Source organism: Nostoc sp., assembly GCF_036917095.1.
GTDB lineage: Bacteria > Cyanobacteriota > Cyanobacteriia > Cyanobacteriales > Nostocaceae > Nostoc.
In genome coordinates, this window is the sequence record NZ_JBALFH010000040.1 from 1 (window position 1) to 115343 (window position 115343).

The 115343-nt window shown below is 42.1% G+C and carries 90 protein-coding genes, 1 other RNA gene and 1 pseudogene (1 of these 92 running past the window's edge); 57 read left to right on the top strand and 35 right to left on the bottom strand.

The features are described 5' to 3' along the window. Positions 1-171: 171 nt before the first annotated feature. Positions 172-1038 (top strand): carboxylating nicotinate-nucleotide diphosphorylase, encoded by an 867-nt coding sequence (nadC, locus tag V7L01_RS19520; RefSeq protein ID WP_335037497.1) that lies wholly within the window; start codon positions 172-174, stop codon positions 1036-1038. Between the two features lie 457 nt (positions 1039-1495). Here the strand turns inward: nadC and V7L01_RS19525 are convergent, their stop codons facing one another. The 4 genes from V7L01_RS19525 to V7L01_RS19540 all read right to left on the bottom strand — a co-directional run bounded on the left by V7L01_RS19525 (position 1496) and on the right by V7L01_RS19540 (position 8002). After that, entirely contained in the window at positions 1496-4189 is a 2694-nt protein-coding gene (locus tag V7L01_RS19525) for a PAS domain S-box protein (RefSeq protein WP_335037499.1), read from the bottom strand. 587 nt (positions 4190-4776) lie between these two features. Then, entirely contained in the window at positions 4777-5952 is a 1176-nt protein-coding gene (locus V7L01_RS19530; RefSeq protein WP_335037501.1) for a DNA double-strand break repair nuclease NurA, read from the bottom strand. A 124-nt stretch (positions 5953-6076) separates the two neighbouring features. Continuing rightward, a complete protein-coding gene (locus tag V7L01_RS19535; protein ID WP_335037503.1) occupies positions 6077-6862 on the bottom strand; it encodes an HAD family hydrolase in 786 nt (261 codons plus the stop codon). Positions 6863-7078: 216 nt separating this feature from the next. Further along, positions 7079-8002, bottom strand: a complete 924-nt coding sequence (locus V7L01_RS19540; RefSeq protein WP_335037505.1) for a hypothetical protein — start codon at positions 8000-8002, stop codon at positions 7079-7081. 39 nt (positions 8003-8041) lie between these two features. Between V7L01_RS19540 and V7L01_RS19545 the strand changes: the two genes are divergently transcribed. Then, on the top strand, positions 8042-8548 hold the full coding sequence (locus V7L01_RS19545) for a hypothetical protein (RefSeq protein WP_335037507.1): 507 nt from the start codon (positions 8042-8044) through the stop codon (positions 8546-8548). A gap of 85 nt (positions 8549-8633) precedes the next feature. On the opposite strand, the pseudogene V7L01_RS19550 reads toward V7L01_RS19545, so the two are convergent. Beyond that, positions 8634-9019 (bottom strand): annotated as a pseudogene (locus tag V7L01_RS19550) (metal ABC transporter permease); the annotation flags it as partial. 210 nt (positions 9020-9229) lie between these two features. Here V7L01_RS19550 and V7L01_RS19555 point away from each other — a divergent pair. The 3 genes from V7L01_RS19555 to V7L01_RS19565 all read left to right on the top strand — a co-directional run bounded on the left by V7L01_RS19555 (position 9230) and on the right by V7L01_RS19565 (position 11135). Then, positions 9230-9562, top strand: a complete 333-nt coding sequence (locus V7L01_RS19555) for a hypothetical protein (protein WP_335037508.1) — start codon at positions 9230-9232, stop codon at positions 9560-9562. Between the two features lie 138 nt (positions 9563-9700). Further along, the gene (locus V7L01_RS19560; RefSeq protein WP_335037510.1) at positions 9701-10438 is read left to right on the top strand and encodes a hypothetical protein; all 738 of its coding nucleotides are present in this window, start codon (positions 9701-9703) and stop codon (positions 10436-10438) included. Between the two features lie 22 nt (positions 10439-10460). Continuing rightward, complete coding sequence (locus tag V7L01_RS19565; protein WP_335037512.1) at positions 10461-11135, top strand: prolyl oligopeptidase family serine peptidase; 675 nt, start codon at positions 10461-10463, stop codon at positions 11133-11135. 29 nt (positions 11136-11164) lie between these two features. On the opposite strand, the gene V7L01_RS19570 is transcribed toward V7L01_RS19565, so the two are convergent. Both V7L01_RS19570 and V7L01_RS19575 read right to left on the bottom strand, forming a co-directional pair. Continuing rightward, positions 11165-11527, bottom strand: coding sequence for a PDDEXK nuclease domain-containing protein (locus V7L01_RS19570; RefSeq protein ID WP_335038426.1), 363 nt, complete (start codon positions 11525-11527; stop codon positions 11165-11167). 37 nt (positions 11528-11564) lie between these two features. After that, the gene (locus V7L01_RS19575; RefSeq protein ID WP_335037514.1) at positions 11565-11975 is read right to left on the bottom strand and encodes a DUF1016 N-terminal domain-containing protein; all 411 of its coding nucleotides are present in this window, start codon (positions 11973-11975) and stop codon (positions 11565-11567) included. Between the two features lie 740 nt (positions 11976-12715). Here V7L01_RS19575 and V7L01_RS19580 point away from each other — a divergent pair. The 3 genes from V7L01_RS19580 (at position 12716) to V7L01_RS19590 (ending at position 15005) form a co-directional block, all read left to right on the top strand. Next, positions 12716-12934: a hypothetical protein gene (locus V7L01_RS19580; RefSeq protein ID WP_335037516.1), complete on the top strand. Its 219-nt coding sequence runs from the start codon at positions 12716-12718 to the stop codon at positions 12932-12934. A 133-nt stretch (positions 12935-13067) separates the two neighbouring features. Then, complete coding sequence (locus tag V7L01_RS19585; protein ID WP_335037519.1) at positions 13068-14414, top strand: GTP-binding protein; 1347 nt, start codon at positions 13068-13070, stop codon at positions 14412-14414. A gap of 330 nt (positions 14415-14744) precedes the next feature. Beyond that, a complete protein-coding gene (locus V7L01_RS19590; protein WP_335037521.1) occupies positions 14745-15005 on the top strand; it encodes a Calvin cycle protein CP12 in 261 nt (86 codons plus the stop codon). Here V7L01_RS19590 and V7L01_RS19595 read toward each other — a convergent pair. Beyond that, positions 15002-15820, bottom strand: coding sequence for a TlyA family RNA methyltransferase (locus tag V7L01_RS19595; RefSeq protein WP_335037523.1), 819 nt, complete (start codon positions 15818-15820; stop codon positions 15002-15004). The two genes, V7L01_RS19590 and V7L01_RS19595, sit on opposite strands and share 4 nt — an antisense overlap. A 314-nt stretch (positions 15821-16134) precedes the next feature. Between V7L01_RS19595 and V7L01_RS19600 the strand changes: the two genes are divergently transcribed. Together V7L01_RS19600 and V7L01_RS19605 are read left to right on the top strand one after the other, a co-directional pair. Next, a complete protein-coding gene (locus tag V7L01_RS19600; protein WP_335037525.1) occupies positions 16135-16647 on the top strand; it encodes an anthrone oxygenase family protein in 513 nt (170 codons plus the stop codon). 188 nt (positions 16648-16835) lie between these two features. Then, positions 16836-18188: a dihydrolipoyl dehydrogenase family protein gene (locus V7L01_RS19605; protein WP_335037527.1), complete on the top strand. Its 1353-nt coding sequence runs from the start codon at positions 16836-16838 to the stop codon at positions 18186-18188. Between the two features lie 263 nt (positions 18189-18451). On the opposite strand, the gene V7L01_RS19610 is transcribed toward V7L01_RS19605, so the two are convergent. Both V7L01_RS19610 and V7L01_RS19615 read right to left on the bottom strand, forming a co-directional pair. After that, the gene (locus tag V7L01_RS19610; RefSeq protein WP_335037529.1) at positions 18452-21529 is read right to left on the bottom strand and encodes a sensor domain-containing protein; all 3078 of its coding nucleotides are present in this window, start codon (positions 21527-21529) and stop codon (positions 18452-18454) included. A 352-nt stretch (positions 21530-21881) separates the two neighbouring features. Next, positions 21882-22298 carry a hypothetical protein gene (locus V7L01_RS19615; RefSeq protein ID WP_335037531.1) on the bottom strand — a complete coding sequence of 139 codons (417 nt, stop codon included), beginning with the start codon at positions 22296-22298 and terminating at the stop codon, positions 21882-21884. Between the two features lie 380 nt (positions 22299-22678). Here V7L01_RS19615 and V7L01_RS19620 point away from each other — a divergent pair, with 380 nt between their 5' ends. Next, positions 22679-23353, top strand: coding sequence for a hypothetical protein (locus V7L01_RS19620; protein ID WP_335037533.1), 675 nt, complete (start codon positions 22679-22681; stop codon positions 23351-23353). On the opposite strand, the gene V7L01_RS19625 is transcribed toward V7L01_RS19620, so the two are convergent. Next, positions 23340-24881, bottom strand: a complete 1542-nt coding sequence (locus V7L01_RS19625) for a phytoene desaturase family protein (RefSeq protein WP_335037535.1) — start codon at positions 24879-24881, stop codon at positions 23340-23342. The genes V7L01_RS19620 and V7L01_RS19625 overlap by 14 nt on opposite strands. 344 nt (positions 24882-25225) lie before the next feature. Between V7L01_RS19625 and V7L01_RS19630 the strand changes: the two genes are divergently transcribed. The 5 genes from V7L01_RS19630 to V7L01_RS19650 all read left to right on the top strand — a co-directional run bounded on the left by V7L01_RS19630 (position 25226) and on the right by V7L01_RS19650 (position 30921). Then, positions 25226-26074 (top strand): prohibitin family protein, encoded by an 849-nt coding sequence (locus tag V7L01_RS19630; RefSeq protein WP_335037537.1) that lies wholly within the window; start codon positions 25226-25228, stop codon positions 26072-26074. 82 nt (positions 26075-26156) lie between these two features. After that, positions 26157-26573 (top strand): DUF1824 family protein, encoded by a 417-nt coding sequence (locus tag V7L01_RS19635; protein WP_335037539.1) that lies wholly within the window; start codon positions 26157-26159, stop codon positions 26571-26573. A 72-nt stretch (positions 26574-26645) separates the two neighbouring features. After that, positions 26646-28574 carry an ABC-F family ATP-binding cassette domain-containing protein gene (locus tag V7L01_RS19640; RefSeq protein WP_335037541.1) on the top strand — a complete coding sequence of 643 codons (1929 nt, stop codon included), beginning with the start codon at positions 26646-26648 and terminating at the stop codon, positions 28572-28574. Positions 28575-28920: 346 nt separating this feature from the next. Beyond that, the gene (locus V7L01_RS19645) at positions 28921-30024 is read left to right on the top strand and encodes a ParB N-terminal domain-containing protein (RefSeq protein WP_335037543.1); all 1104 of its coding nucleotides are present in this window, start codon (positions 28921-28923) and stop codon (positions 30022-30024) included. Positions 30025-30027: 3 nt separating this feature from the next. Continuing rightward, entirely contained in the window at positions 30028-30921 is an 894-nt protein-coding gene (locus V7L01_RS19650; RefSeq protein WP_335037546.1) for a hypothetical protein, read from the top strand. Positions 30922-31006: 85 nt separating this feature from the next. On the opposite strand, the gene V7L01_RS19655 is transcribed toward V7L01_RS19650, so the two are convergent. Genes V7L01_RS19655 through V7L01_RS19665 form a run of 3 tightly spaced genes read right to left on the bottom strand, consistent with a single transcriptional unit; the run spans position 31007 to position 31936 of the window. Then, a complete protein-coding gene (locus V7L01_RS19655) occupies positions 31007-31375 on the bottom strand; it encodes a DUF5615 family PIN-like protein (RefSeq protein WP_292785106.1) in 369 nt (122 codons plus the stop codon). Next, the gene (locus V7L01_RS19660; RefSeq protein WP_335037548.1) at positions 31372-31665 is read right to left on the bottom strand and encodes a DUF433 domain-containing protein; all 294 of its coding nucleotides are present in this window, start codon (positions 31663-31665) and stop codon (positions 31372-31374) included. Before V7L01_RS19660 ends, V7L01_RS19655 begins: the two co-directional genes overlap by 4 nt. A gap of 31 nt (positions 31666-31696) precedes the next feature. After that, positions 31697-31936, bottom strand: coding sequence for a hypothetical protein (locus V7L01_RS19665; RefSeq protein ID WP_335037550.1), 240 nt, complete (start codon positions 31934-31936; stop codon positions 31697-31699). A gap of 484 nt (positions 31937-32420) precedes the next feature. Here V7L01_RS19665 and V7L01_RS19670 point away from each other — a divergent pair, with 484 nt between their 5' ends. After that, positions 32421-32741 carry a hypothetical protein gene (locus V7L01_RS19670; protein ID WP_335037552.1) on the top strand — a complete coding sequence of 107 codons (321 nt, stop codon included), beginning with the start codon at positions 32421-32423 and terminating at the stop codon, positions 32739-32741. Positions 32742-32952: 211 nt separating this feature from the next. Here the strand turns inward: V7L01_RS19670 and V7L01_RS19675 are convergent, their stop codons facing one another. From V7L01_RS19675 to V7L01_RS19695, 5 genes are all read right to left on the bottom strand, one after another. Beyond that, positions 32953-33276 (bottom strand): DUF2103 domain-containing protein, encoded by a 324-nt coding sequence (locus V7L01_RS19675; protein ID WP_335037554.1) that lies wholly within the window; start codon positions 33274-33276, stop codon positions 32953-32955. 5 nt (positions 33277-33281) lie between these two features. Then, positions 33282-33608 carry an ATP-dependent Clp protease adapter ClpS gene (gene clpS, locus V7L01_RS19680; RefSeq protein ID WP_335037556.1) on the bottom strand — a complete coding sequence of 109 codons (327 nt, stop codon included), beginning with the start codon at positions 33606-33608 and terminating at the stop codon, positions 33282-33284. A 129-nt stretch (positions 33609-33737) separates the two neighbouring features. Continuing rightward, a complete protein-coding gene (locus tag V7L01_RS19685; protein WP_335037558.1) occupies positions 33738-35768 on the bottom strand; it encodes an FAD-dependent oxidoreductase in 2031 nt (676 codons plus the stop codon). A gap of 212 nt (positions 35769-35980) precedes the next feature. Next, positions 35981-36613, bottom strand: a complete 633-nt coding sequence (locus tag V7L01_RS19690; protein WP_335038428.1) for an RNaseH domain-containing protein — start codon at positions 36611-36613, stop codon at positions 35981-35983. A 72-nt stretch (positions 36614-36685) separates the two neighbouring features. Next, positions 36686-37342 carry a hypothetical protein gene (locus tag V7L01_RS19695; RefSeq protein WP_335037560.1) on the bottom strand — a complete coding sequence of 219 codons (657 nt, stop codon included), beginning with the start codon at positions 37340-37342 and terminating at the stop codon, positions 36686-36688. A gap of 220 nt (positions 37343-37562) precedes the next feature. On the opposite strand from V7L01_RS19695, the gene V7L01_RS19700 reads away from it, so the two are divergent. The 3 genes from V7L01_RS19700 to V7L01_RS19710 are packed head-to-tail and all read left to right on the top strand — an operon-like array spanning position 37563 to position 41025. After that, on the top strand, positions 37563-40265 hold the full coding sequence (locus V7L01_RS19700) for a helicase-related protein (protein WP_335037562.1): 2703 nt from the start codon (positions 37563-37565) through the stop codon (positions 40263-40265). Positions 40266-40304: 39 nt separating this feature from the next. Then, positions 40305-40475: a hypothetical protein gene (locus tag V7L01_RS19705; RefSeq protein WP_335037564.1), complete on the top strand. Its 171-nt coding sequence runs from the start codon at positions 40305-40307 to the stop codon at positions 40473-40475. Positions 40476-40479: 4 nt separating this feature from the next. Continuing rightward, positions 40480-41025 carry an ImmA/IrrE family metallo-endopeptidase gene (locus V7L01_RS19710; RefSeq protein ID WP_335037565.1) on the top strand — a complete coding sequence of 182 codons (546 nt, stop codon included), beginning with the start codon at positions 40480-40482 and terminating at the stop codon, positions 41023-41025. 162 nt (positions 41026-41187) lie between these two features. On the opposite strand, the gene V7L01_RS19715 is transcribed toward V7L01_RS19710, so the two are convergent. Next, positions 41188-41511 (bottom strand): hypothetical protein, encoded by a 324-nt coding sequence (locus tag V7L01_RS19715; RefSeq protein WP_229462178.1) that lies wholly within the window; start codon positions 41509-41511, stop codon positions 41188-41190. 524 nt (positions 41512-42035) lie between these two features. Here V7L01_RS19715 and V7L01_RS19720 point away from each other — a divergent pair. From V7L01_RS19720 to V7L01_RS19760, 9 genes are all read left to right on the top strand, one after another. After that, entirely contained in the window at positions 42036-42188 is a 153-nt protein-coding gene (locus V7L01_RS19720) for a lmo0937 family membrane protein (RefSeq protein WP_322649539.1), read from the top strand. Between the two features lie 270 nt (positions 42189-42458). Beyond that, entirely contained in the window at positions 42459-42983 is a 525-nt protein-coding gene (locus V7L01_RS19725; protein WP_335037569.1) for a pentapeptide repeat-containing protein, read from the top strand. After that, entirely contained in the window at positions 42980-44131 is a 1152-nt protein-coding gene (locus V7L01_RS19730; protein ID WP_335037571.1) for a 5-(carboxyamino)imidazole ribonucleotide synthase, read from the top strand. Before V7L01_RS19725 ends, V7L01_RS19730 begins: the two co-directional genes overlap by 4 nt. Before the next feature lie 60 nt (positions 44132-44191). Beyond that, positions 44192-44375, top strand: a non-coding RNA gene (ssrS, locus tag V7L01_RS19735) — 6S RNA. Between the two features lie 193 nt (positions 44376-44568). Beyond that, complete coding sequence (locus V7L01_RS19740; RefSeq protein ID WP_335037573.1) at positions 44569-49959, top strand: trifunctional serine/threonine-protein kinase/ATP-binding protein/sensor histidine kinase; 5391 nt, start codon at positions 44569-44571, stop codon at positions 49957-49959. A 167-nt stretch (positions 49960-50126) separates the two neighbouring features. Next, on the top strand, positions 50127-51392 hold the full coding sequence (locus V7L01_RS19745) for a M16 family metallopeptidase (RefSeq protein WP_335037575.1): 1266 nt from the start codon (positions 50127-50129) through the stop codon (positions 51390-51392). A 121-nt stretch (positions 51393-51513) separates the two neighbouring features. Continuing rightward, positions 51514-52785, top strand: a complete 1272-nt coding sequence (locus V7L01_RS19750) for a M16 family metallopeptidase (RefSeq protein WP_335037577.1) — start codon at positions 51514-51516, stop codon at positions 52783-52785. Between the two features lie 90 nt (positions 52786-52875). Continuing rightward, positions 52876-53904, top strand: coding sequence for a peptidoglycan-binding domain-containing protein (locus V7L01_RS19755; protein WP_335037579.1), 1029 nt, complete (start codon positions 52876-52878; stop codon positions 53902-53904). A gap of 377 nt (positions 53905-54281) precedes the next feature. Then, on the top strand, positions 54282-54635 hold the full coding sequence (locus V7L01_RS19760; protein ID WP_335037582.1) for a phage holin family protein: 354 nt from the start codon (positions 54282-54284) through the stop codon (positions 54633-54635). Between the two features lie 233 nt (positions 54636-54868). On the opposite strand, the gene V7L01_RS19765 is transcribed toward V7L01_RS19760, so the two are convergent. From V7L01_RS19765 to argS, 3 genes are all read right to left on the bottom strand, one after another. Further along, entirely contained in the window at positions 54869-55384 is a 516-nt protein-coding gene (locus V7L01_RS19765; protein ID WP_442936996.1) for a cobalamin biosynthesis protein, read from the bottom strand. Continuing rightward, on the bottom strand, positions 55365-55928 hold the full coding sequence (locus V7L01_RS19770) for a Uma2 family endonuclease (protein ID WP_335037584.1): 564 nt from the start codon (positions 55926-55928) through the stop codon (positions 55365-55367). The genes V7L01_RS19765 and V7L01_RS19770 overlap by 20 nt, the downstream gene beginning before the upstream one ends. A 150-nt stretch (positions 55929-56078) precedes the next feature. Beyond that, on the bottom strand, positions 56079-57833 hold the full coding sequence (argS, locus tag V7L01_RS19775) for an arginine--tRNA ligase (protein WP_335037586.1): 1755 nt from the start codon (positions 57831-57833) through the stop codon (positions 56079-56081). A gap of 243 nt (positions 57834-58076) precedes the next feature. Here argS and V7L01_RS19780 point away from each other — a divergent pair, with 243 nt between their 5' ends. Then, positions 58077-58301: a type II toxin-antitoxin system HicB family antitoxin gene (locus V7L01_RS19780; protein ID WP_335037588.1), complete on the top strand. Its 225-nt coding sequence runs from the start codon at positions 58077-58079 to the stop codon at positions 58299-58301. Between the two features lie 129 nt (positions 58302-58430). On the opposite strand, the gene murD is transcribed toward V7L01_RS19780, so the two are convergent. Together murD and glyS are read right to left on the bottom strand one after the other, a co-directional pair. Further along, entirely contained in the window at positions 58431-59963 is a 1533-nt protein-coding gene (murD, locus tag V7L01_RS19785) for a UDP-N-acetylmuramoyl-L-alanine--D-glutamate ligase (RefSeq protein WP_335037590.1), read from the bottom strand. An 85-nt stretch (positions 59964-60048) separates the two neighbouring features. Continuing rightward, the gene (glyS, locus tag V7L01_RS19790; protein WP_335037592.1) at positions 60049-62202 is read right to left on the bottom strand and encodes a glycine--tRNA ligase subunit beta; all 2154 of its coding nucleotides are present in this window, start codon (positions 62200-62202) and stop codon (positions 60049-60051) included. Positions 62203-63467: 1265 nt separating this feature from the next. On the opposite strand from glyS, the gene V7L01_RS19795 reads away from it, so the two are divergent. The 3 genes from V7L01_RS19795 (at position 63468) to V7L01_RS19805 (ending at position 70622) form a co-directional block, all read left to right on the top strand. Beyond that, the gene (locus V7L01_RS19795; protein ID WP_335037595.1) at positions 63468-64757 is read left to right on the top strand and encodes a glycosyltransferase family 4 protein; all 1290 of its coding nucleotides are present in this window, start codon (positions 63468-63470) and stop codon (positions 64755-64757) included. 854 nt (positions 64758-65611) lie between these two features. After that, entirely contained in the window at positions 65612-67198 is a 1587-nt protein-coding gene (locus V7L01_RS19800; RefSeq protein WP_335037597.1) for an efflux RND transporter periplasmic adaptor subunit, read from the top strand. A gap of 232 nt (positions 67199-67430) precedes the next feature. Beyond that, positions 67431-70622 (top strand): efflux RND transporter permease subunit, encoded by a 3192-nt coding sequence (locus tag V7L01_RS19805; protein WP_335037599.1) that lies wholly within the window; start codon positions 67431-67433, stop codon positions 70620-70622. A 215-nt stretch (positions 70623-70837) separates the two neighbouring features. Here V7L01_RS19805 and V7L01_RS19810 read toward each other — a convergent pair whose 3' ends face one another. Continuing rightward, positions 70838-72787: a heavy metal translocating P-type ATPase gene (locus V7L01_RS19810; protein WP_335037601.1), complete on the bottom strand. Its 1950-nt coding sequence runs from the start codon at positions 72785-72787 to the stop codon at positions 70838-70840. A gap of 123 nt (positions 72788-72910) precedes the next feature. Between V7L01_RS19810 and V7L01_RS19815 the strand changes: the two genes are divergently transcribed. The 6 genes from V7L01_RS19815 (at position 72911) to V7L01_RS19840 (ending at position 83860) form a co-directional block, all read left to right on the top strand. Next, positions 72911-74029, top strand: coding sequence for an AAA family ATPase (locus V7L01_RS19815; protein WP_335037603.1), 1119 nt, complete (start codon positions 72911-72913; stop codon positions 74027-74029). Continuing rightward, complete coding sequence (locus V7L01_RS19820; protein WP_335037605.1) at positions 74016-74486, top strand: hypothetical protein; 471 nt, start codon at positions 74016-74018, stop codon at positions 74484-74486. Before V7L01_RS19815 ends, V7L01_RS19820 begins: the two co-directional genes overlap by 14 nt. A gap of 173 nt (positions 74487-74659) precedes the next feature. Beyond that, complete coding sequence (locus V7L01_RS19825; protein WP_335037607.1) at positions 74660-75766, top strand: precorrin-8X methylmutase; 1107 nt, start codon at positions 74660-74662, stop codon at positions 75764-75766. Positions 75767-76149: 383 nt separating this feature from the next. Further along, entirely contained in the window at positions 76150-80337 is a 4188-nt protein-coding gene (locus tag V7L01_RS19830) for a DUF4912 domain-containing protein (protein WP_335037609.1), read from the top strand. Between the two features lie 379 nt (positions 80338-80716). Further along, the gene (locus tag V7L01_RS19835) at positions 80717-83413 is read left to right on the top strand and encodes a CHAT domain-containing protein (RefSeq protein WP_335037611.1); all 2697 of its coding nucleotides are present in this window, start codon (positions 80717-80719) and stop codon (positions 83411-83413) included. Between the two features lie 87 nt (positions 83414-83500). Next, positions 83501-83860, top strand: a complete 360-nt coding sequence (locus V7L01_RS19840; protein WP_335037614.1) for a hypothetical protein — start codon at positions 83501-83503, stop codon at positions 83858-83860. 94 nt (positions 83861-83954) lie between these two features. Here V7L01_RS19840 and V7L01_RS19845 read toward each other — a convergent pair whose 3' ends face one another. The 3 genes from V7L01_RS19845 to V7L01_RS19855 form a co-directional block, all read right to left on the bottom strand. Beyond that, positions 83955-86345, bottom strand: a complete 2391-nt coding sequence (locus tag V7L01_RS19845) for a filamentous hemagglutinin N-terminal domain-containing protein (RefSeq protein WP_335037617.1) — start codon at positions 86343-86345, stop codon at positions 83955-83957. A 284-nt stretch (positions 86346-86629) separates the two neighbouring features. Further along, positions 86630-86725, bottom strand: coding sequence for a hypothetical protein (locus V7L01_RS19850; protein ID WP_335037620.1), 96 nt, complete (start codon positions 86723-86725; stop codon positions 86630-86632). Positions 86726-86912: 187 nt separating this feature from the next. Beyond that, on the bottom strand, positions 86913-87449 hold the full coding sequence (locus V7L01_RS19855) for a hypothetical protein (RefSeq protein WP_335037623.1): 537 nt from the start codon (positions 87447-87449) through the stop codon (positions 86913-86915). Between the two features lie 1030 nt (positions 87450-88479). Between V7L01_RS19855 and fbp the strand changes: the two genes are divergently transcribed. From fbp to opcA, 4 genes are all read left to right on the top strand, one after another. Further along, positions 88480-89529, top strand: coding sequence for a class 1 fructose-bisphosphatase (gene fbp, locus V7L01_RS19860; protein ID WP_335037626.1), 1050 nt, complete (start codon positions 88480-88482; stop codon positions 89527-89529). A 335-nt stretch (positions 89530-89864) separates the two neighbouring features. Then, on the top strand, positions 89865-91010 hold the full coding sequence (gene tal / locus V7L01_RS19865; protein ID WP_335037628.1) for a transaldolase: 1146 nt from the start codon (positions 89865-89867) through the stop codon (positions 91008-91010). Positions 91011-91144: 134 nt separating this feature from the next. Continuing rightward, positions 91145-92674 (top strand): glucose-6-phosphate dehydrogenase, encoded by a 1530-nt coding sequence (zwf, locus tag V7L01_RS19870; protein ID WP_335037630.1) that lies wholly within the window; start codon positions 91145-91147, stop codon positions 92672-92674. Positions 92675-92786: 112 nt separating this feature from the next. Next, the gene (gene opcA, locus V7L01_RS19875; RefSeq protein WP_335037632.1) at positions 92787-94166 is read left to right on the top strand and encodes a glucose-6-phosphate dehydrogenase assembly protein OpcA; all 1380 of its coding nucleotides are present in this window, start codon (positions 92787-92789) and stop codon (positions 94164-94166) included. Between the two features lie 114 nt (positions 94167-94280). On the opposite strand, the gene V7L01_RS19880 is transcribed toward opcA, so the two are convergent. Next, positions 94281-94913 carry a glutathione S-transferase family protein gene (locus V7L01_RS19880; RefSeq protein ID WP_335037634.1) on the bottom strand — a complete coding sequence of 211 codons (633 nt, stop codon included), beginning with the start codon at positions 94911-94913 and terminating at the stop codon, positions 94281-94283. 222 nt (positions 94914-95135) lie between these two features. Here V7L01_RS19880 and V7L01_RS19885 point away from each other — a divergent pair, with 222 nt between their 5' ends. From V7L01_RS19885 to V7L01_RS19925, 9 genes are all read left to right on the top strand, one after another. Beyond that, the gene (locus V7L01_RS19885) at positions 95136-96551 is read left to right on the top strand and encodes a cobyrinate a,c-diamide synthase (RefSeq protein ID WP_335037636.1); all 1416 of its coding nucleotides are present in this window, start codon (positions 95136-95138) and stop codon (positions 96549-96551) included. A 324-nt stretch (positions 96552-96875) separates the two neighbouring features. Next, positions 96876-97610: a helix-turn-helix domain-containing protein gene (locus V7L01_RS19890; RefSeq protein ID WP_335037638.1), complete on the top strand. Its 735-nt coding sequence runs from the start codon at positions 96876-96878 to the stop codon at positions 97608-97610. A gap of 287 nt (positions 97611-97897) precedes the next feature. Then, on the top strand, positions 97898-98305 hold the full coding sequence (locus V7L01_RS19895; RefSeq protein WP_335037640.1) for a hypothetical protein: 408 nt from the start codon (positions 97898-97900) through the stop codon (positions 98303-98305). Between the two features lie 435 nt (positions 98306-98740). Next, positions 98741-99085, top strand: a complete 345-nt coding sequence (locus V7L01_RS19900; protein ID WP_335037642.1) for a beta/gamma crystallin-related protein — start codon at positions 98741-98743, stop codon at positions 99083-99085. A gap of 841 nt (positions 99086-99926) precedes the next feature. Then, on the top strand, positions 99927-100268 hold the full coding sequence (locus V7L01_RS19905; RefSeq protein ID WP_335037644.1) for a hypothetical protein: 342 nt from the start codon (positions 99927-99929) through the stop codon (positions 100266-100268). A 293-nt stretch (positions 100269-100561) separates the two neighbouring features. Continuing rightward, positions 100562-100927 carry a beta/gamma crystallin-related protein gene (locus tag V7L01_RS19910; protein WP_335037646.1) on the top strand — a complete coding sequence of 122 codons (366 nt, stop codon included), beginning with the start codon at positions 100562-100564 and terminating at the stop codon, positions 100925-100927. A gap of 501 nt (positions 100928-101428) precedes the next feature. Further along, on the top strand, positions 101429-103651 hold the full coding sequence (locus V7L01_RS19915; protein ID WP_335037648.1) for a peptidase domain-containing ABC transporter: 2223 nt from the start codon (positions 101429-101431) through the stop codon (positions 103649-103651). 7 nt (positions 103652-103658) lie between these two features. After that, the gene (locus V7L01_RS19920) at positions 103659-105044 is read left to right on the top strand and encodes an HlyD family secretion protein (RefSeq protein ID WP_335037650.1); all 1386 of its coding nucleotides are present in this window, start codon (positions 103659-103661) and stop codon (positions 105042-105044) included. A 315-nt stretch (positions 105045-105359) separates the two neighbouring features. Next, the gene (locus V7L01_RS19925; protein ID WP_335037653.1) at positions 105360-106157 is read left to right on the top strand and encodes a hypothetical protein; all 798 of its coding nucleotides are present in this window, start codon (positions 105360-105362) and stop codon (positions 106155-106157) included. A 371-nt stretch (positions 106158-106528) separates the two neighbouring features. On the opposite strand, the gene V7L01_RS19930 is transcribed toward V7L01_RS19925, so the two are convergent. After that, positions 106529-106996 (bottom strand): Crp/Fnr family transcriptional regulator, encoded by a 468-nt coding sequence (locus V7L01_RS19930; protein WP_335037655.1) that lies wholly within the window; start codon positions 106994-106996, stop codon positions 106529-106531. A 75-nt stretch (positions 106997-107071) separates the two neighbouring features. Between V7L01_RS19930 and V7L01_RS19935 the strand changes: the two genes are divergently transcribed. The 4 genes from V7L01_RS19935 (at position 107072) to V7L01_RS19950 (ending at position 110249) form a co-directional block, all read left to right on the top strand. Beyond that, on the top strand, positions 107072-107203 hold the full coding sequence (locus V7L01_RS19935) for a hypothetical protein (RefSeq protein WP_335037657.1): 132 nt from the start codon (positions 107072-107074) through the stop codon (positions 107201-107203). 301 nt (positions 107204-107504) lie between these two features. Next, on the top strand, positions 107505-108179 hold the full coding sequence (locus V7L01_RS19940; RefSeq protein WP_335037660.1) for a cadmium resistance transporter: 675 nt from the start codon (positions 107505-107507) through the stop codon (positions 108177-108179). Positions 108180-108512: 333 nt separating this feature from the next. Further along, entirely contained in the window at positions 108513-109151 is a 639-nt protein-coding gene (locus V7L01_RS19945; protein WP_335037663.1) for a pentapeptide repeat-containing protein, read from the top strand. A gap of 222 nt (positions 109152-109373) precedes the next feature. Continuing rightward, positions 109374-110249 carry a hypothetical protein gene (locus V7L01_RS19950; RefSeq protein WP_335037665.1) on the top strand — a complete coding sequence of 292 codons (876 nt, stop codon included), beginning with the start codon at positions 109374-109376 and terminating at the stop codon, positions 110247-110249. Between the two features lie 21 nt (positions 110250-110270). Here the strand turns inward: V7L01_RS19950 and V7L01_RS19955 are convergent, their stop codons facing one another. The 3 genes from V7L01_RS19955 to V7L01_RS19965 all read right to left on the bottom strand — a co-directional run bounded on the left by V7L01_RS19955 (position 110271) and on the right by V7L01_RS19965 (position 114541). Beyond that, complete coding sequence (locus V7L01_RS19955; protein ID WP_335037667.1) at positions 110271-111224, bottom strand: DUF4351 domain-containing protein; 954 nt, start codon at positions 111222-111224, stop codon at positions 110271-110273. A gap of 145 nt (positions 111225-111369) precedes the next feature. Further along, complete coding sequence (gene recJ, locus V7L01_RS19960; RefSeq protein ID WP_335037669.1) at positions 111370-113802, bottom strand: single-stranded-DNA-specific exonuclease RecJ; 2433 nt, start codon at positions 113800-113802, stop codon at positions 111370-111372. A gap of 79 nt (positions 113803-113881) precedes the next feature. Continuing rightward, on the bottom strand, positions 113882-114541 hold the full coding sequence (locus V7L01_RS19965; protein ID WP_335037671.1) for a GNAT family N-acetyltransferase: 660 nt from the start codon (positions 114539-114541) through the stop codon (positions 113882-113884). 326 nt (positions 114542-114867) lie between these two features. Between V7L01_RS19965 and V7L01_RS19970 the strand changes: the two genes are divergently transcribed. Further along, positions 114868-115224: a hypothetical protein gene (locus tag V7L01_RS19970; protein WP_335037673.1), complete on the top strand. Its 357-nt coding sequence runs from the start codon at positions 114868-114870 to the stop codon at positions 115222-115224. A gap of 62 nt (positions 115225-115286) precedes the next feature. On the opposite strand, the gene V7L01_RS19975 is transcribed toward V7L01_RS19970, so the two are convergent. Beyond that, positions 115287-115343, bottom strand: partial view of a PD-(D/E)XK nuclease family protein gene (locus tag V7L01_RS19975; RefSeq protein WP_335037675.1) — the 3' portion only. It continues 762 nt past the right edge of the window; only the last 57 of its 819 coding nucleotides appear in the window; its start codon lies beyond the right edge, outside the window — the gene reads right to left on this strand; the stop codon is at positions 115287-115289.

Consider the following 115343-nt stretch of genomic DNA (forward strand, 5'->3'; position numbering starts at 1 on the left):
CTCTTTCGCGCTCCGTTTCAGGCACTTATTCAATATAACGAACCCACCTCTTTATGTCAACTATTTTTCCCAAAATATTTTGGGACTGCTTCTGAGTCACCACGAAAGACTTAGAGAGTAAGGGTTTTAGGCTATAGTGTTCCTGGAAGTCAGTAAGGAAGCAATAAAGTTGTGAGCAATTCTGGTGTTTTACCGCCCTGGCTGGTTTTAGATCCACTTTTACGTGGCTGGTTGATGGAGGATATTGGCAGGGGCGATCGCACAACAAATGCGCTACTAGTAGAAGATGTGACACTAGGCTCGGCTAAATGGATAGCTAAAGCTTCAGGGATAATTGCTGGCTTACCAGTTGCAGCTAGGGTGTTTCAGATTTTGAACGAAAAAGTCAGTTTTGTGGCGGTTTCGGCTGAAGGTGCTTGGTGTGAGCCAGGACAGGTAATAGCTGAAATTCATGGTTCGCTGGATGCGCTGCTGATGGGGGAACGAGTTGCGCTCAATTTGGCTATGCGGTTGAGTGGGATTGCTACGCTAACTAATATATATGTAGATAAAATTGCTGATTTACCTGCTCAGTTGGTGGATACGCGTAAAACGACACCAGGGCTGAGACTGTTGGAAAAATACGCCACTGCTTTGGGTGGGGCAATTAATCACCGTATGGGGTTGGATGATGCGGTGATGATTAAGGATAATCATATCGCGGCGGCTGGGGGAATTGGAGAAGCTGTTACCCGTATTCGTTCTCAGATACCTTATCCCTTGACAATAGAGGTAGAGACTGAAAGTTTAGAGCAGGTGAAAGAAGCTTTGCAGTACAAGGCTGACATTATTATGTTGGACAATATGCCTGTGGATATGATGGGTCAGGCGGTGCAGTTGATTCGCCAGCAGGATAGCCGGGTGAAAATTGAGGCTTCAGGGAATGTGACTTTAGAGACGATTCGCGGTGTAGCAGAGACGGGTGTTGACTATATTTCTACCAGTGCACCGATTACTCAGTCTAAGTGGTTGGATTTGAGTATGAGGATTGTACTTTAGATAAATAAGCAAGGAGATAAATCGAATCATCCACTGCAAAGTTGATATATAGCAACCGCCTCAGTGACTAGGACGCTAGATGTAAGAGATGCCCCATCGCATCTCGTAGACACTCATATTGGTCAAGTCGCTTGGGAATGGAACCTTTGGGTCAAGACGAGCACTTTAAAAAGCTATATCCTTCGATTCTTCAGTCGCTTATGAGGAAAACGCCCTTCGCGTAGCGTCTGGTAAAGAAGACTGTACTGACTCAGCAGTGGTCATCGCGATCGCATTCTGCTTTGAAATATAGCAGTGCGATCGCATATTGTACCTTCTGGATCTCTGATTTTTTGTGTCTCCCTTGTTCCACTACTATCTTTGATAGTGACTCAGCATCAACCCGTCGTCCAAGGGATTGCTCAAAGTATAATAATTTTTTGAAATTGTATTATGGAATTATAGTATTAAATCCTGTTTAAATTGGAATTTCAATCGAGAATTCTGTGCCTTTTCCCGGTTCTGATAGGCAATTCAAAATTCCACCATGTTTTTCTACTACAATTTGGTAGCTAATTGACAGCCCTAGCCCTGTTCCCTTACCCACCGATTTTGTTGTGAAGAAGGGATCGAATAACCGTTTTCTTACGTCTTCCTGCATTCCTAATCCATTATCAGCAATTCTGATTACAACAAATTTACTATCTAAAATTTCAGTACGAATTACGATTTGCGGTTTATCAGTTATTTTTCTATTGACTATTGACTCTTCTAAGGCATCGATTGCATTTGTCAAAATATTCATAAATACTTGATTAAGCTGCCCTGCGTAGCAATCAACTAAGGGTAAATTTCCATATTCTTTAATAATAGATATATCCAGCCCAATCCCATTATTTTTCCAGCGGTGATGCAAAATCAATAGTGTATTATCAATCCCTTCATGAATGTCAACTAGTTTTTTATCTGCTTCGTCGTGGCGAGAGAAATTTCGCAACCCTAAAACAATTTCACGGATACGATTAGTACCCATATTCATCGAAGACAGGACTTTATTAAGGTCATCGGTAATAAATTCCAAATCAATTTTTTCAGCAAAATCTTGAATTTCTATCTGGGGCTTGGGATAGTGTTGCTGGTAAAGTTGCAAGAGAGTTAACATCTCTTGAAAGTATTCATGAGCATAGGTTAAGTTCCCGTGGATAAAATTAACTGGATTATTAATTTCATGAGCAACTCCAGCTACTAATTGTCCCAAACTAGACATTTTTTCATTTTGAATCAGTTGAGATTGAGTTTGCTGCAACTTATGCAAGGTTTCCGTGAGTTTTTCGGCTTGAGTTTGAGCAGCTAAAGTAGCAGAGCGACTTTGAGTATAAAGTTGTGCATGATCGATAGCGATCGCTAGTTGATCGCAAACAGCTTGTAACAGGTTAATTTCACTGTTACTCCAAATGCGATCGCCACTACCATGACTGCAAACAATCGCTCCAATCTCCCCAGAATTACTTTTAACTGGTAGCAGTAGTTGAGATGTAATGCCAAACTCAGTTAAAAGTCCTTGCATATCATAATCGAGATATGACTTGCTATTAATATCGTCGATGCAAATTAGCTCTTGAGAGAGAAGCATTTTTGTTAAAAAAGTCGCTTTTTGCAACGGGATATTACCTAACATGGTTGCTAAGTTGGGGTTTCGCGCTTCATAAGTGATAGTCAGACTTGGCTGGGATGGGTGCGGTAAGTAAGAAAGAAAGTAGCAACGGTCAATTTGTAATAAGCTACGAATTTCATTAACAGCAGTTTCTAGAATCATATCCAGATCGAGAGAACTACGGATTTGGCTAGCTAGACGCAGTAATAAGGCTTCCCGACGGCTGAGGAGTTCTTCTCGCGCCCAGATCCGGTCAATAGCTACAGCAATATTATTAGCAATCCAATTTAATAGGTTATGAGTTGTTTCGGTAAATAATTGCTTGCTAAATAAAGCTATTATACCGATTAATTGCTGTTCTACTATCAGGGGATAAGCAGAATATCGAAAACTTGAAAGGGTAGAATCGAGAAGTGTTTCTGAATTATTAATTGAGACTTCTTGGTTAAAAATGACTTGATTATTTTGAGTCATTAAGCCAATAATGCTATTAGCTAAAACCATGTGATTTGGGAAATCTTGGCTATCGCTCAAAGCACTACAAGTAATATCTGTACAATGAACACCAGCCTGCAATTGTAGCTGGTTTGTCTGTCGTTCAAATGTCCAGATACAAACAAAGGCAATATCAAGGTATTGGGAAATACTATTTGTACAGTTTTGCAGAATTTCTGGAAGTGTACCACTTTGAGATAGGGCTAAACTGACTTCTGCACTCAAAACTGACAAGCGCGATCGCTCCAATAAAGCTAACTCTGAAAGCTTACGCTGTGTAATGTCTGTACGAATTGATACATATTGATATGGCTTTCCATCTGGGTTTAACATTGGGGCAATCAAAGTATCCACCCAATAAAAAGTGCCATCTTTAGCTTTATTTTTAATTTCTCCCTTCCATATTTTTCCTTGGGCAATAGTTTTCCATAATTTGGCAAAAAATTCTTTGGTATGATATCCAGAATTGATAATACGATGATCTTGCCCTAGAAGTTCTTCTCTAGAATATTTAGAAATTTCACAAAATTGGTCATTAACATAGGTTATGCTTCCAGTTCTATCAGTAATAGCTACCAGGGAATGGGCATTTAAGGCAAATTTAAAAGCTTCTAGTTCTCGGATAGACTTTTGTAGCTCTATCTCACTCTGTTTATTAAGAGTAATGTCACGAGCTACTGCATAAATCAACTTTTCTTCACAGAAGCCAGTCGCATTCCATGACAACCATTTGTAAGAACCATCCCGACAAAGATAGCGGTTTTCAAAGTTGATTGCATCTACAGATTGTGTAATTTTTTGGGCTACAATAATAGTAGATTCACGGTCTTCCGGATGAACAAATTCGATAAAAGGTTTAGTAATTAATTCCTGCTCTGACCAACCTAGTATTTTTGTCCATTTTGGGTTTAAATACTTGAAATAACCATCAAAGCTAGCAATACACAGTAAATCTATAGAAAGTGAGAAAAATCGAGAGTATTTTTCTTCAAATTGTTTGTACTCAGATTTAACTAGTTTCATCAGTTGTTTAGTTATAAAGCTTTTTTTACTAAAGGTTAAATAAGTTAAGACGTTTTTCGCAAATTGAATAACCATCTCAAGGGAATCTTGTCAAGCTAAAAACTACCTAATCTCAGTTCCGATGAAGACTATTTACTTTCCGAATAAACACTTAACTAACTTAATAGCAGAGCAATAAATATTTACTAGATTTTACGGAGAAAACTAGCTATTTTTTGAGACAATTATCTCCTAAGTAAAGGTTTCCCAAAAAAAATGTAAAGTAAACATTTATATTTAGGATTAAAGATAAGAAGTGTTAAGAAAGGGCGACACTTTTGCTTCACAGTACCAATTGCTTAATCTGCTTAAGATTATTTGTCGAGGTATCATGTTCTTTTTGCCACCTCTAGTTTGGCTGATGTGCTCATGCCGATAAGGGGAATAAATGTAAATAGCATTAATTCTGGATGGGTGCGTGCGATCGCCAATTTGAAAACCCGTATATTCAAACGACAACCGAGCATAAACTGGATGTTCAAAAATTACATCTTTGTTGCCCCAGTCTTCTATCTCATGCAGATTTCGCTATTCTCGTCTAGAAGTTCCTAAGCAATACTCCCCCGCTTCCTGGCTTCTTTGTAGGAAGTTCCCACATTTTTCAAACCAGCTTTAATCATTTGTTGTTCGAGGAGGGCAAAGAAACGCGCTCTATCGCCACCTTTAACCACTGCTTGATTATGCGCTTCTGCGATCGCTACAGGATAGCCATATCCTTTTTGCACTTGTGCCAGCATTAGTCCCAATGCTTGGTCTAACATGGCTGCATTATCTGCAACCCATGCTGGAACTTCGATCCGGGCGATTTCTGTACCAACGTGGACGTAACAAAAGTAAATGGTTTGGTCTCCGTAAAGTTCGAGAATGGGAGAATTACTGCGCCAAAGGGTGCTGCGTTGTCCCGGTTTGAGACGAGTTGCCCAAACAGAAGTATCTCGCAACTGTTCAAAAATTTTACAAGCTACTTTTTCTAGCTGATTTGGGCAATAAGTTTTACAGTCTGGTACTGGATGGGGACAAGCCAACAACCGTAAAAAGTTCATCGTTTCGATGCTGCGAGAGGCACTAAGATATCCCATCAACGGAATTTGAGCATCACGCATCTGCTGCCAAGCTTCCAGGATAGGGGGTAAAATGCAATCGCGTGCATCCACTGGCAATTGTTCTAAAAACCAGTAAATTAACGAACCATCTACCATCGCCAGTGCTGGCGTTTCCCCTTTCGCTGCACATGCAAGTTCTGCCAATACGGTTGTTTCTGAAGCAGTGCGACGGAAACTCATCCATTCTTCGGTTCTAATTCCCCATTGCCGAGACATATATAAATCTTCTGGGCGATAAAATACCTCTGGCAAACTATCAAGTAACGGATGGCGGTTTTGTCCGTAGTGTAAGACTACTCTGCCGATATTCAGCAGATAACAGTAAGCAATTTCGTGATGGTTGGGGGCAATTTGCGAACCATCGGTAGCGATAACAGTATGTATTTTAGGGGGAACTGGGATATCAATGCAGGTTTCTAACGGCTCAATTGGGGTAGCATTAGCAAAGAGAATGCGATCGCGCCATTTTTCCTGGCGCTCGATTAAATCTTGTTGAGACTCGTAAGCATTTTTGAGATGTTGTTGCGCCAATTCTAAACGCTGGCGACTGGCAGCAGCTTCTAAGGTAAGATGCTGGCTTAAACCCTGCATTTGTCGCGCCAGTTTTGTCAGGTCAAGCATAGGATTTTATACTTTATATTAAGCCAAAATGGCAAATTCCAGTGTTTAAATCTCACACAAAGACGCGAAGAAAAGCTCTGCTTTGCTGTGTCTTTGTGTTTGGGCGTGAGATTATCCTCCCTTTTTAATACCAACTTGAGAAATCTTTGGCAAATTGAGACAGTGATAACAACTGAATTCGCGGATCGTTTTGGGCAGCTTCCCGTTCTGCTTGGGTATTATAACCCCAGTCTGCGAGAAAGAGTTTCACATCTTCAAGGTCTGCTTGCTGTTGGACTAAGTGCAATGTCTTGAGTCTATCTTCTACAAACCAGAGGCTGACTAGGTTTTTATCTGCTGCTTGAATTAATCCTCGCAGAATTTCATATTTGGGACGCTTGACTTCTTTACCAATAATTGATGTCGTCGGGAAATTCACTCCTTCTTGTTGTAACAACTGTTGGACAAAACGCCCTTCTTTAGTTGTTACAATGTATAGCTTAACTCCACTCTCAAGAGTTAGTTTTATTTTTTCTATTACACCTGGATAAAATCTATGCAGACTTAGCCAACCGTCTAAATCGCTGGTAATCCATTCATCGCGCTGATTATCTAGTTTCGCCCCAATCTCTCTTGCTTGTAGCTTGTCATTTAACAAAAGTTTTGGGGCGATGCTTACCCATTCATGAAGAATTTTCTCATCAGGGATTTCATCTACCAACGCTTTGATTAAAACGGGCATTTCCCAACCTGTTTCAATTACAGGCCGCAGGCGATAGAATCTCAAAGCTAAATCATCTGGTGGTGTGTGGTTAGCAGGCGACCAAATTTCACAGTAGGTACGCCATGCTACCTCAAAATATTCAATTAGTCCGTCGCAAATCACTCCATCAAAGTCTAAGGCTAAAATTGTGGGACTAGTTGCTGTCATTGTTTTGAGGATGAAACTGCTCTTGCCAGCTTACTCGATCTTGAAAGGAATTTTTGTATAAGAATATCTTAACAGGTCAACTTCAGGAATAAATATTGTTAAATATTTTATGAAAAAATCGTTATTAAACAAAATTGAATCTAGATTAAATCCAGCAATCTACTTGAGTAGCTAGATTATTTACAAAAGCTGGATATTTGATGATCGTACATTATATTAACCACATATTCGATCGTAAGTAAGATCGATAAAACGCGATCTTGTGTAAATCCGAACTGGAAGTGTTTTAACCTCTCCACAGTCTCCAGAACATGCATTTACAAATGCAGTACCTTTTTCACCTACTACCTCAAGAACAAAACCAGCACTATTGCCAACAAAAACAAGCGTTTGGTAATTTCTACCTTCAGCTAAAGCATATGCTTTTTTAGCCCCAATATAATCTTCAAGTTGCTGGCATTGTTGCATTTTTTTGATTACATTCTTATAAGAAACGCCGAACTGATTAAGCCCCACAATATTGCGAAATCCAATTGGTAAAATTAAACCTGGCGTAAGTTTAATTTTTGCTGCAATGATGTATGGAGTTATAACGATAGCCAATAAAGGAATTATATATATTATCCGCTTACGAATAGAAGACGGCTTATCTTGAAAGCTTTGGCTATACAAACATGAAAAATAAATACATATTAAAGGAGTTGGGATTAAAAAACTATAAAAGATGCCAGCTATTATAGCAAGTGTTGTCAAAATAGGAGTTTGGATGAGAGATATTAAAAATAAAACGAAAATCATTAAAATATTAACAGGAAAAGGAATAGACAAAATATATAATAGAATATTCAAACTACATCCACAAAATATAGCTAATATTACAAAGAATATATTAATATCTTTTTGCTTTTCCCTCAAAGTCCATAAACTAACTGCACCACAAGATAAAGCTACAAATAGAGCCATAGAAAAGCTAAATGGATAGTAACTGGGTGCTTTTAACCAAAAACCAACAAATTTATCCCGAAAAATTATAACTGGTAAACTTAAACATACCAAAAAAGGTAAGCTATAAATGATAATCAGTAAGGTTGTTTTAAGTGCAAAGAACTTTACTTCTGAATTGCTTTGATTGATTTCCATGCTGTAATAACCTTAGGTTTTATTAGTAATAAATAAAATATGCGATCGCAACACGAAGCACAGGTTTTTTCTGCTGTAATTAAATATTCCAGGATGGAAGGAGAATTTCTGAGTGAAATATCGAATAATTATCTTATAACTCAAACTTCTCTGATACCCGATCTCTCTTGGAAAAATCTTAATATTTCTGAAATATTTATTGCTGGGATGAGAGTTATGGGTTTTCCTAATCTCCGAAAAGAGACTTACGATAATTGGATCTTAATCAACAATCAACCTTCCTCATTAACACCATTTATTACAAATCCTCAAGTCACTCTGATTTCCAGAGAAGAGTGGGAAAAACTTGAAAATAGGACTGATTATAGTTGGTCTATTATATTTACTTTAACTCGACCAGGATTTTCTCAAGATTTTTCGCAGGCATTAATTCAAATAACTGCCCATTGTCCAGCAGGGCCACCACAGTATGGGAGTTTACTATATCTAGAAAAAACTGCCGAGCAATGGGAAGTCAAGTTATCTTATGGGCTGTACAATCAATAAAAAAATCTATTTCTATTCCCGCTTAGTATTAACACTCCATGTTTGGGGCTAAAGAGTAACGCCAGCAGAAAGCAATACAGTTCAGTTAAGCATTTTTTCTTCTCTTACTTCGTGTCCTTTGCGTCCTTTGCGGTTCGTTAAAAAAATTCACTTTGACAAAGAGTAAAGCCTTAACTGAAGCGTATTGCAGCAGAAACAATCCCGATACTACTAAAACGATCGCAGGGCCAGACGGCAAGTTATAAAATAGCTAAGATACATACCGCTAATACTAGAAATAACGCCAATTACCGCACCCCAAATCATTACTTGCTTGAGACGTTTAGCTAATAAATAAATTGTCGATCCTGGTGTAATTAAAAGTGAAAGGACTAAAATCACATCGGCAGCTTTCATAGTGGCGACAATTGTTAAAGCTATTAGCCCCATAAGTCCAAAGTTTAGCCGGTTTCCGGGCAAACCTACTGCTTGATAGCACGATACCGCACAATTGTAGAAGCATTAGTGGGTAAATATACCCCCTTTAAACTAAAGAAGTAAATTTATCAGAATTAATATCTAACTTAAGACGTGTTTTTATAAAATTTCTCTCAAAGTCTCTCTAGAGAAAGAATTCATTGTATCTGCAATTTTTTAGAATGCTATTTAGTAAAACTACATGTTTCAATACCTGAAGAAGCTATGACTGATAAAAATCAAGACAATCAAATTAATCAACCCGTAAGTGAAGACACACATTTACGCGAAGAACCAAACGTCAATGAAAGAAACTTAACAGCAAATCCAGGAGATAAAATTGCTGATGAGTCTCAATCTGTTGAAGAAAAGGCTAAACAGGTAGCTGTGGATGATGTACCAGACATTACAGGTGACAAAATCACAGTCCCGACTTACTTCGTTGTAGATGAACCCGATGGCACAAAAAAAGCACTCCACCACGTTAAAGATGCTGAAGAGATTTCTGACGTAATTCGGGCAGCACGAGTTGACGAAAATGGAAATCGGATTTGGTAGTAGTCCTTCACTAAAGAGACACGGGGACACAGGGATAGGGAGAGTTATTTCTTTGCGTCCCCGTATCTGTCTTCTTTGAGCAAGTTAGTGTATTAATGACGAAATCAAAATCTGGAAATTTTCCCAGGATAAACAGTGATGGCAAATGTCACAACTACCAAAGAGTTGGCATATTGGAGTACTCCAGAAATTAAAAAACAAATTTTAGAACTTGTTAAGGGACGCGATCTAGAGCCGTTAAAAGCCAAAGTAGAATTTTATAAAAATGAATTAGCACTATATTTTGCAGAGTTGAGCCGACGTAACCCCTTTGGCAAAGTTGCAGATCAAGTGGCGATCGTTACGGGAGTATGGGTGCCAATATGGTCTACTATACCTTTTCAAGACATTTTACCTGGTAGGATACACGAGCAGTCTTACCAAATTTTTCATAATGATGGTTACTATGCAAATATTGCCCGTTATGCACCAGGACATCAGTCTGGTTTTTGGCAAAAATTTGCATCAAGACTACCAGCTTACGACTTAATGGTGTTGCAAAAGTATTCAGTTCGAGATGAGCAGTGGCATATTAAAAATGTTGGAATATTCCAGGAATTGAGAAATAGAAAAATCCCATTGACAATTGACGATGCAGACGAGTGGTTTACGACAACAATCGAATCTAAATTTAAGGAAGCAGCACCAAACATAGATTTACAGCAAGAACTCAAATTAAAAGATATGGACAGAAATACTGTCAAGAAATTTGAAAAAGTTTACCTAGCTACTTCTTTTTTAGAGCATCTATATATAGATAATGACTTTCGGTTAGTTAAAACTCAACGAGAAGCAACACAGCGACCAAGTTATACAATAGCTGTTCGCAGACGTTGAACTAACAAAATTTTCTAATGCTATGCCGCCACTACAACAACAAGTTTCTTCTACCGACAGCTACAATTACCTGCTATTTTTGCCTGATGTCTTACGACAACACACTTCGTCTCAAGGCAATGAAAAACAACAGCCACTTTTACCAACAATCCTATTTTTACATGGTGCGGGTGAAAGAGGTTCTAACTTAGATAATGTGAAAAGGCACGGCGTCGCCAAGATTGTAGAACAACAGCAGGATTTTCCCTTTATTGTGATTTCTCCCCAATGTCCGCGCGATGAATATTGGAATGTAGAACGATTGAGCGTCCTTCTGGATGAGATTATTGCATCCTACCCTGTCGATCCAGATCGGCTTTACCTGACCGGCTTAAGTATGGGTGGTTACGGAACATGGCATTTAGCAGCAGCACAGCCAGAACGATTTGCAGCGATCGCGCCTATCTGTGGCGGTGGTAATCCACAAGCAGCACGTAAGTTTAAAAATCTTCCTGTGTGGGCATTTCACGGAGCCAAAGATAATGTAGTTCCCTTAAGCGAGTCTGAAATCATGGTTTCTGCACTCAAAGCCCGCGACGGCAATGTGAAATTTACAGTTTACGCAGAAGCCAAGCACGACTCGTGGACGCAGACATATAATAATCCAGAGTTGTATGAGTGGTTTTTACAGCATCAGCGACAGAAGGCTGTAGGTTAAAAATATTTTTCTCTGCATTGGAATACACTCTAAATTAAATCAGAATCTATAGTTGTATTAGCATTTATTTCGCTGCGAATTTTTGCAACTTCGTTTCCTATTTCTTCTGGTGAAAACTCGGTTTTTTTTGTGCGTAGCCTAAGCCTTTGATATGCTTCATCTAGTGGATAATGCGTTACTTGCATTTTTCCATCTGAACCACTGAGTCCATTTATTTTCTCAATTGACACCGTTTCCAACTCAGCTTCTAACTGCTCAATCGTTGGTAAATTTCCTTGCAAAGCCTCCGGTAAAGTATCTTTTAGGTGATACGCCGAAACACCAATCGGCTTATGCATATCCCGCAGAGAGTATTCAGCAATTACCTTATTTTTGCTCTTGCACAAAATCATCCCAATAGTAGGCCGATCGTCTGTTTGCCTCAATAAATCATCGACTGCACTCTGTTTGGTCTTTAGCAGTATCTAAAATCCGAACATTATGACCCCAAGGGATTAGTGCAACAACCTGTTGCACTAATTCCTCATCTGGATAAGCTTCGGCAAAAGCCCGCATATACTTGAGGTTGCGAACCGAAAAGCCCTTGATCTCTGGAAAAGCTTTCTGCAAGTCAGCCGCAAGACGATTGATAACTTTTGCGCCCCAACCCTTCTGCTGTTGGCGATTCAGAATATCTCGCCCAATTTGCCAATAGAGCAATACTAATTCTTTATTGACCGCAACTGCTGCTCGTAATTGAGCGCTAGAAATTCGTGTTTTTAGTTCAGTTAAAAAATCTTCATAACCGATAATATCAGATGGCCCGCTTCGTGAAACTTCGGATTTCTCGTCTTTAGGCATAAAAAAGAATTAACCCTAAGTAGACCGGTGTAAATAATTCAAGGTTTGTAGTGAGCGACTCCAGCCCTATTTTGTTCGTGTATTGAACGCACCAGAGGGCTAGATTTGCTCGTAATGAGCAAATTCTAATATTTTTATATGACAAAATATATAGTTTAATTTATCCTCGCCGATTTACTTACTTCTCTCTATAGTGCCAGCATCGTGCAAAGTTTTGATAACCAAATTAGGGATAGACTCAGCAGCGAGTCCGAAATAATGGTTTCCGTTTTAAAAGGCTGCGACGGTAAGTAAAATTTCCTGTTTACCCAGAAGGCGATCGCAATACAACAATCCAGCATGGGCGGGCTATGAGTTAAATTTGCTGGCATTTACGCAACTACGATTGCTAAAACTTCAACACATTTTCATTAAAAATATTTTTTAGCGTTCAAATATTAAAACTTATAAAAAGTCGCTACTTGCACCTTTGACATTAGAGTATATAGCTTCAATAATATTCTTACGTAAAATTCCGTACTCATATAGGAATCTTATTTGAATTTTGCTAAATATACTGATAGCCCAAACCTGAATCGGCTAGCTATCAGTCAGCTTGGCTTTGAAAAATCAAATGGGATTGCTATATAAACTGGCACTAATAGGGTTGCATTATGCTTTTCTCAAATTCAAAAACTAGCTTAAAAAGTCGCAAAACAAATAATCAAATATGCAGAAGTTTTTGGACTCATAGTAACATTATGCTACTCACTGGATATTTAATTGCTCTACCAATTTGTACATTGATAGCTTTCTCCTTATTATTGCCTTTATTAACTGCTAGCTTCTCGGCTTCCATTGGAACCTCGCACCACTCGACATCGATTCCTTGGATAGATAATGCATCTGAATGCGAACATACTGGGAGAAACTGGCGCGATCGCAAGTGTTGGGATAATCAACACGATCCCATGTTCTGAATAGACATCGCACTAAAGGGTATGCAAATCATCGGAACAATCCTAATTTGGCAAAACAGGCTAACAACCTGGGAATTAGATCAAAATGGATATGTAGCCTGTTGTTTGTCCAACCTTGAATCAACCTAACTTCGTGCGAAATCTGCAAGAAACCCATTTGAATCGTGCCCGCGCCAGTCTCAGACAAGCGCTGTCTTGGTATGGATATCTTCGTAAGTCAGGACAGTTTTCATCCAACCCGGAATTGGCAGGTTTGTTGAAACCAGAATTGGAAGCTTTGAATTCCACACTCAACAAGCTGGACTCTAACATTATTAGAATTGCTGCCTTTGGTTTGGTGAGTCGGGGTAAATCGGCCGTTTTAAATGCCTTGCTGGGAGACAAAATTCTGCAAACTGGCCCCTTGAACGGTGTCACGCAATGGCCCCGTTCCGTCCGTTGGCAGCCAGGCGGTAAGGTACTAGTAGAGTTAATTGATACCCCCGGATTAGATGAAATTGAGGGTGAGTCACGGGCGGACATGGCGCGAGAAGTCGTGCATCAGGCGGATTTGATTTTGTTTGTCGTGTCTGGTGATATCACGCGCACTGAGTATCAAGCACTGCTGGAATTGCGGCAAGCACAAAAACCCCTGATTTTAGTGTTTAACAAGATAGATTTATACCCAGATACAGACCAGGGAGTGATTTACCAAAATTTGCAACAACTCGGTGCAGGTCATCCTCAAGCAAAGCCATTACTACCTGATGAAATTGTCATGGTGGCGGCGGAACCAGCACCAATGGAAGTACGGGTTGAGTGGCCTGATGGTCGTGTCAGTTATGAATGGGAGACACCACCACCTCAAGTAGAGGAACTAAAGGAGACAATTCTAAATATTCTCAATCGGGAAGGGCGATCGCTTCTGGCTTTAAATGCACTCATCCAAGCACGGGATGCAGAAGCCGCGATCGCTCAAAAAACTATCGACTTACGCGAACGAGAAGCCGAAGATATTATCTGGCAATTTACCAAATACAAAGCTTTGGCAGTAATGCTCAATCCCATCGCCTTCTTAGATATCCTTGGCGGAACTGTTGCCGATTTGGCTTTAATTCGCGCCCTAGCTAGATTGTATGGTTTGCCGATGACTAGCTATGAAGCCGGGAAAATTTTAAAAACGATTTTATTTAGTTCTGGTGGCTTGCTCCTGGGAGAATTAGGTAGCAGTTTGCTTTTGGGTTTGGGTAAAAGTACGGCAGCAATAACCAGTGGTGACAATCCCAGCAATATTACTGCCTTTGCTAGCAGTGCGATCGCTCAAGCTGGGATCGCGGGTTATGGCGCATACTCCGTTGGCAAAGCCGCTCAGGTGTATCTCGAAAAAGGCTGCACTTGGGGACAGTTGGGCGCTAGCAGTGTCATTCAAGAAATTCTTTCTCAAGTTGACCAAAATACAATTCTGTATCGTTTGCGACAAGAGTTAGGGATAAAGTATTGAGAATAAATAAAAATTGTTTCCCGTTTGTTGCTGTTTATAAGTGTTTATCAACTTCTATCAAACTCTTCTGACAATTGACTGACATTCCGAATTTGGGATGCAAGATTGAAAACATGACCATATCTACTACTGAGCACAACTAGTGGAATTCCCATACCTTTTTGAATCAAAGATGACAAGAGGGTATTTCCCACTCAATTTTGCAAAAAAGATGGCGGTGTTTACCACCAACTCTAATGGGAAGCCTATCTAAACTGGAAATGTGAGCCGCTCGAGGTCATTGAAAGCTCATAGTTAATATCTATCTCTGTAAATTAAAGGTGAAGTATCATGACAACTACCCTAAATTCATTTGAAACTGCTGGGGCGGCAAATCTTGAAGAAGCGATTACTGAAGCGATTACTGAAGCCCGCACAACTTGTGAGCTAGATGGCAGTGATTCTGCTGGTTGTGCCGTAGCCTGGGACATTGTGGAAGAATTACAAGCTGAAAAAGCCGATCGACAGCAAGCAAAATCAAAGAAAACCTCTTTGGAAAACTACTGCGATCGCCATCCAGATTCCGTAGAGTGTCTAATCTACGACCTTTAATTCTTCCGTAAATCAGTTGTTGCTGATTGCGTTATCTGCTTAATCGCCTCTAAATCAGGTGGTAGTGTTTCACTTTCCATTGCCAACCACAAAAGAAATTCGATATTCCCAGCAGGGCCAACGATCGGCGACCAAGTTAAGCCTTTGTATTTCCATCCTAATTCGTGCGCTGCTTGCAACACCTGGAAAATGGCATCAGCTTGGTCGTTTGGATCGCGCACAACCCCTTTTTTACCCACACGGGATCTGCCGACTTCAAATTGTGGCTTGACTAACAACACAGCTTCTCGGTTAGCTTGAGTTAGTTGCCACAAAGCAGGCAGAATTTTTGTTAAAGAAATAAACGATACATCGACCACTGCCAAATCAGGAATCGGGTCATCCTTGCCATATAAATCTTCTGGTCGTAGTTGCCGTAAATTGGTGCGTTCCCGCAAAATCACCCGCGAATCATTTCGCAACCGCCAATCAACTTGCCCGTAACCGACATCAATACCGTAAACTTTTTTTGCTCCAGCTTGCAAGAGACAATCAGTAAAGCCACCAGTAGAAATCCCACCATCTAAACAAATGCGCTCTGCTACGGGAATGGTAAATACTGACAAAGCTTTGGAGAGTTTTTCACCGCCTCTAGAAACAAAAGGCGATCGCTGCTTAATATTTATTTGAGCCGAAATATCAACTTCTGTACCAGGCTTATCAACTAGCTGCTGATTAACAGTAACTTCCCCCGCCTGAATTAACCGCTGTGCCAAAGCACGAGAAGAACATAAATTTAACTCTACTAATAGTGTGTCGAGTCGCTGTTTAGCCAATTAACTAGAGTCTCCTGGTAAGATTAAAACCACAAAGCATGATTGATAATTTATTCTCGGTTAACCAGCTTTTCTAATTCTTGGGCTTCATAACGACCTTCTTTTACTTCAAACTTTGCTTAATTAATGAGATTTAAATAGGCTTCTGCTAAGATTTCTAACATTACAATACTTTTGCATTTTATATTTTAGCTGTCAAAAACTTTAATTATTATTTTTATATTACGTTACCTCTAGCTCTGGTTCAGAATTCTGTTCATTTTCTGGGAAAAAGCATACTATTCAAGTTGCTCAACTGGTTGGAGGATAAGGCGATGCTGCAACATCTGCTCGCTCAACAACATTATTTCGCATTGAAGCTTTTTTCAGCACTAGGCTGCGGTCTGATAGCCGGAGTATTCTTCGGTTTCTCGTCCTTCGTGATGAATGCCCTAGCTCGGCTTCAGCCGACACAAGGCATTGCCGCCATGCAATCCATCAATATCATGGCAATCAGTCCGTTGTTTATGGCAGTGTTCTTAGGAACGGCTGCGGCTTGCATCTTTCTTTTAATCTCCTCCCTATTAAAGTGGCATCGACCCGATGCCGCCTACTTGCTCATCGGCAGCTTGCTCTACCTCGTTGGTACATTCGGCGTGACAATTGTGTTCAATGTGCCGCTCAACGAAGCCCTGGCAAAAGTCGAGCCGGACAGCGCCATCGGTGCGAACCTATGGTCTAGCTACCTTACCAACTGGACAATCTGGAATCACATTCGGACAGCAGCAGCACTAGCAGCAGCGGCATCGCTCACCATCGCACTCTGTTACCGAACGGCGCAATCGTAATAATCTTGATAGTTAAGAGATATTTCACCGTGCAAATATTCTGGCTTAATTCCACCGTTTGATTTAATATCATGTCCGCATAATTAGTTATGATTCTCCCAGTAATTGCACCCCACACGCCAGATGCTCCACTTGGGGTTCTTCAGGTTAAGTAATCAAGCGGACATGATATTACAGGAGATTCAAGCATGGAAACAGCAGATGTCATTGTCATCGGTAGCGGTCAGGGAGGTGTGCCTCTGGCCGCTGACTTTGCCAAAGAAGGCCGCAAGGTTGTTTTATTTGAAAGAGACTCACTGGGCGGTAGTTGTATCAATTATGGCTGCACCCCTTCTAAAGCGTTTTTAGCAGCCGCTCATGCTGTGGGTCGGGTTCGTCAAGCTAAGGATTTAGGAATATATGCTCAAGTTGAGGTTGATTTTCCTGCTGTGATGGAGCGGGTACGTTCAATTCGCGATCGCTGGCATGAAGGAGTTCACAACCGCTTGCATGAAGCAGGAGTCAGGGTCGTGTATGCTGAAGCATACTTTACTGGAGAGCGAACGGTTACAGGCGGTAATGTCACCGTTCAAGCCCCGCTAGTCGTTATTAATACAGGCACATCGGCTGCCATCCCTAACATTCCTGGTTTAGCAGGCACACCTTACTTAACAAACCGCAATTTCTTTGACTTACAAAAGTTGCCACCACGGCTGCTCGTCATTGGTGCTGGTTACATTAGTTTGGAACTCGCACAGGGATTAGCACGTTTGGGTAGTGAAATACACATAATTGTGCGAGGCTCGCGCATCTTGGATCGTGAGGAAGCTGATGTGAGTGAAACTTTAGCAAAAGCTCTAAAGCGAGATGGTATTCAAATTCACTTTCAGGTCAACACTGAGAAAGTTATTTACAACGATAATGTGTTTACCCTGACATTAGATAATGGTCAGGAACTCCAAGGGGAGGCACTGTTAATTGCAACTGGGCGGAAGCCGAACACCAGCGCGTTGAATGTAGTAGCCACAGGTGTTGACCTAAATGAACAAGGTTATGTTCGAGTTGACGAGCAATTTCGGACAACGTGCGAAAATGTATATGCGATCGCAGATGTTGCTCAACAACCTGCCTTCACCCATGTTTCTTGGGAAGATTATCGGCGTTTAAAGGCTATCCTGCGTGGTGAGAACCGAACTCGCGACGACCGGGTGTTAGGTTATGCCATATATACTGAACCACAAGTTGGACGGGTGGGAATGACAATTGCAGAAGCTCATGAAAAGGGCATTAATGCTCGCTACGTGACGCTGCCAATGTCGGATATTGCTCGTGCTATTGAGTGGGGGCATGATTTAGGCTTTTACCGAATGGTAATAGATACAGAAACCGATCGGATTTTAGGAGCAACATTAGTTGGTTACGAAGCGGCTGAAATCGTGCATGTGTTTCTGTCGCTTATAGAAGCAGGAGCAACTTGGCAATTGTTGGAAAAATCTGTTCACATCCATCCTACTTATGGCGAAGCATTGCCCAGTCTTGCACGGTTATTTTTTGAGCCATAAGGCAGTGAAGCTTGCATCAGCTAGTTCATTGGCTGTTTTATCCAGCTTGTTCCATAAGATATCATCATTTGACATCTACCAATGGTAATACTGCATTATTACGCCATTGGTCATGCGATCGCCTTTGTAAAATCTTTGGTTTTAGATTTCTTTTAGAAATCTTTGGTGGTAGGATATGTTGTTTTTGTCACGCCTCCTAACTTCACCCTAATTTATTTAGGATTCAATAAGTTTTGCTCTCGCTGTAGAACAGAAGCAAGTCCTTACGTCCCTAAAAAGGATTGCCCAGAAGCTAGCAAAGTTCTTGCTTGTTCTTGCTCTAAAGGTTGTGAAAATAAGTAACCTTGTGCTTGCTGGCATTGTAACAATTTAAGCTGTACTAATTGGTCAACTGTTTCTATCCCTTCAGCAACCACACTCATTCCTAAGTTATCGGCTAAAGTGACAATAGCCCGAACAATAGCCAATTGTTCGGCATCGCTATCAATGTGATTGACAAAAGAGCGGTCAATTTTGAGAACATCAATCGGAAAATGATGCAAATAAGCCAAAGATGAATAACCTGTGCCAAAATCATCAATACACAATTGCAATCCAAAAGCCTTGAGTTGCTTAAGGACAATAGTAGCCTTTTCTGGGGAGGCGATAATCGCACTTTCAGTGATTTCTAGCTTTAAGTTGCTAGGACTGAGGTTAGTATCTTGAAGAATTTGGCCGATCTGTTCAATGAGATGGGGTTGGGAAAACTGTTTACCAGAAAGGTTAACATTGAGAGTCAAGGGCTTGATGGCAGGAAATTGGAGTTGCCACTGCCGCAATTGCTGACAAGATTCCCTTAGTACCCATTGACCAATTGGGATAATGAGTCCAGTTTCTTCTGCTATAGGAATAAACTCGGCTGGAGAAATGAGTCCACGTTCTGGATGCTGCCAGCGAACTAGTGCTTCAAATCCTTCAATTGTCCCTGTTTTCACACAAATAATTGGCTGGTAGTAAACGCACAACTGTTTGCGTTCAATTGCCCAGCGCAAGTCAGTTTCTAATTGCAACAGCGTTACCGCTCGGTCATGCATAGTAGTATCAAATACCATATGTCCAGCTTTACCCTGGTCTTTAACACGGTAAAGTGCAGTGTCAGCATCTCGAAGCAAATCCGCCGATTGAGTGTATTCGCTTGTACCTAAAGCAATGCCAATGCTAGCAGTCATAAAGACTTCATATCCGCACAAGTTGAAGGGCAACTTTAATACCTGATGGATGTGTTCTGCTACAGAAATGGCATCATCAATAGTTTGAATATGGGAAAGCAAAATAGTAAACTCGTCTCCGCCCAAGCGAGCAACAGTATCCTCAGGCTGTAGACACTTTTGGAGACGTTGAGCAAGTGTCACTAGTAATTGGTCGCCAACTATGTGTCCTAAGCTGTCGTTAACAACTTTGAAACGGTCAAGGTCGAGGAATAAGACAGCAAATAAATCATCCTGATTGCCTTTCAACCGTGCTATGGCTTGCTCTAGCCTGTCCATAAACAAAATACGGTTGGGTAGTCCAGTCAGAGCATCATAAAAAGCATGGTGAACTAACTTTTCCTCTAGGAGTTTGCGCTCAGTAATATCCGTTGCGATCCCATCAATACGAGAGGGTTGCCCATTAGAGTTATGGATTAAATGACTTCGGTTGAACAACCAGCGAACTTGTCCATCAGGTCTAACAATGCGATATTCTAGTTCTTGCTTACCATTTAAGAATAATGGTTGAATAGCAGCATAAACTCGTTGCCGATCTTCTAGGTGAATCATTTCTAACCAGAGATTAGAGTTCTCAAAGAATTCTGATGCACAACGACCGTAAACTTTAAAAGCAGCAGGGTTAAGATAAAGAGCCTTAAAAGTGTCAGCAGAAATCGACCAAACTACATCTTCAAGAGAAGATAAAATTCCATCTAGACGTTGTTTGCTTTCTTGCAGCGCAGCTTCTACTCGTTTGCGGTCAGTGATGTTAGTAACCATCCCCAAGGCTCCAGCATAATTTCCCTGGTCGTCTAATAACGGGGCACAAGAAACAATTGCCCAAAAGTCTGAGCCGTCCTGACAGCGGAATTTGAAATCGTGCGCTTCGTGAATACCCTGATGACGTCGTAAAAGGTAAGCATTAGCAATCTCCAAGCCTTCTGAATCCATAAAAGAGAACAGCGTTGCACCTATCATCTCCTCAATGAGGTAGCCCAACATAGTAGCCATCTGTTGGTTGACAAAGGTAGTGCAGTTGTTTTCATCAAGTACCCAAATTCCTTCAGCTGCTGTTTCGACAATGCGGCGATACTGTTCTTCTTGCTTTCGTAATTCTTCAACAGCTTGTAACTGGTGAGTGATATCGGTTTGGATACCAATGAAGTTAGTCAAATAACCAGAATTATCAAACACGGGAGCCAGGTAAAGTTCATGCCAGAACGGCACATTATCCTTGCGAGAGTTGCGTAAAATCACATGGCATTCTCTTTGTTCTTGAATAGCACTACGTAATTCCTGGAGGGCTGCTTGGTCTTTGTCGTTTCCTTGTAAAAAGCGACAGTTACGTCCAATAGCTTCACTAGCTGAGTACCCTGTAATCAACTCAAAGGCTGGATTAACATAAATAATTGGATTGTCTGGTTGATTAGGATCTGTCAAAATAATGCCATTACTACTAGCAGCGATCGCACGCTCCATAAGATGTAAATTTACTTGCGGCTCCCGTGAGGTTGAGTCTTTTTCAACTGTTTCAGCACTTGGATCTTTTATAGTGTCGATAAAAGCAGGGGTAACGTATGCCTGCTTTGGCTGGCTGTCTGTAATTTCAATGCTATCTGTTATCTGTTGTACAGCAGTTGTTAATAAGAAATTTCCCTGCTGGGTTCTTAAATGCTCACTACGATTCATGAATATGAATAGTGCTGCTAGTTTCCCTTCGTAATGAACAACCCTAGCTGAAATTTGTGCTTCAAAAATATCACCATTGGCACTTTTGAATTCTACTGCACAATTTTTAATTAGGTCGCCACTTTTCAGATTGTTAACTAATTGAGACCAGAAAGCAGGATAGGCATAAAATTCTGAGGTGATTTTGTCGAGCGTTTGACAAGACTTTATTCCAAAAAAAGGCGCTAAAAGTTCATTTTTAAACAGAATTTGCTGGCTTTCCAGGCATACAATCCCAATCGGAAATGGGCTAAGTTCCGCCAACGAATACACTATGTGCTGCCAGTCTATTTTTGGCTGATGAAAAGTTTCCACCTCTAGCGATAGATTTTTGTTCGTATAGTTGCACTCAGTGGGGTATTCCTCACTTAGTAGAACTGACATTTCAGTAGAATTATTTTGCGTATATTGATCTTCGTACACATCGGTGTCACTAAAAATTTTTCAAATTTTACAAATTGCCAAATCAAATCAACCCCATATTCGACTTTTATGGGAAGCTGAACAAAATAGTTATAAGACTTTGAGATCCTAGTAAAAGCAGTGTAAAAGCTGCTTTTTCTATAAACACTAAACAATTCATCAGAAAAAATGTTTAGTATCTATTAGAGATATCTAAAGACAAAATAACTCTTCTAGGTTAAATGCCCCGAAAATACTACTTTCAAGGGTTGGTTATAAAGTTTTTCTTAAGCTATTCTTAATTTACTCCTTTAGATAGATATAGTTACATCTTTTACCAAATCTTTATCTCTGCATAATATTTCTTAATTTTACTAGAAGTTACTAAATTAAGGCTGATACAACTAGCGATAGAGCAGTAAATATCGCCTATTGAGCTTATGGAACCTGTATCAACAATCAGTTGTACCAAATTTGGGGGCAATATCCTTGCCATTGCGATCGCTCCAAGGTTAGCACGAGGGCGAGTTAGTCGTGCGGCAGTAGAACCGGATTTGGAGGAGTAAAAGGTGAGGCGTTCAACTACTCCGGTGATGGTTTCATGTTGAGCAACTGATGCGTACCTTACGACTATTGACTTGCAGCATTTGCCTTTGGCTGCCGATGCGACTGTAAGTATAGCTGACAGCCGTGAATTTCCTATTTCACTAAAAACGAGTGCAGATAAATCCTCTTTAAGGCAGTGCTTCACCTCCTAACCCAAATTTATCAATAATTAGAGATAAAACTTATATTGGATCGCATCATAATTGTTATCTTCAAGGCTAAATAATTGGCATTGGACATAATTAAACATAACTATATTTTTCTCATCTACTATCCCTAATGCCTTATGGCTCATACTCTACGCTCTATTGTGAGCAGCGATATTTATTTTTGCACGCCTACATAATTTTGTATTTGTAACTATATGGGTTAAATATTGTTATTAACTTGACAGTAAATTTTATAAATTTTAAAAAAGCAATTTCTTTATATTTTAAAACTATTTTTCAGCGTAAATACGTAGGCTTTTAGATTAAAAAATAGCGGTTTTCTAGATAGAATAAACTACAAATACAAGGAGTAAATATGCGTTTTTATCAGTTTACAGGGATTCTTAGTTGTACAACAGCAGCTTTTATATCAATGGCACCTATACAGGTAGAAGCTGCAACTTTTAAAGTGATATCTGGAGTCACCAGCATCGATCGCGACCACGAGGATATTCTTAAAAGTATCGGGCTAAACTTGACAGGCGCTAATAATACAATCGCACCAATTCCCAGCAATTATTTAGTTGGCTTCAACATCGACTCAGCCACTAACTTCACGTTCAGCGATGAGGGCGGTTTTACTCCGCTCTCAGGAACAATTGAGCATACTGGTACTGTTACCTTTAACAATCAAATTACTGTTGGTGAGTTTTCAATAGGTCTTGCTCCGGGACGTACTGTCACAGGTGCCAGCGGATTTGTTTTAAGAGACACATTGTCTCTAAATACAATTTTGTTTGATTTAAGTATTGCGGAACCTGTAGCTTTTGATGGCCAAAATTTAACTATCCCTGATGTTAAATTATTGATTTCTCCAGAGTTTGCTAGTATCCTGCAAAACTCTAACTTAACCGGTTTATTTGCTGGAACTGCACGAATTGATGCTCAAGTTGCTGCCGTACCTGAACCTGACAGTGTACTAGCAATTTTGGTAACAGGTGCGGCTCTCTTGGCAAGTAGATTTTATACTCGAAAAATTAAATACACTTGATATCTTGAAGCATAGCTAAATGCTTATTAACAGGTGCAAGGGTATTGGCAGCAATTAGCCCACTGGCGGCGACTGCTGGTAAACCAATGCCGGGAAATGTCGAGTCTCCACAGCACATCAGTCCTGCTAGAGGTGTGTTGGGGCCAGGAAACATACCACTTCCAGCCTGAATTGCTGGGCCGTAGGAACCCTGGTAACGGCGGAGATAACGCTCGTGAGTTAGAGGTGTACCAACAAGTGTGACATCGCAACGAGAGCGAATATCTGGAATAATCCGCTGTAGCGCTTGCCACATTACTTCTGCACGCGATCGCTTTAGTTCGGCGTATTCCTGGTTTCTTCTATCCATTCCCTGCCAGATAGCATACGGCTCATTACCAGGAGTATAAACATGAATCACGTGCTTACCTGGTGGTGCTAGGGATGGATCGAGAACTGAAGGAATTGATATCACCACAACATTCTGAGGTGCTGTCACGCCCAATTCCCAGTTATTAACCACGATGTAATGACACCGCAAATTTGACTGTAATCCTTGAGCATCAATGCCTAAATGTAGATGCATAAAGCTATCACACTCAGGCGTCGCCTGTCGTTTGCTGCGGTACTTTTTGGGTATAGCCTTTTCAGGTAGTAACTTCAGTGTGTCCCAAACCGATGCATTAGAAATCACTGCCCGACGCGCCCGAATTTCTTGGCGATCGCGCAGCCGCACACCCACCGCACGATTATCTTCCACAAGCACTTCTTCCACATGAGCGCCCAACATCAGCTTCCCCCCATGACGCTCTAATCCTTGTACAAGGGTGTCAACTAAAGCACCACTACCACCAATCGGATATTCAAGTATTGCGTCTGGTCGATACCAGTCCGCAAACATAAATCCTACCTCTGCGGCACTAGTGCCATCTGCTGGCAATCCAGAAAGTAGGAAACACAGCAAATTAAGCCAGTTTCGGGTAAACGGGTCTTTAACAACGCCATCCATAATCCGGCTGAAGGGGCCCGTCAGCTTAATTATATTCGCCAAATTTTTTGTCAGAGACGGGATAAACGGGCCCACAGTTCTAGCTGCACCAAAATCAAAACGTAATGCCGCTGGTGGTATAGAAGTTGCTGCACTAGCGAATGGTTCCATAACGCGCTGGAGTTCCTGCCATTCGGCTACAGCATCATGTCCACAGAATTTCATCAATACTTCACAAAATTGCTCGGTACCAACCGCCGTGTCAAAATCACCTTCTGGTAGACAACAACCCCAAGTATCATAGGTTACGCATGGTAATTCAGAACCAATTGCATCTAAGACTTGTCGCAAGGGGTTGGCAGAGGGGCTGTAAGACAGTCCAGAGTAAAGAGACGGGCCCGAGTCAAATTTGAAACCATTGCGCTCAAAAGCATGGGCAGCACCTCCAGCAATGGAGTGGCTTTCGCAGACTATCACATCAAAACCATACCGTGCCAAAACAGCAGCACAACTCAAACCGCCAATTCCACTACCAATGACAACTATATCTGTAACTTGCATATATGTTTGCAACAATGAATTCAAACAGTTGTGGAAACTTGGATAATATCATTCGCTCCTCCATCCATAAACCGCTCTAATTGGTTAATATCATCACAAACGATACACATTAAACCGCCAGTGCCGCGTTCTTCAAATTAAAGGCTTGATTCCGACAGACTAATGAGAAACTTAAACTAGTAACTGAGTTTACTCAAGCCAAAGTAAAACTTCTTACTTAGCAGTAGGGGCTAGGGACTGGGGACTAGAGAAGGAAGACAAGGAGAAAAATAATAACTCTTCATGACTAACGACTAACGACTAATGACTAATGACTACTGACTAACTTACATGGAGAGAGGGATTTGAAAAATCAGCAATTCGGAAATTGGCAAACCACAGTTTTAGGAATTGTGTTAGCAACACTAGTGATTCTGGGACTAAATTCCTTTATCATTATCAACCCAGGACAAGCAGGAGTGATCAGCATCTTGGGTAAAGCCAGAGATGGCGCTTTATTGGAAGGGATTCATGTAAAACCGCCTTTTATCTCAGTGATAGATGTGTATGATTTGACCGTCCAAAAATTTGAAGTGCCAGCGGAAAGTTCTACAAAGGATTTGCAAAATTTATCTGCCAGATTTGCGATCAACTTTCGCCTCGATCCCATGCAGGTAGTTGAAGTTAGAAGGAAACAAGGAACCCTAGAAAATATTGTATCGAAAATCATTGCACCCCAGACCCAAGAAGCATTTAAAATTGCCGCAGCCAGAAGAACAGTAGAAGAAGCAATTACTAAAAGAAGTGAGTTGAAAGAAGACTTCGATCGAGCGCTAGGCGATCGCTTAGACAAATATGGGATAATTGTGTTAGATACTAGCGTAGTTGATTTAGCATTCTCACCAGAATTTGCCAGAGCAGTGGAAGAAAAACAAATTGCTGAACAACGGGCGCAAAGAGCCGTTTATGTAGCACGGGAAGCAGAACAAGAAGCACAAGCAGACGTTAATCGAGCCAAAGGTAGGGCAGAAGCTCAAAGACTCTTAGCAGAGACGCTCAAAGCTCAAGGAGGACAGCTAGTTCTGCAAAAAGAAGCAATTGAAGCTTGGAGGACTGGCGGCGCTCAGATGCCCAAAGTCCTCGTTATGGGTAGTGACTCCAAAAGCGGTGTCCCCTTCATCTTCAACCTTGGGAATGTCCAAAATCAACCTTGACTTGAGTAAATAATACTTAGTAAGTTGGGCTAGTCCCAACTCAAACACAACAGAAAAACTAACAAGATAATAATCGAAGTTTATGTCAATCCCCAATCATCAGAATCTCACCGCCGAAGAAGCGAAAAAATTACTGAATAAATTCAACTGTCTAGACATTGCGCCCATTCTGAATCCATCAGAGAAATCAGTAATTCGTAATGCCTTAATTTTACTCACCAAGCTTGCTGATTATCAAATTTTAGGAATTTGTGCTGATACAGCAGAAGAAGGAATACTGGCCATGAAGACCTATTCTCTGGCTTTGGGTTATGAACCACCCAACAATTTACTGACGCCAGAAGGGCCAGTTTATATCAAATTAAATGGCAAAAATGGCTTGTGTTACCTCGATTCCTACGATGGACATCATCGTGGTGTATTAGTATCTTGCCAGTCTTATGACGAAGAGGGAATAAACGAAATGTATGGACATTTACCCTTGGATTTATTTGTATAAAATTCAGCGAATGTAGGTAGGGTATGTGCCTTACCTACTCCCTAAGAAAAAATAGTTAATGACTTAAATCTTATGAGTATTATTACACTACAATCAGTAAAAAAAGATTTTGGCATCAAGGAGATTTTAAAAGATGCTAGCTTTAGCCTAGACGCTACCGATAAAGTTGGCTTAATTGGTACTAACGGTTCAGGGAAGTCAACCCTATTAAAAATGATCGCAGGGTTAGAATCGATTGATAGCGGTCAAATTTTAGTCAACTCCGGTTCTAAAATTATCTATTTACCCCAGTTGCCAGATTTAGATGAAAATCACACAGTTTTAGAGCAAGTTTTTGCTGACAGTGGCGAACACATGGCTTTAGTGCGTGAGTATGAAGAACTCTCAGATAAATTGGCTCACTATCCAGATGATAGTCAAGTGATGTCTCGCCTTTCTGTGGTGATGCAACGGATGGATACAAGTGGTGCTTGGGAATTAGAAACAAATGCCAAAATCATCCTTACCAAATTAGGAATTTCTGACTTTGATGCAAAAATTAGCACTTTATCTGGAGGTTATCGCAAACGTATTGCTTTAGCATCAGCGTTGCTAGCAGAACCAGATGTTTTGCTCATGGATGAGCCGACAAACCATCTTGATGCTCTTTCTGTAGAATGGTTACAAAGTTATTTAAATCGCTATCGCGGCGCACTTTTTCTTATCACCCACGATCGCTACTTTCTAGATCGCGTTACCAATCGGATCGTGGAAATCGACCGAGGCGACATTTACACCTATACAGGTAACTATTCATATTACCTCGAAAAGAAAGCTTTAGCTGAAGAATCTGCTGTAAGTAGTCAACGTAAACACCAAGGCTTGCTGCGGCGCGAGTTAGAATGGCTCAAAAAAGGGCCGAAAGCCAGAAGTACCAAGCAAAAAGCTAGAATTGATCGCGCTCATGCTTTGCGGGATACTGAATTTAAACAAGTTCAGGGTAAAGTTGATATTTCTACAGTTGGTCGTCGCATTGGCAAAAAAGTTATTGAATTAGATAACATTTCTAAAGCTTATGATGGACGTACCCTGATTAATAATTTTACCTACGAATTTAGCCCAGAAGACCGCATTGGCATTATCGGCGCTAATGGTGCTGGTAAGTCCACTTTAATGGATATTATTACTGGTCAGATTAAACCAGATTCAGGTGTTGCAGAAATTGGGACTACAATTCACATCGGTTATTTTGACCAGCATTCTGAAGAATTACTCACGGCTTTAAATGAAAATCAGCGCGTGATTGACTACATCAAAGAAGAAGGTGAATTTATCAAAATTACCGATGGGACTCAAATTACTGCTTCGCAAATGTTGGAGCGGTTTTTGTTTCCTGGTAATCAACAGTATGCCCCAATTAGTAAACTTTCAGGTGGTGAAAAACGCCGTTTATTTCTGTTGCGGGTTTTGATGAGTGCGCCCAATGTCTTGATTTTAGATGAACCGACGAACGATTTAGATGTTCAGACATTGGCAGTATTAGAAGATTATTTAGAGGATTTTGTCGGGTGTGTAATTGTAGTTTCTCACGATCGCTACTTTCTCGATCGCACCATCGACACAGTATTTTCCTTTGAGGAAGGCGGTAATCTGCGGCAATATCCAGGTAATTACTCGATTTATCTGGACTATAAGAAGGCTGAAGAAGCACAGCAACAAGCTGCGAACACTAAGGAGAAGCCTAAAAACGTCGAAGTCCAAAATGGTGCGTCTTCGCCCAAGGATGTAGAAAATACCAAGCGGCGGAGGTTATCTAATTGGGAAAAGAAAGAATTTGAGCAGTTAGAAGGTAAAATTGCCGAGTTAGAGGCTGAGAAGGCAGGAACTGAGAAAACACTGGCGAATGTCTCACCGGGTAATTATAGCGATGTGCAGAAATTGTACGATCGTGTGGAAAAACTCAAGCACGCGATCGATGTGGCGACTGAACGGTGGTTAGAATTGGCAGAGATGGAGTCTTAATAAAAAAGGCTTGCTTGTAGTTACATCGTTACAGACAGGGACAGTTCGCCATTAATAATAACTCCCTATCTGTTTACTTGTGACATCATAAAGTCAGTAATAGTCTACAATTCTTACCCAAATTTCAACTTTACCAGATACCCAGAAATAAATACAAAGGGGAGTAGCTCTCAGCATCAGTTGGTATCGTACCTCGAACCTACTATTTGTCTGATATCTACCTTATGCCAATGCTATCTTTTTGTCATAAATCTTACTTTATACAACGTTTGCTAAGTCGTATCACGTATATTAGTAATATATTCGGTACAATTATCGGGCTGACACCGCCTTGTAAGGCAAAAATATGTACAATGATGAACTCGAAGCACGTCCATTATCTTTGGCGCAACTGTTTCTAGATCCAAATAATCCTCGTTTTTCAAATGAACGTGAGAAACCGACTCCCGAAGCCAAAATTCCTGATGTAAAAATTCAGGAGAAAACTCAGAAGAGAATTGAAGAATTTGGAGTAAAAGAGGTTCGTGATAGCATACTTCGCAACGGTTTCCTGCCTATGGATCGCATTGTCGTGCGACCCATTAATGGTCATGGAGAAAAATATGTTGTCGTTGAGGGAAACCGTCGCCTTGCAGCACTCAAAAGCCTCCATCGTCTAATACAAGATGGTGAAATAAATGAGGAGGGAATCGACGAGGAATATCTGGAGAAACTTAAGGATTCAACCCAAACTCTAGAAGTACTTCTCTATAAAGGCACTTCTAATGATATCTCCTGGCGTCTCCAAGGTATCCGACACATCTCTGGAATTAAAGAGTGGTCTCCAGCTCAACAGGCTATTCTGGTCGCACGCCTAGTAGATGAGGGTAAGTCCTTCACTGAGGTGGGACAACAATTTGGGCTAAGTGGAAAAGCTATTGGGAGGTTATATAGAGTTCACAAAGCGCTCAATCAGATGCGAAGTGATGATGAGTATGGCGATAAGGCGCAAAATGACCAATTCACTTTATTTGATGAGGCATACAAGCACAAGGAAGTACGTAATTGGTTGGGATGGAATGAAGATGACTATAAGTACAAAAATACCAGCGATTTGAAGCAATTTTATAGCTGGATTGTGCCTGACGAAGAGCATGAAGACAAACAGCGGCGTATTAAAGACCCTCGCCATATGCGATATTTAGCAGAATTACTAGAAAAAAAGCGTACTGACCTGCTTGGTAATATTGAGCGTCATGAGATGACTATTGAAGAAGCATGGGGAAACATTAACGCCATATCAAGTAATAATGGCTATGATTGGACGGCAGAGATCGATAAAGCAAAGAAGGCAGTAAATGGGCTGCCATTCCAAATTTTCCAAGAACAACCAGAACCTCTAAAAGCAGCGCTCGATGAACTGCTTAGTCTTGTTGAAAAAGCGCTCACCAATTTGGTCAAATTAGTTTAGTATATGAGCATTGCTCAAATAGTTCGTGAAGTTGCAGTTAATTTAGCAAATGCTTCAGTCGATGGAGCAGTCGTAAACTTGCAACGGGTTCTAAAAGAACACTTACAGCAGAAGGGACTTTCATCACTTAGAGCAACTGAAATTGCTGAGGACTGGCTTCAAAGGTTGCAACAAGAACTGGAGGAGCAACTGATAGAGTGGGATTCTTTAGGGATTCCACGCCCCTTAGTACAAGCTAGTTCACCATTTACATTCCTGACATTTCGACATCGTAACTATCATTCAGCTTTGGGAATGCAGGGAATTTCAACAGAGTTTCCCGAAGTATATGATTTCGTAGCCTCCCTTTCACCGCGTGAATTTTTACTTGTTCCTGCTTGTTTACTACAGCTTGCTGGCTGTGACCCAATCCTGATCACCGATGGGAGCGGAGATGGCGGTGTTGATTGCATTGGTCAACTTACAGAAGGACCAGCACGCTCAATTTGTATTTTTGCACAGGCGCGAACAAGTTCAACCGATATTGCTAAGAATTCTGTGCAGTTAGAGTATGCAAAATTTCGAGACCTTCAAAGAACTGAGCTGTTTGGCGAATACTTGGCAGCATTAGGAAAAGGCAACTCAGCTGATGGTCGATCTGTATGCTATTCTATGTTTGCGAGTTCTGAATTCAAAGAGCCAGCACGCGAGTATGCGCGTAGTGACGGACTATTGTTGCGATCGCGTCGGCAGGCAGCTTTTTGGCTGAGTCAAAGCTTTAATTTCGATAGCTTGCAGCAAATGCGGCAAACCCTTGGTGCAACCTTGGTTCGGAATACAAACCGAAATCTTGCGCCACTAATTACACCATATCGTCGGGACACAGCTTTGCTTCCAGTTAAACCGCCACAGATGTGAAATAAACGTTACCTCAAGTGACTCCTGAAGAATTAGCCCAGAAGTTAGCGCGTGAATAGACTATGGGTTGTAAATTCTTCTCCATCTATTCATCAATCCAACTACTCAAAAATTCTACCTGATTCTGCATTTCTTCTGCTGACTTAGCTGCAATTAACCTCAAAATACCGCGCATTAGTTCCCCCACTGAGTAACGTTGCTGCTGTACCAAAATCATTCCTGCATGAGATTGTTCTTTGGTCAAAAAATCAGTGTGCAAACGGTAGAAATCTCTGATATTAGAACTATATAAGACAAAACCTTGCTCAGTTGCCCACGTTAGCTGTTCTTCATCTGTATATCCCAGCCTATTCAAATTTAGACTTGTAATCACATCTACACCACGGTTTTGTAGAGCCAGAACTAGAGAACGTGCGGTAGAATCCTCATCCATATACAAGCGAATTCGGCTCATGAAAGTTTTTGAGTTTTATGCAGTTTCTCTAATCTGTCTCCCTCTGCCTCTTCTGCTGCAATGTCAGCGTCAATTTGGTCGCGGTTAGCATGATAATAAGCTAAAGCCGCATAAACCTGCGCTAAGGTCAAATGACTAATTTGATCTGCAATCTCTTCGGCGCTATAACCTTGTTTGTACCAGATGGCTATGCGTCTTACTGTCACCCCTGTACCAGCAACAATCGGACAACCGCCGTGTATTTCAGGATTATGGTTAATCAGTGTGCCAATATCGGTAATAGTTGTCAAAACTTGTTCTCCGAAATTTTTTACATTATCTCTAATTTGACCAGTTAGCAAGATATTCATCTATAGTCACGGACTCACCATCGCTATACTCAGTGCGAACTGCTTGAATTTCTGCTAGTGTTTCTGCGTCGTCTTCATACAACGCTTCTTCGGCTTCAAAAATTTGTTGCTCAATTAGTTCTTGAAGTTGACGTTTTTCTGTTAAATCAAGAGAAGATATTGCTTCTGCTAAAGTTTCTAAGGAGAGTTGTAGTTTAACAATGGCTGGCATTTTTCTCCTATTGGGTGTATTGTTTCGCATTTTGACACCATTATGCTGATTTTAACAGTTATATTTTTGTCAAGCTGAAAGTCTTTGAGTTGTGTTTCAGGACAAATGCATCTAAATTTCACGCTTGTGTGGTACGGTGTAGCAATTGGATTTGCCTAACTTGCGATCGCGCCCTTCCACAACACGCTACTAACTATCTTTCATAAACTGCGTAGTTTACCGCCGTAGGCATGGCCTACAAAAGTTTTGGCTACGCAGCCATATCCATCAATAAGTCGCTTTGCGTCTACGCACTCCCCAGGAAGCTGAAGCAACTTGATGAATGTGGTTTAAAAAGATTTGCAAAATAACAAATTTTGTTGCATTTGTTTACATAAATTGCATGACTTTATTAAGGTTATTGAGGTTTGTAAATATTTTGTATTTCTGCGAGGAATATTCCTTTAGACTGAATTTCAACTGAAATATGTGGGGATAAACACAAATGCATTCGTTAAATATATTTTGTCACGAATCTGTAGTTGCTGTTTCCTTTGTAGCTTGCGTTATTGGACTGGTGTTACTGTGGGACGGCAAGCAGCAAAAAAATGATGTGGAAGAAACAGAGCGGATTCTGTTTAGAATGAGCTTTACTTACTGGCTAGTTTACTGTGTAGCCTTTGGCATAGAAAAAATAGTTTTACCCGACTGGGAATCTGTGCTGATGACTTTAAGAATAACTACCGCTCTGTCATATTTTTTAACATTTTCTTGCATTGTTAGTCTGCCACTACACAAATTTGCAGTACATCGTGTTGAGGAATAGTTATCGAGCATCGGGGAGCCACTGCGTTGAAGAGCCAGCGAAGTCTTCTCTACGAGACGCTACACGAAGGGGGGCAGTGCGTTGGGTGGGTTTCCCGATTTGTACCCCTACGGGGAAGCAAGCTACGTTTTTAGCGTTCTCGCAGCGTAGCAACTAGCGTTGGGTTAAAAAGCTTGAAGTGGCGTCACGGGCATTGGGAATTGAGCATGATTTAAGATTTCATTGCGATCGCTAATGCCATTTCCAGTTCTGACTGCGCCAAAGTGGTCAAAATAAACACCTCTTGTACCGTCTTCCCCTGCCGTGCAATTACTTTATAGCCGCCGCGAATCGGTACTGAGATCCGCAGTTGCATTTTCGGACAATGACCTCTTACCCGTCCAATCACTCCCGGCGTCACGGTTTGGATACCATCTTGCTGACAAAGACGTTCTAAAATTGGGATGAGACCAGAAAGGTGTGTCGAGTGATTCCAAACCAGTCTGGCAGCTTTTTGTGAAGCCGTGCGGAGGGGATCTGCGGTGGGTTTGCCCATGATAATTAAGCTGCTTCTAGAGGTGCCATTGTCAAACCTGCTCGGCGCAGCTGCTGATGATAAAGTTCCGCAGGTTCTTGGGGACCGACCCAGACGATCGCTTGACCTTCATAGTGTACCTGATTAGTCAGATCCCACGCGCGATCGCCAGTCATCCCTGGAATATATTTCATCAAACATTCACTCACATGTTGAAATGTATTAAAATCATCATTTAATACAATCACTTTGTAATTCGGATAAGTCTTACGGGTAACTTGATTAGACCGTTCAGGAGCTTTAGTTGGTGCTGTGGCCATCGCGTAAAAATCTGCTGAAAGTGTCATAACCATAGAACATTAAGCAAGATAATTTTACAAAACTACACTATAAGTAACTAGTTTAGTCCATTGTCTGGGGACTGGGGAGTAGTGCTGTTAGGGGTAGCGGGGCGTTTAGCCCCATGCCCCATACCCAATGCCCTATTTCCAATTATCCCAGTTTTCGTTAAAAATAGATGTATCTGGGAAGGCTGTGGGGTTGCCATTTTGTTGCAAAAGCCGTTTGAGAGCTTCGAGTTGTGGCTCTTGTTTGGGTAAGTCATCGACTAGTTGGTAAGGTGCGATCGCATTTTTTAGGGCAAAACTAGCAACAGTTCCCGCAGCTGCGCCAGAAGACCATTCAAAGGAATGGACTCGATAGGCAGCAGCAGCAATATGACTAGTAGCAATACTTTTGCCTCCTACCAGCAAATTATCAATTTTCTGGGGAATCATTGCCCTCAGAGCAATTTGGAAGGGATAAGCAAGGCCTGCACCACGTCTTTCACCTGGACGTTCTGTGTTACCAGGGGCTTCTGGGGGACTATTCACCATGCAAGGATGGAAATCTATAGCGTAGTGACCAATACCCACAGCATCGGGGAAGATGGTAGAACGAGTTCTTCGCATTGCTTTGTCTGGTGAGATTTTACCTTCAATTACTGATACTGCTTCCAAACCTGCAAGTGCTGCTCGTAGCCTCCGATACATATCTGCTGGCAGAGTCTTGGCGTAATACTCATCTTTGTAATCTCGGCGAGAAATATCAATTTCCCCAATGCCAAAGCCTCCGGGTTGTCCCCAGCTGGGGCGGCCAATGATGCGCCGTGCTTCGCGCATATAGGGATATTTCGATAAGCCATGCACTGTCCCCATCGGGGAATTTAGCCCGGAAACAAAGCGGTTATTGCTTTGCTGCTGCTTAACACCGTCCCCCAGTTGGGAATCTGTAGTCCCAGCTACCAGCCAGTAATAGAAAGAGAGGGCATTTTCCTCAGCTTTGCGGAGGGTTTCTGTTCGCAGTCCCCCCATCCAACCACCAGGGTTTAACTGCCCAGTACTTTCTAACTGTTGGCGACTGTAAATCAGGTTATCTTGGGCTGTTCCAGGGCGGTAGTCGTTACCCCAAGTCCAATTTTGCATGGAGATGTCCCCTGGTGTAGGAGCATCAAAACTTACACCACCGAATTTTTCTGGTTTCCCTTTGTTTGGACTCCAAATCCGACGATAGGTGAAAACTAAGTCAAAGTTAGCCAGTCGCTTTAATTCATAGCTGAAATATGGGGCGTATTGTGAATAAAATGGGGGCATTGTCTGCGGTTGCGCTTCCTTGGTTGCCTCCATTGCAAAAGTGTAGGTAAAGCCTTGAGGGCAATAAGGGTCGTTATTGGTGCTAGAAGCAGAAGGTTCTAGGTAAGAAAGGGCATCAATACCCAATCGGTAGGGAACATCAGCAAGGGCGATAATTTCACCGGTTTCGCTGGCGTCTACGACGTACCATTTAGGAGCATCCCCTTTTACTGTTTTCGGGATAAAACGGAGAATAGTTTTGGTAAACCGAGATGAGTTTTCGTAGCTATAAGAATCTTCAATACTTTGAGATAAAGTAAAAGTATTGAGAGGTGGTGCGCCTTTTGGTGGTTGATGTTGGATAGCGATCGCACTATCAATTATTTTGCCATCAGCAGCGATTTCCAAATCTTTAATTACCGTGTTGGGAAACCATTGCAACTTCCCTTTGCCTTGCTTCTCGGCATCTTTGAGCATCTGGTTCAAAATCGCGTGAGCATCGCGCGGAAGAAAGCAGGATTCACTTACCCAACAATCACCGGGGTTAAGTTTACCGTATTTGCGCCCGATCCGCTTTCGCAATTCTAGGTAACCGCGAGAATAGAATTTGAGAGCACGCTGAGTTGGGCGTTCGTCTAACGCAGATGTCCCTTGAGCAGAAATTTGTCCTCCCAGCCAATCAGTAATTTCCGTGAGGCAAACTGTTCGCCCTGCTAGCAAACCTTCGTAAGCTGTGGCGACACCCGATAGTCCACCACCCACAACTAAAATCTCGCAGTTGATACTTTTGTCTGGGGTTCTCGGTGGTGCGGCATTCGCTCCATCAAATCCAACTAAAGTAGATATTAAATTGAGACTGAACAGCGATGTCAAGCTATAGGCTACTTTGTGTCTGCGCTTCATGGTAAAAAAAACTGCTCCAAATCCTGTGTTACTTGTAGAAGGTAGCATTCAGGAAACGCTCGTCACAAGTTTATAAGAGTAAATATATTTAAATACAATTTTTACACTTAAAATACTGAGTATGTAGGCTAAATTTACCCTAAAGTTATTAAAGCTGAGTTAAAAGTGCTGATTGCTGAGTACTTTTTCCTTCATCTATCAAAAATATTGATTCAGACTTCTATACCAAAAATGCATAAGTGATCTTTTATTAGTTGTTTGCCTAAATGCATTGGATATGGTGAATGAATATTACCCATAGACCACCCTGGTGAGATTCGTAAGTAGTGTGGCACTCGGCAAAGTGATTTTATACTTTCTTCTGTTTTTTGGAAATCCGAACGAATGAAGAAGGGAAGGATTTCTAACATCTGCTGGTGCTTGAATGCAATATTTACACCGTATTCGTCATTTTGGGAGTCGAGCATATAAAGTTCGCGTGCTGTTGGGGTATCTTGAGCTTTCTGTGTTTTTGGTAATCTTCCAATAGAGAAGTAATGGAGCAACTCAGGTACAGAGGTATCGTAAAAACCACTTAAGCGAATTAAATCTCGTGCTGGAGAATTCTCATTCCAAGTTTGTCGATTGGTGATGTATTGAGTTGTCTCGTCACCAGTGCGGAAGCGAATTACTCCCAGCAGGTTCCTAAGTTGGTTATGGTCACGAGGATATACACAAGCATGACCTGGAACGTGTTGGAAGTCTAAGATATCCCGTTTTGCAAGGAGATATTCATTTTTTTGTTGGAACCAAGCTTGACCTCCGTTTTCTTCACCACGTTCATTACGCCATACATCGGCTTCGATTAAGACAAGGGTAGGTTTATTCGCTTACTTGCGTTAGTACATCCGCCGCAAATTTTGCAAGCTCTATTCCTTTTAACTGAACTGTTTTGTAATTGTGCACCGTACCCGTGAGAAAATTTGTCCCAGTTCAATCCCCGCCTGTGTATCATGCGGGTGTGGATATGGACGAGTCAGAAAGTAAATAGCACCAAATGCGGCTTTACCGTTGGCATTCAAAATATTGAAACCACGCCCGATCGCATTCATAGGAGCAACAAGAATCTTTCCCTTAGTTTGCCCAAAAGTTTCAATATCTGCACGATTGAGCGCACTCTTATCAGGTGGTTTGACAAATTTCGCTAGCTCATCAAAGTTATCTTCGGTGTATGTCTCTATATTGTCAGGAACTAGGTGATAAACAAAATCCTGCATACTTGACCAGCAATTGCGAATTTCGTTTGCTGCCCAACGAGCTTGATCGTAGGAGTTAACTAGTAAAAGAAGGCGAGCGCGATCCTTCCAATGGTTACTTAAATCATTTTCGCCAAGATGTTTTAATTCCCTGAGTTCTTGCCCCAAATGACCTGTACCGTTAGTACCAACGAGCGATCGCGCTATTTCCTGAAACAAGCTCATTTTGCGTCGTTCGGACATACCAGAAATGCGGATGGGTTCTTTGTTTTGGTGGAATTGGGGAAGAAATTTGAAGTGGCTTTGAGCGATCGCATCTCTCGCCCCCTCTTTTGGCATCAAAACACCTTGCAGATTACCAACGTAGAAACAGGCGAATCTCAAAAGTAGAACTTTACAAAAATAGTTTGCAAATTAGAACCACTTAAATTCGTTAATAACTGGCAAAAAGTAACATAATTAACAAACTTTAGTTCAAATGTATTATTTTTTATAGTTTAAATGTACTATTAGCTAATCTAGCTTCAATCTAAGCCATCTTTAACATAAGCACCGAGTTATGACTGATTCTCCGCCAAGATCCTGGTTTGCTCCTAAGACAATCTATGAACAAATCCAATACTACTTCCCGACGTGTCAATCAAAAATTCGTATTGCATCTGGCTGGTTTACCGTAAACGGCTGGGATCTGATTCGAGGTGTTGTAAAAGGAAAGTGTGTTGATCTGTTGGTTGGAATTAACGAACGAACTCAAAGACAAGACGAAAAACACGCACAGCGCCTTTTGCTCCAAGAAATCAAGAAAGATTTAGCGACAGGAGCATCAGCAGGTAATCGCCGTCAAGCTGTAGTGGAGCTAGTTGAGAAAATTCGGACGGGTCAATTTCGGATTGTTGATGCACGCGCTACGAAACATCATGGAAAACTTTACTTTGTTGACTCTCAAGTTGTCATCGTTACCTCAGCAAATTTAACTAAACATGGCTTAATGGAACAGGTTGAAGCTGGTAATCTACTGGCTCAGCATGAGGAAGTTGTAAAACTTGTCAAGGAATTTGATGAATATTTTGCCGAAGCAGTAGATTTAACTCAGAGACTACTTAAAGCTCTCGAAGATTGGTTGAGACTTGCTTCTCCGTGGGATATTTACCTCAAAACCTTGCTTGCTTTTGAGGATCTAGAAATTGATAACAGATATACTCCGCCAACGAATTATCAAAGAGCAATGATTGCTGAAGCTTTACAGAAAATAAGCGATCACAGCGGAGTCATGTTGGTTGCTTCAACAGGACTTGGAAAGACCGTTGTTGCTACTCACCTCGCCTTGAAACTTTTTAGAGCAGATAAAATTATACATGTAATGATTATTGGTCCCAAACTAGTAAAAAGGCAATGGAAGTCTGAATTTATGGATGCGGGTATCCCTCAGATCTATATCGGCTATCAAGCTTTAGATAAAGAAGATCCAAGTCACGATCGTAATCTTGAACACTTTATCGAAATAGAAGAAAAGATAAATAAGCAATGGCTCATTATTATTGATGAATGCCATCTATTCCGAAATTGCCATGATAGTGCAGAAGGTCCTAGAAGGCGTTCATTCCAAAGATTGATTTCACGAATTAAAGAAAGTGGCTGTAAAGTCTTACTTCTTACTGGTTCACCTTATTCTAAAGATATTAGGAATCTCAATCACCAAATTTTGCTTCTACCTCACACTGCGGAAATTGAAACTTTTTCGGATAAACAAAACAAGAAAAATTTCAATTGGCATACAGATAGTATAAAAGGATTTATTAACTTGCCTGTTGTGTCTCAATTAACTACACCTTATGTTGCACAACAGTATGGACAGAAGCTAGAGAATGGCCTATTAATTGAGTTTGGACAGCAAAAGCGATATATTCCGCTTGTCAAGTTATATCGAGTTAATTTCCATCTATTCATGGAAAGCGAAATTTCTCAAGTTTTTAGGGATGGTTGCTTTACCGTTACAGATCCTCCAGAGTCACGTAAGTTTATAGAAACGCAAGCAGAAGTTGCCTGGGCTAGTTCACCGTGGGCACTTCGTGAAATTATCAAAAAAGTTATAAACACTCCAGGCAAGCGAAACTTGTCATATGATTTTGAGTTTGAAATGTCTCAATCTCAGCGCCGTGAAATATTAGAGCCGCTCCTAAATCGATTAAACCAAATGCAGTTTACTGATGATCATAAGCTTGCATCTCTATGTAGCTTTCTCCAAGAAGTTCACTCTAATAATAAAAAAGTTATCATTTTTTGTGAGCGTCGTGCAACAGTGGTCTATTTGGTGAGAGCCGTTAATGTTTTACTTCCCTATCTGAGAGTATTTGGCACAATTAAGCGCACAAGTAAGCAAGGAAAAAGTCAATACGTACCTAAAAGTGAGCGAGAGATTTTACAAGCAATTAAAAAGTTTGCCCCAGTCGCAAACCGAGCCGAAGGAAAGTACGAAGAGACTTACGATGTTTTTATTTCAACTGATGCTCATGGTGTTGGCATTAATCTACAAGATGCACCTGTAGTTATCAATTATGATCTAGCTTGGACAGCAATTGAGCCTACACAAAGAGCAGGTCGTGTTTTAAGACCCTGGATTGAACCGCGCACTGTGGAACTTTACACTTTTGTTCCACCGCTAGAAGGTGATGCTTTACGAGATTTAGGCATTGCAAAACGTTATAGTAACCTGGCAAATCGCCACAGTCAATCTCAAGAAATTATGGAGCTTCCTGTTCTCTCTATAAATGAAAAAGAAGAAGTTAATTTTTTCAACAATGCATCCAAAGTAATAATTCAATCAGGTGTACTTGATTTAGATGCTTTAGTCGATGATAATATATCGCCATTTTATCATCATGCATCTAAGCTATATAATAACCGCGACTACGCCCGTAATATTCGTGACGATATTATTAGTGCAAAAATTTATTCAGGGCGAACAATTTTGATTTATGTCTTGTTTAAACACAAAGATGAATATAAATGGGCTGTTTATGAACCTAAGTCAAAAAGCTTGCGGAACATATTACGTAATCAATTACTTGATTTGCTTGAATGTGAGGAACATACTGAGCGTGCCCTTGTTAATGCTGATGAAATTGAAGAACTTAGCTATGCTTGCATAAAAGAGTGGTCTAAACAAAATAATGCTAATTTAGATGATGTTGTCAGAGAATGTGCAATGTATCTCAAACCAGCACATCAACCTGATGATGTTGAAAGTTTAGCTAGATACTAGTGCGTTATATCATACTGGCTATAAGTGCCAGATGCGGAGTTGTTTAGAACCTCACAAGAGGATCAACTGGATACACCTGAAGCGATCGCTATTCAACTACGCGCTGACAAAAATCTTGATCCAGCGATCGCTAATGCTTTAGCATCCTTAGTCAAAGCAGCGTACCGCGATCTATCTCAAAATGATGGCGAATTGAAGCAAGATCCTTAAAGATATGTCATTAATTCAAAGTCTATCGCCAAAATTTAGGCAACGCTGTGAAGCGATCGCAACTGAACAACGAAGCTTACTTCGAGTGCGATCGTTTGAACCGTTACCCGCAGACATTCTAGCAACCAAGTTAGGAGCAAGACTTTTTACACCCGATCGGGTTCCGAATTTAGAGCCAGAGCAAGTAGCAGTATTACTTGCTAGCGATGTGTGGTCAGCAGGGATTATACGCCATAACCCACTATGGATTGTATACAACCCGCGTCATGCACCTGCACGGTATGAATCAAATTTGATGCATGAAATAGCTCATGTGTTGTTCAATCATAAGCCTGTTGGCTTTGATTCGGTAACCGGACTACCAAAACGTAAACAAAACAACGAAGATCAAGCAACTTATTTAGGCGGATGCCTTCAAATTCCCAAACGTGGTTTATTATGGGCGACACAACGAAACATGCTGTTATCTCAGATTGCAGCACATTTTGGCGCTAGTGAAGCGATGGTGAAGTTTCGCAGCAATGTAACTGAAGTGTCTGTCAAATGCTAATGTATTACAATATTTGCTCTGCCAACAAACAGAATTCATTAATGAATCACTAATAATCTTTAGCTGAAACTGTGGTGCTTTCGTCTTTTTTTCTTCAATTAAAAACTGCTCTTGCTAAAAGTAGACAAGAGCAGTTTTTAATAGCAAAACCAAAATAAGAATTTAGGCATCTTCAAGTTCAAACTGAGCCACCGTAACGGCATTAAAAGCGAAAGCCAAAACTAATGGCATCGGCGACTGCAACCAAAAGGTAAAGAGAACAGCTAGGATTGTGCCAATTACTGCGGACATCGACCACAATCTTTCTTCAAAAGTCAATCCCTTCTCGGCTTTAATTACTCTGAGAACGTGAACTGGAATTGGTTCCGGCATTACCCCACCCGGAGGGAAAGCCCAGAAGTTGTTACGTCGCTCTACAAATAAATCTGTCCAGCCATTTTCTTGGCACCATGCCTCAATCCATTGAAGTGAGTAATGATTCATCATCGGGTTTCAGAGTTCGGTTGGTGGAAGTTGTGTACTTGGTGAATGTAAACTCTTAGAGATTCCTGAAAAACTAACTAATCGCTATAAAATTAACGCTAATTATCCAACTTTTAAGCTTTGTTAAGCAGCCGAGACGCATATAATTACGCTCAAACCTTGCTTTCATTAATTAAAAGACTAACAGTTGATAAGGACTGTTGAATTTAAAAGACAATAAACTTTACTTGAAACATTGAAAGTAAAGAATTGTAAATAAGTCGATGAGTATTACTGCTTAATAAAACTCTTGATATCCTGAAATTCAAATCTAAAAATGAAGAATTGTAAACAAATCAACGAGCGTCGGCTCAGTTAAAGGGGAAATAGAATTGCGGGTAAGGACAAAAGGTAAATTTTTAATTAATTTTCCTTCTGAAGAGAGATGATTTAAATTTCTATACCTCTCTGAAGGTAAATAGAATCAAAGTGAGGCTAGGAGTAAAATATCTAAAGAAATAAAAACTTACTTGATTTAAATCAAATATATGTTGAGTATACTTTGGGGTATTGTTGTTGTACTGATTGCTTTTTGGGGATTAGGACTGGCACTTCATATTGCGGGAAATTTAATTCATGCAGTGTTGCTTATAGCGATCGCTCTGGCTATCTATAATTTTTTCAAAGCGCGTGATGTGTAAATATAGTGATTCCCGATCTGGTAAGGTAGGTTTTCAAAGTTACTAACTTTGTTAAAAAAGATTTGAGTGTACTAAGCTGCTTAGGAAACGCTATATTGCCGTCTAGCTACTAAGGGTGAGAAGCGATGTCTACCACAGGCTACGCATCCACCCTTTTTGCGTTACAAAATATTAAGCTAGGGTAAATACACGTTTCCCAAGTCCAGTAGCAAGGCTGGGAGTCTCAATTAGGACGATCCAGTCTTGCTAATATTCAAATGCGGTAATTAAATGCAGCAATTAGACACCAGATTAGCTTTCAATATATTTTGGCGGCAAGGGTTAGCCTTCCTTCTAGGAATTATTATATGGTGCGTGGCCGATCCCGCGCTGGCAGTAGACTGGACTCATCCGCTTTCATTTAGCAATGCAGAGTTGTCAAGACGTGATTTTTCTGGTGAAACCTTGCAAGCTGCGGAGTTTTCTAACGCCAATATGGAACTGGCTAACTTTTCTAACGCTGATTTGCGGGGAGCAGTCATGAGTGCTTCGGTGATGACAAATGCAAATCTCCACGGGGCAGATTTAACGAATGCAATGGTCGATCAGGTAAACTTGACTAAGGCAGATTTGAGCGATGCAGTTTTCAAAGAAGCTCTTTTGCTCCGCGCCATATTTAATGATGTGAATATAGACGGTGCAGATTTTACAGATGCAATTTTGGATAGAGCGCAAATCAAAGAACTGTGCGGTAAAGCCAGTGGTGTGAATTCCAAAACAGGCGTGCAAACTCGTGATTCTCTAGGATGTCAATGAAACGTGTTGGTGTAATTGGTGGCGGACAACTTGCCTGGATGATGGCGGATGCAGCACAAAAGCTAGGAGTAGAATTGGTAGTACAAACTCCAAGCGTTCACGACCCGGCTGTGTCAATTGCCAAAGAAACTGTTTTCGCCCCAGTTGATGATGCAACTGCTACGGAAATATTAGCTCAAAAATGCGATGTCATCACCTTTGAAAACGAATTTGTTAACTTAGATGCTTTATCTGTTTTAGCACAGCAAGGCGTTTATTTTCGTCCCAGATTAGAAGCTTTAGCTCCTCTTTTAGATAAATATCATCAGCGTTGCTATTTACGCGACTTAGGCTTACCAGTCCCGCAATTTTTCGCCCTTGACGAGGTAGAAAATCTCAAATCTAAAATAGAATATCTAGGTTTTCCAGCAGTCCTAAAATCCCGCCGCCACGGTTACGATGGTCAAGGTACTTTCATAATTGAAGATTTTGCTACTTTAGAGCAAAAGCTAAGTGATGAAACCACGACAACTTTAAATCAATCACTTTTCTTGTTAGAAGAATTTATCCCTTTTGAAAGAGAACTAGCAATAATTGCAGCTCGTTCTGTAGAGGGAGAAATTGTAACTTATCCTGTGGTAGAAACCCAACAAGAACAACAAGTATGTCGGCGGGTAATTGCACCTGCTGAGATTACACCCAATCAAGTAGCAGAAATCCAAGCGATCGCACATACTCTATTAAATAGTCTACAAGTAGTAGGCATTTTTGGAATTGAGCTATTTCTGGGTACTAATGGCAAAATCCTGGTAAATGAAATTGCACCCCGTACCCACAATTCTGGGCATTTTTCTATTGACGCTTGTGAAACTTCGCAGTTTGAGCAGCACCTGAGAGCCGTTTGTGGTTTACCTTTAGGAAATCCGGCTTTGCAGTGCGCTGGCGCTGTGATGGTGAACCTACTGGGGTATGAAAATTCTCACAGCGACTACCAAAGCCAGCGTCAACAAATAGCAGAAATTCCCCAGGCGCACGTTCACTGGTATGGGAAGACAGAATCACGTCCTGGGCGGAAGTTGGGGCATGTCACCGTTTTGCTAGATAATCAGAATCGAGAGCAAGCGATCGCCATCGCCCACAGCATAGAATCTATCTGGTATCCCAGGTAAATTTTCAGAAACTTTCGATGTTGAACACACAACATCTTTTGAAAAGCTATAATGAGTTAAGTTCAACTACGACGTTGGTGACTGCCATCAAGTTTTTTGATCTATGCCTTTAATGACAAGGGAGTCAACTGTTCTCGTGGCAGTAGACCGGGCATGTACCCGGAAACTTTAAACGAGGAATTTAGGTTCCCACCTGGATAAACCCAGGTCATAAACTTAGGTAAAACGGCGTCGCGGTGAACTTAAAATTATTAGCTCCCAAAGTCAATAAGAATTTGGGAGCTTTAATTATTTAAATCAGTATTAGTCGTAGTAAAAATTAGAAATTCTAAACTAGCGTAAGTTCGATGAATCTTCATCTAAAAAGAGCGAACTTAAAGTAAATATTGCCATATTCTTGGGAAAACTAAATAGTAAGGTCTCAAAAATTAAGCAGTATGGTCAGCATTCCCGGATATGACGTTAGCCAAGAACTCTACAACGGTTCAAGAACCTTAGTTTATCGCGCTAATCGAGAGACTGACCAAAAATCTGTGGTGATTAAGCTGATGAAAACTGCTTATCCCAGCTTCAGTGAATTGGTACAATTTCGCAACCAGTTCACCATCGCCAAAAATCTGAATCTCCCTGGAATCATCCAAACCTACAGCCTGGAATCCTGTCAGAATGGCTATGCGTTAGTGATGGAAGACTTTGGGGGAATTTCCTTGAAGGAATGGGGAGTGGGGGGAAGAGTAGAATCTCTGATGGAGTTTTTACAAATTGCGATCGCTCTGTGTAATGCATTAGATATTCTAATTCGTAATCGGATCATTCACAAAGATATAAAACCCGCCAATATTTTAATTAATCCAGAAACTAAAGAAGTTAAGTTAATTGACTTTAGTATTGCATCTCTGTTGCCACGAGAAACTCAAATCCTGATGAGTCCTAATGTGTTAGAAGGGACACTCGGCTATTTATCTCCAGAGCAAACCGGACGGATGAATCGGGGAATTGATTACCGGACTGACTTTTATTCACTGGGTGTAACATTTTACGAGTTACTAACTGGGGAATTACCATTTAAATCGCACGAGCCGATGGAATTGGTACATTGTCATATTGCGAAACTGCCGCCTTTAGTACATGAGATTAATCCGCAAATTCCGCCTGTACTCTCATCTATTGTTAGCAAATTGATGGCAAAAAATGCCGAAGACCGCTATCAGAGTGCATTTGGGCTGAAATATGATTTAGAAAATTGTTTACATCAACTAAAAGAAACGAGGAAAATTGTAAGTTTCCCAATTGCTCAACGGGATGTGTGCGATCGCTTCATTATCCCAGAAAAACTCTATGGTCGCGAGCATGAAGTTGAAACTCTGCTAAAAGCATTTGACCGCGTTACCAACAATCAGACGGAACTAATGCTGGTGGCTGGTTTTTCTGGTATTGGTAAAACTGCTTTGGTCAATGAGGTTCATAAACCCATTGTCCGGCAAAGAGGCTACTTCATCAAAGGCAAATTTGACCAATTTAATCGTAATATTCCCTTCTTTGCTTTTGTGCAGGCGTTTCGAGACTTAATGGGGCAATTATTGACTGAAAGTGATGCCCAATTGTCAACTTGGAAAAATAAAATTTTACAAGTACTGGGCGAGCAGGGGCAAGTCATTCTTGAGGTAATTCCCGAACTAGAACAAATTATTGGTCAACAACCACCTGCAACGGAACTTTCACCAAGTGCAGCCCAGAATCGTTTTAATTTACTCTTCCAAAAGTTCATTCAAGTATTCACTACAAAAGAACATCCATTAGTAATTTTCCTCGATGATTTGCAATGGGCCGATTCTACATCGCTCAAATTGATGCAGTTGCTGATGAACGAGTCAGGAAGTGGATCTTTACTTTTAATTGGTGCTTATCGGGATAATGAAGTTTCTGCTGCTCATCCATTGATATTGACATTAGATGAAATTGCCAAAACTAATGCTAACATTAACAAAATTATATTAGCTCCGTTGAGTGAAAAAAGTTTAAATCAACTGGTTGCTGATACCCTAAATTGTTCGCTAGAAACTACAGAAACACTTACACAGTTAGTTTATCAGAAAACCAAGGGAAATCCCTTTTTTAGTACACAGTTTTTCAAAGCACTGTATCAAGATCGGCTAATTAACTTTGATTTAGATAGCGGAAGCTGGCAGTGTAATATTGCCCAGTTGAAGACGTTAGCCTTAACAGATGATGTGGTTGATTTTATGGTGTTACAGTTGCGTAAATTGCCAGAATCAACGCAGGATGTTTTGAAATTGGCGGCTTGTATTGGGAATCAATTTGATTTGGCAACATTGGCAATTGTTTCTGAAAATTCCGAAACCGAAACAGCAACATACCTCTGGAAAGGATTACAAGAGGGATTAATCATACCACAAAGCGAAGTTTACAAATTCTATGTTGGGCGGGAAACAGAGGATTTAGCACAAAGTTCGCTAACTGTAAATTATAAATTTTTACACGATCGCGTTCAACAAGCGGCTTATGCATTAATCCCAGAGTCAAAAAAGCAATCCATCCATCTGCAAATTGGCCAACTGCTATTAAGCAAAATACCCATTATCAAGCAGGAAGAGAGAATTTTTGAGATTGTTAATCAGTTGAATATTGGTGTAAAGCTAATCGCTCAGGCGTCTGAGAGAGAACAATTAGCACAGTTAAATTTGCTGGCTGGTCAAAAAGCCAAACTATCCACTGCTTATGCTAATACAATGGAATATATCAGTTGCGGGATTCAGCTATTGAGAACAGATAGCTGGCAACAACAATATTCACTCACATTAGCTTTGTATGAAGAAGCTGCTTCGGCAGCCTATTTTATGGGTCAATTTGACCAAGTAGAAGAGTTTGTTAAGCAAGTGCAAGACCATGCTAACGTCTTACTAGATAAAGTTAAATCGATTGAGATCCAAATCCAATCTTATTTAGCTCAGAGTCGTTTTGATGATTCGATTCGGAGTGCGATCGCACTGCTAAATCTCTTAGGTGTCAAACTATCCGATCGAGCAAATCAAACGCAAACATTCCTCAGTTTAGCCCAAACAAAATTACGACTTTTAGGTAAATCTCCTTTAAGTTTGATTGATTTACCTGATATGAAAGGGGGCAAACAACTAGCAGCAATCCGAATTCTGGCTAGTACGAATTCAACGGCTTATATTGCTCGTCCAGATTTACTGCCACAAATCATCTTGAGCGAAGTCAATTTATCGATGCAGTACGGTAATGCAGCGGCATCTGCATTTGGCTATGCTTGGTATGGATTGATTGAGTGTGGCATTCTGGGAAATATTCAGGCAGGTTATAAATTTGGTCAATTAGCATTACAAGTTCTGGAAAAATTCCATAGCAAGGAATTCAAAGCTAGAACCTTCTTCATTGTTCAAACATTTATTAATCACTGGCATCAACCCCTTCAAGACACAATTGCACCGTTAATCGAAGCCTATCAAGTGGGTTTAGAAACAGGAGATATTGAATATGCTGCTTGGGCTAGCTATAGCTGTAGTTTTCATGGATACTTGATGGGGCAGGAATTGGCTGAGTTAGAAAAACAGATGGGTGACTATGCTGAAGTTTACAGCCATTTTAGACAAGAAAAACCTCAGACATATATTAATTCATTTCGCCAAGCCATCTTGAATTTGTTGGGATCTACTAATCCCAGTTACTTATCGGGTGCTATTTATGATGCACAAACTATTCGCCCATTACAAAAGCAAGCAGGCGATCGCACTGGATTGTGCTTTAGCTATACCAATGAACTGATACTTTGCTACCTATTTGAAAATTATACCGGAGCATCTGAGGCTGCAATTAATGCAATAACCTATTTAGATGGGGTAACATCAGCAGCAGTTGTACCAACAGTTTATTTTTATCAGGCACTAACTCAACTGATTCTTTATTCAACAGCAAAGGCTACCGATAAAAAGCAGATTCTTAAAAAAGTAACGTCCCATCAAAAAAAGCTGAAAAAATGGGCGCATCATGCCCCAAGTAATCATCAACACAAATTTTACTTAGTCGAAGCAGAACGGCATCGGATTTTGTTGCAAAAGAACAAAGCAATGGAACTTTACGATCGCGCCATAACTCTAGCTAAAGAAAACGCATATATCCAAGAAGAAGCTTTGAGCAATGAGTTGGCTGCCAAGTTCTACCTCGACTGGGGCAAAGAAAAAATCGCCCAAGCTTACATGCAAGAAGCTTATTACTGCTATGCCCGGTGGGGTGCTAAAGCCAAAATCGAGGATTTAGAAAAACGCTATCCCCAACTCCTTGTTCCCATCTTACAAGGGCAAATTAATCGCTTTCAACTGTGTTCAACCGTCGATGCATCGTTATTATCAAATAAAACCATCCACACAAATATTTCTAGTAGCAGTATTTCTGAAGTCCTCGACTTGTCCACCATCTTTAAAGCTTCACAAGCTCTCTCCAGTGAAATTAAATTAGAGCAATTACTTACAAAGCTATTGCAAGTGGTGATGGAAAATGCTGGAGCACAAAAAGCTGCATTGCTGGTACTCCAACAGGACGACTTAGTGCTTGAAACCATAGCTATCATCAATGAAGGAATCATCCTATTATCTGTACCATTGTCAACCAGCGAAGGCATTCCCCTTACACTGATAAACTCTGTCAAACACAGTTTAAAAACCGTTGTGCTGGATGATGCAACAGCACAAACTGATTTTATCGCCGATCCATATTTCATGCAGCAACAACCGAAGAGTGCGTTGTGTACGCCGATATTAAATCAGGGTAAACTTATCGGGCTGCTATATTTAGAAAATGCGCTGACAATTGGTGCATTTACGAGCGATCGCACCGAAATTATCCAGTTACTATGCGCTCAAGCCGCCATCTCTCTAGAAAATGCCCGCCTTTTTCAAGAATCTCAAAATTATGCCCATCAACTAGAGCGATCGCTACAAGAACTTGAGCATACCCAATTACAAATGGTGCAAAATGAAAAAATGGCAACCTTGGGCAATTTAGTTGCTGGGGTGGCACATGAAATTAATAATCCCATTGGATTTCTCAAAGGCAGCCTCAACAATGCCCAAGAGTATACTCAAGACTTACTCGCTCATATCCAATGCTACCAACAACATTATCCGACTCCTGCGATCGCAGTCATTAAGCATGGCGAAAAAATTGACCTAGAATTCCTGACTGAAGACTTACCAAAGCTAGTAAATTCGATGAAGGTGGCAAGCGATCGAATTGAAGACATTAGTACCAGCCTCCGTACCTTCTCTAGAGCCGATACAGCCGAAAAAGTTGCTTGTAATCTCCATGAAGGGATTGAAAGTACGCTGTTGATTTTGAAGTATCGCCTCAAAGCTAATGAAAAACGCCCAGCAATTGAAGTGATTACCGAATATGGAAATTTACCAGAAGTCAAGTGCTTTTTAGGACAGTTAAATCAAGTATTTATGAACATCCTCGCTAATGCCATTGATGCCTTAGATACATCCATTGAAGGGCTTTCTTATAATCAAGTGCAAGCCAATCATCAGCAAATACTGATTCACACCGAAGTATCTAGCGACCAATGTACGGTAGTAATTCGGATCAAAGATAACGGCCAGGGGATTCCAGAGGAGGTTAGAGTCAAGATTTTTGACCACCTGTTTACAACTAAAGAGGTTGGCAAAGGAACGGGATTAGGATTAGCGATCGCTCGTCAAATTGTCGAGGAAACCCATGATGGGCGGTTGAGTTGCAATTCTGTGCTTGGCGAAGGAGCAGAATTTGTCATTGAGATTCCAGTGTTTTAACTAATTTGCGATTTTCCTCTCAATGCATAACACTTCTAATTTTTCGGTAGTGCAAAGAACAACAACAGCAAAATTCTCCAAAATCTGTATAACTTGATTCTAAATTAGGTATCGTTCAGAGTTAAGATAACAAAATTATCTGAAATTGTGGTTAAAACTACAAAAAATTGTCACAGCAACTAACTAATACCGTATTTCCAGCCTCGGTCTTCCGATTAGACAGTGGTTTAACTTTTATTCATCAAGAGATTCCTACTACCCCTGTAGTTGTGGCGGATGTTTGGGTGCGTGCTGGAGCAAGCCTAGAGCCAAAACCGTGGTTCGGCATGGCGCACTTTTTAGAACATATGATTTTTAAAGGTACGGCAACGCTACCCCCTGGAATGTTCGATTCCACAGTTGAAAACCGGGGAGGCGTGAGTAATGCGGCGACAAGCTATGATTATGCTCATTATTCGCTCACCACAGCTGCCCCTTATTTAAAAGATACTCTGCCCCACTTGGGAGAACTCCTGCTCAATGCAGCAATTCCAGAAGATGAATTTAGCCGCGAACGAGATGTGGTGCTAGAGGAAATTCGCTCTTGTCAGGATGATTCCGACTGGATAGGGTTCCAAACTCTGATTCAAAGCATCTATCCGCATCACCCTTACGGACGTTCGGTGTTGGGTACAGAGCAAGAACTGATGCAGCAGTCTCCAGAAGCAATGCGCTGTTTTCACCGCACTCACTATCAGCCGGAAAACATGACGGTGGTAATTGCTGGGGGTATAGCCCAGCAACCAGCTTGGGAAATGGTAAATAGTTCATTTGCTGATTTTGCCGAACGCTCGAATTGTCCGCAGTTTGGGCAAGTGGCAAAGCCAGTAATAACAGGAATTCACCGTCAAGAACTGTGCTTACCACGCATAGAGCAAGCGCGATTATTGATGGCGTGGCTCGTACCCGGAGTAGAGGAAATCCGCACTGGCTTTGGTTTAGATTTGTTATCAGTGTTACTCGCAGAAGGGCGGACTTCGCGTTTAGTGCGTGATTTGCGAGAAGATTTGCAATTGGTACAGGGGATTTGCAGTAGTTTTTCTCTACAACGCGAATCAAGTTTGTTTTCAATTACCGCCTGGTTGGAACCAGAAAATCTGGAGGAAGTTGAGTCTTTAATTCTTACTCATTTGGATGATTTGCAGACTACAGGAATTAGCGAACAGGAACTTGCCCGTACACGCAGATTGCTGTGTAATGAGTATGCGTTTTCTACCGAAACGCCAAATCAACTTACAGGGCTTTATGGATATTACAATACCATTGCCCAAGCTGAATTAGCTGTGACATATCCCCAGCAGATTCAGTCTTTTGATGCCAAAGAACTGCAAAAAATAGCTCAACAATATCTGTCAACGGAGAATTACGCGGTTACTGTACTTAAACCGTGTTAGTCATTAGTTATTAGTCATTAGTCATTTGTCATTTGTCATTAGCAAAAGACAAATGACTAATAACATAGACGCTTCTGCGGCTTCCCGCAGGGTAGGACAAATTACAAAGGACAAACGATAAATGACAACCTTGCTGCAAAAATCGCCTATCCATCGCACTGTATTGAACAATGGTATTGTCGTGCTGGTGGCAGAAAACCCTGCTGCGGACATTATTGCAGCGCGAATCTTTGTGCGTGCCGGTAGCTGTAACGAAAACCGGGAGCAAGCAGGGTTGGCACATTTGCTATCAGCAGTGATGACAAAGGGATGCGATGGACTTTCTAGTTTGGAAATTGCAGAAAAAGTCGAGTCTGTAGGCGCGAGTTTGAGCGCGGATGCTGGCACTGATTATTTTTTGCTATCTTTCAAGACGGTAACATCCGATTTTGGGGAAATTTTAACATTGGCAGGGCGGATTTTGCGATCGCCTACTTTTCCCGAAACTCAAGTGGAACTAGAACGGCGTTTAGCACTCCAGGATATTCGTTCCCAAAAAGAGCAACCGTTCAATGTCGCCTTTGAACAAATGCGACAGGTAATGTACCAAAATCATCCCTATGCTATGTCAGTGCTGGGAGATGAAACCACCATGAGCCACTTAACTCGTGCGGATTTAGTCGAGTATCACCAAACTTATTTCCGTCCAGATAATGTAGTAATTAGTATTGCTGGTAGAGTCACACCCACAGACGCGGTAGCATTGGTGGAAGAAGTTTTTGCTGATTGGCAAGCGCCAGCCCAAACACTGCCAATACTGAATTTACCTGAGATTAAGGTGGAACCGCAGGTAAGGGTTAAGCCAGTACAGACACAACAATCAATCGTGATGCTTGGTTATTTGGGAACATCAGTGAGTTCTATTGACTATGCCCCACTGAAGTTGCTGTGTACCTACTTAGGAAATGGGCTTTCTAGCCGCTTGTTTGTCGAATTACGAGAAAAACGAGGTTTAGCTTACGAAGTATCCGCCTTTTACTCCACAAGGCTATTTCCAGCCTCATTTGTAGTTTATATGGGTACAGCGCCAGAGAATACCAGCATCGCCCTAGAGGGACTGCGTACAGAAGTAGATTTATTGTGTACCGACGAAGTATCCGAAAGCGCACTCCAAGCCGCTAAAAACAAGATCCTGGGGCAGTATGCCTTGGGTAAACAAACGAACGGGCAAATTGCTCAGATATACGGTTGGTATGAAATTTTGGGCTTAGGAATTGATTTTGATACCAAGTTCCAAGAATTGATTGCGGCGGTGAGTGCCAAAGATGCGATCGCTTCAGCTTGTAAGTATTTAAAAGAGCCTTACTTGTCTTTAGTTGGTCAAGAAGAAGCAATTAATCGAGCGATCGCGTAACCGAAAATGTGCAATCGTAATAATGCAGCAGCTGTTTTTTAGGTCAAGCGGCTGTACCATTAGCATGAGAATATTCTGGGAGTAAATTCCATGCAAAGCAGCCTGACAGCAAGTATTTTGAGTTACTTAAAATTACTAGACCCAACTGTAAACCGCTGTAGAATGGAAAAACGGCAAAAGGGTTGGTGGCCAAAAAGGTCTAAATCTTTCTCAGCCATTGAAATACTCTTGTTCTCCACTACGCCTCTGCTCATTGCCTTCTCTCCTGTAGTATCAATAGCAGCGCCACAAAAAATTGCCCAAGCAAATCCTGGAGATAGCATCAACCGCCCTATCCTCAAAGTTGGTAGCCAAGGCGAACGCGTATCTGAACTTCAGGCAGCTCTGAAACTTTTGGGTTTTTACTCTGGCGCTGTAGATGGTACATATAGTGAGAATACAGCCAATGCTGTTGCCCGGTTTAAACAAGCCGCTGGCTTGAAGCCAGATGGTATTGTTGATGCCAGCACTTGGCAACGACTTTTCCCTAATCAACAAGTAGCAGCATCAACTGCCCCTTCATCCCAACCAAGATTTAACTCAGCTACGAATTTTCCTGTTCCAACCCAAGCTAGCAACCTCACCAACGTTGCAAATCCTAACCTCAACCCCCCAAGACAAGCTGTAACACAAGTTGCGACTAGCTCTGAACCAAGACCTGCTACCCCCAGAAAAGCTGTAACACAAGTTACCACTAGCCCTGAGCCAAGACCCGCTACCCCAAAAAAACCTACAACTTCAAGCACGCGGAAAACTCCGAATCGTACTACATCAACTACTCGAAAGTCAACTGCACGGACTGGACAAACTACTCGAACTCAGCCAAACACAACTACTAAGCGAACCCCTGGTATTCAATACACCTCAGAAGGATTGCCAATTTTGCGGGTAGGATTACGTGGTTCTGAAGTTGTTAAATTGCAACAACAACTGAAAAAGCTTGGTTTTTTGAAAGGGGATGCCGATGGAGACTTTGGCGAGACAACCGAAGCAGCTGTGCAAGCTGCACAAAAGCGCTATGGTTTAGAACCTGACGGCGTAGTTGGTGGCTCTACATGGGAGGTTCTTTTGCGGCGTTAGCCCCCGTTAGGCTGATTCTAAAGTTGCCATCCACTATGGGGCAATTTTGGCAGTTTCCTTAATGACTTTGGAACTTGCTAGTGCTAGATGCCCTCATTTAGGTACAGAGGTTTCTCTCCATTGAGAAACCTCTGTAAGAGTTTTGTTGCTCGTATAATTATTAATGAATTTAATTCGTGGTACATCCTGCAATACGATAAAGATACCCCGATCGAAAGTATCTCTATGCGATCGCTGAAAAATTACATTGCTGTTGAGCTGATAAGAGAGTAAAGCAACTTTGAGAGCTAGATACAACTACGCCTGATGGTGTTACAGATCGCAACTGGCAATAGTCAAATTAATTAAACTTACTGCTAATTCCTCTAAAAAAACTTATGCAACACTTTTTATTAACCTGGCTTGGTACTGCGGTGGCGTTATTTTTGACTGCTAATATCGTTCCGGGATTCTTTATCAAGAATTTTCTGACTGCCTTGATAGCTGCCCTTGTTATTGGTCTAGTTAATGCATTTGTTAGACCAATTTTGCAGATTTTGACCTTTCCAATTACCTTGCTCACCTTTGGTTTATTTACATTGGTGATCAATGCTTTAACCCTTTGGTTGGCAAGTGCCTTAACTCCTGGTTCTGGTTTTGAGATTCAGGGCTTTTTACCTGCTTTGTTAGGTTCAATTGTGCTAGCTGTTGTTTCTAGCATAATTAACTATTTTTTGAGAGTTGTTGACTAGAAAAATTAGTAAATTGTAATACTCATATTTGAGGCTTGGGCAACAGCTAGTACCGTAAGGCGGAAGTCAAAAGCCAAAAGTCACACATGCTTTAATTTTGAGCTTTCTGGCTGTAATGAAACGGTAGGTTTATTTCCGCCGACCTGTACTAGTGTTACTTTGGCTAATGACTAATGACTAATGACTAATGACTAATGACTAATGACTAATGACTAATGACTAATGACTAATGACTAATGACTAATAATATTTGAGGCTTGGGCAACAGCTAGTGTTACCGCTCCGGGTTGCCCTTCTAGCTGGAAAATTTGTTTAGGAACTAAGAATCTCACTCCCAATGCTTCTGTGCTGGTAAAAGAGGAAGCAGTTAACAATGGGGTTTGAGTAGCTGCAAGAATAGCAGCTGCCTCTGCTACGCTAGGTGTACCTACTTTGCGATCGCTAATTGTGGCAGGGTTGGGGACACAGACACAGCGAAGGATTTGGGCAGAAAAGATTTTTAGGGGCAAATTGCGTAGGTTGCAAAATTGTACTAAACCAACTTCTGAAGCTTTAATATCGATGGTAGCAATACCTGCGATCGCACTTTGAAAAAGTTGATTTTCTCGAAATATTTGCTCAATTGCCCGATCGATCAACTGCCATGAGGTTCCGCGTTTACAACCAATTCCTACCCATAAAACCCGTTGCACTTGGTGTATTTCCTTATTCAATTCATCAGGATTTGGTTTACTCCAACAGCCAACCAAATAAATCTCCTACAGTCAGCCTCAACTCACTTGCGAAATCTGGCACAGGGAGTAAAGCTTCTAATTCATCCAACATAACTGGCTGTTGATTGCGGATGTACACAAATACCGTTTGTTCCTCTGGATCGATCAGCCAACCCATTTGTGTTTCATAATTCAGGCAATGCAGAATATTTTTTGTAACTTTCGTTTGTCTTTGGTCAGGTGATAGAATCTCAATTGTCCAATCGGGAGCTGCTGAAAATAAATTTGCTACCCTGCCATTTTCTTTGCGAGGTATTCTCTCCCAAGTAAATACCGCTACATCCGGGATAATTGATCTGCCACCAAAAGTACACCGCAGTTCTGGATATGCTCTTGCAACCCTTTGGGGTTTCAATATAGCATTAATAAATAGAATCAGTTCACCTTGAATAGTGCTATGTTCTCCCTGTGCCATTGGTTTTTGAATAATTTCACCATTGATATATTCACTAGCAGGCTTCGTTTCTGGTAGCTTCAGAAACTCTGCCAAAGTTATGCTTTTTGATGGTGTCCGTACCATTTGCGATCGCCTCCAAGTCCAGCAATTTTGATTAAAAAACCGCAAAGTACACAAAGAAAAAATCAGCTTAACTCTTACTCTGCGTACCTTTGCGTTACCTCGGCGTACCTACCCTACGGGAAGGCGAAGCGCCTATGCGTTAAAAAAAAATTACATCCTCTCCAATACCTCAATTCCCAACAACTCCAATCCCAACTTCAAAGTTCTAGCAGTCAAATCACATAAAACCAAGCGAGATGTCCTCTGTGGTTCCTCGGCTTGTAGTATAGGACAGCGATCGTAGAATTGGTTAAACTTCTGACTCAGTTCAAACAAATACTCACATAAACGATTAGGGAGTAAGTCTTGCTCTACACTACTAATAACTTCATCCAGTTGAAGTAAATATTTTGCCAGCGCTAATTCTGTTTCATGCTGCAACAAAACAGCATTGTTTCCCAACTCTTTAAAGTTAATATCACCCTTGCGGCTAATCCCATAAATCCGCGCATAAACATACAGCATATAGGGCGCAGTATTACCTTTAAGATCCAGCATTTTGTCGTAGCTGAAAATGTAGTTACTGGTGCGATTTTGGCTTAAGTCTGCATATTTAACTGCGCTAATCCCAACTACCCTAGCAACTTCATTAATAAATTCTTCAGTTTCTTGACGTTCTTCTTTTTGTAATCTGGTTTTTAGGTCAGCATAGGCACGAGAAACAGCTTCGTCTAATAAATCCCGCAACCGAACAGTATCCCCAGAACGAGTTTTGAATTTCTTCCCATCTTCTCCTAACACTAACCCAAAGGGCACATGCACTAATTCCACATCATCGGGAATCCAGCCGGCTTTGCGTGCTACTTGAAAAAATTGGGCAAAGTGGTTTCCTTGTCCAGAATCGGTTACATAAATTATCCGCTTTGCTCGATCCTGCTGAATCCGGTAGCGGAGGGATGCTAAATCTGTTGTAGCGTAGTTATAGCCGCCATCAGATTTTTGCACAATTAATGGTAAAGGTTCACCTTCTCTATTTCTAAACCCTTCCAGAAAAACGCATTTAGCCCCCTGGTTTTCTACCAGTAATCCAGATTTATCTAAATCTTCCACAACTTCTGGTAATAAGCGGTTATAGAAAGATTCGCCCCGTTCAGTTAACTTGATATCCAGCAACTCATAAATTACTTGAAACTCTTGCCGTGATTGTTCGCACAGCAGTTTCCAAGCATGGAGTGTATCTTCTGCGCCTGCTTGTAATCTGACGACTTCTTGCCGTGCTGTTTCTTGAAAAGCTGCATCTGTATCAAACCGTTGTTTGGCTTTGCGGTAAAAAGAGACTAAATCACCAATATCTAAAGCATTAGCGGTGGTAAGCGCATCTGGGTAAACTTCTCGCAGATAGGCGATTAACATGCCAAACTGCGTACCCCAATCACCCACATGATTTAACCGTAAAACATCGTGTCCTTGAAATTCTAAAATCCGGGCGATGGAATCACCAATAATCGTAGAACGCAAGTGTCCGACGTGCATTTCTTTGGCAATATTCGGACTGGAAAAATCCACAATTTCCCGCTTGGGTGTTTTCGCGGCTGGAATTCCCAATCTGGGATCGGCTTGAATCGTATTCAGTTGTGCTTCCAGGTATGCCGTTTTCAGTTTCAGATTGATAAAACCTGGCCCAGCGATTTCTGGCGGTTCGCAGATTTCGGATACATCTAATTTACCAACGATCGCAGATGCGATCGCTCTTGGCTGCTTCCCTAACTTTTTACTCAGGGATAAAGCCACATTCGCCTGATAATCACCAAATTTAGGATTGCTAGCAGAAACCAAAATTGGATCTACTCCAGCCAAGTCAGCGCCAAAAGCCGCAACTATTGCCTGTTCAAGCTGAACTTTTAGTTTTTCTTGTGTAGCGTTCATATATAAATTTTATCTGGGAGAGAGAGAATGTAGCTCTGGAAAAGCTTGATTATTAACTTTAGCATTTCATTTTAAGCCACTCGATTCATGAAGCGATCGCTCCCCACCACTTACTCTCCTTCGCTTGTAGTCTGATAAGCCAAATGTGGATGTGTCAACTGGTACTCTTAAAATATCTGACGACTTAGCCCCTGGTACTCTCAGTAGTATTTGGAGGCAAGCACAGTTATAAGGAGAACAGCAATGCATTACGTAGTGGTGATTGAAAAAGCGGATAGTAATTACTCTGCTTATGTCCCTGATTTACCAGGTTGTGTAACTACAGGTGCAACCTTAGAAGAAGTCAAGCAGATGATTGCAGAAGCTATTGAATTTCATCTAGAAGGAATGCTAGAAAATGGTTTACCTATTCCTAAACCTACAAGCATCGCTCATGAGGTTGAAGTTGCAAACTACAGCAAAACATAATTATAGGCAACCACTAAATTAGCTCTAAACAATCCTTCTAGAATATTGAAGTCTATGTAATGATGCGATCGCACCGCACTTTTAGGTTACATAATTAATTAACTCTGTAGCTGTAAGTCACACAGTTAATTAATTAGGCAGAGGAGATGAAAGAATCGAGTTGTATTGAAACTTTTCTGCTTGCGTCCAATCAAGGCATAACTGACGGAAACGATCGCCCCGCACCTCAAAATTCGGGTACTGATCGAAACTCGCACAAGCCGGAGATAGCAACACCACAGGCGCTTGATACTCCTTAGCTAATTCTGCCGCTCTAGGAACTGCTCTTTCCATAGTTTCCACAATATGGTAAGAATAATACCCCACCTCTTGCAGGCGTTGGGCAAATGTGGGTGCAGCAGAGCCAATCAATAACACAGCAGCAGCTTTGGTTTGAATTTGTGCTAGCCAGCCAGTATCATCACCTGCTTTGGCTTCTCCACCAGCAATTAAAATCGCTGGACTGTTAACGGATGCTAAACCAACTTCGGCAGCATCGTAGTTAGTGGCTTTGCTATCGTTAATGAAATCAATACCTTGCCAAGTGCAGATATGCTCCAAACGATGGGCAACACCGGGGAATTCAACAATAGCACGTGCGATCGCATCACGATTAATTCCCGCTAATCGTGCCGTTGCTACTGCCATCAAGAGATTTTGCTGATTATGTTCGCCCACCATCCGCAAAGTAGATACTTTCACAATCGGTTCTGGTGCAGAGGTTGCAGTTAACTTTTCCACAACCCAGCCGTCTTCGATATAAAAGCCTTTTTCGCTAATCAGGAAATCTTTTCCTTTGACACTTGTCCAATAGGCATCAGGCCAAGCACTTAAACCTTTCTGCCTCAAGTAAGCATCATCGCCATTGAACACTTGCAATTCGGACTGACGCAACAGCTTGGCTTTGATGTTGTAATAGTTCTCTAAAGTCTTATGGCGACTAAGATGATCCGGTGTAAAAGTCGTCCAAACACCGATACGCGGTGCAAGAGAGACAGAAGATTCTATTTGATAACTGCTAATTTCCGCAATCACCCAATCGAGTGAGGAGTTAGGAGAGACGCGATTAATCGCGTCTGTACAAGAATTATCAAATGCCTCCCCTGCTTCCCCTGCCTCCCCTGCTCCCCCTGCTCCCTGCTCCCTGCCCCCTGCCCCTCTCCCTTTCCAAGATAGGGCAACATCACAAGCGGCGTAGCCAATATTACCGCAGGCAGGTGCATCTAATTCTGCTGCTTGAAAAATGGCAGCAATTAAAGCTGTGGTAGTAGTTTTGCCGTTAGTGCCAGTAATTCCTACCCAAGGTAGCGAACGCAAATTTCGCCAAGCGAGTTCCATTTCCCCAATGGTTTCAATACCTAATTGGCGTGCCTTGATTAATACGGGAATATCCCAAGGCACGCCAGGACTAACAACTATTAATTGGGGTAAATTAGCACCATTCAATTCTAGGGATTGGCCTAGTTTTACGGTTATTTGCTCGGCAGCGAGTTCTTGTTGTTGTTGTAGGAGGGTTTCGGAGGTGTTGCTATCGTTCAGCTCTACCTCCCAACCTTCCCGTTTCAACAATCTCGCCGCAGCAACACCGGACTTTCCCAATCCAATTACAGTAGCTCTGGACATAGATTGCAAGCAGAGTGTCCCTGGTTAAGCACTCCCTATACTAGCGTTTATTGGCAAAAATGACACAACTTTTTGTTGACCTACGCTACAGATTTTTGACGATCGCACCAAAATCAGCTAAAACACGGGCATGATTGCGAACTAATCCAAGTAAGTGTAATCGATTACGTTTAACTTCTGGATCGGAGTCCATAACTAATACGCTATCTGGGCCATCAAAGAAGTTACTAACTGTCGGAGCAATTTTTGCTAGTGCTGCTACTAATAGTTGATAATTTCGTGTCTGCTGTGCTGCTTGAGTTTGGGGTACTGATTCGATTAAGGCATTATACAAAGCTACCTCAGAAGGTTTTTGGAATAATTCTTGACGAACTACGGTTGTTGGTTCTAGCTCTTTTGTATCCAAATCACCTTGGGCAGCTAATCGTGTGGAACGGTTAACGGTTTCGTAGATGTTATCTAAGGTACTGTCATTGCGGATTTGTTGTAAGTATAAGGCGCGATCGCGGACATCCAATAAATCTGTTAACGTCCGTTCTGTGTATTCTGGGTCATTTTCTCCCAAAACTGCATTTACTAAGTCGTAATCAATCTGCTTTTCTTCTTGCAGTAAAGTGCGGATGCGTTGTAAGAAAAACTCTTGTAATGCTGCGGTTAATGATGCCTGTTCTTTATGATATTTTGCTGCAAAATCTGTGGCTATTTGCGCTAATAAATCATCTAAATTTATCGGCAAATTATAAAACCAAGTAATTTTAACTACAGCATTAGCAGCACGGCGTAAGGCGAAGGGATCGGACGAGCCAGAAGGAATTAAACCTAAACCAAAGATACTCACCAAAGTATCTAATCTATCTGCCAAAGCGACAATTTGACCCGTGAGCGTTTCGGGGAAATTATCACTTGCTCCTGTTGGCAAATAATGTTGATAAATTGCCTTTGCGACTTCAGCATCTTCACCACTAGCTAAGGCATATTTTTCTCCCATGATGCCTTGTAATTCCGGGAATTCATACACCATTTGAGTAACCAAGTCTGCTTTACATAATAAAGCAGCACGTTGAATTCTTTGGCTTTGATCTTCCGCTAATTCTAATTGGGTGCTTATTCGTTCGGCAATCTTAACTACTCTATCTACCTTGGCACGCACCGAACCCAATTCTTCTTGGAAAGTGACTTTTTCTAACTGCGGTAAAAAGCTATCTATTGGCTTAGTTAAATCAGCTTCGTAGAAAAATCTGCCATCAGCTAATCTGGCACGAATTACCCTTTCATTACCTACAGCAACAATATCTGATTTCTTGGGATCGGCGTTAGAAATGGTGATGAAATTGGGCAATAATTCTTGCTCAAAACTACCTGGTTTGAATATAGGGAAATAACGCTGATGAGTAACCATGACTTCAGTAATTACCTCAGTTGGTAATTCCAAAAACTCTGGTTCAAATTTACCGACAACTGTAGAAGGATATTCTACAAGATTGGTTACTTCCTCTAACAAATCGGGATAAATTACTGTATACCCGCCTAAATTCTCTGCTACTGCCTTTACTTGCTCCTTGATAATATTTGCCCGTTCTTCTGGATCAACGGTGACATAAGCAGACTTGAGGGCGGTAACATAATCAGTAGCTTGGGCAATTGTCACAGGTTCAGGATGTAAGACCCGATGACCTTGAGAAATGCGATCGCTCTGAATCGTTTTAGAACCATTCACTAATTCTAAAGGCAGCACCGTATCATCTAATAAAGCTACCAGCCAGCGAATTGGTCGGGAAAACCTTGCATCCCCATTCCCCCAACGCATCAACCGCTTACCTTCCAAACCCCAAATCCATTGGGGAATAAGTTCTGTCAAAATTTCCGCCACAGGACGACCGGGAATTCTTTTTTGCACAAATACAAATTCCCCTTTGTCAGTGGGGCGAACAAACAGCGCATCCACTTCCACACCTTGCTTTTTGGCAAAACCTGCTGCTGCTGCTGTCGGCTGACCATCTTTAAAGGCGGCTTGGGCGGGGGGCCCTTTGATTTCTTCTTCTCGGTCTGGTTGCTGAGATGGTAGACCTTTAATTACTACCGCCATCCGCCGAGGAGTACCGTACACCTGGACACTTTCGCCCTTGAGGCTGTTTGCTTCCAGGCTTTGGGGAATGCGCTCCTGCCATTGCACTAAAGCATTACTGAGAAAACTTGCAGGTAGTTCTTCTGTACCAACTTCTAATAGAAACCCAGGCATAGGACACTGTTTTCAACTTTGCGTAGCTCAACTTTATCAGTTATTATCAGGCGATCGCTCGTGATTTTTAGCTGAAACCGACAGAAGCCCCACACTGTAGTTTGAAAAGTTCTTAAAGCCAAGAGCCTCCTAAGCAATAACCGAATTTGGTTTTATTCTACCGGCTTACTTAAGCCTTGCCAGATACATCCCTAAAATGGATCGAGTCGAACTTAGGTTTGTTAAATGACTTGGGATTTTATGCAAAACTTCACAAAAAAACTATTTCTCTTTATTAATTTATTACATTTGCTACCGCAGTTTTATGCAGTATTTACTTATACATCTTTATATCGTAAAAGTAGTGTTGTATATAGATTGATATCTGCATGATGTAAAATCAATTTTGGAGTTATAACAATGAAAAATATTTTCGCTAAAATCGCCACTATTATTGCAATTAGTGTTGCGTAGGCGTACATCTGTGCTATTGGCTACAGTCCAGATCGAGCCGTTGATTCCAAGTCTAACTAGCAAGGTGTGCGATACATCGCAGTTTTTTCTCTTGCTAACACCTGCAAATACGAAGCTACGTAGGACGCTAGCGTTAAAAAGTTAGTGCCTTTGAACTATTCAAAAAAGTGGGATGCTGAATTGCTTAAAAATACTTCATGTGCCACTTCACAAGCTGGAATGTGGGTTTCATGCATGAGATTAAATATGATGCTACAATCCCCTAAGTGTAAATTTAAACATTAAATTGACTTTAAACAAAACAGAATTCTTCAATTGAATTCTGTGTGGCTGGCAGATGAATAAACGGATTTAAGTGCCCTACCAAATTTAAAATTTGGTGGTCTACAATTAGCACAAAGTCAAAGCGGAGACTTCCTCCGTAGGGGCTTTACAGCTTACCCCAGGCATCTGTTAGTGACGTAAGAGCGTCACTTTGTAAGAAAGTGGCGGGTCTGAATTTACCACGATATTGATTCTGAATTCTGTATTATTCTTCAAATTAGTGAAAACTTATCATTCGTATGATAAGAAACTTAAATCAGTTAACAGCGATCGCGGAATATTAGTAATTAATAACTGATAATTCTTAAAATCCAATTTAAAAATTTTTAAATTAAAAAATATTAAATAGTCTTGGTTGCAGTTGTGATTTCAAAAAATCATAATTAGTTCACAACCTAAATTAAGTAATAAAAGTAGCAGCGCCTACTGAAATTAGCAATAGATCCGCTCATCTCAGGCTGTCTTCAGGAAATTCACAAATATAGCTCATGCAGATTTTAATCTATTCCTACAACTATCATCCAGAGCCAATTGGAATTGCTCCCTTAATGACTGAATTGGCAGAAGGATTAGTAAAGCGAGGCCACCAAGTGCGGGTGATTACCGGAATGCCCAACTATCCTCAGCGTGAGATTTACGATGAGTATCAGGGTAAATGGTACGTTACTGAACAAAAAAATGGTGTTACCATTCAACGAAGTTACCTGCGAATTAAGTCTAAACCTAACCTCGTAGATCGGCTGTTGCTGGAGTTGAGCTTTATTTTCACGAGCTTACCCCAAGCCTTTAAAGGCAGACGCCCGGATGTGATTATCTTAACAGTTCCGCCTCTATTCGGTACGTTGCCAGCAACAATGTTTGGTTGGTTATACAACTGCCCAGTAGTTCTGAATGTGCAAGATATTTTACCAGAAGCTGCCGTGCGTATTGGGTTATTGAAAAATAAGTGGATGATCCGAACTCTTGCAGCCCTAGAGAAATTTGCATATCGGACTGCACACACTATTACTGTTATCGCCGATGGGTTTCGTGAGAATTTAGTGAATAAAGGAGTACCTGTTAATAAAATCGTTTGTATTCCCAATTGGGTGAATGTAAATTTCATCCATCCCTTACCGAAAGAGAACAACTCTTGGATATCTAGCCATCAACTGGATGGGAAATTTGTAGTACTTTATTCAGGCAACATTGCTCTAACACAAGGTTTAGAAACAGTAATAGAAGCAGCAGTTTGCTTGCGTCATATCCGAGAGATTGTCTTTGTCATTGTTGGCGAATCAAGAGCATTGCAAAGGTTGCAGGAATATTGTCTATTAAATGGAGCAGATAATGTTTTGCTGCTACCGTTGCAGGCGCGAGAAAAACTACCCGAAATGCTAGCAGCATCTGATGTCGGGCTGATTGTGCAAAAGCGCAATGTGATTTCGTTCAATATGCCTTCAAAAATACCACTACTGTTGGCAAGTGGTCGCCCGATTGTGGGTTCAGTTCCCGCCACTGGTACTGCTGCTAAAGCAATCCAACTCAGTGGTGGTGGGATAATTGTTGAGCCAGAATCACCCGATGCAGTGGCGGCTGCGGTGTATGATTTATATGCTAATCCGGCTCTAGGGGCAAGGCTAGGTAAAGCCGGAAGACAGTTTGCCGAAGAAAACTATTCCTTGGAGCAAGCACTCGATCGCTATGAGTGGCTCTTTTATCATATTGTTGCTAACCGAAAATCAACTGTGGGTATCTTGCCGAAATTGGATTCTAAAAAATCAGTTGTGGATGGTTGAAAGAGCATTGGGGTTTAGGGATTGCTGGCTCGGCCATATAACAAAACCTTAATTAGAGAAAATTAAATCACCCATTTGGGTGAGTTAAAAATCAACCGATCGGGTGACCTAAGTGTAGGAAGTTAAGATTCTTCAAAAAGAAGAATCTATATTAGAGAACACCGATCGCGCCTCTTTTTTAGTGGGGATAATTCGATGAAACTCGCAAACTTGCTTAATAAAGCTGAATTAATCAGCGTAGGCGTAGCCCACCATTCGCCTAGCGTCTGTCTGCGACACCCTGCGCGATCGCAGATAAGACATCGCTCCATACCCTTATCTTCCCTAAGATCAGTATTCATTACGACTTGAGAGGGATAAACTCATTTGTACCTACCCTATACCAATATTTTTTCTATGTGGTTATAATGCAAGCAACCACTTACATGTGCAAGCAAGCGCTTGCAAATGCTCATGGAAACTTGTGTGAATTTATTTGTGCTCGGTATTAGCACTTTGCCATTTAAGGAGCCTGGAGCTTCAATTGATTCGCCTGCAACAAGATGAACCTGACATTTAAGCGTGCTTTATCTCTGAGCGAATACCAAGGGTTTATGCTTTCTAGCAGAGTTTTATAAATTACACATATAAATAATTTATCGGAGTTAGCAATGTACAAATTAACCATAATGTGGTGAACGATATTTATTCGTTTAAGGTGGTGGATATCGTGAGCGATCGCCCAAATACCCAAACATATTTCTCAGCAAGATAGAGAAAAAAGGGCTAACAAACTATTCAAATAATGTAATGCTTTTTTTTTAGCGAAGACGTAGATTGCCCAAGTTTAAATCCACAAGACGAGAAAATCAAAGATGACCCATTCTGAGTTCCCTGACTCTCAAGTTCCTATTGAAATAGAACAGCCTGCTGTTATTGATTCTAATCAAGAATCGCAACCATTGCCAGAGCGATCGCCTAAGCCACCTCGAAAACGGCGTTGGCCTTTGCTGTTGGGGATTATCGTGTTAATTGCAGGTGTTGGTTTTGGTTGGCGCTGGTGGCAAACTAGCAATGCTAATAATGCACCATCAGGTGCTGGAGCACCAGCTGGTCAACCGATGGCAATTCCCGTCAAGCTAGTAACTGTGGAAACTGAAACTGTGCAGGAAAGTTCGGAGTTTATTGGCTCTTTAGAGGCTCCACGTTCGGTAATCATCAAGCCACAGGTTGAAGGACGAATTACCGAGATTTTCATCAAAGAGGGCAACCGCGTTCAACAAGGGCAACCCATTATTAATCTGCAAAGTGATGATGTCCAAGCTCAATTATTACAAGCTAGAGGCTCACTGCAACAAGCCCAGGCACGTCTTGCTGAACTTGTTGCAGGTACGCGAAAAGAAGAAGTTGCTCAAGCTAGAGCGCAGTTAGCTCAAGCCCAAGCTCGCTTTAGAGATGCCCAATCGGGATCGCAACCAGAAGAAATTGCTCAAGCTGAAGCTCAAATTCAATCAGCTAAATCCGATCTAGAACTAGCACAATCACGAGCCAAACGATACTCACAATTGAGAAAAGAGGGTGCAGTTTCCCAAGATGTCTTAGAAGGATATGTCAAAGAACAGCAAAGTGCTGAAGCTGCCCTTGTCTTAGCCCAAAAACGCCTAGCCCAAGTCCGCCAAAGCAGAAATTCTAGTATTAATGAACTAGCTGGTGCCCTGGAACAACAGAAACAAAACTTAAGACAACTAGAAAATGGTTCCCGCCCAGAAGAAATAGCTCAAGCGCGATCGCAAGTAACTCAAGCAGCGGCCCAAGTCCAAGCTGCTCAAGTCCAACTGCAATACACAAAAGTCCTTGCACCTTTCACTGGTATTGTTGGTGATATTCCAGCAAGGGTGGGAGATTATGTGCAAAAAGCAGATCAGCTCACTACACTGACTAGAAATGACTCTTTAGAACTGAATATTTCCGTTCCGCTAGCCGAAGCCAAAAGGCTGCGCTTGGGATTACCTGTGCAAATGCTGGACGCCCAAGGCAAACCTACAGCAAGGGGTAAGGTAAGTTTCATCTCTCCAGATGCAAGTTTAGATTCGCAGACAGTTTTGGCTAAAGCCAACTTTGGTAATTCTAGAAGTCAACTAGTCAATCGTCAGTCAGTGCAAACCAAAGTGATCTGGAACCAACGTCCGGGAATCTTAATTCCAGTTACAGCAGTATCTCGCCTGGGTGGGGAGACTTTTGTGTTTGTAGCTCAAGCACCAGCAGAAAATTCTAAACCTGAAGGGCCTAAACTAGTAGCTCAACAGAAACCTGTGAAATTGGGAGTTATTGAGGGGAATAATTATCAAGTTATCGAAGGAATAAAAGCTGGAGACAAAATTGTTGTTTCTGGTATTCTCAACCTAACTAATGGCGCTCCCATTACTCCTGCACCAGAAGAAGTGGGTAGTAAGAAGTCTTAGTTGAAGACGGGAGCAGGGGGAGCAGAGGGAGCAGGGGAGGCACGGGGAGAAAGAATAAGGGATCTTCCAAATAAAAAATTATCCCATCGCTTTTAAGGCAGGGGGCAGGGGGAGGAAAAGTCGTTTTGATTCTAAAAATTGGACGATCTATTTTTTGGAGTTGCCTAACTAATGCCCCATGCCCAATTACTAATGCCAAATGCCAAATACCCAATGCCCAATTTATTAAACTATGTTTGTTGACTTTTTTATTAAGCGGCCAATCTTTGCGTCGGTCTGCGCGATTATCATCCTTTTAACAGGATTAATCAGTATTCCGTCACTACCGATCGCAAGATTCCCAGAAATTAGTCCCACCCAAATCACTGTAACTTCCAACTATAGCGGAGCTAGTGCAGAAGTCGTAGAAAACGGAGTGACAAATATCTTAGAAAGGCAAATCAACGGGGTTGAGGGACTAAGATATCTCACTTCCAGCAGCAGTAACGATGGTACTAGTACCATTACAGCCACCTTCGATTCATCGCGTGATAAAGATATTGCGGCTGTGGATGTGCAAAATCGTGTTTCTGTTGCCCAACCACAACTACCCGATTCTGTACAGCGCACAGGAGTGCGGGTATCGAAAGAATCTAGCAACATTCTCTTAGCGATTGGTTTATTTGCTGAAAATAAAGAGTACGACAATACATTCTTAAGTAACTATGCCGACCTTTACTTAGCAGATGCCTTAAAAAGAGTCAAAGGTGTGAGCAACGTTCAAATTTTTGGTGAACGCCGCTATGCAATGCGTTTGTGGTTAGATCCAAGCCGCCTTGCCAATCGGGGGCTAACAACTCAGGATGTAGCGAATGCTTTATCTGAACAAAACTTGCAAGTTGGTGCAGGGAGAATTGGACAAGAACCTGCTCCTGAAGGACAAAGGTATCAACTTGATGTGCGTGCTGCTAGCCGATTAGCAGAACCAGCAGAATTTGAAGAAATTGTCCTCAAAACTGGAGATGATGGCACATTAGTCAAGCTCAAAGATGTCGGTAGAGCAGAACTGGGTGCAGAAAACTACAGTTCATTTCTGCGATTTCGTGGTAAAGATGCTGTTGGTTTAGGAATTTATCAGGTTCCTGGTAGTAATGCCTTGGATGTAGCCAAGGGAGTCAAAGCCGAAATTGCGCGATTAGCTCCAAGTTTTCCCCCAGGAATGAAATATCAGGTAGCTTTTGACACGACATCGTTTGTCGAAGAGTCGATGGCAGAAGTGCTTAAGAGCCTGATTGAATCGGTGGTGTTGGTTGTAATTGTAATTTTTGTGTTTTTGCAGGACTGGCGAACTACCTTAATTCCCGCAATTACTATTCCGCTTTCCTTCATTGGGATATTTGGCTTCGTCAAAGTTTTTAACTTTTCAATTAATAGTTTGACTTTGTTTGGTCTGACTTTAGCATCAGGGATGGTGGTAGATGATGCGATTATTGTAGTAGAGCAAATCAGCCGTTTTATTCAGGATAAAGGAATTAGTCCTCGCCGAGCCGCTAGTGAATCAATGAGGGAACTGTTTGGCGCGGTTATTGCCACTTCACTAGTATTGATGGCGGTGTTCATACCAGTGGCGTTCTTTCCAGGAACCACAGGCGCACTTTATCGGCAATTTGCGCTGACGATCGCCTTTTCCATTGCGATTTCGACTTTTTTGGCTTTGACTCTGATACCTTCTTTGTGTGGAGTGTTGCTGCGTCAAGGACAAAGACCTTCAGGCTGGCTGGGTTGGATTTTTGGCCAGATAAATCGCTTTCTCGACTGGGTACAGCATAGTTATAAGCGATCGCTTACCTTTCTCGCACGCATCAAAGGTATTGTGATTGGGTTGTTTATTGTTTCCTTGGGAATGACTGCTTGGCTCTACATGACAGTACCGACAGCTTTTCTACCCGATGAAGACGAAGGTTACTTCATCACAATTATCCAAGGGCCGCAAGGGGTTTCGTTGCAATATACCAGCGATGTGATTGCACAGGTAGAAAAAGAAATTCTGAAAATTCCTGAAGTAGTGGGGACTTTTGCGATCGGAGGATTTGGTTTTAGTGGTAGCACCGCCAATAGCGGCATCATATTTACCACTTTAAAATCATGGGATGAGCGCTCAAAACCCGATCAATCAGTACAGGCGATTATTGGCAGCTTGCAAGGGAAGTTAATGGCAATCCCAGAAGCCAGAGTTTTCCCTGTGAACCCCCCAGCAATTCAGGGTTTAGGCAACTTTGGCGGCTTTGTTTTTCAACTGCAAGACCGCAGAGGTAACAGTGGCTTAGAAAATTTGGTGCAGTCGATGGGTAAGTTGCTAGGTAAAGCTAATCAAACACCAGGATTACAAGCTGTATTTAGCACCTTTGCCGCAGATACACCACAATTGTTTGTGGAAGTAGACCGCAATAAAGCCAAATCATTGCAAGTTTCCATAGATGATGTCTTCAGTACTTTACAAACTGCTTTGGGATCGCAATATGTAAATGATTTCAATCTCCAGCAGCGCAATTACCGGGTGTATATCCAGGCAGATCAACAGCATCGTTCCAACCCAAAAGATATTGAGAAACTATACGTTCGTTCTCAAAAGAATCAAATGATTCCTTTAAGTAACTTAGTCACAGTTACTCCGACTGTGGGAGCGCAAACGATAAATCACTACAATCTGTTCCGCTCAATTGAAATTAATGGTGCCGCCGCCCCTGGCTCTAGTTCTGGAGACGCAATTAAAGCAATGGAACAAGTTGCTAAAGAAGTTTTACCAGCAGGTTATGGCTATGAATGGTCAGGGACTGCATTAGAAGAAATAGATTCTGGTGGTTTAGCACCCCTGATCTTTGGATTAGGATTGGTATTTGTATTTTTGGTGCTAGCTGCTCAATACGAAAACTACATTGACCCCTTTATCATTCTGTTGTCAGTTCCCTTAGCTATTTTTGGAGCGCTTGTAGCTCAATCATTACGGGGTTTTTCTAATGATGTTTACTGTCAAATTGGTCTAGTAATGTTGATTGGTTTGGCTAGTAAGAACGCTATTTTGATTGTGGAGTTTGCTAACCAATTGCGAGATCGAGGTCTTTCGATGACTAAAGCAGTAATTGAAGCTTCACAAGAAAGGTTACGCCCAATTTTGATGACTGCCTTTGCTACTCTTTTAGGAATTTTCCCCTTGGCTAATTCCACAGGTGCAGGAGCAGGTAGTCGTCAATCTTTAGGAACTGCCGTTTTTGGTGGGATGTTAATCGCAACTTTTTTGAGTTTGTTTGTAGTGCCAATTTTGTATATCGTTATTAAGACGACGACAGAGCGCTTTATCAAACCAAATCGGCATCAAGAACTGCAAACAGAAGGTATGTCATTGGATGGGAAAACTGTTGCATATTCAGCAAAAGCTGAGGATTAATTCGTAATTCGTAATTAATTGTTCTCTGTCGTTTAGACACAGTTCGGTTAGCTTGTTTACCCTGCGAAGATCCCCCCAACCCCCCTTAAAAAGGGGGGCTTTTTTTACTATCTATTGCCGCTAACTAACACAGTTTTAGGGATATGTGCAGCATTGTGCCATGATGCTGAGACTGCACTGGAATCATGCGAATGTCCTTGTATTAAGTTATTGCTTTATTTCAGCAATCTTAGACCACTCAGGGTAACTAACACTGTAGAACCTTCATGCCCAATGACGCCGATGGGTAAGTTAATATTTCCTAGAAAGTTGCCTACCAGGAGCAACATAATAAAACCCAATGCTACGACTATATTCTGTTTGACTATGGATTGCGATCGCCTGCCCAAATGCATCGCTACAGAAATTTTTTCTAACCTGTCTGCCATCAGTACTATATCTGCGGTTTCCAATGCCACATCGCTACCAGATATTCCCATCGCTATACCTACAGATGCTTGCGCTAAGGCTGGTGCATCATTAATTCCGTCTCCTACCATTGCCACAGTTTGATACTTTTGCTGTAGACGGCGGATAACATCCAGCTTATCTTCTGGTAGAAGTTGAGCATATACCCGATCGATTCCTACTGCTTTGGCGACACTGCGAGCAGTTTCCTGATTATCCCCGGTTAGCATGACAATTTGTTCAACTCCCAATTCCTTTAACCGGGTAATGGTTGCGGCTGCTTGCGATCTTACTTCATCTGCGATCGCAATTACACCCATAACCTCAAATCCGGCTCCCCTCATCGCTTGCGGGGAGGGGTTGGGGGTGGGGTTCTTCGCTACCCAAACAACAGTTTTACCTTCTCGCTCCAAAGATTGGGCCATTTCTCGCAATTCTTCAGGTAAATTTGTCACATACTTTTGCACAAAAACGGCATTCCCCACAATTACCTGTTGTTCTTGGGCGATTCCCAAAATTCCCTGTCCAGGTATAGCTTGCACTTGAACTGCACCAATCCAATCCAAATCACCAGCCACCTGCACAATTGCTTTACCGATGGGATGTTCTGAATAGGATTCCACGCTAGCAGCAGCTTTTAATACATCAAACTGAGTGTATTCACTAGCTGAAATTACCTGAAATACCTGCACCTGTCCTGTTGTTAGAGTACCAGTTTTATCAAATGCGATCGCTCGGACTTTGCCAATCTTCTCCAACTGCGCCCCATTTTTAAACAAAATCCCCTGTCTTGCACCATTAGCGATTCCCGAAAGCAGCGTGGGCATAATTGCAGCCATTAGCGCACAGGGAGAAGCAACCACCAGGAAAGTAAGGGCGCGATAAATCGTCGTTTCCCAATCCCAACCCCAAAGAAATGGCGGTAAAGTTGCCAGTAATATCCCGGCGACTACAATGACTTTGGCATATCCTTTCTCAAAGCGATCGATAAACTCTTGCGAAGGAGGTGCTTCTGTCTGCGCCTGTTCTACCAAACGAATTACACGCTGAATTAAACTGCTTTGGGCTGGTTTGTGTACCTTAATTTGCAATGCACCATAACCGTTAAGTGTTCCAGCAAATACTTCTTGGCCTACTGTTTTCTCTACAGGTAAAGACTCGCCTGTAATCGCAGCTTGATTGAGGGTGCTGTAACCAGATAAAATTATCCCATCAGTAGGAATTAGCTCTCCAGGTTTAACGACAATCTCATCACCCACCTTTAGCTGACTGATAGGAATTTCCTCTTCCTTTCCCTGAAGCAAAACCCTTGCTGTATCTGGTGTCAGACTCATCAAACTCCTGATACTCCGCTCAGTTCGCTGCATGGCGTAGCCTTCTAGTGCGCCACTGATGGCAAAGATCAGAATCAAAATTGCCCCATCAATAATTAGATGATATTCTCCTCGCCATAAACCGAGGCTAGCAGCACCAATAGCCGCCACAATCATCAGCAAATCTACATCGAGTTCTTTTTCTTTGAAAAGAGTAGTCAATCCTTCCCGCGCACTTTCGTAACCACCAATTACATAAGCAGTGGGTAGCAGCAGGAACGCGAATCCTAAAGCGCCAAGATGTAAGGCGAACCATCCGAGAAATAACAGTAAGCCACACAAAAGGGCTGCTACCGTATCTGCGTGTTCTCTGGTAAATTGGCCCAAACGTTGGGGGTAGAGCATGAGAGGTGAATTTATAGTGACTTTCTCAGGCTAAACCTTGACATTGATGTTAATGTCAAGGATATGGGAGTTAAGAATGAGGAGTAAAATCCTTTTACACTCCTGCATTAAGAGGAAAAATCTATGCTAAAGCGAATTTATATTGATAACTTTCGTGGGTTGGTAAATTTTGAGATAAATTTTGACTCGATTAATCTGTTTCTTGGTGCTAATGGTTCAGGAAAATCAACTGTTTTTGAGTCATTAAGAAAAATTCAAGCCTTTTTAACTATTCATTGTGACGCAGGAGAAATTTTTAAATCTTCTGACTGCACACGCTGGCAGACTTTAGAAATTCAGCGTTTTGAGTTAGAAATTTCTGGCAATGGTGGCGATTATAAATATGAACTTGCTATTGAACATCATATGAAACATAATTGCCATGTTAAATATGAGCGTCTGTATTTCAATAATAATCTTTTATTAAATATTGAGAATGGCAAGGGTCAGCTTGCTAGAGATGATAATTCATATATGTCTGATTTTCCATTCCCTACCTCTCATTCTGCAATATTATTACTAATAGAAAGTGGCAATACCAAACTGAAATGGTTCCAAATGCGGATGGAACGATTAATCATTGTACAAATTATTCCTAGCTTCATGACCAATGGGAGTAAAAAAGAAGAGTTGCAACTGAATTGGAAAATGGAAAATTTTGCTTCTTGGTATCGGTATATTACTCAAGACGAAGCTAAAACAGCAGAGTTAATTAATGTGCTAAAAACATTGTTACCTGGCTTTTTAGGCTTTAGATGGGAATATTTAACCGAAGAGTATGTAACTCTAAAATTGCAGTTTGCAGATGAGGAAGATAAGACAAAAATTATTGATTATCGTTTAAGTGAATTATCTGATGGACAAAAAGCACTTTTTGCTCTTTATACTTTCCTGTATTGTACTCAATCTGAAGACTATACATTATGTATAGATGAGCCAGAAAATTTTTTAGCCCTGCCAGAAATTCAGCCCTGGCTAATTAAACTATATGATTTTTGCAGTGAAGAAAAATTACAAGCTTTGCTGATTTCCCATCATCCAGAACTAATTAATTATCTTTTAGCATCACCTATAGGTTATTGGTTTGAGCGTCAAATCAATAAACCTGTGAAGGTGAAAAAGATTAGTAATGAGTTGGCTGACAATACTGGATTACCCGTTTCAGAATTGATTGCGCGGGGATGGCTGTATGAGCCAGCGTAGAGTACAGATTCTTGTCTTGTGTGAGGATAGGCAACAAGAGGTTTTTGCTCGTTATTTTCTAAAAATACGAGGCTTTAATGGAACAATCAGATTTTTACCTTGCCCAGATGGAAGCCAATCCGCAGAACAGTATGTGCGATTGTGTTATCCAAAAGAAGTGAAAGCATACCGCAGCAAGACAAGCTACTTATCTATTGGGCTGGTTGTAGTGATTGATGCAGACAAAAAAACGGTAGAGGAAAGGTTGAAGCAATTAGATGATGCACTGAAAGAAGATTCACAGCAGATTCGCCAGCCTGATGAAGCCATAGCAATATTCGTGCCAAAAAGAAATATTGAAACTTGGATACATTATTTACGGGGAGAAGCTGTTGATGAAGAAGCAGAATATCCAAAATTTCCTAAAAATGAGTCAGCTTGCAAACCATCTGTAGAAAACTTGGTAAATCAGTGTTAAGCTAATCGGCATTTAAGTTGCATAAAAGCAGGGCTGAAGCCCTTACTACAAGCGAATTATTCTGGAAAAATGAATGACGATTAGCTTACCAAGGCTTAGATGAAAATGCACCGCCATCTCTTCAGGCGGCTTGCGAAGAGTTACAAAGAATTTTACCGTTGCTGGAGTAAATCATGAATGCTGGTTGCTTAACTATTAAAGAACTTACAGATGCAGTAGGAGGCGGTTTAACTCCACGCATGGTGCGACATTATCATCAATTGGGACTGCTGCCGCAACCAGTACGATCGCGCAGCAATTACCGTCTCTACACCAAAACAGATGTTCTCAGGCTGCAACGGATTGTCGCACTCAAGCAGCAAGGGTTTCAGCTAAACCACATCCGCAATATTTTGGAGGTGGAACCAGAAGCCGACACAACTGTTAACCTCATGGGACAACTCCAGCAGCAATATCGCGCGGTGATGCAACAAATTTCTCAACTGCGGCAAACTGCATCAGCATTAGAAGGATTATTGGGGCGCGATCGCCATTGTCAAATTATGCAGGCGGAAGTTTTAGCACAACTCAAGTTACTCGATGTTGAAACTCAAGCTGGATTAGGGGGATTGGATAATCTGTGGAGTGGTTTGGATGCCGAAATTCATAACCACTCGGAAGCTTTTACAGAATCGCTACAACGCTTATTACCCGATTTGTCTCACCGTTCGGAAATTGAACAACACTTAATTTCTCAGTTGGTTTTGGCTTGTGGCGATGTAAGTTTGGTGTCCTTTGTTAAATTGAGTCGAGGTGCGATCGCAGCTAGTCGAGAAGCCTTATCTTCAAGCTGTCAAATTGTTGTCGATACCCAAACGGTTGCTGCTGCTTTGGATAAAACCCGATTATCTCACTTGGGATGCCAGATTGAAACCTTGATTGATAATCCCCATATTACCACCGCCACAGAGGCGGAACTTGCCTTTTGGCAGCATCGAGAATGGCGAGAAAAATTGCAGCAAGTAAGTCAGGGTTGCGTGCTGGTAGTTGGTTATGCTCCCTCAGTACTTCTGGAAGTTTGTGAAGCGATTGCCAAGCAGAAAATTCAGCCTGCACTAGTAATTGGAATGCCCATTGGCTTTAGCCATGCTCCCGCAGCCAAGCGACAACTGATGCAACAAGGGATACCTTATATTACAGTTGAAGGAACTTTGGGAGGTGGCGCTTTAGCTGCAACTGCCCTAAATGCTTTGGTGGAGTCACTGATTGATAAGCCAGATTGTCATTGTTATCTCAAATGAGTGCTGAACAATGAGTATTCAGTCAAGACAGGAGGATACTCAGTACTCAGCACTACAGAAAATAATATTGTTAAATAATATTGAATTTGCTACACTTTACCAGTTTTAGTAATTCAATAATTCATAATTGTGGCCAATCAGCTACCAACTTGGTATAAGTTGCAATATAACTTGGAAAAATTTATATTAAACAGACTCTGGCGATTAGAGTATAAATTATCATGCTATACAAGTTACGAAGTATAAATCAATATAAGTGCGTGGAAGGAATTAGAAGTAAAGATAACTCAGATGTATAATTAGCGCGTCTCCTCCATAATCTCTAAAAAGATAGCGATTGTAGGACTGGCAGCCTTTCTATTTTTTACTTTAATAATGGGCATATGTGGCAACAAGAAAAAAAAGATACTTCAATAATCAGGCTGGTATTATGGGTTGCCTTAGCTACGACCCCGATGGCAGCAATGGTGGTATCAACACCGATACTGGCACAATCTACACCTGAAGCTACCTCTTTTCCACTGCCACAAACAGTGCAGAATGGCACGACAGTGCGGATTGATGGTTCAAGTAGCTTGGGTGCAATCAACCAAAGCCTGAAAGAAAGTTTTGAAAAACAATTTTCCGGCACAAAAGTTGAAGTTGCTGCCAACGGCACTGGTACGGCACTGAAAGAATTGCTAGATGGCAAAATCGACATAGTAGCAATGGGGCGTGGGTTAACGCCAGCAGAAAAAGCCCAAGGACTGGAGCAAGTTCGCTTGCTTCGTGAGAAAATTGCGATCGTGGTTAGTGCAGATAATCCTTTCAAAGGAAGCTTGACCAGCAGGCAATTCGCCCGCATTTTCCGGGGAACAATTACAAATTGGTCACAAGTGGGAGGGCCTCCAGGGAAGATTCGGTTAATCGATCGCCCGAACACAAGTGAGACTCGCGATACTTTTCGTGCTTATCCAGCCTTTAAGGCTGCTGAATTTGCAACAGGGGCCAATGCTACCCAAGTAAGTGAGGATAATACCGCAGAAATTATCAAACAATTGGGGAAAGATGGCATCAGCTATGTCTTAGCTAATCAGGTGTCGAAACTGCAAGGTGTGCGAGTTCTACAATTACATCAAGCCTTGCCAGATGATGCTAGATATCCCTTCTCGCAACCTTTAGTTTACGTTTACAAAAAAAATCCGAGCTTGGCCATAGTCGATTTTCTCGGTTTTACCCTAGCATCGCCAGGACAGAAGGCTATAGAACAAGCTAGAACTGCTGAAGCGCAGGCGATCGCAACCAGCGTATTACAACCTGTTGTCACCCCTACCCCTGCTGCCCAGACGACACCTGCTGATACGTCTTCCCCTAGTCCCACTCCTTCTGTATTTGGCGAACAGCCCTTTGTCGCTCCTGGTGCACAAAGCAGCCCAATTGTCAACAAGGAAACACCATTTTGGTTGCTGCTACCTTTGCTTTTTACAACTGTAGCTGGAGCTTTACTATGGTGGACTTTTGGAAAACGCCCGTCGTCTGCTGAGAAAACAGACAACTTACCAGAATCAAATCCTCATCCACCCAGCATAGAAGATGGAGAAATGGCGGTGCTCGATGCTAGCACAGCTCCCCCCGTTTACGGAGCGATGCCTGAAGAGCAGCTAGTGCCGCAGTTGCAACAAGAAACCCCCGATCGCACTCCTTTCAACATCTATGCTCAAACAGAATCCGATCTGTCCCAAAATGCTACTCAGGGGACATCAAATTTAGTACAAGAGGCAACTAATGGCACCTCTAACTTCTATGAAGGCACAACTTCAGATGTAGCTAATGGATCGGAAAATAACAACTTGGGAGCCGCAGCTTTAACTGGTGGTGCTGCTCTAGCAACCGGAATCGGAGCGGCTACTTGGTCTGCCTTTAGCAACAAAGAAACAGAACCAAACGCGATTGATGAGACAGTCGAACGAAATAATTATCCCCAGAGCAACACTCCTGAATCTGATGAAGTTGCATGGGACATAGAAGCCCCAGCGGCTGTAGTAAATACTTCATATCCTCACCTGGCTAATATTCCAGAAGAGGCATCTGATGTGGAACTACCTTTATCTGAGGAGACAGCCCCACTCTCAGAATTACCAGATGTGCCAGAAGTAACATCTGATTTTGGCTATTGGGACACAGAACTTGGTGAAGATCGAATAGATGACGAACTTCAGGCAGAATTGAACTGGCTAGAGAGTATCACCTCAACTGAAGATACAGCCTTAGTAGATGATTTGCCGTTACCATCTGAGCAAGTGGCAGCAGATGTGGAACCCTCAGTAGCAGAAACCTCCTCACTGTACGTGCCATTACCATCTGAGGAAGTGGCAGCAGATGTGGAACCCTCAGCAGCAGAAACCTCTTCACTGTACGATTTACCGCTACCATCTGAGGAAGTGGCGGCAGATGTGGAACCTTCAGCAGCAGAAACATCCTCACTGTACGATTTACCGTTACCATCTGAGGAAGTGGCGGCAGATGTGGAACCCTCAGCAGCAGAAACACCCTCACTGTTCGATTTGCCAGAATTGCAAGAAGATGTATTGAATGTGGTTGCCGACGCAGCCGAACCCACAGCCGATTTGGTAGAGGAAAAATCTCAAGCAGAGCCGACTAGTGGGGAAAGTGTCGCTGAAACTGACTCCACAGATTTTGCCGCCGCTGCTGTAATAGCAGGCGCAGGGATTGGAGCCTGGGCTACCATTGCATCAGATGCCCAAGGACAAACTAATACTACGGTTGACCATGTGCCAATTGCAGCCGAAACGGTAGATGCAGATGAACAGAGCACTGTTGTGCTCACACCGTATACTTATACATCGGCTCATGTATCTTGGGAGATTTCCGAACTCAAGAAAGCAGCACTGCGCCAACAGGGCGGCTCTCAATTGGTAGTGCGGCTCTACGATGTGACTGGGATTGACTTGAGTTATCAAACTCCCCAGCTTGTAAAGCAGTATGAATCTGAGGAGACAGCACACGATCGCTTTGTGAATATTCCCGTCAGCGATCGCGACTACATAGCTGAAATTGGCTATATCGCTGATGGCGATGCCTACGGCGGTAAACTACGTTGGTTATTCATCGCCCGTTCAGCGATTGCTCGTGTCTTCAGTCCCGTCCATTCAGATCCGATTGTGGATGAAACCGCGATTGGTTTGGTAGATGCAGATGAAGAGAGCAGTATTGTGCTCACACCGGAGACTTCGACATCAGCTCATGTCTCTTGGGAGATTTCCGAAACCAAGAAAGCAGCACTGCGCCAACAAGGCGGCTCTCGATTGATAGTACGGCTCTACGATGTGACTGGGATTGACTTGAGTTATCAAACTCCCCAGCTTGTAAAGATGTATGAATCTGAAGAGACAGCAAACGATGGATTAGTGGATATTCCCGCCAGCGATCGCGACTATATAGCTGAAATTGGCTATCTTGCTGAGGACGATCGCTGGTTATTCATTGCCCGTTCAGCAGTTGTTCGTATTTTCAGTCCTGTCCATCTAGATCCCATAGTTGATGATGTGGCGATTGTGGATGAAACGGCTCTTGACTTGGTAGATGCCCAAGAAGAAAGCAGTATTGTGCTCGCAGCGGATACTTCTACATCAGCTCGTGTCTCTTGGGAGATTTCCGAAACCAAGAAAGCAGCACTGCGCCAACAAGGCGGCTCTCAATTGGTGCTGCGGCTCTATGATGTAACTGGGATAGACCTGAGTTATCAAAGTCCTCAGCTTGTACAGGAGTATGAATGTGAAGAGACAGCACACGATCGCGTTGTAGAAATTCCCATCAGCGATCGCGACTACATAGCTGAAATTGGCTATGTCGCTGATGGCGAACGCTGGTTATTCATCGCTCGATCGGCGATCGTTCGTGTCTTCAGTCCCGTCCATACAGATGCCACAACAGATCCCACCGTTGGAAATGTAGGGTTAACAAGGGAAGCAGCTATTGGCTTGATAAATGCCCTAGAAGAGAGCAGTATTCTGCTCGCGCCCCGCACTCCCAAGTGGGCTTATGTCTCTTGGTACATTTCCAAAGCTCAGAACGAAGCGCTGCAACAACAGGGCGGCTCCCAATTGGTAGTGCGGCTCTACGATGTGACTGGGATTGAGCTGAGTAATCAAAGTCCTCAGCTTATACAGCAGTATGAATGTGAAGAGGTAGCACGCGGTCGCTTTGTGGCTATTCCCGTCAGCGATCGCGACTACATGGTTGAAATTGGCTATATCGCTGATAGCGATGCCTACGGCGGTAAACTAAGCTGGTTACTCATAGCTCGTTCAGCCAACGTTCGGGTTTCCAGTCGTCCCCACGGAGATTTTTGGTTTGTGGCAGATGCCGAGTTGATTATTCACGGAGCAACCCAACCAAATACAACTGTAAACATTGCCGGTCATACCATCAAAATTAAACCGGATGGTACTTTCCACTTACGTCTTCCCTTTTCAGATGGTTTAATTGACTATCTGATAACGGTAGCTGCTGATGGGGAATCCACTAGAACTATCCATAAGAAGTTCTTCCAGGAAACTTCCGAAAGCTAACAATTACCTTGAGTTATTCTCTCTAACCCTATGCTCCTTAAAAGGGGAAAATAGGGTTAGAGACTTGCACCACTAAGACAGATGTGCTTTAAAAAAATGAAACCTAAAAGAAGTAAGGTCAGAATACTAAGTCGCACATCGCATAACCTCCTGTAATCAGGGAACTCCAAAAAATAAATTATCCAATTTTTGGAATCAAAACGGCTTTTTCTCCCCCCGCCCCTGCCCCCTGCCCCCTGCCCTAAAAGCGATGGGATATTTTTTCGGAAGTCCCTAATTGCGTATGAGATGGCTAAATCATTTTTTCCTAGCGCTGTTCGCTGCATTTCTATGCATAGCCTTATCCCCTGTTTTGGCAAAACCTGCTGTTCACTCTGCCATGCAAGATTTGATCGAGCAAGGGGAGTGGGGAAAACAAGGAAGTGGGCAAAGCAGGGAACTGGTAGCTGAATCCCCTACTTTCTACTCCCTACTTCCCCTTAAAAGCGGCCCATCCCAAAGGTCAAGCGTAGTGGAACAGGGCAAAATATTATACGACACGGGACAGTTTACTGAAGCGGTCAAAGTTTTGCAACAGGCTGCCGCTGCGTTTAAAGCCTCAAGGGATGGATTACAAGAAGCGATGACGCTGAGTAATCTCTCCTTGGCTTATCAGCAACTTGGCTTGTGGGCTGAAGCTGAGGAAGCGATCGCCCAAAGTTTAAAATTATTACAGTCAGGAGAAAATACTGGCACTTCCGGCGAGCGTTCCCAAATTATTGCCCAAGCCCTAGATGTACAAGGACAGTTACAACTGGCACAAGGACAAGCAGAAGCGGCTTTAACTACCTGGCAAAAAGCCGCTGATATTTATCAGCAAATAGACGATAAAGCTAGATTAACTCGTAACCGGATTAACTCTGCACAAGCTTTGCAAGCTTTAGGGCTTTACCTTCAGGCTAACAAGATTTTAAATGAGGTACAGCAAACCCTTACCAGCCTTCCAGACTCACTTCTTGTAGCCACAGGGCTGCGTAGTCTTGGCAACGTCCGCCGAGTTGTCGGTGATTTAAACGTATCGCGGTTGGTATTGGGGAAAAGTTTAGCAGTGGCAAAGCGAGTGCAATCTCCAAAAGCGATCGCAGAGGCTCAACTCAGTTTAGGCAACACAGCCCGCGCCCAGCAAGACACTGAAGCCGCTTCAGAATACTACCAGCAGGCTGCTGCTGTATCTGTTTCCTCTATCACACGCATCCAGGCTCACCTAAATTTACTCAGTCTACTTTTGGAGAAAAAGCCAGAGCGAGATGCATTGGCGTTGTCATCTCAAATCCAGTCGGAAATTAGCAACTTACCACCCAGCCGAACCTCAGTATATACCCGGATTAAATTTGCCCAAAATCTTACACAATTAAAAGAAAAAACTAGCATAGATACCCCTTCATGGGTGAATATTGCCCAGCAATTGTCCACCGCGATCGAGCAGGCGCAAAGCTTGCAAGACCGACGAGCAGAATCTTATGCTATGGGTAGTCTTGGTGAGTTGTATGAAAAAACCGGGCAGTTTTCTGATGCTCAAGAGCTTACCGAGAAAGCTTTATTCATAGCGCAAAGTATTAATGCATCGGACATTGCTTATCAGTGGCAATGGCAGCTAGGACGCATACTGAAAAAAAAGGGAGATATTAAAGGCGCGTTCGTCGGAGACGTTGGCGCAGCCATCGCATCCTATAATTTAGCCTACAAGACTCTTCAATCTCTGCGTAGCGATTTAGTAGCCATCAATCCAGACGTTCAGTTTTCCTTCCGGGAAAATATCGAACCGTTGTATCGAGAGTTAGTTGAATTGCTGTTACGTTCTCCCCAAGGCAACAGTGCTTCTGTCCCCTTCGAGAAGCTAGATCGACGAGACACTTCTCTACAAAAGGCGGGGGTTTCGCCATCGCCACAAGAGGGTATCAATCAAGACAATCTAAAACTTGCTCGTGATGTAATTGAATCTCTGCAATTGGCAGAACTGGATAACTTCTTTCGGTCAGCCTGTTTAAATCCTACCCAGGAACTTGACCCAGTGGTTGACAAAAAAGACCAACGAGCAGCAGTCATCTATCCAATTATTTTACCAGACCGCCTAGATGTTATCCTCAAGTTGCCTAATCAAGACTTGCGCCACTACAAGACTGTAATAGCTCAAAATGATGTGGAAAAGATAATAGCAGAACTGAGGAAAAACTTACTAAATGTCACCGAGACTGTTCGGGTTCAGCAGCAGTCTCAACAAATATATGATTGGTTAATTCGACCTGCACAAACAGAGTTAGTCAATAGTGGGATAAAAACCTTAGTGTTTGTTCTGGATGGTGAATTGCGGAATATACCGATGGCGGTTCTTTACGACAAACAGCAGGAAAAATATCTCATAGAGAAATATGCGATCGCCTTGACACCGGGTTTGCAACTCCTCGATCCCAAACCTTTGCGACAGGTACAGCTAAATGCTTTAACTGCCGGAGTCAGCGAAAAACGCCCAGTCGAAGGCAAAGAATTTCCCGAACTAGAAAATGTACCACGGGAATTAAAAGAAATCAAATCTGAGGTAGGTAAGAGTGAAGAACTGTTAAATCAACAGTTTACCCAAACAAACCTGCAAAATAAGTTGCAAACAGTTCCCTTCACCGTGGTTCACCTAGCAACTCACGGTGAATTTAGTTCTGATGCGGAAAAAACCTTTATTCTCACCTGGGATAAACTGGTTAAAGTCAAGGAATTTGATAATCTACTGCGAGTTAGCGACAAAAACAGGTTTAGTGGTATTGAATTACTCGTCCTCAGTGCTTGTCAAACTGCTGAAGGAGACAAACGAGCAGCTTTGGGACTGGCTGGAATAGCTATGCGAGCGGGGGTACGCAGTACACTAGCAACATTGTGGTCAATAGACGATCGCTCCACCACCGATGTAATGAGTGAGTTCTATCGACAGCTAAAGGCTGGAGTGAATAAAGCCGAGGCACTCCAGCGCGGCCAATTAGCTGTTTTTGCTAAAGAAAAAGCTCCATATTTCTGGGCACCCTATGTTTTAGTAGGCAATTGGCTGTAATGTGCGCCATCAATCCGGTTTCTCTAACTAACTGACTTTTCACGGTATCTGGAAAACCTCACTTCTATTTCTCTCTCCTTTTAGGCTATGGCTGGCTACGCCTACGCATTTGTTATTTCGGCGATCGCATTTGTTATTTTGGCGAACGCATTTGTTATTTCGGCGAACGCATTTGTTATTTCGGCGAACGCATTTGTTATTTCGGCGAACTCATTTGTTATTTCGGCGAACGCATTTGTTATTTCGGCGAACTCATTTGTTATTTCGGCGAACTCATTTGTTATTTCGGCGAACGCATTTGTTATTTCGGCGAACGCATTTGTTATTTCGGCGAACTCATTTGTTATTTCGGCGAACTCATTTGTTATTTCGGCGAACTCATTTGTTATTTTGCCGTGCAAAAAAATTGTAGGTTGGGTGGAGGCTTTGCGTAACCCAACATCCTGATATATGTTGGGTTGCGCTCCACTCCACCCAACCTACGCAAATTTATTTTTCTGGCTTAACTCAACTGTGTTGAGCACTACCCGACTTACATCACTTAGAAACAAGAAGCAGAAGCAGGAGTAAGCCAGGAACTGTGAGGCAAAACTGTGGGTGCATCAGCAGTAAGGACAATTTCACCTTTAGCATTTCTCACCCACCCTTGCGCTTCCACAATCGGCGCTGGACTGGAACTATTTGCCTGAGTTGAAACACTTGTACTAGAATGGTTTTCACCCTTTGGGTTGAGAGTTACCCAATCTAGTTGAACTGCATCAGGACTGAGGGATTCGGTTCTGGGGTTGGGTGGTAAACCGCCGCGTCCAGCGATCGTAAAACTGCTTTGATTTTGTGCTGTACGCGCTTGACAGGCTTGCGCCACTTTAGTGTCAACGGGTACGGCTGGTAAGTTAATCAATCCTCGATTGGGGTCAACATCGAGCGTGTTAATTTCTACAATGCCGCTTAAATCAGGTCTTGTTTGGGAAATTGCCGTAATATCATTTGTCTGAAGTTGACGCGGGTCTAAATCCGTAGGGCGCAACCTTTTAAGGTCTTCCTCAGTTAGTGGGGCAATGCCAAAAATCTGAGTAGCTTTAATTGTGGCTCTCCCACCACTTCCACTAAATGCATTGGCGGTGATATCGCTGTTTTCATTTGGTCTAGCGGCGATGAAGCCGTCAGGGGCATTGATGATAATATTACCGCCATTTCCACCAGCCCCTTTAGTGCCTGCTGAGGTAGAAATCTCACTGTTGCGGCGCAGTAACAATAAGTCTTGCAAGTTCAGCGTAATATTGCCACCATCACCGGAGTTAGCTTGCCCAATGAGCTTACCTTGGTCATCTAATTTGATAAAACGAGCGGTGATTTCCAAATCACCTGCCTGTTTTGTGCCTTGACTACTCACAGTTACGTCAGCGTTATTTAAGACATTTAATTCTCCAGTCTTAACTATAATGCTTCCCCCCCCTCCTGTAGACTCAGGAGTAGTAGAAGCTGAAATTCTTGCTCCATTTTGAACAATCAATTGCCCAGTTTCTATCTCTAAGTTTCCGGCATCTCCACTAGCTTTACTTTCAACAAATAAGCCGCTTCTACTCTCACTTTTTGTTCCAATGAGTTGGATAAAGTCCCTTGCGTTGACAGACAAAGTTCCTCCCTGTCCTGTAGATTCTTTAGAAGTGGAAGCTGAAACCTGCGCTCCATCTTGAATAATCAACTGCCCAGTTTCAATCTTCAATTCTCCGGCGTTTCCAGCACCTTGTGTGATGGTAAACAAGCCACTAGGATTAGGTTTTTCACCTTCTATAATTGGTGAGGTTCCAATGAGTTGGATAGAGTCCCTTGCGTTGACAAACAAAGATCCTCCCCCTCCTGTAGATTCTGGAGAAGAAGTCGAAGCTGAAATCTGCGAACCATCTTGAACAAGCAACCGCCCAGTTTCAATCCTTAATTCTCCGGCAGTTCCAGACCTTGTTGTCTCAGTTAACAGACGACTTCCTCTCAACAGTTCTACTGACTCCGATGCGTTCACCGTTAATGTTCCTCCCGATTTTGAGTCTAGGGCATTAACCGCAATATCAGAACTATCGAATGTAACGCGCCTGCCTTGGATTTGGACACCACCACCGCCTTCACCACTAACAGTTACTGTAGATAGATTGCTAAGAGATACATCTGCTCGCGCTACACTCTCAGGAAAACTTAAGCGGAAATTGTTGTTATCAATGTTCAACCCTACCGTTCCTTCTCCTGCCAATCCTCCTAATTCGACTCGACCATCTGGAACGTACAGTATCGCTCCTTCTAAATTCACGTCGCCTCCCAATAGCACTAAACTTTGACTTTCAAAGAGGAATAGAAGTGCTTCATTAACTTGAATCGGCTTAATCGGCTGGGATGGAATTTGATTGAATAGAAATGCAGAAGGATTTACTCTCAGCAAGGGGTTAAGCTGATTGACGGGAGAAGTCAGGGAAAATTCTCCACCACCCGGAAACTGGATCGCACTTGCTGTTGTGCCGATAAATGAACCGCCAATACTTAATGTGGCATTTTGTCCAAATATGATGCCGTTAGGATTCATTAAAAAGAAATTAGCATTACCTTGAGTTTGAAGCCTTCCCTGGATGTCAGAGGGATTTCCCCCTGTAACTCGTACCAAAATATTGTTGATGGTAGGAGCGTTTTGGAAATTGACTACCTCCTCACTTTTAATACTAAAGTTGCTGAAACTATGGAATAAATTTGTATTGCCAACAGTTGTACCCCCTGTAATATCCAAGGTAGTATCGTCGATTCGCTCCACTTGAGTTCCCACAGAGGGATCGGGAGTGACCTGAGCGAATGTGCGATCGCCTCCTTCTATTCCAATCGCACCCACTAAAATCACCAAGCCCGACAACCCTAAGTGGCAACCGCGATCAAACCAACTTCTTAAACTCACTGAACTTGTCTCCTAACCCTTAAAAGTTACTTCATTGCAAGACAGAACACCACTTTAGTAATGCTTGTGCGAACCTTTGCCTCGCTCCAGGTAACTCTGCTGGAAGGTTAGGTTTTTGATTACTAATTCGCTGTTGTGACAGTAGTGACTGTATGAATTTTAAGACTTAACGTGAGTTAGACAAACCTCTCCCTGCCTTGAACTAAAGTTCAAGTCTGTCCTTCTGCGACTCGGAGAGAAACGATTTTGCATAGTAAAATTAACGAGAGCTATTTTTGATTGAGCTAATTTAAAGCGTCATTAGCTGCATTGCCGTATATTCGATCGTTTCCTGGAGTCCCAGCTAGATAGTCGTTTCCAGGTGTGCCTTGAATTGGCACGTTCCTTACTCCCGGATAAATGAGTGTTTCTACTGACGATTGTAACTAGCAATTAGCATGACTGATGAGATTGGTTAAGAAACAAAACAAGGCGATCGCAGCTAGAACACCAATTCCCTAATCAAAACGCGAACCCTCCCTTGTGTATACACCCTAGCCAACTCTAGTAGCAAACTCTGCTGGGGAGTTAGATTAATGATTCATTATTAGGAGGAGCTGCCGAAGGCACTACAACAACACCATTCCAGTTAAGGTTAGGAGGTAGCCAGGCTAGCTGCTGACTTGAATAAAATAGAGCACCAGTGCTTGCGTTATATGTAAAAATACTACTAGATTGGCTAATGTTACTCGATCCGAGCGTTAGCGAACGAGTTGCAAACTTAGTAGAGTCAATAGCACCATCTTCAATCACTTGATAATTGGTCAGAGATGATTGTGTACCAATAAGATAATTAGAGGAGCTAATAGTAGAGGTAGTAACTTTAAGAATATCGTCGTTAACTGAAAAGTCTGGAATTCTATCAATCCCGCCACCTGAGTATTGCAACACATAGGTATCTCTACCAATACCACCAGTGAGATTGTCATTACCACTTCCTCCCACCAAGTTGTCATTACCTGCCCCACCCGTTAAAATGTCATCGCCTCCATTGCCGTATACTTGATCGTTTACTTGAGTCCCAGTTAGATTGTCGTTTCCAGAGGTGCCTTGAATAATTGCCACGTTCCTTACTCCGATAAAATAGTGTTTCCACTGTCGATCTTAACTAGCAATTAACATGACTAATGGAATTTGTTAACAAATAAAACTATCTTTGCCCTTTTTATCTTCAAATACACACTCTCCAGTACATAAGTTTGTGAGTAACTGTGGTAAATATAGGAATCCGATTTGATTTTTGAAAAAAATTAGGTATTTGTAGTGGCGTGGCAAGGCTAAAATGTTGCAAAAAAATTGTAGGTTGGGGAGCCACTGCGTTCATTGGTGTCAATTTAAGCTAAAAGTAGCTTAACTGTTAGGGAGCATCTCACTTTCGTAAAAATATATCTAGCCCTGGCGAATAGAATTCACGGCTATACAGACAAAACCCACCTCCGTGGGTTTCCAATTTCTTGAGTCCGCGCAGGCGGACTTGGTTTGTGTAGCCGCGATTTCTAATCGCCAAGTATATTTGCAAAGGTGAGATGCTCCCAACTGTTAGCTGCCTCACCCGCCTGGAACTAAAGTTCCAGGCTAATAGCGAAAGTCTACTGAAGTAGACTAAAGATTTTTCGGATTATTTTAGTCATCTAAAGATGACTTGAGCTATTAGCAAGGAACTGAAGTTCCTTGTGGGACATGACTTTTACGTTAAGTTGACACTTGTGCACAGCGCCCTTGCGGGTTTCCCACGTTGTAGCAAGTGGCGTTGGAGGCTTTGCCAAAGCCAACATCCTGATATATGTTGGGTTGCGTTCCGCTCCACCCAACCCACGTCTACATTTAATGCACTATTTTTTTGCTTGCCACGCTACTAGTTCCCTCCCCAATACATCGGGGAGGGTTAGGGTGAGGTAAAAACCAGATTCGTAAACTACTCCAGACTTGTGTGTACACCGTAGGGGTGTGGGGGCTACTGAAGATTCATTTCTTTAGTTTATCTAAAGTCGCATCTAAGTTCTCAAATTACCTTTCTAAGATAGAAGCAGCAACCATAAGTTGCCATACACGACTAAAACCCAATTAACAGCTAGTGGCTGCGGAGAACATAAAAATGGCTAAAGCGCCAGATTCAATAGACTCGTCTATCAATGAAGTTACAGACAAGTCCCTAGATCGAGATTGTACAACCTTATCGCGTCACGTCTTACAGCAACTTCAGAGTTTTTCGCCAGATGCACAGGATTTAAGTGCGCTGATGAATCGCATTGCCCTAGCCGGCAAACTGGTTGCTCGCCGCATGAGTCGCGCTGGTTTAATGGAAGGCGTTCTCGGATTTACTGGGGAAGTTAATGTCCAAGGAGAATCCGTCAAAAAGATGGATGTCTACGCCAATGATGTGTTTATCTCAGTGTTTAAGCAAAGCGGCTTAGTCTGTCGCCTAGCCTCTGAGGAAATGGAAAATCCGTACTATATCCCGGAAAATTGCCCCATTGGGCGCTATACCCTGCTGTATGACCCAATTGATGGCTCATCCAACACTGATAATAATCTCAGCTTGGGTTCTATTTTCGCCATTCGCCAACAAGAAGGAACCGATAGCGATCGCAAGGCAAGTGACCTCCTCACCAACGGACGCAAGCAACTCGCTGCCGGATACATCTTATATGGGCCTAGCACAATGCTGGTTTATACTATAGGTAAGGGCGTTCATTCCTTTGTCCTCGATCCCAGCTTAGGAGAGTTTATTCTCACGGAAGAAAATATCCGGATTCCTAACCACGGTTCTGTTTACAGCGTGAACGAAGGTAACTTCTGGCAGTGGGAAGAATCAATTCGAGAATACATCCGCTACGTTCATCGCACAGAAGGCTACAGCGCTCGTTATAGCGGCGCAATGGTGAGCGACATTCATAGAATTTTGGTTCAAGGCGGCGTGTTTCTCTACCCAGGCACAATTCAAAACCCAGAAGGGAAATTGCGCTTGCTTTATGAAACCGCTCCTCTAGCCTTTTTGATTGAGCAAGCAGGCGGTCGTGCTACTACAGGATTGGTAAATATCTTGGATGTGGTGCCGAAAAAATTGCATCAACGCACACCCTTAATTATTGGTAGCAAAGAGGATGTAGCAAAGGTGGAGTCTTTTATTCAAAACGGACACTAGTGTAAAAAGGCACGATTTAAAAGAAAACAAAGCTTGTAAATAAAGCTTTTTAAACTTTTTCAACTGGATAGTTATTTTTGCCATGCTGCACTAGAAGACGGTAATAAGAGGATCGAGGATGCATCTAGCATCTGGCATTAATTAAAAGTTAATCATGGTGATTTAGGATTGGCAATGCAGATAGCACTTCTTGAAGATGTATCAAAGATTATCTCAGCTGGCCGATGCGATAAGTGATTGGCAACGCCACAATTCAAAAGTAACCATCAAATTTTGATGGGTTTTGCCAACTTACTTAGAATCATCACTATACAGGAGTGAAACAAATTAGAGCTATGTCTACCAATCATCTACTAGAAATTAACCAATACGGTCAAAGTATCTGGATGGATAACTTGACCCGTGACATTATTCAATCAGGCGAACTCAAAGATATGGTTGAAAATCAAGGGATCTCGGGGATTACCTCTAACCCAGCTATCTTTGAGAAAGCGATCGCAGGTAACGTCATTTATGATGCCGATATAGAAGCCGGAGTTCGCGCTAACTTACCCATAGACAAAATTTACGAATCTCTCGTTTTTGCAGATATCCGTAATGCTTGTGATATTTTACGCCCTGTTTATGAAGCCTCGAATAGACTAGATGGTTATGTGAGTATTGAAGTCCCACCAACTATCGCCCATGATACTGAAGCAACAATAAGCGAAGCCCGGCGCTATTTCCAAGAAATTGGTCGGGAAAATTTGATGATTAAAATTCCCGGCACAGAACCTGGCTTGCCAGCAGTGGAACAAGTAATAGCCGAAGGGATGAATGTTAATATCACGTTGCTGTTTTCTGTAGAAAGCTATGTAAACACAGCTTGGGCTTATATTCGTGGCTTAGAAAAACGACTGGCTGAGGGCAAAGACATTAGTAGAATTGCTTCGGTTGCGAGTTTCTTCCTCAGCCGGATCGATAGCAACATTGACGCCAAAATAGATGCTAAGTTGAAAAAAGGCGTTGATGATATTTCCGTGGAAGCAAGGCTAAGAGCTGTTAAAGGGAAAGTAGCGATCGCTAACGCCAAGATTGCGTACCAGGAATACAAGAAAATTATCGAGAGCGATCGTTGGAAAGCCTTGGCAGCAAAAGGGGCCACAGTACAGCGGCTACTTTGGGCTAGTACCAGCACCAAAGACCCCAGCTACAGAGACGTGATGTATATCGAAGAGTTGATTGGTCGAGAAACCGTCAACACCGTACCCCCAGCGACGATAAAAGCTTGTGCCGATCATTGTAACGTAGGCGATCGCTTAGAAACAGATGTAGATAATGCTTACACGCTGCTCGAAAACCTCAAAGATCCCGACATCAACATCGATCTCGATACCGTAATGGATGAACTGTTAGTTGATGGTATTGACAAGTTTATCCAGCCCTTCCAGTCCTTGATGAACTCTTTAGAAGAAAAGATCAAGGTATTGTCGCCAGTGTAGGGACTAGGGACTGGAGAAGGGAATAGGTTACAGGTTACAGGGTACAGATTATTCCCTATCACCTGTCACCTGTCACCTTTCTCCTAACCCCAATACCCAATCTCAAAATCCAAAATCCAAAATCCAAAATTGTTATGGTCAGTCTGCTAGAAAATCCCTTGCGCGTTGGTCTGCAACAACAAGGGATGCCCGAACCCCAGATTATAGTCATTTTTGGCGCTTCTGGCGATCTCACCTGGCGCAAACTAGTGCCAGCACTTTACAAATTGCGGCGAGAACGGCGGATTCCACCAGAAACTACCATTGTCGGCGTGGCCCGTCGAGAGTGGAGCCATGATTACTTCCGCGAACAGATGCAAAAGGGCATGGAAGAGGCCCATCCTGATGTCGATTTAGGAGAACTTTGGCAAGACTTCTCTCAAGGTCTGTTCTACAGTCCTGGGGATATAGACAACCCCGAAGGCTACCAGAAACTGAAAACCTTATTGAGTGAATTGGACGAAAAACGGGGCACGCGAGGGAATCGAATGTTCTACCTCTCAGTTGCCCCCTCATTCTTTCCCGAAGCGATTAAGCAGCTAGGAAGCGCCGGGATGCTAGAAGATCCCTATAAACATCGTCTAGTAGTTGAAAAACCCTTTGGTCGGGACTTGGCTTCTGCCCAAAGTCTTAACCAAGTGGTACAGAAATATTGCAAAGAAAACCAAGTCTACCGCATTGACCACTACTTGGGCAAAGAAACAGTCCAAAATTTGTTGGTGTTTCGCTTTGCCAATGCGATTTTTGAACCGTTGTGGAATCGTCAATTTGTTGACCACGTGCAAATTACCGTGGCAGAAACCGTGGGAGTGGAAGACCGGGCTGGTTACTATGAAAGCGCCGGCGCACTACGGGATATGTTGCAAAATCACCTCATGCAACTTTACTGCCTAACGGCGATGGAAGCACCCAACGCAATGGATGCCGACAGCATCCGCACAGAAAAAGTGAAGGTACTCCGAGCTACTCGTTTAGCTGATGTTCACAATCTGTCACGTTCAGCAGTCCGCGGTCAGTATAGTGCTGGCTGGATGAAGGGTAAAGAGGTGCCAGGGTATCGGACGGAGCCAGGTGTTAATACCAACTCCACCACACCTACTTACGTTGCAATGAAGTTTTTGGTAGACAACTGGCGCTGGAAAGGTGTTCCTTTCTACTTGCGTACCGGGAAGCGGATGCCGAAAAAAGTTAGTGAGATTGCCATTCACTTTCGCGAAGTTCCATCTCGGATGTTCCAATCTGCCGCTCAACAGACAAACGCCAACATTTTGACGATGCGGATTCAGCCAAATGAAGGTATTTCCCTGCGTTTTGATGTGAAAATGCCGGGGGCAGAATTCCGCACCCGTTCTGTTGACATGGACTTTAGCTATGGTTCCTTTGGCATCCAAGCAACATCCGATGCCTACGATCGCCTATTCCTTGATTGTATGATGGGCGATCAAACATTATTCACACGGGCAGATGAAGTAGAAGCAGCCTGGCAAGTAGTAACGCCAGCCCTTTCCGTTTGGGATGCACCGGCCGATCCAAATACTATTCCCCAGTACGAAGCCGGTACTTGGGAACCAGCAGAAGCAGAATTCTTAATTAACCAAGATGGCCGTCGCTGGCGCAGACTCTAAATATTAGTCATTAGTCATTAGTCGCTAGTCACTAGTAAAAACAAATGACGAATGACAAATGACAAATGACAAATGACGAATGACAAATGACAAATGACAACTCAAAACTACTATGGCTCCCCAAGCTTCTACAATTTTTTCACTTCAGGCACCAAAAGATATTTCGCTTAACGAAATAGATACGGAACTGAATAAAATTTGGCAAAGTTACGGCATTACTGGCGAGGACGGTGGTCTTCCTGCTGCAACTCGGGCCACGACATTTACCTTAGTGGTTTACGAACCAGAAGAAACCCAATATCTTTTGGGTACTTTGGGATTTTACAACGGCCCGCTCGACGGAATTTTAGGGCCTCAGATGCAAGCTGCGCTGCGGCAAGTGCAGAAAAAATATGCACTGCCAGAGACTGGAATCGCAACACCTGAAACCCTGGCTATCTTGAGAGAAGAATTCGCCAAACGTCAAGGAAACGCGGCTACGGGGGATGGTTCTATTGAACTTCCCAGCTTAAGCTTAAATGCGCCAAGCCCTAGAATTGCCGATGAAATCGCCCTCCGCAACCCCTGCCGGATTATTGCACTGTTTCCGATTACTGGTGAAGATCAAGGCGTCAAGGCTCAAGTTTCTGCCTATTGCCCCATCCAAAAGCAATCGTCAAGTACACTAATTTGCTGCGAGTATATAACTCTCAGTGGAACTGCTGCTGCCTTGGAACGGGTAGGGGGGATGATTCCAGCATTGTTAATTGGCGGCTTACCAAAGTTTCTCTGGTGGAAAGCAACGCCAGACCCCAATAACACTCTATTCAAGCGGTTGGCAGCAATATCCAACAATGTTATTGTGGATTCTTGCCGCTTTAACGAGCCAGAAAGTGATTTACTACACCTACAAGAATTGGTGGAAAGTGGTGTTCCCCTAGCCGATCTGAACTGGCGTCGCCTTTCAGCATGGCAAGAATTAACGGCTGAAGCCTATGACTCTCCTCATCGTCGGGCTGCCATTAGGGAAATTGACCGAGTAACGATTGATTACGAAAAAGGCAACCCCGCACAGGCATTGCTGTTTTTGGGTTGGCTGGCAAGTCGTCTCCAATGGCAACCAGTTTTCTATCAAAAGGAAACCGGAGATTACGACATCACTCGCATTCGCTTTATTGCCCAAGACCAACGGCAAATAGAAGCCGAATTAGCGGGTGTTCCTCTTGCTGATGTGGGTGAGATTGCCGGCGACTTGACTGCCCTGCGTCTCAGTTCGACAAATCCGCAGGCAGACTGTGGTACAGTGATCTGTTCGGAAACTGGTGGCTGTATGCGGATGGAAACACACGGCGGTGCTCAATCTGCTGGTCTGTTTCAACAAGTGACTTCACTTTCGGAACAAAAGGCGGAAGCATTGTTGAGTCAGCAGGTACAACGTTGGGGTCGCGAGTCACTTTTTGAAGAAAGTCTGGGAGTAACAGCGAATATTTTCAAATTGGAAGCAAATAGTTAGTTTCCTCTGGAAAGAATAAAAGTTACCAAAATTGCGAAAATCTAACACAAGCTCTTCAGATTTTTGGATATTTCAATAATCTGGAGGGTTTTTCTATTTTTATTCCCCAAAATATTAAAAGGATAGGTCGTATGTCCCTCCACGCTCAAGGGCACGTTTATAAGCAGGTCGCCCATGAATGCGCTCGATAAATTCTTTGAGCTTTGGCCGGTTCTCAACCTCCTCAGGGAGCATGGCGACTACTTCGAGAGGAAAACTCATTTGGATATCGGCGGCGGTAAATTCCTCGCCCGCAAACCACGCACTTTTACGGAGTTCGCCTTCTATATAGTCAAAGTGAAGCTCGATCTGGGGCGCGACGAATCCACTAACTATGCTGCTGTCTCCTGCCCCGAAATTGTTCAAGACTGTCCGCATCACCAGTGGTGGCATTGCAGAGCCTTCGGCGTAATGCAGCCAATACTTGTAGCGCAGATGCTCTGGCGTACCGGATGGCGGGACTAGCCGACCATTAGCGTAGCGATCGATTAAGTATTCGATAATTGCACCCGACTCAGCGATCGTTAGGTCTGCATCTGTGATTACTGGTGACTTGCCGAGTGGATGGACTTGGCGCAGCGATTCCGGTGCTAGCATCGTCTTTGGATCGCGTTCGTAGTATTTGATTTCGTATTCGATACCTAATTCTTCAAGCAGCCACAGCACACGCTGCGATCGCGAGTTGTTAAGATGATGCACAACAATCATAAAACGTTCCTCTTGTGGTGGCTTATTGCTATCCAATCTTGACTAATCTATTATTAAACAGACTTTTTCAGCCTAAATCCCCTAATTGGCTGGTTTTCTTCTTTGTAATTGGTATAAGTTTGAGTTAGTTGGTTTTAGAGAAATCACATACTGGCGTATCTGCTTTGGCAAAAAGCGACGATAGACGCACAGGCAATAGTCAATTATTCGTTTGTTTCATTTATGGCTTTAGTCATTGCCGGGGAACGTAGTGGAGTGGGTAAGACAACAGTCACGCTCACCCTTTTAGCATCTTTACGTCGTCGCGATCGCCTGGTGCAATCTTTTAAGGTAGGCCCAGACTACATCGATCCGATGTTTCATCAACACGTAACTGGTCGTGCTTGTCGCAATTTAGACCCGGTGCTGACTTCCGAAGCCTACATTCAGCAATGTTTTGCCCGTCATAGTCAACTGAGTGAATATGCCTTAGTAGAAGGGGTAATGGGGTTGTTTGATGGAATTTCGTCATTTCCAAAAGACAAAGGACTAATGACTAATGACAAAGGACTAATGACTGATTTTGCGAGTACGGCACACATCGCGCGGCTTTTAGATTTACCTGTGGTGTTGGTGATTGATTGCAGTCGTTTATCTGGTTCTGTAGCTGCGATCGCTCACGGCTATCAGTCTTTTGATCCCCGGATTAAAATAGCTGGGTTAGTATTAAATCGCGTCGGGAGCGATCGCCATCTCTCTTTACTGAAAGATTCTCTAGAACCCTTACAATTACCCATTCTCGGCGTACTGCGGCGTCAAGATAACATCACAATTCCCGATCGCCATTTGGGTTTAGTACCAACAGCAGAACTTCCCGAACTCAACGCTTTAATCGATCGCCTCGCCGATTTAGGAGATACTTGCTTCGATTGGCAACGTTTATTACCTTTATTAAAATCAGAATCACTCCCAAGTACAGACGCGATTAATCGTGTGTCTCCTTACTCCTCATTCCCAGTCAAGATTGCAGTAGCCCGCGATCGTGCTTTTAATTTTTACTACCAAGATAATCTCGATTTGCTGCAACAGCTTGGTGCAGAACTGGTTTTCTGGAGTCCCCTAGAAGATGCAGCTATACCAAAAGATGTACGGGGAATGTATTTTGGCGGTGGTTTCCCAGAAGTTTTTGCCCAGCAACTAGCAGAAAATATTAGTGCCCGTGATGCAGTAAAAACGGCAATACTTCAAGGAATGCCTACAGTTGCCGAATGCGGTGGATTGATGTATTTATCTGAGCAAATTATCGATTTTGAGGGAAAATCTTGGCCGATGGCGGGAGTTTTACCGACATCTGCTGTAATGAGTGGGCGTTTAACTTTGGGCTATCGTCGGGCAGTAGCTTTGCAAAATAATCTATTAGTTAAAGCAAATACAACTGTTTACGGACATGAGTTTCATCGTTCCCATTTAACTTTAACTCCCACTCAGCCCCTATTTGAAACTTCTCGCTACGATTGTGAGGAAAATATGGGATGCGAGGGATGGGGTTTACCTGCAAATGTTCATGCTTCTTATGTTCATCTGCATTGGGGAGAAAGTAGAGAAATTCCCCAGCAGTTTCTTAAAGAATGTCTGAAAGTAGCATCTCCAGGAATGTGAATTTAAGCCAGCACCAAGTAAACTCAGCTACTTTTGTTTTTTTAAACTTTTCTCTTCTACACCCTTTTCTTGTAATTCACCTCTATAGCGTTCTCTGCTATCTGAAATAAGTTTTTTATGAAGAAATATTACGATAACTAATCGCCTGTGTAAAACACAGGCATAACTCTCCGAGTAATAGGTAGCAAGTTTCTAGCACACTGTAGTCTTCTGGCAACAGTTCTAGAGATTTGTGCCTAGACACAATAAACAACAGCTTACCAGCAGTTTGAGGATGGAAACTAATCTTTAAAACCTCATTTAGTAATTGCAAGGTGTGGAAGTATGGTTTCTAGCAACGGTATTTTAGAACAGCGCAATTTTCAAGTCACACTGCCGCATATCTGGGATCGCGATCTAAGCGATGTCTACGACGAACTTCACTTACGCCAGCAGAGTTTTTTAGCCTTACAGAGAACCAATAGAGCCTTAGAGTTAAAAGTGCAAGAGCTTTTAGCTGAATTAAGTACTGCTAAAGAGCAATTTTGTCGTGAAAAAGCTTGCGATCGGCAGACACAGACAGAATTAGAAAAGTCCCTTTCTTTGCTTCAGGCAACTTTAGATTCCACAGAAGAATTATTGTCAGCGATCGCTCCTCAAGTGGAAAAACACGTTGCTTCAAAGCAGGAAGATTTGCCTAAATATCAGCGAATATCAGAACCCCAGCGGCTCTTTCCTAGTTGTCTTCAACTAAAGGAAGTTTTTGAATATATCGAAGCTAATTATCATCAATCGATTGGTTTAAGCGACGTAGCTGTTGCAGTTGGTTATTCCGCAGCTTATTTAACCAATCTAGTGCGACGCAAAACGGGAAAAACAGTAAATGATTGGATCTTTGAACGCCGGATGCTTGCTGCGCGTACTTTACTTCTGGAAACCAACCAGCCAGTTAATCAGATTGCTTGTGCAATAGGCTATCAGTATGAAGGATATTTCTTTCGTCAATTTCGCCAGTTTTATGGGACTACACCTCAAGCTTGGCGTAAGACTCAGCATTCTAATGTTAGTGTCAATCAATAGCAACATAATTAATAGTTTTAACAACAAAATGTGCATTGTCCCTAAAAATTTTATCTCCTACACTACTAAATATAGGAATGCAACTTAATTATTGAAAGCATACTAAGACTAAAAGCTTTATCCAACAATGCTCATATCTTGGAAAGCTTTCAGTAATCAAACCGGATTCCTATTAATACAAGGTTACTTTAACAAAAGGTAGCTTGTAAAAGGTTGATATTAAGTGCTTTGCACTATTTGCTTGATAAATTATTGCAGAACAATTCACACTTAATTAGGAAAAAAAGATGAAAGTCAATCAGCAGGAACAACTCTTAACTGAATTAGACTCTGTGTTGGAAGAAATTTCCGATGACAATTCTGCTTCTCTAACAGGAGGAGCCAGATCAACCTTCTCAGGAATAATTCCTGCCTTCGGATCAAGGACATTTTCAAAGATATATACTACCACTAGTCAATTCAATGACATTTCAATTCGATTGAATCAGAATATCAATGAATTCATAAAAGTTAAAGCCGTGCGTGCCGATAACCTACGTGATATAAGTAGTTTCGTAAGGTCGATTCCTCCAAACTCGGCAGGAAAGGTGATCACTGTTGCGGCAAATGTGCGCGATGGAGTCGCCTTCAGGCTCAACTTTTCAATTGACGGGTTTAATATCGCCAAAAACGTATCAGGGCCGATCACCTATTAGCAGGATGGTTTTAGCTTTTCGCCGTTAGTCTCGTCTGACTTCTGGATTGAGGAATTTAGTTAGAGCGATCATTTCTACTACTCATTTTTAAGTTCGATCGGGCAATCGGGTTGTATTGCAAAAAAAATTTTCAACACTATTTGTAGTAATACTACAATTTGTAATTTAATTACATGTAGGGGGTTTAAAAATTTTTGCAACACAATCTTTAATACACTGAAAACCAGATTCGGTCGGGGCGATCGCTACTTTTCTCTCGATAGCCTTCCTCTTCAATCAAGGGCAATATAACACATTTGTTGTTGATATTTAAGTGGTATTACACAATTTTAACTAATTCCACATCAACATCAATCTGAAATCAAGGAAACTGGTTTTAGATATTTGCTTAATCAATTCTTGTAGAACAATTCATACTTTAATAGGAGAAAAACAATGTCCAACACCGACAAAGCAATTTGTACTTCCGATCAACAACTATTTACAGAATTAACTCCCGAAGAAGGAGCCATCATCGAAGGTGGTGCAGACTTAGAACTTTACAATGGCGACAAATTTAGGGGTAAGATAGTGGCTACAAATAAAAGCATCCGGAATGTAGGTGATACCGCAAATGACCTAACTACCTCAGCTATAGTTAAGCGTGGTACATGGCTGTTATGGACAGGCGCGAATTACACAGGAACGTCTAGGCGGGTAGGAGTAGGAAAGTATCCGAATCTTTTCTTTGACATAGGTTTGCCTAACGATTCGATCTCATCGGTTCAGCGTGTAAAATAATCCCGCAGAGAACCGAAACCGTGCAGCACGGCTGTCTTTACATTCATCCGTGAGAGATTAATCATGGCGGCAGAGCCTCTAAGACGGCATTCATCAAGCGGCTACCAGGCCGAGGTATTGAATTTGAATAGGCACACATTCAAGAATCCAAGTTAAAAGCTGAACAGTAGCTCTAATCTGAGCAAACAATACACATGACACCTGTAGGGGCGTAGAACGATCGCTCCTACATGGGATTTTTTATGCTCAAAAACAAAATACGATAGGTCTTGAAGAAAAATGCGCTACCAAAGTGTACTTCAACACAGCGAATAAGACTGTGGTGTTGCTCGTCAATTTCGCCAGTTTCATGGGACTACACCTTAAGTTTGGCGTAATACTCAGCGTTCTAATGTTAGTGTCAATCACGATCGACATAATTAATAGTTTTAACAACAAAATGTGCATTGTCCGTAAAATTTTTATTTCCTACACTACTAAATATAGGAATGCAACTTGATTCTTTAAAGCATACTAAGACTAAAAGCTTTATCCCATAATGCTCATATCTTGGAAACCTTTCAGCAATCAAACCTGATTCCTATTAATACAGCTTACTTTTCAAACAAAGTAGCTTGTAAAAGGCCGATATTAAGATGCTTTAGCCATCTTATTGGCAAATATAGCAGTCCTAAATCATTTGTGAAATATTTTTGGAGTTAGCTGTTATTAGTCATTTGTCCTTTGTAATTGCAAATGACTAATGACCAATGACCAAGGACGACCATAACAGAAATTTTCACCACTCAAATAGGATTGCTATAATTCCACATCAACATCAATCTAGAAAAGGAAAACGACAATGTTAAGCACCAAAGAAAACTTGAAACAAATTGAAATGGACACTATTCAACAGGAACCATTGTTGACCGAGTTGACTCCCGAAGCAGCAGCTACCGTCGAGGGAGGCCTTCTGTACAGGGTGGTTCTCAAAGACCCCAATTCATCGTTAAATGTTCGTAGTCTTCCCAACATCACCAAAAGCTCCAAAATCATCGACTCTTTCAAAAATGGCGCAATCATTAACGCGTCAGTTGGCACCACGGGGGGGTTCCGCAAGCTCATAGGACGAGCAGGATGGGTGGCACAGAGGTTCACCCAGCGCGTCTTGAACACTTCAGCTGGGTTTATAAAATTAACTTAGAGTCAAGTAGACAAAATCAAAGCACGAGGAGCTACTAGGCAAGCTAAATAATTTTCATTGTTTAAATTACAGCTTTGCAGCGGTAGCCTAACGCCTAGTAGTCCGAGCGGACTATAGCAGTCCTAAATCATTTGTGAAATATTTTTGGAGTTAGCTGTCATTAGTCATTTGTCCTTTGTAATTGCAAATGAAAAATGACAAATGACCAAGGACGACCATAACAGAAATTTTCACAACTCAAATAGGATTGCTATAATTCCACATCAACATCAATCTAGAAAAGGAAAGTGGCAATGTTAAACACCAAAGAACATTTTAATCAACTTGATGCAATTGCAGTAACAGAACTTGACAATGAGACTGCTGCTGCTATTCAAGGCGGTGCGGCATTGGAACTCTACAAAGACACCGGTGTTTTGGGTGCTTCAGGTTTGCTAGGCAGTTTCAACATTGGCGGCAGGGCTACACTGAGTTCAAGAGCAAACGACGAGATTAGCTCGGTTCTAATTAAGGATGGTGAATGGGAATTTTACGAGAATGCGAATTACAAGGGTAAATCCATAACTTTCACAAGGGGAAGGTACGACCTTGGTTTGTATCCCTTGGGCTTTGGCAGCAGTTGGAATGACAAAATCTCATCTTTCAAACGAATCGATTGAGCCAGCACTTTTGCTAAACGCTCAGGACTCCGATCAAACAAACTGATTAGACCAGTATGCTCGCTTCCTACCCCATTGTTTAATTATCATTTTCATCAAGGTTTTTGACAGATTAAAAATGAGATGAAAAAGTATTGTAACAACAGAATAACTTTGTCAAAACTAAGTTTAATTGAACCTATCCCACTAATAAAATTCTGTTAACCCAGATGTGAATTGTGGCTAGACCAAGAAAAGCATTGGAACAGGCTGAGATTTTTTCCCATCAAACAAATAGTCTGCGATACTTTCGTTCAAACCAGGCAAAACAACGCTCTTGTTGAAAACGTGGGGCTGAAATTTTAATTGGTCTACCTCGATTTTTCTTAGTCTTCCAAATTAATTAGGTTGGTCTATTTAGTCATTTTCGAGTTGAGTTAAGTCCCTCTAAACATTTTGAAAACTAGTTTTGATTGGGGTTAAAGCCCCGACTCACTTTCTTCTATGCGTAAGTTTTAGGTTATGAAATACCAAAGTGTACTTCAACACAGTGAAGAAGACTGTGGTGCTGCTTGCATTGCCACTGTTGCCAAACACTACGGACGCACTTTTGCCATCAGCCGAGTGCGGGAAGCCGTTGGTACAGGGTCACGAGGAACTTCTCTGCTGGGTTTGAAACGGGGAGCAGAAGCTTTAGGATTCAACGCCCGCCAAGTCAAAGCCTCAGAGCAACTGCTCGACTCTTTGCACAAAATTTCTCTACCTGCCATAATTCACTGGAAAGGCTACCACTGGGTCGTTTTATACGGGCAAAAGGCGAAAAAATACGTAATCGCCGACCCAGGTGTAGGCATCCGTTATCTCACCCGCGAGGAGTTGCTCGAAGGGTGGGGCAATGGCATCATGCTGCTGCTAACGCCAGACGATAGCCGCTTTTACCAGCAATCAGATGATAAAATTGGCGGCTTTGGGCGTTATCTGATGAGGGTTTTACCCTATCGCGCTATTCTCATCCAAGCGATCGCAATTAACATCGCCATCGGGCTGCTTTCCCTTGTCTCTCCCTTGATGATGCAATTGCTTACTGATGACGTGCTAGTGCGGGGAGATACCCAACTGCTAACCGTGGTGGCAATTGGAGCGATCGCTATGAGTCTATTTAGCAGTGCGATCGGTTTGGTACAATCTCACCTAATTGGTCACTTTGGTCAACGTCTGCAATTAGGACTGATTCTAGAATACGGACGACAACTGTTGCGTTTGCCCCTCTCATACTTTGAAGGACGGCGCAGTGGAGAAGTAGTCAGTCGGATTGCCGATGTGAATCACATCAATGAGCTAGTTTCTCAAATTGTCCTCGGTTTACCCAGCCAATTTTTTATTGCTTTGGTTTCCTTGGGCTTCATGCTCTTTTACAGTTGGGGACTGACTTTGGCTTCCCTGGCTGCCTTTATTCTTGTCACCCTCGTCAACCTGCTTTTTCTGCCAGCCTTGCGCCAAAAAACCCGCAACGCGATCGTCTTAGGTACAGAAAACCAAGGCTTTCTCGTTGAAACTTTTCGCGGTGTCCAGGTGCTAAAAACTACCCAAGCCACTCCCCAAGCTTGGCAAGAGTATCAGGCAAATTATGGTCGGCTTGCTAACTTGGGTTGGAGTATGATGAAACTGGGGCTTTACAGTGGCACAATCACCAGTATTATTTCTACTTTTACTAATATTGCCTTACTGTGGTTAGGGTCATACTTGGTGATTAATCGCACCTTAAGTATTGGTCAGTTGCTAGCGTTTAGTGGGATGAGTGGCAACTTTCTCGGCTTTTTGGGTTCAGTCATCGGCTTAGTTGATGAGTTCATCACTGCCCAGATTGTCATCCAACGCCTCACGGAAGTGATTGATGCTACCCCAGAAGACGACAAAGACGAGAAAAAGCCTTGGGCAGAACTTAAGGGCAATGCAGATATTACTTGCACCAACCTTAATTTCCACCATGCAGGTAGAGTTGACTTGCTGCAAGATTTTTCGTTGATTATCCCTGGCGGTCAAGTCATTGCCTTGATTGGGAAATCCGGTTGTGGAAAAAGTACTCTCGCCAAAGTAATTGCGGGTTTATATTTTCTCCAATCTGGCAATATCCGCTATGGTATCTATAATCAGCAAGACCTCTCGATGGAATGCTTACGGCAACAGGTAGTGTTAGTGCCTCAAGAACCGCACTTCTGGAGCCGATCGATTATTGAAAACTTCCGCTTCAGCTATCCTCAAATTACCTTTGAGCAAATTGTGCAAGCTTGCTCTATTGCAGGTGCAGATGAGTTTATTAGTAAACTGCCCGATAAATATCAAACTGTTTTAGGCGAATTTGGCGCAAATCTTTCTGGTGGACAACGGCAGAGATTAGCGATCGCTAGAGCTATAGTTACCGATCCGCCAATATTAATTTTAGATGAATCCACTGGCGCTCTCGACCCAGTAAGTGAAGCCGAAGTGCTAGATAGACTGCTGTACCATCGGCAGGGCAAAACCACAATTATGATTAGCCATCGCCCGAAAGTCATCGGGCGGGCTGATTGGATTGTACTGCTTGAAGAAGGGCGTTTGAAAATCCAAGGCACTCCAGAGGCTCTGCGCCATCAACCTGGCGAACACTTAGACTTTTTAGACGGCGTTGACTTATTTACAAATGGTTTAGTGCCTAAAACCTCTAATTTTCACCTGAACGGCAAATTAAAGCCAATCACTAAATAATACCATCATGCTTACCCACTCCAACTCAGACTACCTGCCCCCAATTCAAGACAACGAGTTTCTCCCACCACTTGGTCGTTGGACTACTTTGGGCGGACTAGTGCTTGTCTGTACTCTGGGGCTAGCTGTTCCACTTGCCTCTATTACCAAATATAAAGTGACCGTTAAAGGACAGGCCGTCGTTCGGCCTGCTGGTGAATTGCGGATCGTTCAAGCTGCGACGGAGGGTCAGGTGATGCGCGTCTTTGTTGCAGAGAATCAAGTCGTCAAAAAAGGGGATGTCATTGCTACTATTGACAACTCGAAGCTGGAAACCAAAAAGAGCCAACTGCAAACTAACATTGGGCAAAGTCGTTTACAAATTATTCAAATCAACGCACAGATTAATGCGATTAATAACCAGGTTTTAGCTGAAACTGATCGCGTCAACCGGGCGATCGCTGGGGCTAAAGCTGAATTAAGCGGTCGCAGCCGGGACTATCAAGATAAACTTATTACCACCGCTACTGATGTTGAAGAAGCTTCTGCGAATGTAAATGCAGCGATCGCCAGTTTAAAAGCAGCTCAGTCAAAGCGGAATCGATACGAGAGTGTAGCCAAAGCCGGAGCCTTGTCTCAAGATCAATTTGAGGAAGCACAACTAGCTGTTCGTCAGTATGAACAAGCTCTTCAGGCGGCTAAAGCTAAATTGCAACACGTGCAAACTGCTCTTAATCCCAGTAATGCAGAAGTTGCGATCGCTTCTCAACGCATTGCCCAAGAAAAAGCTACAGGGAAAGCCAGCATTGCTACATTAGATAAAGAACGCCTTGCCCTGATCCAGCAACGAATTGAAATCCAAAAACAGTTAGAGCGCGACACCCGTGAACTCCAACAACTAAATATCGACCTCAGCCAAAGCGTCATTACTGCCACAGCAGACGGGATCGTTTCTAAGTTAAACCTGCGAAACTCAGGTCAAACTGTGCCTGCTGGACAGGAGATTGCCCAGATTGTCCCCAGTAACGTTCCCCTGGAGGTTAAGGCAGCAGTAGCACTTCAGGATAAAAATAAGTTGAAACAAGGTCAAACAGTACAAATGCGGGTTTCCGCCTGTCCTTATCCAGACTACGGCACTCTCAAAGGTAAGGTTAAGACAATTTCCCCAGATACGATTGCATCGCAAACGAATGCTGCTACTACCACTGCTACTGCAACATCTGCCAGCCAAAAGATGGCAGCCGTTGGCAGCTTCTATGAAGTAACAATTGAGCCAGAAAGCCTTGCTCTAGGTACGGGCAAACACCAGTGTGCGCTCCAATTAGGAATGGAGGGTACAGTCGATATTATTTCTAAAGAAGAGACTGTGCTGCAATTCTTTCTGAGGAAAGCAAGGTTGATCGCAGACTTTTGACACTCCCCGTCTCTTTAGAGACAAGGCAACCGTTACCTTTCTATAGCCACTGCTGCCAAATCTTCCATTGCTCGATTTAGCAAAGCTTGTTTTCGCAACCGTGGGATGAGCTTAAGTAAATTCACTGCAATTTTATATACTTTAGGTAATAATGAAGAACTAGTAAATATTATTTTTCTTTTGCCCAGATAAAAATCTTAAATAATACTTTACTAAAAGTTCCGGGTTGCGACTAGCACATTACATTGCTACTCGCAACCGTTAAACTACTTTTTAATAGTAGAATTATCCAATTTTAATTGTCAAAATTTCCTAATGAAATTAACTCAAAAACTGAGCATTGCTACTACTAGTCTTGTTCTAGGTTGCGCTGGTGTTGGTTTACCTTCTGCGGCACAAGCAGCAACATTCCTTTTTGACGGGAGCGGCACACCCGACGCTGTTGGTTGGCAATTAGACAGTTTTGTGGCTGCACCACCGAATGGTACGATAACGGTAACACCACAATTCACTGGTAAACCGAGTGATGTATTAAGTGTTAGTACTACCGGAACAGCAGTTCATCTGTATAGCAGAAAGATTGATGCTACTAACTATCTAATTTCGATGGGTGTAAAAGTACTGCGTTCTTCTTTCAACTCTTTTGACTATGGTTTGGGTTTATCACCCTTCACCCTAGATCGGTCTAATTCATTAACTATAGGCGAAAAAAGTATACAGTGGTCTGACTTAGTAGGGGATAGCTTTGCAATCGACACTTCTGTTTTTCATGAATATGCAATTAGCTATATAGATGGCAACTTGAATGTCTATGTGGATAACTCTTTTGACGACATCATTGCAGGTACTGCAACTCCTGTACTAACACGTACTGGTGTAACACCACAAAACGAAAGTGTAGTTGGTACTGTGGCATTTGGCGACCAGTCTAATGACAGCAGTACTTTCCCTAATTGTTGTGTGAATTCAGCTTACCAATTGGATTTTATTCGATTTGAGTCACTTGATAACATCACCTCAGTACCCGAACCCAATACTAACTTTGCTCTCTTCTCTTTTGGACTTGGTATCTTATTCATAAACAAGAAGCTAGGATTTTCCCGAAAAAGATAATTTAATCTCCCTTAAGCACGGTTGCCAGACAGTTATAGATTTTGGGATGTTGAGCTATTCGGGGGTTTTACGCATCACTACTCATAAGGTTATCGATGAATTAGGCTCTTGAAAAGGGTAGCGATATCATGTCTAACCAAAGTCATTACACCCCACCCTCGCCAAAGCATAGCCTTAGCAAGGGTTGGGTTCTTCGAGTTTAATAAGCAATCAAGCGGACAATATATGATTAGTTGTAATAAATCCCGATACGATGCCAATGCATTCCGTTGAAATGTTAATGCGTTCCCCTGCATTAAAAACGCTACGCTTTTATCCAAAACTATACTTAGAGCGTTTTGCAACCTGCACAGGAGCCAAACGGCTATTTTTCACTCTCTGCTAAAAACCCCCGGATTTGTCCGTGGGGAATTCGTTACATTCATATCGTCATTTAATCTGCGAATTAGACGGGATAACTCACGAATGATATTCACCGCAATTTCGGGAGTTTCTTCGATCGCATCATAAAGTTGCTCTTGCGTCAGTTCTAAAAATTCACAAGGTTCCAAAGTCGTTGCCGTAGCGGAACGAGGTTGAGTATCAAATACTGCCATCTCACCAAAGTATTTTCCCTGCTCCACCTCTGCCAACTGTTTATTCCCAATGTGAACTTTAACTCGACCTGACACAACAATATAGAGCGATCGCCCTTCTTCTCCCTGGCGAAAGATGGTGTAATTAGCTGGAAATGACAATTCGTTCATTACTGAAGTGAGCCGCACAATAAAATCATCCCGCAATTCCTTAAAAATTGGGACTCGCCGGACAAATAATAAACGGTCAACACTGGTTAGCATAATTACAACTTAAATATCAAACATTACTGTAAATTTTTAAAACAGAAGCTAGAGCGCGATTAGTCATATTAACCGATGTTGAACGCTAGCCGTCAAGGATATCTTAAACCTTACTGGCAGAAAACCACTGAGCATTTCTTCAATAAGAGCGATGCCTATGGCGGGAAACTACGCACAGTCAAAAACCCAAAGCACATGGTTGAATAATCAATCACTTTTATTTATCAATTTAAGAAACAAGAGTATTTGCTCTTATTTGGTTGCAAGCCATAATATTGACTTCATGAGTTCCCAAGGTACCTTGCTGAGAAAAAATCACCAATTTCACTAGAGACGTAGTTTACTGCCGTAGGCATCGCTTCTAAAAATTGGGGAATTGCCTAATAACTAACGAACCTCCATCGGTTGTCGTTAGGTAAAACAGTCACAAAATCTCCTGAACTGCCCTCGCATCGAGAAGCAGAGAAGGACAAAGACAAACAGCATTGAATTATCGCGAGCAACAATTATGACTTGGCTAATTAGTACATTAATTATTGGAATCTCTGTCGCTTTTGCAACCACCTTTGACGATAATTTATACTTGACAGCTTTCTTTGGAAAAGTCAATCGCAGCTTTCGTCCTAAGCATATTATTATTGGTGAATTTCTGGGATTCACTGCATTAGTATGTGCGAGTCTCCCTGGTTTTTTCGGCGGTCTTCTGATTCCAAGCACCTGGATTGGTTTGCTAGGTTTGCTTCCCATCGCTATTGGTATCAGTAATTTCATGAGTCGAGAAGAGGAGGGAGAGACAGTGCAAGCTGTGTCAGTTGACCTAACCTCTCCTGTCAAATCTGAACGCCAGAAGAAATCACTACTAGCAACCATCCGCGATCCTCAAACTTACCGTGTTTCCGCAGTGACCATTGCCAATGGAGGAAACAACATTGGAATTTATGTACCCTTGTTTGCCAGCAGTAATCTTCCAAGTTTGGGTGTAATTCTGTGTGTTTGCTATTTCACTGTTGGGGTATGGTGCTTACTGTCTTACAACCTGACTCGTAATCCTCTGATGGCTCCCGTTTTAACTCGCTTCGGTCGCAAAGTCTTTCCCTTTGTTTTAATTTACTTGGGACTCTCTATCTTAATTAAAAGTGAATCCTATCGACTTTTACCTAGTCTGGCAATGCTTTCCCATTAGGTATGAGGCGATGTCTACGACGAGCTACGCCTATGCATCGGCCCTGCTCTGAAAATTTGTTACCTTGGGATGCAATATCTAAGGACAAGCTGCTACACCTCTACGCAATTAGCTACTCAAAATTATTGATGTGTGCTGTGTCCTTGATATAAGCAAAAAATCAGCCGATCATTTCCCATCCAAAAAGATTTTTTAATCACTTGAATTTATCAATTAGAATCAAAATAATATTTGATGTTATCAATCAACTTATCTAAAGTGAGAATAAAGCACATTATTGATGGCTCCTATAAAAGCAAGACCACCACTACGAATCATCACAGGAAGGAACTAATGAATAAACCAAATCCAAAAAAATTAACTCAGTGGCTCGTAACAGCAGTATTTCTGGTACTTGTAGTAGGATTTTCTCTCCTTGACCAGCAAGCAGTTAAAGCTCAAACGCTAACACCATCCATATCTACGGAATCTGAATTAGCTCCAGTCATATCTCCGGTAACATCGCCAATGGAGCCTGTAACAGCACCAGTTATATCTCCGATTGCATCGCCAATAGTGTCTGTAGCAGAAAACGTTAGACGTTTATTACAAACCAATGAATGTGTCGGATGTAATCTAACTGGAGCAATGCTCAAGGATGCAAACCTGCAAGCGGCAAACTTGGAGGGTGCTAACTTACAAAATGCAGACTTAGAAAGGGCTAACTTACAGCAAACAAATTTACAAGGGGCAAACTTTCAAGGAGCAGATTTAGGCAAGGTAAACCTTTTGGGAGCAAACCTTGTGGGAGCAAACCTATTTGATGCAGACCTAGAGAAAGCTAACCTCTTGGGAGCAAATCTGCAAACCGCTAACCTACAGGGCGCAGACTTGGAAAAGACAAATCTTACAAATGCAAACATCCAGGGGATTAACCTGATGGGGGTTGATTTGGAAGATGCAATCAGACCTGAAGGATTCACTGTTCAGTAATTAAACTGAAGTTCTGTGTGCAAATGTACTAAATAGCCTCAAAAGCCTGATTCAGTAATGAATACAGGCTTTACTTTTTAAAATGTGAGTTCGACAGTTTTTTTCTACTAACACCATACGGTTACGTGGGCTTTTTTACTTTTCAGACAGGCTATTGTACTTTCAACCTGAATAAGTCGGCATGAAAAAACCAAACTATGTTTTGAGTAGGGGAGGTTTGAGATGTTTTTTAGGTACGCGAATTATACTACTTGTATTCGTTCAGACAATTTTGATGCGATTGAACAGGAAGTGACGCACTTGTTAGAACAGGAGCCAGATTGTCTGCGTATTCCCCAGCCTCCTGAGCTTGTATGCAATCTGGATGAATATCTGTGGGAAGTAATTGTACGCCAACTGGGAATTGTATGCTTTTTTAATGGAACGGGTGGGTGGATTGTTGGCTTGTTTCCTGGTAAGGGCGGATGGACGATTGTTAAGACTTGGCCAGTCGATCTGCTTTGTGCGCGAGCAGAAGGTGCTAGTCGTCCCCGGCTATCAACCCTGGCAATGGAACTAGGGTGTGATACTTTTCATTTTTGGGTGACTCGTGACATCAACTGTGTGCTACTGGAAGCTGACGCCACAGGTCGCATCTTCATTTCTGGTTCGGCTGACGATGAAGAAGGTAAAAGCTATAAATTTTACGACGAACAAATTGATGCGCCAGACATAATTCCGCAGTTTTCCCTATTAGAGGTATCACAATCAATGCAGGCGGCAATGCGAGTGTATGAAGATCCTGAAATTGCAAGAATTGAAGTTGAGTACGAGCGGCTGTTGCTAGAAGCTCCAGATTCAGAGTTATTATTTAACTTAGAAGATGAAGTATTTAAGGGTTATGCCGAACGCATTGATAATGCTTTGGCGGAAGTAATAGACAAATCCAAATCCTGGTATGTAGATTTAGCTTACGATGTCTACACAAAACCACAGAGCTTAGAAGCCAAAGGAGTACTTTTGCTGTACTTCCAACCTCCAACTACGTACAATCCTCATCCCTTTATCGTGCTACCACCTGAGCCTCTGTCTGAAGATGATGAGGATGAATCTTTCTAATAATTTCCATCAAGAAATTTTCTACGCTGTTTGATTTGTTTCCAACCAGTTAAGTAAATCCTCAAGGATTGTAAAATCCAATAAAGCCTCACCAAGTGCTTCTAATTGCTCTAGGGAAAGAGTTTCAATGCGCCCCCGAACCTCTTGTGGTAACTCTCCTACCCGTTTTTGTAGTTGCCGTAGGACGAGTGTTTGTCCTTGTTCCTGCTTTCCTCGCTCGTAACCAATGCGTTCGCCTGTGGTAATGTAGCTCATAGTCCGCTCCTGCTCAAATTGCTTAAACTCTTGCCAAAATTCTGCTTCCAAGGCTTTTGGTAAAATCATAACCCAATCAATAAATCGGTAAAGGTTACGAATATCTTTTTCTTGCAATCCTAATTCATACAATCGGCGAATCAAGCTAAATTTCCAAGCTTTACGTTCTCCTGGCTTTTTATTTGTTTGCTGTGTCTTCAAATGCGCCATTACTACAGTTGCAAATGGATTGTCACTGGCTTCTAATTCTGCCCAACGATTTTGATAATCCAGTAGCTTGACGGTTCCAAATTCAAAGTTAAGTCTGGTATTGGGATAATTATAACTATATTGATTGGGTCGCCATGTCGGGTCTGTATCGCATAAAATCGCCAAACTCATGGCAGGTTTCGCAAATCTGTCAAAAATTCGCAAGTTGTAGGAAAACATTCTTTCTGGAAAAGTATCTTCTGATTTTGCTTGGATTTCTACATGGATTAATAGCCAAGTTTCTTGTCCTTGAGTTTGCCAGACTTTAACTAATTTATCTACGTATCTCCTACCAAGTTCTGCTTCGCGGGCGATTTGTTGAAATTCCTTATCGAGAAATTCGTGGGGACGTTCCCAATTAATTAGTTCTGCCGTTTGGGGAAAGAAAAATTGCATTGCTTGGGGAAAGTAAGCTTCTAAAATTTCTTTCCACGGGCTATCATTATCTGCTCTTTCCAGTTCCTCGGTCATCAGTTGATTGCTATACCATCTAGTAATCCTAAATCATTTGTGAACAACAAGAACCCTGACTTATTGGAGAAGTTCGGGAGCTGAGGCTGGCGATTTTCATCAATATAGAAGGGATTTGCACGAAAATAGCAGTCGAACTCACGTTTTAAAAGTTTGTACCCATATAATTATCGGAACTTGCGATCGCCAGAATAGTAGATAAAGGCACTTCGGCAAAATACTGTCGCTGAAATTGTTCTTCTCTGACAGCAGCTAAAAATCTTGCAACTGCTGCGTCGGCAAGGTTTTCTGCATTATCGCTGGGATGCCAGGTGATTTGCAAAGAACGGTCTTGTCGTTTGACTGTGAACCCTAAATATTTTAAAGCTTTGATTCCTACAAGTAAGGTTTGGTCGCTGATGCCGATTTTCTCTAAAAGTTGGACGCGGGTAACTAGTTGATTTGTGCGACTGAGATATTTGGCAATTCCTACAAGAGTCAGCCAAATTTGATTGGGTGGTTGGAGGTTGGGTTTAGACCAAGCGATCGCTAATTGTTGCTGATTGTCATGCGTAGATGCAGAGGCACTTATCGTTAGACAGCGCCGCAACCAAGCGCGTAAATCATCCCAATTCGTGGGACAATCTTCAATAATCAGTGCTGAGTCCTGAGTGCTGTTAGCGCTAGCGAGGCGTTGAGCCAGTACTGAGTGTTCTTGATTTCGCCAGTCTAAGATCAGTGGTGAGTTCCGAGTGTTTAGTGCTGAGTTAACACTGGGACGCACGGCAATTAATCTGATTTCATAACGTTTTTTGAAGGTGTTGTAGTCTAGTTCTGCTATGCAATCACACCTTCCTATGGGCAATTCATCTTTGTAGTGCCCCCACCATATACCAGGAAAAGCACTTCTGCTGGAATCATCCCGAATATCAAACTCGGTTTTAATGTACTGTACCTTTTTCCCTTGCCAATCCTGCTGATTGCGATGCCAAGAATTTTCAAACCAGCAGTTTTGGATTAGCAACTTCGGTACAGGGTTACCCATTCCACAAGGTTCTAGTAGTTTCAGTTCCAGAAATAACTCTTTCCCCAAGTCTGCTACTGTTACCGTCAAGTCTGCTTGCACGGTTGGCGTTAGGGTTGTACTACCTAAAGATTGCCGCAATTGCTGATTAATCGCCGCTGTAAATAAAGGAATATTCTCTACTAACAAACTCAAACCCGCTGCAAAGGGATGTCCTCCAAAGCGATGTAACAAATGTGCTTGGTCTTTCACCAGTTGGTATAAATCGACAGAATTAACCGAACGGGCAGAACCACGGGCGAGGGGAGGGGATGAAGGGGATGAGGAAGTAAGATTTTCTCCCTCATCTCCCCCATCTCCCACTGTTCCTTCCGTACTTAACAAAATAGTCGGGCGGCCTGTTTCTTGCGCTACCTGTCCAGCAACTAAGCCCAATACACCCGCAGGCCATTGGGGATCTTCTAGGACTATGACGCTGGTGGTTGATAGGTCTAATTGAGTAAGTTTTTGTGCTACTTGCGCTTGCACATCTTTTTGCAAAGATTTGCGACGGGTGTTTGCGAGTTCTGTAACTTCGGCTAGTTCGTTACAACGTTTGGCATCGCGACTAGTTAATAATTCAACGCAGAAGCTGGCATCGCCTTGGATACGGCTGACGGCGTTAATTCTTGGCCCTAAACCAAAGGAAATATCTGTGGGGCGATCGCCATTTTTCTGGCACAATTCTAATAACCGCCCCACCCCCGGACGCCGACGCGCTGCTGCTGGCTGTTGAAAATCTGCTTGCAGTCGTTGGATTCCCAACTGTGCCAAATAGCGACAATCTCCACTTAACTGCACCAAGTCGGCAATTAATCCTACTGCTACTAAATCTAATAAATCCTCTAAGGGATATTGCGCTACATTGGGCAGGCTTTGATACAAAGCTTCCACTAACTTATAAGCCACCGCTACCCCAGAAAGATTGAACAATTGATGTTCTTTGGGCAAATAGCGGGGATTGATAATTGCTGCGACGGGTGGGCGTTCGGTGGGTAATGTGTGATGGTCTGTAACTATTACATCTATACCTAGTTGTTTTGCATAGATAATTTCCTCAATATTTGTGCTGCCTGTGTCGCAAGTAACTATTAATTTACAACCTTGTTTTGCTAAATTATCAATCCCTTGATTATTTAGCCCGTGGGATTCTTTCAGGCGATTGGGAATGTAGTAAGTTAAGTGGATATTTTGTTTGAAAAATTGCCCTAATCCATCCCAAAGTACAGATGTGGCGGTAATGCCATCAGCATCAAAGTCTCCCCAGATAGCAATTTTTTCTTTGGCGTTATATGCTTGTTGCAAGCGGGCGATCGCTAAGTGCATTTCTTGCCCAAACTCAAACGGACTTGCTGGTTGATAAGCTTTATGATTGATAAATGCTGTTAATTGTTGACGATCTTTAATTCCCCGTTGCCACAACAATTGTGCTGCATATATTCCACTTGAGGCAGGTGTATGCTGTTTCACCGCTTGGATAAACCACTCCGGGGGTTGTTCGGTTGCTGCTATAGTCCACTGCTGTTGTTCTGGCATATTAAACTTAGGAATTAGGGGTGAGAAGTTAGGAGCTTAGAGTTTTAATTTATAACTCCTAATTACTAACTTTTAACTGTTAGATTGCAGATTTATCGTCGGTTTGAGATTCACTCACTAGGGGATTGAGAACTACTTCATTGGCGACGCTATCAGGTTTACGGGAACGAATTGCTGGACGCGTAGGCGTAGCCCGTCGTAGACATCGCCTGTAACCTGCTCTTTCAGCTTTTTGATGTTCGTAATCAATCAATCTGCCATAATATTCATGCTTGCTTAAATTCATCGATAAGAAAATATGCTGGCGAATATTACCAAAACCTTTGCGGTTAAAAAACTTTAATGCTGAAGTATTGGTAGGATCGGTATCTACCAGCATAAACCGCGCCCCATCTTCAATCATCCGCGCGACGACTTTATCAACTAACTTGTCTGCTACTCCCCGACGCTGGAATTTTGGACTCACTCCCAGCCATAAAATGTATCCATAAGTCCAGGATGCTTTGGTGATGATGGTTCCCAAAATGAATCCTGCTAATTCTCCGTCTGTTTCAGCCACAAGGCAATATTCTGGATCGGTGTTGTAAAGTCCAATCACCTCCCATTCATCCCAGGTGCGGTATAAATAAGGATATAAATCGCTAGTAAATAACCCTTCTCCCAAGTGGTAAATGGGAGCAATGTCATCAATTCCTAGTTCGCGGACATAAATGGTTTCTGTTTCGTCAAAACTTGACATAAATTTATAAGTTGTAATTTGTTTACGTACACATATATGATTCTAGAATTTTAGATATATCAACAAAACATTTATTTAACAAGATTTATTTTGTCAGCTAACACCACTATGTTAAATTTTGGCTGCAAGGAACTTTCAAGAATGTTGATATATCACACAAAGCATTTGTATTTGATTGCGATGTCTTTATTCAAGAAATAGCTAATATTTTAGAAAATGCAGTTATTCTTAACCAAAGTAATGAATCGATTGCTTTTATCGAAAATAACTTTTCATGCCTTAAAAATCCTGATGAAGGCGAGCTTCTAGATTATTCATGGAAAGAAATGATAGAGACTGAGGACATAAACCAGTATGGTGATTTTGCAATTACCAAGTATTATAATCCTCAATGTAATATTGGACTTGGCTATAATTGGATGCCTCTCTATGATATCCTACCCAATGAATTGGATAAAGATGTATCTCCCTTGTTAGGTAAATTTTTCGGCATTCCAGGAAACTATTTTAACCCTGGCAAAATGGGATCGTATTTTCAATCTCTTGAGCAAGTAAAGAATAACTTTGAATTGCTTAATTTTTTATTGAATGAGAATAAAGAACATTTACCGAATTTAGCCCTTTTAATGAAAATGCTTTCAAATGCTTTAGATTTAAAAAAAGGACTTAATATTACTTTTTAAATTTTAACAAGAGTCTAAAGGTGTAAGGGATCTGTTTTAGCAACAAAATCCTGCGAATCAAATTAAAGTGATACTTCTTGAATGCTGTCAAAATTTGGCAATGAGTCTTTCACTGCTTC

What these genes read in the sequence shown, in the direction of transcription:
- V7L01_RS19525 (WP_335037499.1), bottom strand. Translation starts at nt 4,189, where the DNA reads ATGAAACTAGTTAAATCTGAGTACAAACAATTTGAAGAAAAATACTCT.
- V7L01_RS19530 (WP_335037501.1), bottom strand. Translation starts at nt 5,952, where the DNA reads ATGCTTGACCTGACAAAACTGGCGCGACAAATGCAGGGTTTAAGCCAG.
- V7L01_RS19535 (WP_335037503.1), bottom strand. Translation starts at nt 6,862, where the DNA reads ATGACAGCAACTAGTCCCACAATTTTAGCCTTAGACTTTGATGGAGTG.
- V7L01_RS19540 (WP_335037505.1), bottom strand. Translation starts at nt 8,002, where the DNA reads ATGGAAATCAATCAAAGCAATTCAGAAGTAAAGTTCTTTGCACTTAAA.
- V7L01_RS19545 (WP_335037507.1), top strand. Translation starts at nt 8,042, where the DNA reads ATGCGATCGCAACACGAAGCACAGGTTTTTTCTGCTGTAATTAAATAT.
- V7L01_RS19555 (WP_335037508.1), top strand. Translation starts at nt 9,230, where the DNA reads ATGACTGATAAAAATCAAGACAATCAAATTAATCAACCCGTAAGTGAA.
- V7L01_RS19560 (WP_335037510.1), top strand. Translation starts at nt 9,701, where the DNA reads ATGGCAAATGTCACAACTACCAAAGAGTTGGCATATTGGAGTACTCCA.
- V7L01_RS19565 (WP_335037512.1), top strand. Translation starts at nt 10,461, where the DNA reads ATGCCGCCACTACAACAACAAGTTTCTTCTACCGACAGCTACAATTAC.
- V7L01_RS19570 (WP_335038426.1), bottom strand. Translation starts at nt 11,527, where the DNA reads ATGATTTTGTGCAAGAGCAAAAATAAGGTAATTGCTGAATACTCTCTG.
- V7L01_RS19575 (WP_335037514.1), bottom strand. Translation starts at nt 11,975, where the DNA reads ATGCCTAAAGACGAGAAATCCGAAGTTTCACGAAGCGGGCCATCTGAT.
- V7L01_RS19580 (WP_335037516.1), top strand. Translation starts at nt 12,716, where the DNA reads ATGCTACTCACTGGATATTTAATTGCTCTACCAATTTGTACATTGATA.
- V7L01_RS19590 (WP_335037521.1), top strand. Translation starts at nt 14,745, where the DNA reads ATGACAACTACCCTAAATTCATTTGAAACTGCTGGGGCGGCAAATCTT.
- V7L01_RS19600 (WP_335037525.1), top strand. Translation starts at nt 16,135, where the DNA reads ATGCTGCAACATCTGCTCGCTCAACAACATTATTTCGCATTGAAGCTT.
- V7L01_RS19605 (WP_335037527.1), top strand. Translation starts at nt 16,836, where the DNA reads ATGGAAACAGCAGATGTCATTGTCATCGGTAGCGGTCAGGGAGGTGTG.
- V7L01_RS19610 (WP_335037529.1), bottom strand. Translation starts at nt 21,529, where the DNA reads ATGTCAGTTCTACTAAGTGAGGAATACCCCACTGAGTGCAACTATACG.
- V7L01_RS19620 (WP_335037533.1), top strand. Translation starts at nt 22,679, where the DNA reads ATGCGTTTTTATCAGTTTACAGGGATTCTTAGTTGTACAACAGCAGCT.
- V7L01_RS19625 (WP_335037535.1), bottom strand. Translation starts at nt 24,881, where the DNA reads ATGCAAGTTACAGATATAGTTGTCATTGGTAGTGGAATTGGCGGTTTG.
- V7L01_RS19635 (WP_335037539.1), top strand. Translation starts at nt 26,157, where the DNA reads ATGTCAATCCCCAATCATCAGAATCTCACCGCCGAAGAAGCGAAAAAA.
- V7L01_RS19640 (WP_335037541.1), top strand. Translation starts at nt 26,646, where the DNA reads ATGAGTATTATTACACTACAATCAGTAAAAAAAGATTTTGGCATCAAG.
- V7L01_RS19645 (WP_335037543.1), top strand. Translation starts at nt 28,921, where the DNA reads ATGTACAATGATGAACTCGAAGCACGTCCATTATCTTTGGCGCAACTG.
- V7L01_RS19650 (WP_335037546.1), top strand. Translation starts at nt 30,028, where the DNA reads ATGAGCATTGCTCAAATAGTTCGTGAAGTTGCAGTTAATTTAGCAAAT.
- V7L01_RS19655 (WP_292785106.1), bottom strand. Translation starts at nt 31,375, where the DNA reads ATGAGCCGAATTCGCTTGTATATGGATGAGGATTCTACCGCACGTTCT.
- V7L01_RS19665 (WP_335037550.1), bottom strand. Translation starts at nt 31,936, where the DNA reads ATGCCAGCCATTGTTAAACTACAACTCTCCTTAGAAACTTTAGCAGAA.
- V7L01_RS19670 (WP_335037552.1), top strand. Translation starts at nt 32,421, where the DNA reads ATGCATTCGTTAAATATATTTTGTCACGAATCTGTAGTTGCTGTTTCC.
- V7L01_RS19675 (WP_335037554.1), bottom strand. Translation starts at nt 33,276, where the DNA reads ATGGGCAAACCCACCGCAGATCCCCTCCGCACGGCTTCACAAAAAGCT.
- clpS (WP_335037556.1), bottom strand. Translation starts at nt 33,608, where the DNA reads ATGGTTATGACACTTTCAGCAGATTTTTACGCGATGGCCACAGCACCA.
- V7L01_RS19685 (WP_335037558.1), bottom strand. Translation starts at nt 35,768, where the DNA reads ATGAAGCGCAGACACAAAGTAGCCTATAGCTTGACATCGCTGTTCAGT.
- V7L01_RS19695 (WP_335037560.1), bottom strand. Translation starts at nt 37,342, where the DNA reads ATGCCAAAAGAGGGGGCGAGAGATGCGATCGCTCAAAGCCACTTCAAA.
- V7L01_RS19700 (WP_335037562.1), top strand. Translation starts at nt 37,563, where the DNA reads ATGACTGATTCTCCGCCAAGATCCTGGTTTGCTCCTAAGACAATCTAT.
- V7L01_RS19710 (WP_335037565.1), top strand. Translation starts at nt 40,480, where the DNA reads ATGTCATTAATTCAAAGTCTATCGCCAAAATTTAGGCAACGCTGTGAA.
- V7L01_RS19715 (WP_229462178.1), bottom strand. Translation starts at nt 41,511, where the DNA reads ATGATGAATCATTACTCACTTCAATGGATTGAGGCATGGTGCCAAGAA.
- V7L01_RS19720 (WP_322649539.1), top strand. Translation starts at nt 42,036, where the DNA reads ATGTTGAGTATACTTTGGGGTATTGTTGTTGTACTGATTGCTTTTTGG.
- V7L01_RS19725 (WP_335037569.1), top strand. Translation starts at nt 42,459, where the DNA reads ATGCAGCAATTAGACACCAGATTAGCTTTCAATATATTTTGGCGGCAA.
- V7L01_RS19730 (WP_335037571.1), top strand. Translation starts at nt 42,980, where the DNA reads ATGAAACGTGTTGGTGTAATTGGTGGCGGACAACTTGCCTGGATGATG.
- V7L01_RS19740 (WP_335037573.1), top strand. Translation starts at nt 44,569, where the DNA reads ATGGTCAGCATTCCCGGATATGACGTTAGCCAAGAACTCTACAACGGT.
- V7L01_RS19750 (WP_335037577.1), top strand. Translation starts at nt 51,514, where the DNA reads ATGACAACCTTGCTGCAAAAATCGCCTATCCATCGCACTGTATTGAAC.
- V7L01_RS19755 (WP_335037579.1), top strand. Translation starts at nt 52,876, where the DNA reads ATGCAAAGCAGCCTGACAGCAAGTATTTTGAGTTACTTAAAATTACTA.
- V7L01_RS19760 (WP_335037582.1), top strand. Translation starts at nt 54,282, where the DNA reads ATGCAACACTTTTTATTAACCTGGCTTGGTACTGCGGTGGCGTTATTT.
- V7L01_RS19770 (WP_335037584.1), bottom strand. Translation starts at nt 55,928, where the DNA reads ATGGTACGGACACCATCAAAAAGCATAACTTTGGCAGAGTTTCTGAAG.
- argS (WP_335037586.1), bottom strand. Translation starts at nt 57,833, where the DNA reads ATGAACGCTACACAAGAAAAACTAAAAGTTCAGCTTGAACAGGCAATA.
- V7L01_RS19780 (WP_335037588.1), top strand. Translation starts at nt 58,077, where the DNA reads ATGCATTACGTAGTGGTGATTGAAAAAGCGGATAGTAATTACTCTGCT.
- murD (WP_335037590.1), bottom strand. Translation starts at nt 59,963, where the DNA reads ATGTCCAGAGCTACTGTAATTGGATTGGGAAAGTCCGGTGTTGCTGCG.
- glyS (WP_335037592.1), bottom strand. Translation starts at nt 62,202, where the DNA reads ATGCCTGGGTTTCTATTAGAAGTTGGTACAGAAGAACTACCTGCAAGT.
- V7L01_RS19795 (WP_335037595.1), top strand. Translation starts at nt 63,468, where the DNA reads ATGCAGATTTTAATCTATTCCTACAACTATCATCCAGAGCCAATTGGA.
- V7L01_RS19800 (WP_335037597.1), top strand. Translation starts at nt 65,612, where the DNA reads ATGACCCATTCTGAGTTCCCTGACTCTCAAGTTCCTATTGAAATAGAA.
- V7L01_RS19805 (WP_335037599.1), top strand. Translation starts at nt 67,431, where the DNA reads ATGTTTGTTGACTTTTTTATTAAGCGGCCAATCTTTGCGTCGGTCTGC.
- V7L01_RS19810 (WP_335037601.1), bottom strand. Translation starts at nt 72,787, where the DNA reads ATGCTCTACCCCCAACGTTTGGGCCAATTTACCAGAGAACACGCAGAT.
- V7L01_RS19815 (WP_335037603.1), top strand. Translation starts at nt 72,911, where the DNA reads ATGCTAAAGCGAATTTATATTGATAACTTTCGTGGGTTGGTAAATTTT.
- V7L01_RS19820 (WP_335037605.1), top strand. Translation starts at nt 74,016, where the DNA reads ATGAGCCAGCGTAGAGTACAGATTCTTGTCTTGTGTGAGGATAGGCAA.
- V7L01_RS19825 (WP_335037607.1), top strand. Translation starts at nt 74,660, where the DNA reads ATGAATGCTGGTTGCTTAACTATTAAAGAACTTACAGATGCAGTAGGA.
- V7L01_RS19830 (WP_335037609.1), top strand. Translation starts at nt 76,150, where the DNA reads ATGTGGCAACAAGAAAAAAAAGATACTTCAATAATCAGGCTGGTATTA.
- V7L01_RS19835 (WP_335037611.1), top strand. Translation starts at nt 80,717, where the DNA reads ATGCAAGATTTGATCGAGCAAGGGGAGTGGGGAAAACAAGGAAGTGGG.
- V7L01_RS19840 (WP_335037614.1), top strand. Translation starts at nt 83,501, where the DNA reads ATGGCTGGCTACGCCTACGCATTTGTTATTTCGGCGATCGCATTTGTT.
- fbp (WP_335037626.1), top strand. Translation starts at nt 88,480, where the DNA reads ATGGCTAAAGCGCCAGATTCAATAGACTCGTCTATCAATGAAGTTACA.
- tal (WP_335037628.1), top strand. Translation starts at nt 89,865, where the DNA reads ATGTCTACCAATCATCTACTAGAAATTAACCAATACGGTCAAAGTATC.
- zwf (WP_335037630.1), top strand. Translation starts at nt 91,145, where the DNA reads ATGGTCAGTCTGCTAGAAAATCCCTTGCGCGTTGGTCTGCAACAACAA.
- opcA (WP_335037632.1), top strand. Translation starts at nt 92,787, where the DNA reads ATGGCTCCCCAAGCTTCTACAATTTTTTCACTTCAGGCACCAAAAGAT.
- V7L01_RS19880 (WP_335037634.1), bottom strand. Translation starts at nt 94,913, where the DNA reads ATGATTGTTGTGCATCATCTTAACAACTCGCGATCGCAGCGTGTGCTG.
- V7L01_RS19885 (WP_335037636.1), top strand. Translation starts at nt 95,136, where the DNA reads ATGGCTTTAGTCATTGCCGGGGAACGTAGTGGAGTGGGTAAGACAACA.
- V7L01_RS19890 (WP_335037638.1), top strand. Translation starts at nt 96,876, where the DNA reads ATGGTTTCTAGCAACGGTATTTTAGAACAGCGCAATTTTCAAGTCACA.
- V7L01_RS19895 (WP_335037640.1), top strand. Translation starts at nt 97,898, where the DNA reads ATGAAAGTCAATCAGCAGGAACAACTCTTAACTGAATTAGACTCTGTG.
- V7L01_RS19900 (WP_335037642.1), top strand. Translation starts at nt 98,741, where the DNA reads ATGTCCAACACCGACAAAGCAATTTGTACTTCCGATCAACAACTATTT.
- V7L01_RS19905 (WP_335037644.1), top strand. Translation starts at nt 99,927, where the DNA reads ATGTTAAGCACCAAAGAAAACTTGAAACAAATTGAAATGGACACTATT.
- V7L01_RS19910 (WP_335037646.1), top strand. Translation starts at nt 100,562, where the DNA reads ATGTTAAACACCAAAGAACATTTTAATCAACTTGATGCAATTGCAGTA.
- V7L01_RS19915 (WP_335037648.1), top strand. Translation starts at nt 101,429, where the DNA reads ATGAAATACCAAAGTGTACTTCAACACAGTGAAGAAGACTGTGGTGCT.
- V7L01_RS19920 (WP_335037650.1), top strand. Translation starts at nt 103,659, where the DNA reads ATGCTTACCCACTCCAACTCAGACTACCTGCCCCCAATTCAAGACAAC.
- V7L01_RS19925 (WP_335037653.1), top strand. Translation starts at nt 105,360, where the DNA reads ATGAAATTAACTCAAAAACTGAGCATTGCTACTACTAGTCTTGTTCTA.
- V7L01_RS19930 (WP_335037655.1), bottom strand. Translation starts at nt 106,996, where the DNA reads ATGCTAACCAGTGTTGACCGTTTATTATTTGTCCGGCGAGTCCCAATT.
- V7L01_RS19935 (WP_335037657.1), top strand. Translation starts at nt 107,072, where the DNA reads ATGTTGAACGCTAGCCGTCAAGGATATCTTAAACCTTACTGGCAGAAA.
- V7L01_RS19940 (WP_335037660.1), top strand. Translation starts at nt 107,505, where the DNA reads ATGACTTGGCTAATTAGTACATTAATTATTGGAATCTCTGTCGCTTTT.
- V7L01_RS19945 (WP_335037663.1), top strand. Translation starts at nt 108,513, where the DNA reads ATGAATAAACCAAATCCAAAAAAATTAACTCAGTGGCTCGTAACAGCA.
- V7L01_RS19950 (WP_335037665.1), top strand. Translation starts at nt 109,374, where the DNA reads ATGTTTTTTAGGTACGCGAATTATACTACTTGTATTCGTTCAGACAAT.
- V7L01_RS19955 (WP_335037667.1), bottom strand. Translation starts at nt 111,224, where the DNA reads ATGACCGAGGAACTGGAAAGAGCAGATAATGATAGCCCGTGGAAAGAA.
- recJ (WP_335037669.1), bottom strand. Translation starts at nt 113,802, where the DNA reads ATGCCAGAACAACAGCAGTGGACTATAGCAGCAACCGAACAACCCCCG.
- V7L01_RS19965 (WP_335037671.1), bottom strand. Translation starts at nt 114,541, where the DNA reads ATGTCAAGTTTTGACGAAACAGAAACCATTTATGTCCGCGAACTAGGA.
- V7L01_RS19970 (WP_335037673.1), top strand. Translation starts at nt 114,868, where the DNA reads ATGATAGAGACTGAGGACATAAACCAGTATGGTGATTTTGCAATTACC.